The 115,343-nt window shown below is 67.8% G+C and carries 104 protein-coding genes and 1 pseudogene (2 of these 105 cut by a window edge); 42 read left to right on the top strand and 63 right to left on the bottom strand.

Annotated features, from left to right (window positions below; all coding sequences use genetic code 11):
- Positions 1-2,785: the 5' portion of an HtaA domain-containing protein gene (locus ABD206_RS13640; protein ID WP_486348068.1), read on the bottom strand. The gene continues 1,808 nt to the left of window position 1, outside the view; the window shows 2,785 of its 4,593 coding nt (coding positions 1-2,785); its start codon is at positions 2,783-2,785; its stop codon lies beyond the left edge, outside the window.
- A gap of 735 nt (positions 2,786-3,520) precedes the next feature.
- Positions 3,521-4,270 (bottom strand): annotated as a pseudogene (locus tag ABD206_RS13635) (HtaA domain-containing protein); the annotation flags it as partial.
- Between the two features lie 297 nt (positions 4,271-4,567).
- On the opposite strand from ABD206_RS13635, the gene ABD206_RS11790 reads away from it, so the two are divergent.
- The 3 genes from ABD206_RS11790 to ABD206_RS11780 are packed head-to-tail and all read left to right on the top strand — an operon-like array spanning position 4,568 to position 7,550.
- The gene (locus tag ABD206_RS11790; protein WP_344072778.1) at positions 4,568-5,707 is read left to right on the top strand and encodes a heme/hemin ABC transporter substrate-binding protein; all 1,140 of its coding nucleotides are present in this window, start codon (positions 4,568-4,570) and stop codon (positions 5,705-5,707) included.
- Complete coding sequence (locus ABD206_RS11785) at positions 5,704-6,777, top strand: FecCD family ABC transporter permease (protein ID WP_344072776.1); 1,074 nt, start codon at positions 5,704-5,706, stop codon at positions 6,775-6,777. Before ABD206_RS11790 ends, ABD206_RS11785 begins: the two co-directional genes overlap by 4 nt.
- Positions 6,774-7,550: a heme ABC transporter ATP-binding protein gene (locus ABD206_RS11780; protein ID WP_344072774.1), complete on the top strand. Its 777-nt coding sequence runs from the start codon at positions 6,774-6,776 to the stop codon at positions 7,548-7,550. Before ABD206_RS11785 ends, ABD206_RS11780 begins: the two co-directional genes overlap by 4 nt.
- Before the next feature lie 26 nt (positions 7,551-7,576).
- Here ABD206_RS11780 and ABD206_RS11775 read toward each other — a convergent pair whose 3' ends face one another.
- The gene (locus ABD206_RS11775) at positions 7,577-7,930 is read right to left on the bottom strand and encodes a sterol carrier family protein (protein ID WP_344072772.1); all 354 of its coding nucleotides are present in this window, start codon (positions 7,928-7,930) and stop codon (positions 7,577-7,579) included.
- 79 nt (positions 7,931-8,009) lie between these two features.
- Here ABD206_RS11775 and purD point away from each other — a divergent pair, with 79 nt between their 5' ends.
- From purD to ABD206_RS11750, 5 genes are all read left to right on the top strand, one after another.
- The gene (gene purD, locus ABD206_RS11770; RefSeq protein WP_344072770.1) at positions 8,010-9,278 is read left to right on the top strand and encodes a phosphoribosylamine--glycine ligase; all 1,269 of its coding nucleotides are present in this window, start codon (positions 8,010-8,012) and stop codon (positions 9,276-9,278) included.
- Between the two features lie 236 nt (positions 9,279-9,514).
- Positions 9,515-10,963 carry an aldehyde dehydrogenase family protein gene (locus ABD206_RS11765; protein WP_344072768.1) on the top strand — a complete coding sequence of 483 codons (1,449 nt, stop codon included), beginning with the start codon at positions 9,515-9,517 and terminating at the stop codon, positions 10,961-10,963.
- The gene (lhgO, locus tag ABD206_RS11760; protein WP_344072766.1) at positions 10,963-12,165 is read left to right on the top strand and encodes an L-2-hydroxyglutarate oxidase; all 1,203 of its coding nucleotides are present in this window, start codon (positions 10,963-10,965) and stop codon (positions 12,163-12,165) included. Before ABD206_RS11765 ends, lhgO begins: the two co-directional genes overlap by 1 nt.
- An 18-nt stretch (positions 12,166-12,183) precedes the next feature.
- Positions 12,184-12,630 carry a flavodoxin domain-containing protein gene (locus tag ABD206_RS11755; RefSeq protein ID WP_344072764.1) on the top strand — a complete coding sequence of 149 codons (447 nt, stop codon included), beginning with the start codon at positions 12,184-12,186 and terminating at the stop codon, positions 12,628-12,630.
- Positions 12,627-13,955, top strand: coding sequence for an MFS transporter (locus ABD206_RS11750; RefSeq protein ID WP_344072762.1), 1,329 nt, complete (start codon positions 12,627-12,629; stop codon positions 13,953-13,955). The genes ABD206_RS11755 and ABD206_RS11750 overlap by 4 nt, the downstream gene beginning before the upstream one ends.
- Before the next feature lie 30 nt (positions 13,956-13,985).
- Here ABD206_RS11750 and ABD206_RS11745 read toward each other — a convergent pair whose 3' ends face one another.
- The 18 genes from ABD206_RS11745 to ABD206_RS11660 form a co-directional block, all read right to left on the bottom strand.
- Positions 13,986-15,065, bottom strand: coding sequence for an NADH:flavin oxidoreductase/NADH oxidase (locus ABD206_RS11745; RefSeq protein ID WP_344072760.1), 1,080 nt, complete (start codon positions 15,063-15,065; stop codon positions 13,986-13,988).
- Positions 15,066-15,162: 97 nt separating this feature from the next.
- Positions 15,163-15,477 carry a putative quinol monooxygenase gene (locus ABD206_RS11740; RefSeq protein WP_344072758.1) on the bottom strand — a complete coding sequence of 105 codons (315 nt, stop codon included), beginning with the start codon at positions 15,475-15,477 and terminating at the stop codon, positions 15,163-15,165.
- A complete protein-coding gene (locus ABD206_RS11735; RefSeq protein ID WP_344072756.1) occupies positions 15,474-16,529 on the bottom strand; it encodes a hypothetical protein in 1,056 nt (351 codons plus the stop codon). The genes ABD206_RS11740 and ABD206_RS11735 overlap by 4 nt, the downstream gene beginning before the upstream one ends.
- Positions 16,530-16,542: 13 nt before the next feature.
- Positions 16,543-17,010: a GlcG/HbpS family heme-binding protein gene (locus ABD206_RS11730; protein ID WP_344072754.1), complete on the bottom strand. Its 468-nt coding sequence runs from the start codon at positions 17,008-17,010 to the stop codon at positions 16,543-16,545.
- Positions 17,011-17,012: 2 nt separating this feature from the next.
- On the bottom strand, positions 17,013-17,783 hold the full coding sequence (locus tag ABD206_RS11725; RefSeq protein ID WP_344072752.1) for an alpha/beta fold hydrolase: 771 nt from the start codon (positions 17,781-17,783) through the stop codon (positions 17,013-17,015).
- Positions 17,784-17,852: 69 nt separating this feature from the next.
- Positions 17,853-18,320: a VOC family protein gene (locus tag ABD206_RS11720; protein WP_344072750.1), complete on the bottom strand. Its 468-nt coding sequence runs from the start codon at positions 18,318-18,320 to the stop codon at positions 17,853-17,855.
- Positions 18,317-19,180, bottom strand: coding sequence for a fumarylacetoacetate hydrolase family protein (locus ABD206_RS11715; protein WP_344072748.1), 864 nt, complete (start codon positions 19,178-19,180; stop codon positions 18,317-18,319). The genes ABD206_RS11720 and ABD206_RS11715 overlap by 4 nt, the downstream gene beginning before the upstream one ends.
- A 31-nt stretch (positions 19,181-19,211) precedes the next feature.
- A complete protein-coding gene (locus ABD206_RS11710; protein WP_344072746.1) occupies positions 19,212-20,687 on the bottom strand; it encodes an NAD-dependent succinate-semialdehyde dehydrogenase in 1,476 nt (491 codons plus the stop codon).
- Positions 20,684-21,619, bottom strand: coding sequence for a VOC family protein (locus ABD206_RS11705; RefSeq protein ID WP_344072743.1), 936 nt, complete (start codon positions 21,617-21,619; stop codon positions 20,684-20,686). The genes ABD206_RS11710 and ABD206_RS11705 overlap by 4 nt, the downstream gene beginning before the upstream one ends.
- Before the next feature lie 31 nt (positions 21,620-21,650).
- The gene (locus ABD206_RS11700; RefSeq protein WP_344072741.1) at positions 21,651-22,157 is read right to left on the bottom strand and encodes a MarR family winged helix-turn-helix transcriptional regulator; all 507 of its coding nucleotides are present in this window, start codon (positions 22,155-22,157) and stop codon (positions 21,651-21,653) included.
- A gap of 139 nt (positions 22,158-22,296) precedes the next feature.
- The gene (locus tag ABD206_RS11695; protein WP_344072739.1) at positions 22,297-23,193 is read right to left on the bottom strand and encodes a LysR family transcriptional regulator; all 897 of its coding nucleotides are present in this window, start codon (positions 23,191-23,193) and stop codon (positions 22,297-22,299) included.
- Positions 23,194-23,305: 112 nt separating this feature from the next.
- On the bottom strand, positions 23,306-24,661 hold the full coding sequence (locus ABD206_RS11690; RefSeq protein ID WP_344072737.1) for an aminomethyl transferase family protein: 1,356 nt from the start codon (positions 24,659-24,661) through the stop codon (positions 23,306-23,308).
- Between the two features lie 166 nt (positions 24,662-24,827).
- Complete coding sequence (locus tag ABD206_RS11685; protein WP_344072735.1) at positions 24,828-25,742, bottom strand: ATP-binding cassette domain-containing protein; 915 nt, start codon at positions 25,740-25,742, stop codon at positions 24,828-24,830.
- Positions 25,739-27,550 (bottom strand): dipeptide/oligopeptide/nickel ABC transporter permease/ATP-binding protein, encoded by a 1,812-nt coding sequence (locus ABD206_RS11680; RefSeq protein ID WP_344072733.1) that lies wholly within the window; start codon positions 27,548-27,550, stop codon positions 25,739-25,741. The genes ABD206_RS11685 and ABD206_RS11680 overlap by 4 nt, the downstream gene beginning before the upstream one ends.
- Entirely contained in the window at positions 27,547-28,494 is a 948-nt protein-coding gene (locus ABD206_RS11675) for an ABC transporter permease (protein WP_344072731.1), read from the bottom strand. The genes ABD206_RS11680 and ABD206_RS11675 overlap by 4 nt, the downstream gene beginning before the upstream one ends.
- Before the next feature lie 152 nt (positions 28,495-28,646).
- Entirely contained in the window at positions 28,647-30,197 is a 1,551-nt protein-coding gene (locus ABD206_RS11670) for an ABC transporter substrate-binding protein (protein ID WP_344072729.1), read from the bottom strand.
- Positions 30,198-30,385: 188 nt separating this feature from the next.
- Positions 30,386-31,981: an arylsulfatase gene (locus ABD206_RS11665; RefSeq protein ID WP_344072728.1), complete on the bottom strand. Its 1,596-nt coding sequence runs from the start codon at positions 31,979-31,981 to the stop codon at positions 30,386-30,388.
- A 121-nt stretch (positions 31,982-32,102) separates the two neighbouring features.
- Complete coding sequence (locus tag ABD206_RS11660) at positions 32,103-32,567, bottom strand: MarR family winged helix-turn-helix transcriptional regulator (protein WP_344072726.1); 465 nt, start codon at positions 32,565-32,567, stop codon at positions 32,103-32,105.
- 73 nt (positions 32,568-32,640) lie between these two features.
- On the opposite strand from ABD206_RS11660, the gene ABD206_RS11655 reads away from it, so the two are divergent.
- The 4 genes from ABD206_RS11655 to ABD206_RS11640 all read left to right on the top strand — a co-directional run bounded on the left by ABD206_RS11655 (position 32,641) and on the right by ABD206_RS11640 (position 38,016).
- Positions 32,641-34,380 (top strand): FAD-dependent monooxygenase, encoded by a 1,740-nt coding sequence (locus ABD206_RS11655; RefSeq protein ID WP_344072723.1) that lies wholly within the window; start codon positions 32,641-32,643, stop codon positions 34,378-34,380.
- Between the two features lie 158 nt (positions 34,381-34,538).
- Positions 34,539-35,888, top strand: a complete 1,350-nt coding sequence (locus ABD206_RS11650; RefSeq protein WP_344072721.1) for a hypothetical protein — start codon at positions 34,539-34,541, stop codon at positions 35,886-35,888.
- A 27-nt stretch (positions 35,889-35,915) separates the two neighbouring features.
- Complete coding sequence (locus ABD206_RS11645) at positions 35,916-36,629, top strand: helix-turn-helix transcriptional regulator (RefSeq protein WP_344072719.1); 714 nt, start codon at positions 35,916-35,918, stop codon at positions 36,627-36,629.
- A gap of 61 nt (positions 36,630-36,690) precedes the next feature.
- Positions 36,691-38,016 (top strand): aminomethyl transferase family protein, encoded by a 1,326-nt coding sequence (locus ABD206_RS11640; protein WP_344072717.1) that lies wholly within the window; start codon positions 36,691-36,693, stop codon positions 38,014-38,016.
- A 36-nt stretch (positions 38,017-38,052) separates the two neighbouring features.
- Here the strand turns inward: ABD206_RS11640 and ABD206_RS11635 are convergent, their stop codons facing one another.
- Together ABD206_RS11635 and ABD206_RS11630 are read right to left on the bottom strand one after the other, a co-directional pair.
- Positions 38,053-39,357, bottom strand: coding sequence for an AAA family ATPase (locus ABD206_RS11635; protein ID WP_344072715.1), 1,305 nt, complete (start codon positions 39,355-39,357; stop codon positions 38,053-38,055).
- A 346-nt stretch (positions 39,358-39,703) separates the two neighbouring features.
- A complete protein-coding gene (locus tag ABD206_RS11630; protein ID WP_344072713.1) occupies positions 39,704-40,273 on the bottom strand; it encodes a carboxymuconolactone decarboxylase family protein in 570 nt (189 codons plus the stop codon).
- 119 nt (positions 40,274-40,392) lie between these two features.
- Here ABD206_RS11630 and ABD206_RS11625 point away from each other — a divergent pair, with 119 nt between their 5' ends.
- Together ABD206_RS11625 and ABD206_RS11620 are read left to right on the top strand one after the other, a co-directional pair.
- On the top strand, positions 40,393-43,209 hold the full coding sequence (locus tag ABD206_RS11625) for an alpha-L-rhamnosidase (RefSeq protein WP_425561196.1): 2,817 nt from the start codon (positions 40,393-40,395) through the stop codon (positions 43,207-43,209).
- A complete protein-coding gene (locus ABD206_RS11620; RefSeq protein ID WP_344072708.1) occupies positions 43,206-43,637 on the top strand; it encodes a cupin domain-containing protein in 432 nt (143 codons plus the stop codon). The genes ABD206_RS11625 and ABD206_RS11620 overlap by 4 nt, the downstream gene beginning before the upstream one ends.
- A 72-nt stretch (positions 43,638-43,709) precedes the next feature.
- Here ABD206_RS11620 and ABD206_RS11615 read toward each other — a convergent pair whose 3' ends face one another.
- From ABD206_RS11615 to ABD206_RS11600, 4 genes are all read right to left on the bottom strand, one after another.
- Positions 43,710-44,651, bottom strand: a complete 942-nt coding sequence (locus tag ABD206_RS11615; protein WP_344072706.1) for an NADP-dependent oxidoreductase — start codon at positions 44,649-44,651, stop codon at positions 43,710-43,712.
- A 1-nt stretch (position 44,652) separates the two neighbouring features.
- Complete coding sequence (locus tag ABD206_RS11610; RefSeq protein ID WP_344072704.1) at positions 44,653-45,690, bottom strand: Ldh family oxidoreductase; 1,038 nt, start codon at positions 45,688-45,690, stop codon at positions 44,653-44,655.
- Positions 45,691-45,754: 64 nt separating this feature from the next.
- Positions 45,755-47,461, bottom strand: coding sequence for a thiamine pyrophosphate-binding protein (locus tag ABD206_RS11605; RefSeq protein WP_344072702.1), 1,707 nt, complete (start codon positions 47,459-47,461; stop codon positions 45,755-45,757).
- Position 47,462: 1 nt separating this feature from the next.
- On the bottom strand, positions 47,463-48,365 hold the full coding sequence (locus tag ABD206_RS11600; protein WP_344072700.1) for an amidohydrolase family protein: 903 nt from the start codon (positions 48,363-48,365) through the stop codon (positions 47,463-47,465).
- 350 nt (positions 48,366-48,715) lie between these two features.
- Between ABD206_RS11600 and ABD206_RS11595 the strand changes: the two genes are divergently transcribed.
- Positions 48,716-49,474 (top strand): siderophore-interacting protein, encoded by a 759-nt coding sequence (locus ABD206_RS11595; protein ID WP_344072698.1) that lies wholly within the window; start codon positions 48,716-48,718, stop codon positions 49,472-49,474.
- Between the two features lie 25 nt (positions 49,475-49,499).
- Here ABD206_RS11595 and ABD206_RS11590 read toward each other — a convergent pair whose 3' ends face one another.
- The 3 genes from ABD206_RS11590 to ABD206_RS11580 form a co-directional block, all read right to left on the bottom strand.
- Entirely contained in the window at positions 49,500-50,087 is a 588-nt protein-coding gene (locus ABD206_RS11590; protein WP_344072695.1) for a carboxymuconolactone decarboxylase family protein, read from the bottom strand.
- Positions 50,088-50,200: 113 nt separating this feature from the next.
- Positions 50,201-51,694, bottom strand: a complete 1,494-nt coding sequence (locus ABD206_RS11585) for a DHA2 family efflux MFS transporter permease subunit (RefSeq protein WP_344072693.1) — start codon at positions 51,692-51,694, stop codon at positions 50,201-50,203.
- Entirely contained in the window at positions 51,691-52,308 is a 618-nt protein-coding gene (locus ABD206_RS11580; RefSeq protein ID WP_344072692.1) for a PadR family transcriptional regulator, read from the bottom strand. The genes ABD206_RS11585 and ABD206_RS11580 overlap by 4 nt, the downstream gene beginning before the upstream one ends.
- Positions 52,309-52,368: 60 nt before the next feature.
- Here ABD206_RS11580 and ABD206_RS11575 point away from each other — a divergent pair, with 60 nt between their 5' ends.
- The gene (locus ABD206_RS11575; RefSeq protein WP_344072691.1) at positions 52,369-53,316 is read left to right on the top strand and encodes a phosphoribosylaminoimidazolesuccinocarboxamide synthase; all 948 of its coding nucleotides are present in this window, start codon (positions 52,369-52,371) and stop codon (positions 53,314-53,316) included.
- Between the two features lie 16 nt (positions 53,317-53,332).
- On the opposite strand, the gene ABD206_RS11570 is transcribed toward ABD206_RS11575, so the two are convergent.
- On the bottom strand, positions 53,333-53,779 hold the full coding sequence (locus tag ABD206_RS11570; RefSeq protein WP_344073555.1) for an organic hydroperoxide resistance protein: 447 nt from the start codon (positions 53,777-53,779) through the stop codon (positions 53,333-53,335).
- A gap of 91 nt (positions 53,780-53,870) precedes the next feature.
- On the opposite strand from ABD206_RS11570, the gene ABD206_RS11565 reads away from it, so the two are divergent.
- Positions 53,871-54,446 carry a TetR/AcrR family transcriptional regulator gene (locus ABD206_RS11565; RefSeq protein WP_344072689.1) on the top strand — a complete coding sequence of 192 codons (576 nt, stop codon included), beginning with the start codon at positions 53,871-53,873 and terminating at the stop codon, positions 54,444-54,446.
- 14 nt (positions 54,447-54,460) lie between these two features.
- Here ABD206_RS11565 and ABD206_RS11560 read toward each other — a convergent pair whose 3' ends face one another.
- The 7 genes from ABD206_RS11560 to ABD206_RS11530 all read right to left on the bottom strand — a co-directional run bounded on the left by ABD206_RS11560 (position 54,461) and on the right by ABD206_RS11530 (position 61,645).
- Entirely contained in the window at positions 54,461-55,210 is a 750-nt protein-coding gene (locus tag ABD206_RS11560) for a cytochrome c biogenesis CcdA family protein (RefSeq protein ID WP_344072687.1), read from the bottom strand.
- Between the two features lie 26 nt (positions 55,211-55,236).
- The gene (locus ABD206_RS11555; protein WP_344072685.1) at positions 55,237-55,740 is read right to left on the bottom strand and encodes a thioredoxin; all 504 of its coding nucleotides are present in this window, start codon (positions 55,738-55,740) and stop codon (positions 55,237-55,239) included.
- Positions 55,741-55,757: 17 nt separating this feature from the next.
- Positions 55,758-56,771, bottom strand: coding sequence for a LacI family DNA-binding transcriptional regulator (locus ABD206_RS11550; protein ID WP_344072683.1), 1,014 nt, complete (start codon positions 56,769-56,771; stop codon positions 55,758-55,760).
- Between the two features lie 24 nt (positions 56,772-56,795).
- The gene (locus ABD206_RS11545; RefSeq protein ID WP_344072681.1) at positions 56,796-58,283 is read right to left on the bottom strand and encodes a glycoside hydrolase family 1 protein; all 1,488 of its coding nucleotides are present in this window, start codon (positions 58,281-58,283) and stop codon (positions 56,796-56,798) included.
- A 1-nt stretch (position 58,284) separates the two neighbouring features.
- Positions 58,285-59,190, bottom strand: a complete 906-nt coding sequence (locus ABD206_RS11540; RefSeq protein WP_344072679.1) for a carbohydrate ABC transporter permease — start codon at positions 59,188-59,190, stop codon at positions 58,285-58,287.
- Positions 59,187-60,293, bottom strand: coding sequence for a carbohydrate ABC transporter permease (locus ABD206_RS11535; protein WP_344072677.1), 1,107 nt, complete (start codon positions 60,291-60,293; stop codon positions 59,187-59,189). The genes ABD206_RS11540 and ABD206_RS11535 overlap by 4 nt, the downstream gene beginning before the upstream one ends.
- A gap of 68 nt (positions 60,294-60,361) precedes the next feature.
- On the bottom strand, positions 60,362-61,645 hold the full coding sequence (locus tag ABD206_RS11530; RefSeq protein ID WP_344072675.1) for an ABC transporter substrate-binding protein: 1,284 nt from the start codon (positions 61,643-61,645) through the stop codon (positions 60,362-60,364).
- 217 nt (positions 61,646-61,862) lie between these two features.
- Between ABD206_RS11530 and purS the strand changes: the two genes are divergently transcribed.
- Both purS and purQ read left to right on the top strand, forming a co-directional pair.
- Positions 61,863-62,111: a phosphoribosylformylglycinamidine synthase subunit PurS gene (gene purS / locus ABD206_RS11525; RefSeq protein WP_344072673.1), complete on the top strand. Its 249-nt coding sequence runs from the start codon at positions 61,863-61,865 to the stop codon at positions 62,109-62,111.
- Complete coding sequence (gene purQ / locus ABD206_RS11520; RefSeq protein ID WP_344072670.1) at positions 62,108-62,815, top strand: phosphoribosylformylglycinamidine synthase subunit PurQ; 708 nt, start codon at positions 62,108-62,110, stop codon at positions 62,813-62,815. Before purS ends, purQ begins: the two co-directional genes overlap by 4 nt.
- Before the next feature lie 10 nt (positions 62,816-62,825).
- On the opposite strand, the gene ABD206_RS11515 is transcribed toward purQ, so the two are convergent.
- On the bottom strand, positions 62,826-63,257 hold the full coding sequence (locus tag ABD206_RS11515; RefSeq protein ID WP_344072668.1) for a DUF1761 domain-containing protein: 432 nt from the start codon (positions 63,255-63,257) through the stop codon (positions 62,826-62,828).
- Between the two features lie 68 nt (positions 63,258-63,325).
- On the opposite strand from ABD206_RS11515, the gene ABD206_RS11510 reads away from it, so the two are divergent.
- Positions 63,326-64,273: a 2-hydroxyacid dehydrogenase gene (locus ABD206_RS11510; RefSeq protein WP_344072666.1), complete on the top strand. Its 948-nt coding sequence runs from the start codon at positions 63,326-63,328 to the stop codon at positions 64,271-64,273.
- A 138-nt stretch (positions 64,274-64,411) separates the two neighbouring features.
- A complete protein-coding gene (locus tag ABD206_RS11505; protein WP_344072664.1) occupies positions 64,412-67,057 on the top strand; it encodes an InlB B-repeat-containing protein in 2,646 nt (881 codons plus the stop codon).
- Between the two features lie 22 nt (positions 67,058-67,079).
- Here ABD206_RS11505 and ABD206_RS11500 read toward each other — a convergent pair whose 3' ends face one another.
- The 5 genes from ABD206_RS11500 to ABD206_RS11480 form a co-directional block, all read right to left on the bottom strand.
- Entirely contained in the window at positions 67,080-67,649 is a 570-nt protein-coding gene (locus ABD206_RS11500; RefSeq protein WP_344072662.1) for a nucleotidyltransferase family protein, read from the bottom strand.
- Positions 67,646-67,966: a helix-turn-helix transcriptional regulator gene (locus ABD206_RS11495; RefSeq protein WP_344072660.1), complete on the bottom strand. Its 321-nt coding sequence runs from the start codon at positions 67,964-67,966 to the stop codon at positions 67,646-67,648. The genes ABD206_RS11500 and ABD206_RS11495 overlap by 4 nt, the downstream gene beginning before the upstream one ends.
- A 176-nt stretch (positions 67,967-68,142) precedes the next feature.
- On the bottom strand, positions 68,143-68,946 hold the full coding sequence (locus tag ABD206_RS11490; RefSeq protein WP_344072658.1) for an MIP/aquaporin family protein: 804 nt from the start codon (positions 68,944-68,946) through the stop codon (positions 68,143-68,145).
- Between the two features lie 2 nt (positions 68,947-68,948).
- Positions 68,949-70,448, bottom strand: a complete 1,500-nt coding sequence (locus ABD206_RS11485; protein WP_425561195.1) for a class II fumarate hydratase — start codon at positions 70,446-70,448, stop codon at positions 68,949-68,951.
- Positions 70,449-70,520: 72 nt separating this feature from the next.
- A complete protein-coding gene (locus tag ABD206_RS11480) occupies positions 70,521-72,308 on the bottom strand; it encodes an NAD-dependent malic enzyme (RefSeq protein WP_344072656.1) in 1,788 nt (595 codons plus the stop codon).
- Positions 72,309-72,538: 230 nt separating this feature from the next.
- On the opposite strand from ABD206_RS11480, the gene ABD206_RS11475 reads away from it, so the two are divergent.
- The 15 genes from ABD206_RS11475 to ABD206_RS11405 all read left to right on the top strand — a co-directional run bounded on the left by ABD206_RS11475 (position 72,539) and on the right by ABD206_RS11405 (position 89,912).
- A complete protein-coding gene (locus tag ABD206_RS11475; RefSeq protein WP_344072654.1) occupies positions 72,539-73,588 on the top strand; it encodes a sigma-70 family RNA polymerase sigma factor in 1,050 nt (349 codons plus the stop codon).
- Positions 73,589-73,737: 149 nt separating this feature from the next.
- Positions 73,738-74,502 (top strand): nucleoside phosphorylase, encoded by a 765-nt coding sequence (locus tag ABD206_RS11470; RefSeq protein ID WP_344072652.1) that lies wholly within the window; start codon positions 73,738-73,740, stop codon positions 74,500-74,502.
- Positions 74,503-74,609: 107 nt separating this feature from the next.
- Positions 74,610-75,440, top strand: coding sequence for an FAD binding domain-containing protein (locus ABD206_RS11465; protein WP_344072650.1), 831 nt, complete (start codon positions 74,610-74,612; stop codon positions 75,438-75,440).
- On the top strand, positions 75,437-78,199 hold the full coding sequence (locus ABD206_RS11460; protein ID WP_344072648.1) for a molybdopterin-dependent oxidoreductase: 2,763 nt from the start codon (positions 75,437-75,439) through the stop codon (positions 78,197-78,199). The genes ABD206_RS11465 and ABD206_RS11460 overlap by 4 nt, the downstream gene beginning before the upstream one ends.
- 5 nt (positions 78,200-78,204) lie before the next feature.
- Positions 78,205-78,792 carry a helix-turn-helix domain-containing protein gene (locus ABD206_RS11455; protein ID WP_344072646.1) on the top strand — a complete coding sequence of 196 codons (588 nt, stop codon included), beginning with the start codon at positions 78,205-78,207 and terminating at the stop codon, positions 78,790-78,792.
- Positions 78,793-78,846: 54 nt separating this feature from the next.
- Complete coding sequence (locus tag ABD206_RS11450; RefSeq protein WP_344072644.1) at positions 78,847-80,265, top strand: amidohydrolase; 1,419 nt, start codon at positions 78,847-78,849, stop codon at positions 80,263-80,265.
- Entirely contained in the window at positions 80,262-81,761 is a 1,500-nt protein-coding gene (locus tag ABD206_RS11445; RefSeq protein WP_344072642.1) for an aldehyde dehydrogenase family protein, read from the top strand. The genes ABD206_RS11450 and ABD206_RS11445 overlap by 4 nt, the downstream gene beginning before the upstream one ends.
- Positions 81,761-83,149, top strand: coding sequence for an NtaA/DmoA family FMN-dependent monooxygenase (locus ABD206_RS11440; RefSeq protein ID WP_344072640.1), 1,389 nt, complete (start codon positions 81,761-81,763; stop codon positions 83,147-83,149). The genes ABD206_RS11445 and ABD206_RS11440 overlap by 1 nt, the downstream gene beginning before the upstream one ends.
- The gene (locus tag ABD206_RS11435; protein ID WP_344072638.1) at positions 83,146-83,646 is read left to right on the top strand and encodes a thiamine pyrophosphate-binding protein; all 501 of its coding nucleotides are present in this window, start codon (positions 83,146-83,148) and stop codon (positions 83,644-83,646) included. The genes ABD206_RS11440 and ABD206_RS11435 overlap by 4 nt, the downstream gene beginning before the upstream one ends.
- Positions 83,643-84,257 (top strand): thiamine pyrophosphate-dependent enzyme, encoded by a 615-nt coding sequence (locus ABD206_RS11430; RefSeq protein WP_344072636.1) that lies wholly within the window; start codon positions 83,643-83,645, stop codon positions 84,255-84,257. The genes ABD206_RS11435 and ABD206_RS11430 overlap by 4 nt, the downstream gene beginning before the upstream one ends.
- Positions 84,257-85,837 (top strand): GMC family oxidoreductase, encoded by a 1,581-nt coding sequence (locus tag ABD206_RS11425; protein WP_344072634.1) that lies wholly within the window; start codon positions 84,257-84,259, stop codon positions 85,835-85,837. Before ABD206_RS11430 ends, ABD206_RS11425 begins: the two co-directional genes overlap by 1 nt.
- Positions 85,838-85,868: 31 nt before the next feature.
- Positions 85,869-86,459 (top strand): nucleoside deaminase, encoded by a 591-nt coding sequence (locus ABD206_RS11420; protein ID WP_344072632.1) that lies wholly within the window; start codon positions 85,869-85,871, stop codon positions 86,457-86,459.
- Positions 86,460-86,498: 39 nt separating this feature from the next.
- On the top strand, positions 86,499-88,250 hold the full coding sequence (locus tag ABD206_RS11415) for a sensor histidine kinase (protein WP_344072630.1): 1,752 nt from the start codon (positions 86,499-86,501) through the stop codon (positions 88,248-88,250).
- Entirely contained in the window at positions 88,238-88,885 is a 648-nt protein-coding gene (locus tag ABD206_RS11410) for a response regulator transcription factor (protein WP_344072628.1), read from the top strand. Before ABD206_RS11415 ends, ABD206_RS11410 begins: the two co-directional genes overlap by 13 nt.
- A gap of 175 nt (positions 88,886-89,060) precedes the next feature.
- Entirely contained in the window at positions 89,061-89,912 is an 852-nt protein-coding gene (locus ABD206_RS11405; RefSeq protein ID WP_344072626.1) for a glycerophosphodiester phosphodiesterase, read from the top strand.
- Here ABD206_RS11405 and ABD206_RS11400 read toward each other — a convergent pair.
- The 15 genes from ABD206_RS11400 to allB all read right to left on the bottom strand — a co-directional run bounded on the left by ABD206_RS11400 (position 89,909) and on the right by allB (position 106,318).
- Positions 89,909-90,505 (bottom strand): helix-turn-helix domain-containing protein, encoded by a 597-nt coding sequence (locus ABD206_RS11400; protein ID WP_344072624.1) that lies wholly within the window; start codon positions 90,503-90,505, stop codon positions 89,909-89,911. The two genes, ABD206_RS11405 and ABD206_RS11400, sit on opposite strands and share 4 nt — an antisense overlap.
- Before the next feature lie 10 nt (positions 90,506-90,515).
- Positions 90,516-91,547: an adenosine deaminase gene (gene add / locus ABD206_RS11395; RefSeq protein WP_344072622.1), complete on the bottom strand. Its 1,032-nt coding sequence runs from the start codon at positions 91,545-91,547 to the stop codon at positions 90,516-90,518.
- 5 nt (positions 91,548-91,552) lie between these two features.
- The gene (locus ABD206_RS11390; protein ID WP_344072620.1) at positions 91,553-92,437 is read right to left on the bottom strand and encodes an ABC transporter permease; all 885 of its coding nucleotides are present in this window, start codon (positions 92,435-92,437) and stop codon (positions 91,553-91,555) included.
- Positions 92,434-93,264 carry an ABC transporter permease gene (locus tag ABD206_RS11385; RefSeq protein WP_344072618.1) on the bottom strand — a complete coding sequence of 277 codons (831 nt, stop codon included), beginning with the start codon at positions 93,262-93,264 and terminating at the stop codon, positions 92,434-92,436. The genes ABD206_RS11390 and ABD206_RS11385 overlap by 4 nt, the downstream gene beginning before the upstream one ends.
- Positions 93,254-94,078, bottom strand: a complete 825-nt coding sequence (locus ABD206_RS11380; protein ID WP_344072616.1) for an ABC transporter ATP-binding protein — start codon at positions 94,076-94,078, stop codon at positions 93,254-93,256. The genes ABD206_RS11385 and ABD206_RS11380 overlap by 11 nt, the downstream gene beginning before the upstream one ends.
- 19 nt (positions 94,079-94,097) lie before the next feature.
- Positions 94,098-95,171 (bottom strand): ABC transporter substrate-binding protein, encoded by a 1,074-nt coding sequence (locus tag ABD206_RS11375; protein WP_344072614.1) that lies wholly within the window; start codon positions 95,169-95,171, stop codon positions 94,098-94,100.
- 184 nt (positions 95,172-95,355) lie between these two features.
- The gene (locus ABD206_RS11370; RefSeq protein WP_344072612.1) at positions 95,356-96,258 is read right to left on the bottom strand and encodes a carbohydrate kinase family protein; all 903 of its coding nucleotides are present in this window, start codon (positions 96,256-96,258) and stop codon (positions 95,356-95,358) included.
- A 17-nt stretch (positions 96,259-96,275) separates the two neighbouring features.
- Positions 96,276-97,181, bottom strand: coding sequence for a pseudouridine-5'-phosphate glycosidase (locus ABD206_RS11365; RefSeq protein ID WP_344072611.1), 906 nt, complete (start codon positions 97,179-97,181; stop codon positions 96,276-96,278).
- On the bottom strand, positions 97,181-98,554 hold the full coding sequence (locus ABD206_RS11360) for an amidohydrolase family protein (RefSeq protein WP_344072609.1): 1,374 nt from the start codon (positions 98,552-98,554) through the stop codon (positions 97,181-97,183). The genes ABD206_RS11365 and ABD206_RS11360 overlap by 1 nt, the downstream gene beginning before the upstream one ends.
- A gap of 18 nt (positions 98,555-98,572) precedes the next feature.
- Positions 98,573-99,673: an XdhC family protein gene (locus ABD206_RS11355; protein ID WP_344072606.1), complete on the bottom strand. Its 1,101-nt coding sequence runs from the start codon at positions 99,671-99,673 to the stop codon at positions 98,573-98,575.
- Positions 99,673-100,974: an allantoate amidohydrolase gene (locus ABD206_RS11350; RefSeq protein ID WP_344072604.1), complete on the bottom strand. Its 1,302-nt coding sequence runs from the start codon at positions 100,972-100,974 to the stop codon at positions 99,673-99,675. The genes ABD206_RS11355 and ABD206_RS11350 overlap by 1 nt, the downstream gene beginning before the upstream one ends.
- Positions 100,971-102,203: a pyridoxal-phosphate-dependent aminotransferase family protein gene (locus ABD206_RS11345; RefSeq protein WP_344072602.1), complete on the bottom strand. Its 1,233-nt coding sequence runs from the start codon at positions 102,201-102,203 to the stop codon at positions 100,971-100,973. Before ABD206_RS11345 ends, ABD206_RS11350 begins: the two co-directional genes overlap by 4 nt.
- Entirely contained in the window at positions 102,200-103,828 is a 1,629-nt protein-coding gene (locus ABD206_RS11340; protein ID WP_344072600.1) for an AtzH-like domain-containing protein, read from the bottom strand. The genes ABD206_RS11345 and ABD206_RS11340 overlap by 4 nt, the downstream gene beginning before the upstream one ends.
- The gene (locus ABD206_RS11335) at positions 103,821-104,936 is read right to left on the bottom strand and encodes an acetamidase/formamidase family protein (RefSeq protein WP_344072598.1); all 1,116 of its coding nucleotides are present in this window, start codon (positions 104,934-104,936) and stop codon (positions 103,821-103,823) included. The genes ABD206_RS11340 and ABD206_RS11335 overlap by 8 nt, the downstream gene beginning before the upstream one ends.
- Positions 104,933-106,318, bottom strand: coding sequence for an allantoinase AllB (gene allB / locus ABD206_RS11330; RefSeq protein ID WP_344072597.1), 1,386 nt, complete (start codon positions 106,316-106,318; stop codon positions 104,933-104,935). The genes ABD206_RS11335 and allB overlap by 4 nt, the downstream gene beginning before the upstream one ends.
- 118 nt (positions 106,319-106,436) lie before the next feature.
- Between allB and uraD the strand changes: the two genes are divergently transcribed.
- The 3 genes from uraD to hpxO are packed head-to-tail and all read left to right on the top strand — an operon-like array spanning position 106,437 to position 108,474.
- On the top strand, positions 106,437-106,955 hold the full coding sequence (gene uraD, locus ABD206_RS11325) for a 2-oxo-4-hydroxy-4-carboxy-5-ureidoimidazoline decarboxylase (protein ID WP_344072595.1): 519 nt from the start codon (positions 106,437-106,439) through the stop codon (positions 106,953-106,955).
- Positions 106,952-107,284 (top strand): hydroxyisourate hydrolase, encoded by a 333-nt coding sequence (gene uraH / locus ABD206_RS11320; protein ID WP_344072594.1) that lies wholly within the window; start codon positions 106,952-106,954, stop codon positions 107,282-107,284. The genes uraD and uraH overlap by 4 nt, the downstream gene beginning before the upstream one ends.
- Positions 107,285-107,292: 8 nt before the next feature.
- Positions 107,293-108,474 (top strand): FAD-dependent urate hydroxylase HpxO, encoded by a 1,182-nt coding sequence (gene hpxO / locus ABD206_RS11315; RefSeq protein WP_344072593.1) that lies wholly within the window; start codon positions 107,293-107,295, stop codon positions 108,472-108,474.
- A gap of 10 nt (positions 108,475-108,484) precedes the next feature.
- Here the strand turns inward: hpxO and ABD206_RS11310 are convergent, their stop codons facing one another.
- Positions 108,485-109,006: an adenine phosphoribosyltransferase gene (locus ABD206_RS11310; protein WP_344072591.1), complete on the bottom strand. Its 522-nt coding sequence runs from the start codon at positions 109,004-109,006 to the stop codon at positions 108,485-108,487.
- A 23-nt stretch (positions 109,007-109,029) separates the two neighbouring features.
- Between ABD206_RS11310 and ABD206_RS11305 the strand changes: the two genes are divergently transcribed.
- Complete coding sequence (locus tag ABD206_RS11305) at positions 109,030-110,682, top strand: glycoside hydrolase family 13 protein (protein WP_344072589.1); 1,653 nt, start codon at positions 109,030-109,032, stop codon at positions 110,680-110,682.
- Positions 110,683-110,701: 19 nt separating this feature from the next.
- On the opposite strand, the gene ABD206_RS11300 is transcribed toward ABD206_RS11305, so the two are convergent.
- Positions 110,702-112,207: a CoA-acylating methylmalonate-semialdehyde dehydrogenase gene (locus ABD206_RS11300; protein WP_425561194.1), complete on the bottom strand. Its 1,506-nt coding sequence runs from the start codon at positions 112,205-112,207 to the stop codon at positions 110,702-110,704.
- 128 nt (positions 112,208-112,335) lie between these two features.
- On the opposite strand from ABD206_RS11300, the gene ABD206_RS11295 reads away from it, so the two are divergent.
- Positions 112,336-113,622 (top strand): aminotransferase class V-fold PLP-dependent enzyme, encoded by a 1,287-nt coding sequence (locus tag ABD206_RS11295; RefSeq protein ID WP_344072587.1) that lies wholly within the window; start codon positions 112,336-112,338, stop codon positions 113,620-113,622.
- Entirely contained in the window at positions 113,619-114,062 is a 444-nt protein-coding gene (gene sufU, locus ABD206_RS11290) for a Fe-S cluster assembly sulfur transfer protein SufU (protein WP_344072584.1), read from the top strand. The genes ABD206_RS11295 and sufU overlap by 4 nt, the downstream gene beginning before the upstream one ends.
- Positions 114,063-114,066: 4 nt before the next feature.
- Here sufU and ABD206_RS11285 read toward each other — a convergent pair whose 3' ends face one another.
- Positions 114,067-115,047, bottom strand: coding sequence for an SRPBCC family protein (locus tag ABD206_RS11285; protein WP_344072582.1), 981 nt, complete (start codon positions 115,045-115,047; stop codon positions 114,067-114,069).
- A 2-nt stretch (positions 115,048-115,049) separates the two neighbouring features.
- Positions 115,050-115,343 carry the 3' portion of an ArsR/SmtB family transcription factor gene (locus tag ABD206_RS11280; protein WP_344072580.1) on the bottom strand. It continues 75 nt past the right edge of the window, so 294 of the gene's 369 nt are visible here — the last part of the coding sequence; its start codon lies beyond the right edge, outside the window; the stop codon is at positions 115,050-115,052.

Genomic DNA, 115,343 nt, shown 5'->3' with positions numbered 1-115,343 from the left:
ACGTCGCAACCACGGTGCGCGGGGCCTCTGCCGAGTCGTCGTACGTGTTCACGCCCGTGCGCACGCCGGCCACCCACGTGCCCGAGCCATCGGCACTCACATACAGCGTCGGATCGACGAGCTCGACCCATTGCCCGTTCGGCGGGAAGAAGTTGGCGTATGCCTCCGTGCGGAGGGTTCCGGTGAACTCGACGATCGCGCAGTTCGCGTCAGCGGTGACGACGCCCTCGGTCAGCGTGAAGGTCCCGTCGGCGACCGTCACGTTTCCGCTCGCAATCTTCGTCCACCCGGACGAGTACGCCGACCAGTCCCAGGTCGCCGTGGCGCCGGTCGATGTCTGGGCATTCGGTCCGGTCACACACTGCGCGGGTGCGGACAGGTCGACGATGCCGTACGCGGCGTCCACCCACACCGTCGAAGCGCCCTGACGCTGCTGCGTCTGGTAGCTCGCCTCGGATTCCACCCAGGCCCCGGATGCCGGCACGAAGGTCGCACTGATGAAGTGCCCACCCGCGGTCAGCGATGCCGTCGTGAGCGATGCGGCGCCGTCGATGAGCTCGACCGTTCCGAGCGACGTCGCTTCGGACGTGCCTACCGCGGTGGCAAAGAACTCGACCTCGCCCTGCGGTGCGGCATCGGTGTCCTCGCTTGTGACGGTCGCGCTGATCGTCACGTCCTCACCCAGCTCCGCGCGGGTCTCCGGCTCGATCGCCACACTGGTGGCCGTCACGGCGGGCCAGTCGAAGGTCAGGTCCAGCGGTGCCGGGGGCTTGCGAAGGTTCCCATCCGAGCCACTGGTCTGGTAAAAGTACGCCTGGATCGCGGCGGGAGCAGCGAGCACGAACCCGTTCGGCCACGCGTTCGCGTACGATGCGTTCCACGTTCCCAGCGCCGTCGTGTCGTCATATGCGAACGCGATCTGCGTGTCCACGCTCTCACCCGGGCCACCGACCTCGGCGCCCGAGAACGTCGCGAACACCAGGTCCTGACCGGTCGCGTCATCCGAGGTCGTGACCGTCGCCGACCACACACCCGACCCGTCCGCGCCAACCGTCAGCACCGGGTCAGCGAACCTCACCCAGAACCCGGTGTGCGGCTCGATCTGGAACCACCCGTCAAAGCTCACCACCGCGCAGTCAGCACCCGCAGACACCGTGCCGTCCGCGAACGCGAACGACGTGCCATCCACAGACACCGAACCACCCGCGGTCTTCGCCCACGGCATGTACCCGGCATACGAATACTCCGAGAACGCCCACGACGCACTCGCACCCGTCGACGTCACCGCATCCGCGGCAACCTCACACACCACCGGCGTCGACGTATCCACAATCCCGTAGTTCTCCGTCGCCCAGCTCTCCGACGGAGCAAACCCGTTACTCGAGGTGAACTCAGCCGCGAACGACCACCCACCCGCAGCCAACTCATCCGTCGACAACACGGCTTCGCCATCAACAACCTGGACCGTGCCCAACGACACCGCCTCAGACGAACCCGCAGCCGTCGCGAAGAACTCCACACTGCCTTCGGCCGTGATGGGGCTCACCGTCGCCGTCAGCGACACCTCGTCTCCGAGCACAGCACGCGTCTCGGGCGAGATGCTCAGCGAGGTCTCGCTCACGGCGGGCCAGTCGAAGGTCAGGTCCAGCGGTGCCGGGGGCTTGCGAAGGTTCCCATCCGAGCCACTGGTCTGGTAAAAGTACGCCTGGATCGCGGCGGGAGCAGCGAGCACGAACCCGTTCGGCCACGCGTTCGCGTACGATGCGTTCCACGTTCCCAGCGCCGTCGTGTCGTCATATGCGAACGCGATCTGCGTGTCCACGCTCTCACCCGGGCCACCGACCTCGGCGCCCGAGAACGTCGCGAACACCAGGTCCTGACCGGTCGCGTCATCCGAGGTCGTGACCGTCGCCGACCACACACCCGACCCGTCCGCGCCAACCGTCAGCACCGGGTCAGCGAACCTCACCCAGAACCCGGTGTGCGGCTCGATCTGGAACCACCCGTCAAAGCTCACCACCGCGCAGTCAGCACCCGCAGACACCGTGCCGTCCGCGAACGCGAACGACGTGCCATCCACAGACACCGAACCACCCGCGGTCTTCGCCCACGGCATGTACCCGGCATACGAATACTCCGAGAACGCCCACGACGCACTCGCACCCGTCGACGTCACCGCATCCGCGGCAACCTCACACACCACCGGCGTCGACGTATCCACAATCCCGTAGTTCTCCGTCGCCCAGCTCTCCGACGGAGCAAACCCGTTACTCGAGGTGAACTCAGCCGCGAACGACCACCCACCCGCAGCCAACTCATCCGTCGACAACACGGCTTCGCCATCAACAACCTGGACCGTGCCCAACGACACCGCCTCAGACGAACCCGCAGCCGTCGCGAAGAACTCCACCGAACCGGCCGGCACCTCGTCGGTGTCCGTTGCGGAGACCGCGGCCGTCAAGGTCACGTCCTCCCCGAGCAACGCGCGCGTCTCCGGGGCGACCGACAGCGTCGTCTGCGACCCCGGTGCGGGCCAGGTGAAGTCGATGTTCAACGCCGAGGCCGGCTTGTTCACGTCACCGCTGGCGCCAGAGGAGTAGTAGAACGCCTGGATCGACGACGGAACCTGCCACACGAATGCGTTGGTCCAGGCATCCGTGTACTCACCCGACCACGTGCCCGCGGCTGTCGTTCCCGCGTAGTCGAACGCCACCGACGTCGCGCCGGCGTGACCGATCGCGATATCGGACGCTCCGAAGGTCGCCACGACCGTCGGCGTCGCCATCGCGCTCGGGTCGTACGCGTTGGTGCCCGTGCGCATACCCGCGACCCACACGCCGGAACCGTCCGCGTTCACGTGGAGCGCCGGGTCGACCAGCTCGATCCACACACCATTCGGCGGGTAGAAGGTCGCGTAGGCCTCCACGCGCATCGTGCCGGTGAACTGCACCACCGCGCCGCCCGCGTCCGACGTCACCACACCATTCGAGAGCGCGAACGACCCGTCGACGACAGCGACATCCCCGCTGGCCACCTTGGTCCAGCCCGATGCGTAGGCCGACCAATCCCACGATGCGGTCGCGCCCGATGTCGTCACCGCATCCACCCCCGGCACATACGGCTCGGGCGTAGACGTATCGACGATCCCGTAGGAACCGTCCACCCAGACCATCGACGCACCCTGACGCTGCTGTACCTGGTAGGTGCCCTCAGATCCGTCGAAGCCGTTGCTCGAGGTGAACACGGCGCGCACGCCGTAGCCGCCGGCAGCCAAACCGCTAGTCACAAGAACCGCAACACCATCGACCGCCGCAACCGCTCCGAGCGACACCGGCTCAGACGAGCCCGCGGCGGTCACGAAGAACTCCACGCTTCCCGCGGGTGTCTCCTCGGAATCCACCGCGACGACGGTGGCCGTCATCGTGACCTCAGCCCCCAGCAGTGCCCGCGCATCGGGAGCGATCGTCAGGGTGGTCTCGGATGCACCTTCGGGAACGATCACGGCAGGCGTGATGGTGTAGGCGGTAGCCGACGACGAGGAGCCGAGGAACGCGGCGCTGTCGGCCGGGGTGAACGTCGCGGTGAGGGAGTGCTCTCCCTCGGCCAGGGTGGACACGGCGAGAGCGGCGGAACCCTCTACAACCTCCTGCGTACCCAGCGAGGTCTCACCGTCGAAGAATTCGACGGTGCCCGTCCCGGCGGGGGTCACCGTCGCAGTCAGCGTGACCGGGTCTCCCGCTTCGGCGGTCGCCTCGGGGGACACGGCGAGTGCCGTCGAGGTGGCAGCTGCGGGCACGGCGAACGGAACGGTGAAACTCAGCGGGTCAAGCGCCGTGCCTTCGGTGTACCCGTAGGACCCGAAGAATGCCGCCCCGCCCGCGGCCATCGTCGTCGGAACCGAGGTCCAGGTCGCCACCCCGCTATCCACGGAGGGCTCCCCGGCGCCGACGGTCGCGAATGCCACACCCGCCGTCGTCCCCGAGGGCGTGATCACGTCCATGTACAGCGTGCGCTCGGTGTCGTTCAGGACGATGCGCGGGTTTGCCAATGTGATGTCGAGCGCACCCTCATGTCCACTGAACTGGACGGCTCCGGTATACGAGACCGCAACGACCGAAGTGTCGGTGTCGAACTCGCCTGCGCCGGACACCCATTGGAAAGCGTTGGAGCCGCCACCCGGTTGCGAGGCGTTGCCCGACGTGCTGATCGATCCGTTGGCAATGGGGCCCACGACGTAGCTGCGGAAGGACTCCTTGAAACCCCACGCCATGGTCGCGGCCGAGACCTCCGCCGTGGCGGCGGCCGCGGGCTGCACTCCCACCAGACCAGCGAGGACGAGCAGGGCCGCAAGCAGAGACGCAAGCAACGAACGGTAGCGGGAGGATGCTGTGGACACGGCGGGATCAGGCACGAATTCTCCGGGAGGGAAAGAGCAGAGCGCGGTTTGTTCGACGATCCAGGTAAGGTTAGGGTCACCTTAAGAATCTGGAGCCGGATCGACGCTACGGCACGGATCCGCTCGACGTCAAACTTGAGGTTTGCCTTGCCTAACTACCGATCAGTCCTCGTGCGCGCTTCAGCGGCACTCGCCCTGGCCGCTGTCTCCCTGGGAGTACTCACCGGTTGCACCATTGCGTCAGCCTCCGAGGTCGATGTGACCTGTCCCTACGCGGCTCAGCCGCTCGACACGCTCGATCTCGTTCCGGATGTGCGCACGGCGACCGGACAGTCGACCGCGTGCCTGGCATCCAACGGCATCACCGTCACGGCGGACTCCACCGCTGCCGAGCTGCCTGTCACCGTGACCGATTCCGAGGGCACCGAGGTCGAGATCACCGACATCAGTCGCATCCTGCCGATCGACATCTCGGGGACGATCGCGGCGACCGTGTTCGCGCTGGGTCTTGGCGACAATGTCGTCGGTCGCGACGCCTCGACCGGCTTCGAGGGGACCGAAGATCTTCCCGTCGTGACCAACGCCGGCCACACTCTGAACGCGGAGGCCATCCTCGAGCTCGCACCCACGGTCGTCCTCACCGATACGACCCTCGGCCCGAAGGAAGTTCGCCAACAGCTCCGGGACGCCGGTATCCCGGTGGTCGTCATCTCCTCGGAACACACCCTCGACACGACGGACGACCTGATCGCAGAGATCGCGCAGGCGCTCGGCGTCGACTCTCGCGGCGAGGCGCTGATCACCCAAGTGGATGCCGACATCGCCGCGGCCGCTGAGCAGATCGCGCGGGTCGCCCCCGCCGCCACTGAGGACAAAGCACGGATGCTGTTCCTCTACGTGCGCGGCAACGCGAACATCTACTACATCTTCGGCAGCGACTCCGGCGCCGACTCGCTGATAGATGCCGTCGGCGGCATAGACGTCGCCGGGGAGATCGGTTGGGAAGGCATGAAGCCCATGACAGCCGAAGCGCTCGTGGCCGCGCAACCCGATGTCATTGTGATGATGACCCTCGGCCTCGAGTCCGTGGGCGGCGTGACCGGGCTTCTCGAGCGCATCCCGGCGCTCCTGCAGACCCCCGCGGGACAGAACGAGCGGATCATCGACATGGCCGACACCCAGATCCTCTCCTTCGGCCCCCGCTCCGCCGAGATCATCCTCGCGATCGCACGCGCCCTCTACGCCCCCGCGGACTCCCCCGTTCCGACTGAGGCCCCCGCGCCCGCTACGAGCAGCGTGCCGACCTCGTGAGCGAGGAGGTCGTCGTCCCGGTCCCCTCGCGCGCCCGGGCATCCCGCTTCGTCGTCGTCACCGCGCTCCTCGTCGTCGCGCTGGTCGTGACGGTCGTCGTCTCACTCGGTTCGGGTCAGTATCCGCTCGCGCCGAGCGAGGTCATCGGGGTTCTCCTCCAGTCGGTCGGGGTCCACACCGACTGGGCACCGACGGCGGATGCCGCCAGCGGCGTCGTCCTCGACATCCGTCTGCCGCGCATCGTGCTGGGGCTTCTTGTCGGGTGGGCACTGGCTGTGTCCGGAGTGCTGATGCAGGCGATCTTCGGAAACCCCCTTGCCGACGCCGGCGTCGTCGGCGTCTCGTCGGGAGCCGCCCTGGGCGCGGCCGCGAGCATCACGTTCGGTCTGGTCACCCTCGGCGCGTGGACGACGCCGCTGTTCGCGTTTGCCGGAGGCCTGATCGCGGTGTTCGCGGTGTACCTGATCAGCCGATCCGGCGGAAGAACAGAAGTGGTGACACTGCTACTCACAGGCATCGCGATCAACGCCATCGCGGGAGCGGGTCTGGCACTTCTCACCTTCCTCGGCACGACATCCACGCGCGAGCAGATCGTCTTCTGGCAGCTCGGCAGCCTCAACGGTGCACTGTGGCAGAACATCCTTCTCGTCGCGCCGCTCGTCGTCATCGGATCCGTCGTCGCGCTCGCCGTCGCGCGCCAGCTCGATCTCTTCGCCCTCGGCGAGCGCACCGCGCGCCACCTCGGCGTGCGCGTGGAGGCGCTTCGCGTGGTCGTCATCATCACGGTGGCCCTGCTGGTGTGTGCCGCCGTCGCCTTCGCCGGGATCATCGCCTTCGTCGGCCTCGTCATTCCCCACCTGTTGCGGATGGCGATCGGGCCGGCGCATCTGCCGCTGGTCATCACCAGCGCGCTCGGGGGTGCACTGCTCATCGAACTCGCCGACCTCGTCGCACGCACCGCAATCCCGCTCGCGGACCTTCCGATCGGCATGCTGACCTCGCTCATCGGCGGGCCCTTCTTCCTCTGGCTGCTGCTGCTAGCCCGTAAGAGCGCGGGAGGGTGGGCATGAGCGTCCGGCTGCGAGCCCGGGGGGTCACCGTTCACCCGGATGCCGCGCCCGAGCCGATCCTCGAGAATGCTGACCTCGATCTCCACACCGGCGAAGTCCATGCCCTCCTCGGTCCGAACGGTGCCGGGAAGTCGACGCTGTTCGGAACGCTCGCCGGTGACCTCGACACAAGCGCAGGGACGGTCGAGCTGGACGGACGGGCGGTTGCTGACTTCCACCCCCGATCCCTCGCCCGAGAGCGCGCCGTGCTACTGCAGCACAACGACGTGGCGTTCGCGTTCACCGTCGAGGAGGTCGTGCGGATGGGTCGCGCACCCTGGGCGCGCACGCCCAGGGAGGATGCCGACGACGAGCTCGTCGACGCGGCGCTGGCGGCGACCGACATCGCGCCGCTGCGCACACGCGTCGTGCGCTCACTCTCGGGCGGCGAGCGCGCACGTGTGGCGCTGGCGCGCGTGCTGGCGCAGGATGTCGGCATCCTGCTGCTGGACGAACCCACCGCGGCGCTGGACCTGCGCCACCAGGAGGATGTGCTGCGCATCGCCCGTGACCGCGCGCGCGCCGGCGCCGCGGTGGCGCTCGTCGTGCACGACCTGAACGCGGCTCTCGCCTACGCCGACCGAGCAACCCTGCTCTCGCGCGGACGTGTCGTGGCAACGGGTACGCCGGCCGAGGTCATCACCGCCGAGCGGGTCGAGCATGTATACGGGCAGGCGGTGGACATCCTCACCCATCCGCACACCGGTATCGGGATCGTCGTCCCGCGCCGCTAGCGTTCCCCGCGTCGAGCCGATTCGCGCTACGGGTGCAGAGGCAGCAGGTCCGAGACATCGGCTCGGGTTCCCGACGCGTGCACGCCTCCGGCCGCGACCGCAGCCGCCCACGTCTGCGCGCCGCGCGCGAGTGCGAGCCAGGTCGCGGCATCCATTTCGACGACATTCGGGGGAGTACCGCGAGTGTGGCGCGGGCCCTCGATCACCTGCACCGCACCGAACGGGGGAACTCGCACCTCGACCGTTCCCCCCGGCGCCTTCTCGACCAACAGTTGCAGCAGATACCGCACGGCGGTGGCCGTGTCGGCGCGCCCGGCGCTCCCGGCGTCGACGGCCGCAAGCGCCGCCCGTCCCGCCTCTGTCGTGATCTTCGGTGGCACCCCTCCAGGCTACGGCGGTCGCGGCATCCACCCCACGCCCGGCCGCACCTGAGACAAGCGTGCTGGGTAGGCTGGCGGGGTGAAGATCCTGGTCCTCGGTTCGGGTGCCCGTGAGCACGCGATCATCCTGTCCCTGCGCGGCGAAGAGGCCGCGCACGAGATCCTCGCCGCCCCCGGCAACGCGGGCATCGCGCAGGTCGCGACGATCGTGGATCTGGCCGAGTCCGATCCCGTCGCGGTTGCCGACTACGCCAACACGCACCTCGTGGACCTTGTGGTCATCGGCCCGGAGGCGCCGCTGGTGGCCGGCGTCGCCGATGCGCTGCGCGAGCGCGGCATCCCGGTCTTCGGACCCGGCAAGGCCGCCGCACAGCTCGAAGGGTCCAAGGCGTTCGCAAAGCGAGTCATGGAGGCCGCGGGAGTCCCCACCGGTCGCGCGGCGCGAGCAGCGACCCTCGCACAGGTGTCCGCCGCCCTCGAGGAGTACGGCGCCCCCTACGTCGTGAAGGCCGATGGCCTGGCCGCAGGCAAGGGCGTGATCGTCACAAGCGAGCTGGATGCCGCGCTCGCCCACGCCGAGGCCTACCTCCCGTCCGGTCCCGTGCTCGTCGAAGAGTTCCTGTCCGGCCCCGAGGTCTCACTCTTCTTCATCAGCGACGGCGACCGCGTCGTACCGCTGAGCCCCGCACAGGACTTCAAGCGCCTGCTCGACGGTGACGCCGGACCGAACACCGGCGGCATGGGTGCCTACTCCCCATTGCCGTGGCTGGCCGAGGACTTCGGCTCGGAGGCCGCGTTCGTCGAGCTGGTCCGTCGCACGATCGCAGAACCCGTCATCCGGCAGCTGGATGCCGAAGGCACGCCCTTCATCGGGCTGCTGTACGCCGGGCTCATCCTGACCGAGGGCGAGGTCAAGGTGATCGAGTTCAACGCCCGCTTCGGCGACCCCGAGACGCAGGTCGTCTTGCCGCGCTTGGTCGAGCCGCTCTCCGAACTGCTGCTGGCGGCGGCGTCTGGACACCTCGAAGACCTTCCCGATCCGACCTTCCGACCCGATGCGGCTGTCACCGTCGTTCTCGCGAGCGAGGGATACCCCGCCGGCCCGCTCACCGGCCGCGAGCTGAGCGGCATCGATGCCGCCGACGCGCTGGACGGCGTACACGTCGCCCACGCCGCCACGGCCGACCGCGACGGAAAGCTCATCGCCACCGGGGGTCGTGTGCTGAACGTCGTGGCGACGGGCGTCGACTTCGCCGATGCCCGCTCGCGCGCCTACGCCGCCCTGGGACTGATCGGCCTGCAGGGAGGACAGTTCCGTACCGACATCGCCGCACGCGTCGCCAGCTGAGCGGGGTGCAACTCGGCTGAGCGAGGTGCAACTCGGCTAAGCGAGGTGCAACTCGGCTAAGCGAGGTGCAACTCGGCTAAGCGAGGTGCAACTCGGCGCCGAGAACGGATCGCGCAACCTAGGCTTGCGCGATTGACGCAGTCCGCGCGTTGCCGCCGGCCGTGCCGCAGGCGAAGCTGGAAGGACGCGGCTCGGGCGCTGCCGCCTTGGCGCTCGAGCCGCAACCAGGAGGCGTTGTGAGCATCACTGTCGAAGCCAATCTCGTCGGCGGCCGGCTGACCACCGAAGGTTCCGGCGACCCGATCCCGGTCCTCAACCCCGCGGACTACTCCGTCATCGGACATGTCCCCGCGATGGGCGCAGCCGATGTGGACGTCGTCCTCGACGCCGCGGTGGCCGGAGCGAAGACGTGGCGTTCGACCGGGCCGATCGCCCGAGGCCGCGTGCTGCTGGATGCCGCCGCGTTGATCCGCGCCGAGGCCGCAGAGCTCGCCGAGCTCATCGTGAGCGAGATGGGGAAGACCCGCGCCGAGGCGACGGGAGAAGTCGGCAAGGCCGCTGAGTTCTTCGAGTACTACGGCGGGATGGGACGCGAAGGCTTCGGCACCGTCATCCCGGATGCCCGCCCGAGCACCTTCGCGATGTACGTGCGCGAGCCGATCGGTGTCGTCCTGCTGGTCACACCGTGGAACGATCCGCTGCTGACCCCGGCGCGAAAGATGGCCCCGGCGCTCATCGCCGGCAACGCCGTCGTCATCAAGCCGGCGACCGAGACACCGCTGATCACCCTGAAACTCGCCCAGATCCTGCACCGCGCCGGCATCCCCGAAGGGGTGCTGGGAACCGTCACCGGCCGCGGCTCCGAGATCGGCGACCTGCTGACGACGGACAGCCGCCTCGCGGCCGTGTCCTTCACCGGGTCCACGAGCGTGGGCCTCGGCCTGCAGCGCAAGCTCGCCGGCTCCGGCGTGCGCGTGCAGACCGAGATGGGGGGCAAGAACGCCGCCGTCGTCATGGCGGACGCCGACCTCGACATGATCACCCCCATCCTCATGGGCGGCGCATTCGGACAGGCCGGGCAGCGCTGCACCGCAACCAGCCGCCTCATCGTCCAGCGATCGATCGCCGACGAGGTGCGGGCCCGCGTGTCGGCGGGACTCGCTGCCCTGCGCGTCGGCGCTGGCGGCGCAGAGGGCACGGACATCGGCCCGGTTGTGAGCCGCTCTGCCCAGGCCGACATCGCCTCGCGCGTGCAGGCGGGGCTCGACGAGGGGGCGACGATCGTAGCGACCGCACCCCTGGCCGAGGGCATGACCGACACGGGCGCGTTCGTGCAACCCGTGCTGCTGACGGTGGATGCCGACAACAGCCTGTGGAACGAGGAGATCTTCGGCCCCGTGCTCAGCATGATCGAGGTCGAGGATCTGGATGAGGCGATCGACTACGTGAACGCCTCGGCATACGGCCTGTCCAGTGCGATCTACACGGGGAGCCTCGATGCCGCCTTCCGCTTCATCGATGCCGTTGACACCGGACAGGTGTCGGTCAACCAGCCGACCAGCGGGTGGGACATCCACCAGCCGTTCGGCGGGTTCAAGGAGTCTGGTTCGGCGTTCAAGGAGCAGGGATCCGTGGCTCTCGAGTTCTACACGCGTGTGAAGACCGTTGCGGTGAGGAGCCGCTGATGGCTACACGTGTCGGGATCGTCGGCGGCGGGATCGTCGGGATCGCCCTGGCCCGCGCCATGTCTTCACGAGGCGACGAGGTGACCGTCTTCGAGAAGGAGCTGCGCCTGGCGTCCCACCAGACCGGGCACAACTCCGGCGTCGTGCACGCGGGGCTTTACTACAAGCCCGGCTCGCTCAAGGCGACGCTGTGCACCGCCGGCCGCATCGCCACCCGCGAGTTCTGCGAGGAGAAAGGCCTCCCCTTCCGTGAAGTGGGAAAGCTCGTCGTCGCCGTGGATGAGAGCGAACTCGACGCGCTCAATGAGATCGAACGCCGTTCACGTGAGAACGGCGTCCCCGACCTCACCCGCATCGACGACGTCGAGCGCCTGCGCGAGATCGAGCCCCATGTCGCCGGTGTCGCGGCGGTCCACTCCCCCCATACGGCTGTGGTCGACTACGCGAGCATCACAGAGGCGATGGCCCAGGATGTCCGCGGACACGGGGGCGACGTGCGCCTCGGGCACGAGGTGACCGCCATCGAACTCGAGAACGGCACGGTCCGCATCGTCACCCCGGTCTCGGATGACGTGTTCGACAAGGTCATCGTGTGCGCCGGGCTGCAGTCGGATGTGGTCGCGAAGCTCGTCGGCGCGGATCCCTCACCGAAGATCCTCCCGTTCCGCGGAGAGTACTGGGAGATGGCGTACGAGCGCACGGATCTGGTCAAGGGCATGATCTACCCCGTTCCCGATCCCCGGTTCCCCTTCCTGGGTGTCCACTTCACCCGAGGCGTCTACGACAATGTCCACGTCGGCCCCAACGCCGTGCCCGCGCTGGCGCGCGAGGGCTACAAATGGCTGAAGATCTCACCCAAGGACACCTGGGACTCATTGCGCTGGCCGGGTGCGGGCTCGCTTGCGAAGCAGCACTGGCGGATGGGCGTCGACGAGATCAGCGGCTCTTTGATCAAGCCGCTGTACTTCCAGAAGGCCCGTCGGTTCATCCCCGAGCTGAAGATGTCCGATCTCACGCACAAGAGCGCGGCGGGTGTGCGCGCGCAGGCGTGGGGGCGCGGCGGTGAGCTGCTGGACGACTTCGCCGTGGACCAGGTGGGCCCGGTGACGCTGCTGCGCAACGCTCCCTCTCCCGCCGCCACCTCGGCGATGTCGATCGCCGACTACGTCCTGCAGCACTACATCGACGCCGCCACGGCGTAGCCGGAGTAGCGTCGAGACATGCACATCGTCGTCCTGTACGGAACCGAATCGGGCAATGCCGAAGATGTCGCGAAAGGTATTCAGAGGGAGTTCCGCGACCTCGACGTCGAGATCGTCAACATGGCGGATGCCGCCCCCGACGTCTTCACCCCGGAGCCGCTGTATCTCATCGCGTGCGCGACGCACGGCGGCGGAGAGCTCCCCGGCTTTGCGCAGTTCCTCCACGACGATCTGCTGGAGATCGGACCGGACCTCTCGGGGGTGCGCTATGCGATGTTCGGGCTCGGCGATACCTCGTACGACGAGCGCTACAACCGCGGCGCAAAGCAGTTCGACGCCCTCCTGACGGGCCTCGGTGCCGAGCGGGTCGGGCCGTTCGGCGAGCACGATGTGATGACCCGGCAGCTACCGGCCGCGGTGGGCGTGGCCTGGGCACGCGAGGTTCTCGATACCGTCGACGTATGACATCGCCCGGCTCCAGCTCCGCTTCGCTCGACCCAGGCACCCGGCGAATGCTGCTGCGCTTCGCGCCGATGATTTACGGTCCGACGTTGCTGTTCGGCCTCGGCGAGGGAGCGTTACTGCCGCTGCTGCCGGTCATCGCCGCCGCGCAGGGCGCGAGCGTGGCCCAGGCGGCACTCATCGCCTCGGTGATCGTGGTGGCACGCATGATCGGCAACCTCCCCGCAGGCTGGATCGTCACACGCATCGGAGAGCGCTACACGATGGCGATCGCCGGTGTCCTCGCGCTCGCGGGCGGTTTCGGCATCCTGTTCGCACCGAACCTCGCGGTGCTGGCGGTCGCCGTGTTCGGTATCGGATTGTGCGCCTCGGCGTTCGGGCTGGCCCGCCATGCCTTCATGACCACGCGCGTGCCATTGGCCTACCGAGCGCGAGCACTGTCGGTGCTCGGCGGCTCCTTCCGCCTGGGGATGTTCGTCGGCCCGTTCGTCTCCGCGGTGCTTCTCACCGTCTTCGGCGGCGAGTCGGCGACGGTGTGGTTCTTCATCGCGATGCTGGCGGCGCTCATCCTGCTGGTGTTGGTGGGGCGAGACCCCGAGGAAGAGCTCCGCTCCGAGGGGGCCCTGCCGACCGACAAGCGACCGCGCATCGAGGACGACGTCGCCGACGACACCGGCGAGTCGACGACCGGCAGCATTCCGCTCCCCGAGGAGCGCGGCGTTTTCCGGACGATGTGGCAGTTCCGCGGCGTCCTCGCGCGCTTGGGGCTGACGACGGCGACCCTGTCAGCGGTGCGCCAGGCCCGCGTGTACCTGCTGCCGCTGTGGGGCGTCTCGCTCATGCTGGATGCCGAGGCGATCGCGCTGATCGTCGGCATCACCGGAGCCCTGGAGTTCGCACTCTTCTACACGAGCGGCCAGGTCATGGACCGCTGGGGTCGGGTCTGGGCGGCCGTGCCCTCGATGGTCCTCATGGGCGGCGCCTTCGCGGGGCTCGCTTTCACGCACAATCTGTCGGGCGCCATCGGCTGGTTCATCGTCGCCGCCGTCATCGTCGGTATCGGCAACGGCGTCTCGTCCGGCATCCTGATGACGATCGGGGCGGATGTCGCCCCACCCGACAACCCCGCACCGTTCCTCGGCTCGTGGCGTCTGCTCACAGATGCGGGGGGCGCGGCATCCCCCCTGCTGATCGCGGGGGTCACCGCCCTCGCGAGCCTTCCGGTCGCCACAGCCGTGATCGGCGCGATCGGCCTGTTCGGCGCGATCGGCTTCTGGCGATTCGTCCCCCGCTACATCCCCCACCCGCCGCAGCCGAAGAGGCGCTGACGCCGCCGGCAACAGCAGCAAGCGGATGCCTCAGCGGTACGCGCGCTCGTAGGGTCCGGGCTTGTACGACATCCGGTAGCGGAGCGCGTCAGCGGCGCGGATCGGGAAGTTCGGGTCCCGCAGTGTTTCACGACCGACCATCACGACATCCGCCTGCTCGAGGGCCACGATCTGCTCAGCCTGGAAGGGCTCGTCGATCATGCCGACCGTCGACACCGGAAGCCCGCTGGCCTCACGGATCGCCGTGGCGAACGCCAGCTGATAGCCGGGTCCGACGGGAATCTTGACGTGCAGGATGTTGCCGCCGCTGGACACATCGATCATGTCGACCGAGTGTTCGCGCAGCATGTGGCTCAGTTCCACGGTCTGCGGCAGATCCCATCCGCCCTCGGCCCAGTCCGTCGCCGAGACCCGAACCAGCAGCGGGATGTCGTCACCGATCGCGGCCCGCACGGCATCCACAATCTCGATCAGCAGGCGCGAGCGATTCTCGAGCGAACCCCCGTAGGCATCGGTGCGCTGATTGGACAGCGGCGAGAGGAAGCTGTGCAGCAGGTAGCCGTGGGCGGCGTGGATCTCGAGGATGTCGAAGCCCGCGGCGATAGCGCGCCGCGCCGCCGCCGCGAAGGCCTCGACGATTCCGGGCAGTTCGTGGACCGTGAGCTCGCGCGGTTCGGCGAGACCGGTGAACGCGATGGGTGACGCACCCACCGGCTGCCAGCCGCCGTGCTCGACCGGAACATTCCCTTCGGGCCGCTCCCCCCATCCCCGCCAGGTGGATGCCTTGCGGCCGGCGTGGGCGAGCTGGATGGCGGCGAGCGCGCCCTGCGTGTGTATGAAGGACGTTATGCGTGCGAACGCCGCAGCCTGGTCGTCGTTCCAGAGCCCGAGATCCTGCGGGCTGATACGCCCTTCGGGAGCGACTCCGGTCGCCTCGGCCATGACCACTCCGGCGCCGCCCCGAGCGAGGGAGCCCAGGTGCATCAGATGCCAGTCGGTCGGGACCCCGTCCTGCGCATCGACCATGTACTGACACATCGGCGGGATCCAGATACGGTTGCGGGCTTCGACTCCGCGCAGAGTCAGGGGCTCGAACAGCGCGTGCGACACGTCGTTCCTTTCGGACAGCAAGAGGGACATCGGGAGCCTAACCGGCACCCGATGCCCCTCGGGCCGTCCGCGAAGTAGTCAGCGCGCGCCGACAGTTTCAGAAGGCGACAGCGATCGTGACCTCGGTCGGCGCAGCCATCAGTCCCTTCACTCCGTCGCGTAGCACCTGCACGGCGCTGCCGGTGTCGTGCGCCGCCAGTGCCTCCCGCGAGCTCCAGCGCTCGACGATGACGATCGTTCCGTCATCGGCCAGGTGGGGCGCGTACTGCTCGCAGCCCTCCTCGGCGCGGATGCCGTCCACGGCCGCGGCGATCGCGGCGATCGCCTGCTCGAGGTTCTCAGGTGCCGGGTGGAGCCGCGCGACCACCGTGACGGCGGTCGTGGCGGCAGCCGACACAGCCTCGGAGCTCACGCCTCGTTCCCCCAGATCATGGTGGCGAAGATCTCGACCTGCTCGAGCTTCTTGCGCTGCTCTTCCTGGGTGAGGGCGGCCGGCTGGTAGTGCGCCGCCTGGAACGGGCGCTGCGGAAGCAGCCCGATCGCGTCGTAGTCGTGGACGTCGATGACATCCTCGATGCGCTTCACGACGGTGTCGATGTCTTCGAGCGCGGGGGTGGTCGCATCGACGATGCCGAGCGACACCTGCTTGCCCTCGGGAACGTAGCGCGGCAGGTCCTGTGCGACGGCGGCCTCGTTGTGGAAGGGCACCGTGAACTTGTCGTACGAGGTGGCGAACAGCTTCTCCACGCGGGCGTAGTCGACGTCGCCGTCCAGGTTGTCTCCCCAGCCGGTGGCGAGGGCGACCTTCTGGTCTTCCTCCTTCTCGAGCCCCGCGATCACCGCGTTGTCGATCTGCACGGCCTCGTCGAACGTCAGCAGCGGATTGTCACGCCCGACGAGGTAGGCCGAGTAGTCGGGGTTGTCGAACTGGATGAATTTCACACCGAGTTCGAACAGGTGCTCGATCTCCTCGACCATCAGCTCCGCGAGCGCGTCTCCCAGGGCTGCGGCACCGGGGTAGGCCCGCACCGTCTTCAGCTCGTCGTAGCACTGCGCCGCGATGTGAGCGGGCGAGGGCAGGTTGACCTTCACGGGGAAGCCCGTGTGCTCGAGCATGAACGACGCCGCGTCTGCGGCGATCGGGCTCTTGAGCTTGAGCGGGCCGTCGACGATCCAGGTGCCGAATCCGGCGTCGCTCATCTGTCCCTGCGCCCGGGTGAAACCCTGGACATTCCAGAGGACGGGGCTGCGGTAGTCGCCGTTGCGGTAGCCGCCGTCCGAGAGGCACGACAGCGTCAGGTGGCGCTGCGTGGTGATCCACTCCTGGATCTGCTCGTCCTCGATCGCGGCGAGCTCGTCCGCGGTGATCTCACCGGCGCGCAGCTGGTCACGCGCTTGCTGCAGCAGCTTGGGCCGGACCGCGCCGCCATGATTGTCGATGCGGTAGGCGAAGTAGTTTGCCATCGTCGGCTCCCTCTCAGTGCTTGCCGTCGGCGGCGCCCTTGGCACCGGCCCATTCGGCGAAATCGGTGTCGTAGCCGAGCTCGGTGAGCAGGGCCTGGGCGAGCGCCTCGTCCTCCTGCGGGGTGCCGCCGGAGACGCCGACACCGCCGATGAACTCGCCGTCGCGCTTGAGGGTGACCCCGCCGCCGGTCGCGACGATCGGGAAGTGCCCCATTGTCGAGACCTGGCTGAAGAAGGCGGGGTCGGAGTTCGACCACGGCTTGAGCATCGCGCTCGGGCGCTGCATGACCGCCGACGTGTAGGCCTTCGACAGTGCGATCATCGGGGTCATCGGGCGAGCGCCGTCGAAGCGACGGATGCTGACGATGAACCCTCCCGAGTCGACGACCGCGATGCTCAGGCCCTTGCCCAGACGCAGCGCTTCGCGCTCAGCGACGGCCATGATCTTCTCGGCGTCTTCCTGCATGACGTTCTTCGGCATGATCACTTTCCTCCCAGCTCGTCGACGAGCTTCTTCACAGCGGCGTTGAACAGGTCGGGACGCTCCCAATACATGGAGTGGGGCGCACCGGGGACGACCTCCAGCAGCGAGCCCTCGATGAGCTCGTGCGCCTTGGTCACCGTGGCGGGGCTGAGGACGGCATCCTTCTCACCGGCCAGGAACGCGATCGAGATGCCGGCCGCGGCCACCCCCTCGATCGTGGGGCCGTCGCTGGCGAGGTTGCGCAGGTCCTGCATCCGCGCCTTGTTGAAGGTTCCCATCTGCGTGAACAGGAACGTCTTGGCGGGGTCGTCCGCGCGGAAGGCTTTGGTGAGGAGGCGGTCGATGACCGGGAGCTTCTCGGCCTCCGCACGGTCTGCCTTGACCAGCGGCGTGATCTCGGGGTGGTCGATGCCACCCAGCGAGTGGGCGAGGATGACACCGCGCACCCGCTCGGGCACCTGCAGCGCGGCCTTGAGGGCTGCGGCGGCACCGATCGACTGGCCGAGCAGCACCAGGTCGGTGAGATCGGCATCCTCGATCACCGCACGGATGTCGCCGGGGAAGTTGAGGCTGTCGAAGGACTCATCGGGGTCGGAGTTGCCGAACCCGCGCAGGTCGATCGTGACGATGGTGTGCTGGTCTCGCAACGCCGCGACCTGCTGCCACCACGCCGCGTGGTGACCGCCGGAACCGTGCACGAGCAGGATCGGCGAGCCCTCGCCGTGCACCTCGTAGTAGATCGAGGTGCCGTTGTTGACCACAGTGGGCATTGAGCATCCTTGCTGTTTTCGGGCGCGATCGCTCGCACCCGGGGTGGGTGTGGAAGTGTCGATTCGCGCTCAGTCGGGGCGCTTGCCGTGGAACACGAGCTCGATCATCGTGTGGTCGGGGTCGTGGATGTAGCAGAACTTCGACTGGTTCTCGGGGCGCGCCACCTCGCGGGTGTGACGGATGCCGAGGGCGTCGAGGTGCCCCATGAAGCCCTCCCAGTCCTCGACCTCCATGGCGAAGTGGTAGGGCGCCATGCGGTCCATCTCCTCGACCGGCGTGAAGTGCAGGTCGAAGCGGCCCTTGGTCATGAGCACCACGCGCGAGTTGCTCTTGGGCATGACGCGCTTGAGGCCGAAGACCTTGGTGTACCACTCGACCGTGCGGTCGATGTTGGTGGTCGGAAAGTTCACGTGGTGGATGTACTTCGGCTCCATGCTGCGACCCTGATCGTCGAACTTCGGCGCCGGAAGCGCGAAGCCCTTCTCGACCTGTCGAGGGCCGGCATCCGTGTCGGGGGTGGCGTCAACGGTGGTCATCGTCCGTTTCCTTTCTGAGTGCCGGCGACGGCGCCGACGGGGTCTGACTCGTAGCGCTCTGCTACGACGGTGTCGATGTCGCGCCTCTCGGCTACGACGGTGTTGGTGAGTGTTCCGATGCCGGAGATTTCGATGTCGATGACATCGCCCACTGCCATGGGGGTGTTGCCGTCCGCGCCCATCCAGAGGACGTCGCCCGGACGAAGTGTGATGTACTTCGTGATCTCCACGATGAAGTCGTACGGATCGAAGATCATGTCGCCGGTGGCGAACTGCGCGTCGATCTCGCCGTTGCGGCGCACCGTCGTGGTGGCGGTCATCGGATCGATGTCCGTCTCGATCCACGGACCCATCGGCTTGAACGTGTCGGCGTTCTTGGCGCGCCAGAACGTGCGATCGGCGTGCTGCCAGGTGCGCGCACTGACGTCGTTGCCGATCGTCCAGCCGAAGACGCCGGCGATCGCCTCCTCGCGCGTGACGTGGCGCATGGTCGCACCGATCACCGCGACGACCTCCGCCTCGGTCTCGAAGCGCCCTTCGACGTCGTCCGGCTTGACGATCGCCTCGCCGTGCGCGATCAACGCGCTCTGCGCGCGGTAGCCGACCTCGGGGTGAGGGCCGACCTTGACCGGGTCGTACCCGAGTTCCTCATGGTGCCGGTTGTGGGCCTTGTAGTTGAAGCCCGCGGCGTAGAACGTCGGCGGCATGACCGGAGGCAGCAGCGTGACATCCGCGAGCGCGTGATCGGCACCCGTCAGACGTCGCTCGCCGAACAGCGGACCGGCGATCTCGTGGATCCGGTCGCCGTCGACGACACCGAAGAACTCGCGTCCCTCGATCTCGCAGCGTGCGTACCTCATCGTGTCGTCCGTCTCGGTTCGTGTTTCAGGGTCAGCGCAGCTTGTGCGAGATGCGCTTGGTGATCAGGTAAGCCTGGACGCCCTCGGGTCCGCTTTCGCGTCCGATGCCGCTCTCCTTCACACCGCCGGACGGTGCTTCGGTGACCGAGCCACCGCAGTGGTTGATGGAGAGGATGCCGGCCTCGAAGCCGCGCACGAGCTTGTCGGCGGTCGCCGCCGACTCGGTGAAGCCGTAGGCGGCGAGCCCGAAGGGCAGGTCGTTGGCAGCAGCGATGGCCTCATCGAGGTCGGTGAAGGAGGTGATGGGCGCGATCGGGCCGAAGGGTTCCTCGAACATCACCTCGGCGTCCATCGGCACGTTCGTGAGGATCGTCGGCGCGTAGTAGTAGCCGCTCTCGCCGATGCGCTCCCCGCCGTAGGCGACGGTGGCGCCGTGGGCGACCGCGTCGTCGACGAGGTGGCTGATCGACTCGACACGCTTCGCGTTGATGAGGGGACCCATCGTGACGCCGGTCTCGAGCGGGTCGCCGATCGTGAGGGCCTCGGCCTGGCGCACCATCTCGGCGGTGAACTCCTCGACGATGCTCTCGTGCACGAAGAAGCGGCTGGGCGAGGTGCACACCTGACCGGCGTTGGCCCACTTGGCGGCAGACGCCCGGCGCGCGGCGAGGATCGGATCGGCGTCGGCGCAGACGATGACGGGGGCGTGCCCGCCGAGCTCCATGATCGTCGGCTTCATGAGGCCGCCGGCCCGAGCGGCCAGCTCCTTGCCGACCGGAACCGAGCCGGTGAAGGCGATCAGCCGGGTCTGCGGGGCGTCGATCAGCTGGTGGGCGGTCTCGGCGCCGCGTCCGAACACCAGGTTCAGGACGCCGGCGGGAAGACCGGCATCGTGGAAGGCCTGGGCCAGCGCACACACGGTGGCGGGCACCTCCTGCGAGGCCTTGATGACCAGCGAGCAGCCAGCCGCGATGGCCGCCGACATCTTGCGCATGGGGGATCCGGCGGGGAAGTTCCACGGGACGATCGCACCGACGACGCCGACCGGCTCGTAGCGCACGGTGAGGCTCGTGTCGACGTCGGTCGGGATGATGCGCCCGTACAGACGTCGGGTCTCCTGCGCACACCACTCGAGGGTGCCCGACACGCGCACGACCTCCATCACGGCATCCTTCAGAGGCTTGCCCTGCTCGATGGCCATGAGACGACCGATCTCGGGGGCCCGCTCGCGCAGCAGCGCCACAGTCTTGTTCAGGATGCGCGCACGCTCAAACGCAGAGGTGTCGCGCCAGGCGGGGAAGGCGCGCTCAGCGGCGGCCAGGGCCTCGGCGATGTCGCTCTCCTCGGCGCGGGCGACCTGGCCGAGGACTTCCTCGGTTGCGGGGTTGATGATGTCGAACGAGCGCCCCGCGGCGCCGTCGCGCCAGGCACCGTCGATGTAGAGGCCGAGCCGTGCCTTCGCGTAGGTGTCAGCGGCCTCGGAAAGGGTGGGAGAGGTGATGGTCATGCGAGCGCGGATCCTTCCGAGGTGTTGGGGACGCGGGAGTCGCGGTTCGTCTCGAGTACCCAGATGTGGTGCGGCGGAGTCTGTTCGTGGATGTTGGGGCCGTAGCTGTCATCGACGCGGTCCATGTCGGCGGCGTACTCGACCCGTCCCCCGGCGGGGCAGTGGATGAAGCGGAAGACGTTCGAACCGACGGTGTGGCGGCCGAGGCGACGGGCTTCCCGCCAGCCCTTCTCGATCATGTGGTTGCCGCCCTCGATGACGTCGTCGAAGCCGGAGACCTCCCATGAGGTGTGGTTCGTTCCGGCGCGGTCGGGGCGGTGGCACAGCAGGAAGTTGTGCTGGTCGTCGTCGCCCTCGATCTGCATGAACACACCCATGGGCTTCACGACATCGGTCGCGCGGAAGTTCAGGCGATCGAGATAGAAGTTGACCGCCTCGTGCCGCCCCTCCTTGGGGATGTTCATGGCGACATGGCACACGCGGATCGGTCGGATGTCGGGAATCGGTCCGTGCGACTCGTTCCACCGCTCGACACGTCCGCGACTGTTGTACTTGCGCACGTCGAAGTTCAGGTTCTCGGGATGGGTGACCATGAGGCCGATGCCGAACCCGGTCTCGTCGTACGTGTGGGCGATGCCGCCTTCGACGACGACCTCCCGGTCGGTGCGGAGATCTGCGACCAGCGCATCCATCGCCTCGGCGGTGTCGACGCCCCAGATGACCTCCTTGATACCGGGGCCTTCCTCGGGCGAAGTCGGCAGCGTCGGGTCGCCGACGCGCTTGAGCACGAGCCGCTGTCCGACCTGGGTGGTCAAAGTGCTGACATCCGGCGTGCGCTCGACCAGCTCCAGCCCGAAGTCCTGGAAGAAGCGGGTGACCTCGTCGAGGTCGTCGACGCCGTAGACGACGGATTCGATGCGTTCGATGCTCATGGCCTGTGTTTCTGTCGGTCGGTGTCGAGTCTCACGAAGCGGTCCGCGTCGCGGCAGTCTCGGGGGCGAAGTCTTTCGTTGCGCGGCGTGCACCGAGTGCATCGCGGATGCTCTCGAGAGTGCGCAGGGCGGATGCGAGCCCGTCGGCGTCGCGACCGCCCCACGCGTCGGCGAGGTGCTCACCCCACGCACGTCGCAGCCGCGCGATGTTGGTGTCGGCGAGAACGGTCGAGTGGATGCGGATGCCGCGCCCGTCGTCGACGCTGCGCTCGGACGTGACGTAGCCGCGCTCCTTGAGCTCCCTCAGAGCGGCGCTGACGTTGGTGCGCTGCAAACCGTTCGCATCGGCGATCTCGGAAGGAGCGCACCCGGGGTTCTGGTGCACGAAGTGCATGACCTGGCTCTGGGTCTGCGTGAGCGGGAAGACCGGATTCGTGTGCGATGCGCTCAGTCGCATCTCGCGGGTGACATCCACGAGCGTCGCCGCGAGCGCGACGAACATCGTGTCGCGCTGGTCGCCGTCGTCGCTCACGCTCATGGAGCCTCCTTGCTCTTCGATAATTATCGAAGCATCACCATCGCGGTGAGGCAAGGGGCTGCGGCGTTCAGCTATGCATGCACGAGCGGCACGACCCGGTCACGACGGGCCAGGTCAGGTCACGACGGGCCAGGTCAGGTCACGCCTCGCGATTGCGGAACCACGTCGTCATGAACTCCAGGAAGACCCGCACCCGCTCGGGAGTGCGCCCCCCGGGACCGTGCACGACGTACAACGCACGAGCCGGCGGCGGCGAGTCCGGGAGGATCTCGACCAGTTCACCGGCCTCCAGCCGCTCCTGCGCGGGCCGGCGCGGGATCAGCGCGATGCCGCACCCGGTTTCGACGAGCTTCTCGATCACGAGGTACGAATTGGCCACCACCGCAGGATCCTGCACTTTGTAGTGGATCGTGTGCTCGGCCTCACCGAGCCGCCAGACCGGATCGTTGGGGTGCATGACGCACTCGTGCTCCCGCAGCTCGGCGATGTTCGCGGGTGCGCCGTGCCTGGCGACGTAGTCCTTCGATGCCGCGAGCACGAACGGCAGCTCCGAAACACGTCGCAGCAGCACGTTCGAGTCCCGCAGGTCGCGGGTGTGGAATGCGACGTCGTAGCCGCGCTCGAGGAAGTCGTAGTTGCGGTCACTCATTCCGCCGAGCTCGAACCGGACGCGGATCTTCGGGTGCTCGATCGCGAAGGCCGCGATCGCATCGCCGACCTCGAGAGTTCCGATCCACTTCGGGCAGATGATCGACAGGGTGCCTTCGGCGACTTCCTGGGAGTGGGAGAGCGAGCGGTCCTGCTCGTCGATCTCGCCCAGGATCCGCGCTGCGAACTCGGCGTACTCGGTGCCGGTGTCGGTCAGACTCACCGAGCGCGCGGTGCGGTTGACCAGGCGGACGCCGATCTGGCGCTCGAGATCGGCGACGTGACGTGAGACGAGCGATCCGGAGATCGCGAGTTCACGCGCAGCGGCGCTAAAGCTCGACGACTTGGCCACGGTGACGAAGGTCTTCATCACGACGAGTCGATCCACGGACTGCACTCCTCACGGTGCCGCGGCGGCGCGGGCACCGTGCACGAGTGTACGCGGCAGACGTACAGGGGCCCCGCCGCTCGACGGCGAGGCCCCTGAATGCGCGCCACGATCAGTGGTTGCTCGACCCTTCGGTGCTGTCGAGGAACGGCCGCTCCATCACCGTCGCGTTCACGGTCGTCTGCGTGTGCTTCTCGTAGAACCGGCTGGATCCACCATCGGGCTCACCCCAGATCAGCTGCACACGGTCGCCGGGCTGCACGGCGGCGTCGAGAGAACCCAACGAGATCCACGAGCGAGTGTTGGACGAGTACACCGAGAGGTTCATGTTGCCGACGTGCTCGCCGTCCTTCTCGATGCGGTCGAACTGGCAGGCGGTGTACGTCGACATCGGTGTCTCGAGGTACTTGAAGCGCTCAGCCCCAGGGTTGTACATGCTGCCCCAGATGCGCTCGACGTCCTCGCGATCCCACTCGATCCACACCTTGCGCCGGTGCTCGTCGCTGATGCGCGCTTCCAGCGCATCACGACCGATGAAGTCGTGGTCGAACTTCGCAATGTGGCTGTATCCGAGGTCCCACGGGGTCACGTAGTAGTCCTCGATGTCGTCCGACACGAAGCTTCCCGCCAGCGCAAGGTTGGCCTCGAATGATCGCGCGCTCTGCCACTCGCGAAAGCTCTGCATCTCCGGCTGCGAGTACACGGCGGGTAGGGTGTTGGCGATCCAGCCCGACTCGGTGGCGACGGATGCGTAGGCCCGGCCACCGATCTGGGTAATGCCGTACTCGGCACCGGCCTCCAGCAGCGTGTTGCGCACACCCTCGAGCTCCTCGTAAGGACCGAAGAACTCCAGCCCCGGGAACCCCGACATGCGGTGGTTCAGCGCGGTGGTCGTGTACTGGCCGATCTTGAAGGTGCCCATGTGGAAGAACTTGATCTCCGGCATCGGACCACCGTTGACCTTCTCGAAGATCTTGTCCGCCGTCGGCCCCTGCAACTGCAGTCGGTAGAGCTCACGACCCTCGGGGTTCATGATCGCGCGCTCATCCTTGCGCACCGTCACATCCCAGTCACCGGTCTCGGCGTGGAACTGCACCCAGTTCAGCGCCGGTGGGCGGCCGACGATCCGTACGAGCTGCTCACCCAGGCAGAAGAGAATCGCGTCACCGATCATGTTGCCGTCGTAGCCGACGGCGACCAACTGCTTGGCCTTCATCGGACCGAACCCGCGGAAGCTGTTCGCCCCGATGTGCTCGAGCAGTCGAAAGACATCGGGACCTTCCACGATCAGATCGGGCATGTGGAGAGAGAGGTCCATGAGCGCGGCACTGGTGCGCCACGACTCCTGCTCGTCGCGCCAGTTCGTGAACTCGGGCTTCACCGGGAACACATATGAGCCCGAGCGCGAGCTGCGCAGGAGCGCGAGGGGGCCACCGGCCGCCTGGATCTCATCTCCGAGAGAGGGCATGTCTACGTCCTTCCTACGATGCGCAACTCCGCACATCGGGATTATTTCACTTAACTACAAACATTGTAGAGATCATCATAGTTTGTCAAGAACTGAAACGACCCAGTCCAGAAAGCACGAGACCCCCACCCGAATCGATGGGGGTCTCGTCGACACTGACCGACCGTCAGCGCTCGGCGACGTCGCTACCCAGATCGCGGATGACGCGGAACTCGTGGCGTCGCGCGCGGCGCTCCTCGCGGCCCGCAGGATGCTGCGCCGGGGTTGCTCCGAGCAGGCGGCGCGTATACGGGTGCTGGGGGTGGGTGAAGAGCTGATCCGCCTCAGCCATTTCGACAATCTCCCCCAGACGCATCACGGCGATGCGGTCGGAGATGTATCGCACCATCTCGAGGTTGTGACCGATGAAGAGGTAGCTCACACCGGTCTCGATCTGCAGATCGACGAGCAGATTGAGGATCTGGTTCTGCGTCGTCAGATCCAGCGCGCTCAACGCCTCATCACAGACCACCAACCGGGGGTTCAGCGCCAGTGAGCGTGCGATCGCGACGCGTTGCTGCTGCCCGCCCGACAGTTCGAAGGGGTAGCGCTGCAGATGCGCAGCCGTCAGGCCGACATGACCGAACAGCTCTGCTGCACGTCGCTCACGCTCGCGCCGACTCGAGACACCATGCCGCTGCAGGGCCGCGGTCACTGCCATCGACACCGGCTGACGCGGGTTGAGAGACATCGACGGATCCTGGAAGACCGCCTGCACGTCACGCCGATACGACAGCGGCGTGTGCCGACCGAACGCCGTGACATCCGTGCCATCGAACGTGATCCTGCCGGTCGTCGGTTCCAGCAGTCGCAGAATGGCACGCCCTGTCGTGGATTTTCCCGACCCGCTCTCGCCGACCAGACCGAAGGTCTCGCCTGGATAGATGTCGAAGCTGACGTCCGTCACGACGTGCTTGTGCTTCGAGCGGCGGAACAGCTGCGGCGCATCGTAGCTGATCGAGACGTTCTCGACCCGCAAGAGCGGGTCCGCCCCGTGTGCGAACACCGGAGCACCCACGGCGTCGGTGACGGTCGTGCTCATCGCGAAGCCTCCTGGGGATGACGATCGTGCCGGGGTCGTCGCTCGCGCGCCGCGAGCAGCGAGGCGGTGTACGGGTGCTTCGGAGCGTCGAAGAGCTCCTCGACACTCTCGGTGACCTCGACCATCTCACCGCGGTACAACACAGCAGCTCGGTCACACGCCTCGGCGACCACTCCCATGTCGTGCGTGATCAGGATGATGCCCATGTTGAACTCATCCTTCAGTTCCAGTAGCAGATCGAGCACCTGGGCCTGGGTCGTCACGTCGAGCGCCGAGGTCGCCTCGTCCGCGATCAACAGCTTGGGTTGGGCCGCGAGCGCGATCGCAATGCCGACGCGCTGCGCCATGCCACCCGAGAACTGGTGGGGGTAGTCATCTAGCCGGGACTCGGCGTTCTGCACACCGACTCTGTCCAGCAGCTCCGCGGCACGTTCCCGCGCGGCCTTGTTGTCCATGCCGAAGTGTGCGCGCAGCGGCTCGCACAGCTGGGTTCCCACGGTGTGCACCGGGGAGAGCGCCGCCATAGGGTCCTGGAAGACGGCGGCCATCACGGGACCGCGGACACCTCGCAGCTGCTTCTCCGCGCGGTGGGCGATGTTCTCTCCGTCAAGAACGATCTCGCCGGATCCGAGGTGTGTGCCCGGGGGCAGGATGCCGAGGATGGCGCGGGCGAACGTCGACTTACCGGACCCCGACTCGCCGACGATCCCCACGACCTCGCCGCGCTCGACCGAGAGACTCACGTCCTTGATCAGGGGGATGTCACCTGTCGGTTCCTCCAACATGACGCTCACGTCGCGAGCCTCAAGGATGTACTCGGGATCCGCCGCGGGCTCGGATGCCGCCACCGTCGCGGCCGCGGCAGCCTCGTCCGCTGCCCGCTGAGCCCGCTCTTTGCGGCTGACCTTGCGGCTGCGGCGACGCCCGGTGAGAGCCTCGTTCAGGCCGTCGCCGATCAGGTTGAACGAGAGCACCGTCAGGATGATCGCCACACCCGGAGGGAACGCGAGGAAGGGCTGCACAGCCTGATAGCCGGCCGCCACACCCAGCAACCCGCCCCAGGACGGTATGGAGGATTCGAGTCCGATTCCGAGGAAACTCAGCGCGGATTCGATGATGATCGCGGTGCCGGTGAGGATCGCCGCCTGCACGATGATCGGGCCCGCCAAGTTGGGGAGTACTTGTTTGAAGACGATCGCACTTTCTCGGAGACCGCTCACCTGCGCCGCATCGACGTACATCTTGTTGCGTTCGGCCAGCGTGACCGCTCGCGTCATCCGCGCGAAGTTCATCGAGAACATGATGCCGATAGCCAGCATGATCGAAAACAGTCCCCGACCGAGGATCGCGATGATCGCGAACGCGATCACGATGCCGGGAAGCGCGTCGAAGATGTCGATGAATCTCGTTCCGATGCGATCCCACCAGCGGCCGCGGAACCCGAGGAGAAGTCCGAGCGGCACACCGATGATCATGGCGACCATGACGGAACCGAAGCCGACGAGCAGGGCGATGCGCGAACCGAAAAGAATGCGGCTGAGGACGTCGCGACCATTGTCGTCGGTGCCGAGCCAGTGCTCTGCCGAGGGACCCTGCAACAACACGGCGAAGTCGTTGTCGGTGGGGTCATATGGTGCGATGAGGTCGGCGAAGATCGCAGACAGCACAACGAGCAGCACCCATCCGAGGGCGACCATCGTGAGCGGTTGACGAAGCATCCGACCGACGACGCGCGCGGCGTTGGACTTCGGGGGACGCTCCTTCTTCGTCGCGAGCGACTTGACGGTAATGGTGTCTGGGGTGCTCATGCGGGTCGTGCTTTCGGGTTGATGACGCCGTAGAGAATGTCGATGACGAGGTTCACCACGATCACGATGATCGCGATGGTCAACGCGATGCCCTGGACGACGGGGAAGTCCTTGCTCAGTGCGCTGCCGAGCATCAGGCTGCCCAGCCCGGGGAATGAGAACACGCGCTCCATCACCAGGCTCGTGCCGATGAGGATTCCAACCGCCAGACCCGAGGCCGCGAGCACCGGGACCATGGCGTTCTTGAGGGCGTACTTCCAGACGATCCGACCGCGGGACACGCCGGCGGCGGTGAGCATCTCGACGTACTTCGACGCGAGCGAGTCGGCCACGGCGGTACGGGTCTGACGGGCGATCAGGGCGAAGGCCCCCGCGCCGAGCGCGATCGCCGGGAGCAGAAGGCCCCACAACCAGGCACCGGCGTCCTGGTTCGGCGGAGTCCAGGCGACCACGGGGAACCACCCGAGCTGGATGACGAACACGAGCACCAGGATCAGACCGACCCAGAACTCAGGAACCGATTGAATGACGGCCGTGAAGCCCGTCACGGCGCGGTCGCGGACCTGACCGGCGCGGACGCCGGCAAAGATACCGGCGCTCACTCCGAAGAGGATCGCGAACAGGAGCCCGCCGCCGACCAGTGAAAGTGTCGCCGGGATACGCGCCGCGATCATGTCGGCGACCGCCTGCCCCGAGATGATCGAGGTGCCGAGATCGCCGTGGAAGAGGGCGACGTAGTAGTCAGCGAGGCGCTCCCAGATGGGACGGTTCAGGCCGAGCTGTTCCTCGATCTCGGCGATCGCCTCCGGGGTCGCTGCCGCGTCACCGAGGATGGCTGCCGCGACGCTTCCCGGAACCATGTAGGTGAGAAGGAAGACGAGCAGAGACAGGATGAGCAACTGCGGGATCGCGAGGAGCACGCGATAGCCGATGAGCTTCAGCATCGCACGCGTCCCTTCTCAGTAGCGCGTGTCCGCATGGTGTCCCTCTCTGTCCTGCCTCATTGCGTGGTCTTGCTGATCCTCCCGCACGCTGCGCGAGGATGCATCGCCCCGGCAGGTTGGTTCTCGCGATCCTGCCGGGGCGATGCGGGGTGTCACTCCGCTGCGACGACCGGGAAGGCCGTGCGGTAGTTGATCATGTTGACGATGTACGGGAAGTGGACATCCTGTTCGATGCCTGCAACCGTCTCGTTGTCGTAGCCGATCACCTGTCCCGGCACCGAGAAGCCGCACGCGAGCGCCTCGTCATCGATGATGACCTTCATGACCTCGGCCCACAGCGCATCGGCCTCGTCGGACGAGCCGGCCGCGATCGCGGCGTCAGCTGCGGCCTTGAGCTCAGGGCTCTCGTAGCCGGAGGGGTTCTGACGCGCACCCGCGGCGAACCAGCTCGCGTACCAGTCGTAGGGCGTGATCTCGTTGTTGGATCCGACGCCCAGCGCGTACTGTCCGCTGTTCCAGGTCGACTGGAAGTCGGGGATTGCGAGCTCCTGGACCGTGATATCGACACCCTCGAGCTGGCTCATCTGGTCTGCGTAGACCTCGAGCTGCGACTTGAGGAAGGGTGCCGACGGGAACGCTGCCGCCACAGTGTTGCTGCCGAGCAGCTCCTGACCGGCCTCGAGGTCGGTGGGGTAACCGATGATCTCGGGGTTGTAGCCGGGCTCTCCCTCGAGGAAGTGCTGCTGCGGGGCGTCGTAGATGTTCTGGCCGTACTCGATGAGCGCCTCGACATCCAGCGCCGAACAGACCGCCTGGCGCACCTCGACATCGCCGAAGACACCACCCGGTGCACGATCGAAGAAGACGACGTTGTTGCGCAGCGACGGGTAGTTGTAACTCGAGAGGTTCGCAGTGCTCTCCACCCGCGCGACCTGCTCATCCTCGACATCTGTGACGTCGATCTCGCCATTGACGAGCGCACCGACGGCGGACGTGTCATCGGCGATCGAGTACACCTCGACGTTCTCGAAGTACACCATGTCGCCCCAGTAGTCCTCGTTGAGGGTGAAGGCGTACTTAGTGCCGTCCACGGAGTTGGCGGTGTCGTACTTCCAGGGGCCGGTCCCGACGGGGGCGTTGACGATCGAGCCGTCCGCGAGGGCCGCGGGGCTGGCGATCAGCACGTTGTTGCGCGTCAGCATGGTCAGGAATGACGGCGCCGGGAACTTGAAGTTGATCTTCGCGGTGAACTCGTCGACGATGTCGACCGACGCGACCGCCTGCAGCGGGCCCGAGTAGGCGCCGGGGTTGTCGCGCACGTACTCGATGTTCGCTTTGACGGCCTCGGCGTTGAAAGGCGTGCCGTCGTGGAAGGTCACGTCATCACGCAGGGTCAGGGTGAGATCCTTCGCGCCCTGCTCCCAGTCGGTGGCCAGGTTCGGGAGAATCTCGTAGTCCTCGCTGAGCAGTACGAGGGTCTCGTACGGAACGGCCATCAGACCGAACTCTGTACGAGCACCGGGTGCCCAGCTGGTGGGTGCGTTGCCCCAGTTGATGCGGAGCGTGCCGGTGGGCTCGCTCGGCGGCTGTGCGGTGGATGTCTCGGTCGGAGCCGGTGTGCTGCCACCGGAACAGCCGACGAGCAGCATCCCGGCGACGGCCAGCGGCACCATCGCCTTCAGAATTGTTGACTTCGCTGTCATGACGCCTCCTTGCGTCAGGTCGAGCTCAACGCTCGGCCCTGTGATGGACACCCATTGGGTGGAGCGGGTGGTGCTTTGACGTTACCCAGGCCGTTTGCTGTGACCCAGACCCGCGCACGCAACCTAACTGTGCACGATGTGACGCCCGTGCATGCACGCCGAAAGAACGCTTCGTCGTGATGCCGACATCACGACTTCGCCTGCCAGGCGGGCAATCCCCGCTCGACGAACATGCGCTGCAGCTCATCGAACGGGATGACTCCGTGCGAGTCGGCCCAGGTCTTCCACGCGGTCGAGAGCTCGGCCACGAGGTCGGGATGGGACGCAGCGAGGTCGTTCTGCTCGGCACGGTCGACCGACATGTCGTAGAGCTCCCAGTCGCGCTCGTTCTCGCACACCAGCTTCCAGTCCCCGCGACGGATCGCACCGTTGCCGATGTGCTCCCAGCAGATGTCGCGCTCGTCGAGGCCGCGACCACGCAAAGCCCCTAGCAGATCTGCGCCGGCGAAGACGTCGGGGCGCTGCGCACCCGTGGCCGCCGCGATCGTCGGCATGAGGTCGATGACATGCCCCGGCTCGTGGATGATCCCCCCGCCGTCCAGTCCGCCCGCGGGCCACGAAGCGATCAGCGGCGTTGCGATGCCACCCTCGTGCACCCACGACTTGTAGAAACGGAAGGGCGTGTTCGACAGGTTCGCCCACGGGCGCCCGTAGCTCTGGAAGGTACTCTCGGCACCAGGCATGACCTCCGGGCGGTTCCCCATGGCGGACTGCTCCCCACCTCGGGTGGTCTCCGGTGTGACGAGCGGATTGAACGTCTGCCCGGGACGAAACTCGGCCGCCTCGGCACCGTTGTCGGACAAGAACAGGATGAGGGTGTCATCCAGGGTTCCGGCGGCCTCGAGCTGGCCGAGGATCTGACCGATCCCCCGATCCATCACCCCGACCTGAGCCGCGTAGACCTCCATGCGCCGCTGCTGCCACTCCGAGTTCTCGGCGTCGGCCCACGAAGGCTCTTCGGCGTCGCGGGGAGCCGGCTCGAAGGGGCGGGGAAAGAGTCCCAGGTCCGCCTGACGCTGTTCACGCGCGATGCGGGCCTGGTCCCAGCCGCCGGCATAGCGCCCCTGCTGCGCCGCGATGTCTGCGGCGGGGGCCTGCAGCGGCCAGTGCGGGGCGGTGTAGGCGAGGTAGAGGAAGAAGGGGCGGTCCTGGCCTGCCGCCGAAGCGATGACCTCCTGCGCGTGCTCGGTGAACGCGTGCGTCAGATAGAAGGCGTCGTCTGCGGCATCCACCTGCACGGGCTCTTCGCCGCGGTAGAACGCCTGCGGGTTGAAATAGCTGGTGCCGCCCGTCACGATGCCGAAGAAGTCCTCGAAGCCGCGCCTGGTAGGCCAGGTCTCGTTGGGTGCGCTGACGTCGCTCGAGAGATGCCACTTGCCGGTGATACTCGTGAAGTAGCCCTGGTCATGCAGGACGTTCGCGATCGTCGGCACGTCGACGTCCAACGACCCGCGATAGCCGAGCGGTCGGGTCAGCACGCCGATCCCGACCTCGTGCGAATAGCGACCTGTCATGAGGGATGCCCGCGTCGGGCTGCATTTCGGGTTCGCGTAGAAGCTCGACATCCGCACGCCACGGGCGGCGAGGCGGTCGAGGTTCGGTGTCGGGATCTCGCCGCCGTAGCTGCCCAGATCGGAGTAGCCCAGATCGTCGGCCAGGATGACAAGCACGTTGGGTCGGGGAGCGTCTGTCGCGCGGGTGTCTGTCACGGGGGTATCAGTCACGGGAGAGTCCTTTCGTGGCGCACGGCATCGTGCGAACGCGTCCTCGTATTCTGCGACCTCTCACGCACGCGCGAGTGCAGGATGTGCTTGCAGACGGTGCGGGATGGCTCCACCGGCGCGATCACTCGTCGCGGATGCCTCGCAGCCCCGCCATGAGGGCGGTCAGGGTCTCCCGCGCGCGGACGAGATCATCGAGGTCACCCGGCGCGCGCTCCCAGGCCTGCCCGAGCAGGTCCCCCCAGCGCCCGCGCAGCGACGCCACTGTCTGCTCGGCCAGGGCGGTCGGGAACACCTGCATCGCGCGTGCATCCGTCGTCGATCGTTCGAGCGTGACGTAGCCGAGGTCGCGCAGCTCCTGCAGTGCGGCACTCACGTTGCTGCGCTTGATGCCGATCGCGCGCGCAATCGCCGAGCCCGCCTCGCCCGGGTGGGCGTGGACGAAGCGCATCACCTGGCTGTGGGTCTGGTTGAGCGGGACGCCGGGAGCGTCGACGGCACCGCGCAATCTCACCTCTCGTGCGATGTCGACGATCATGTCGGCAACCTCGCCGAACAGACGTGCACGCTCATCGTGCGCAGCGCTCATGCTCACCCCTTCCGCAATATGCGTATGTTTGCATGACAAATTACCGGATCGATGAAACGAAGGTGTTGCCATCATGAACCAGATCGAAACCGAGGTGCTCGTCGTCGGCGCAGGCCTTGCCGGCGCGACCGCCGGAGTGCTGCTCGGCCGGCACGGCATCGACGCGATGGTGATCAGCCGTGCGCCGTGGGTCGCGAACTCCCCCCGCGCCCACATCGTCAACCAGCGCACCATGGAGGTCATGCGCGCCGTCGGTCTCGAGCAGGCGTGCGAGGCCGCGGCATCCCCGGGTGAACTGATGGCCAATCACGTCATGATGACAGCTGTCAACGGGCTCGAGTTCGGGCGCCTGTGGAGCTGGGGCGGCGACCCGACCCGCGCGGGCGAGTACGCGCACAGCCCGGGTCACGGCTGCGATCTTCCGCAGGACCGCTTCGAGCCGATCCTCATCGGGGAGGCGATGCGGCTCGGCGTCACCGTGCGCTACCGCACCGAGTTCGTCGGTCTGGAGCAGGATGCCGAGGGCGTGATGACCACGCTGCGCGACCGCATCACGGGCGAAGAGTTCACCGTCCGCTCGAAGTACGTCATCGGGGCCGACGGCGGGCAGAGCCCCGTCGCCGAGGCGATCGGACTCCCCTTCGAGGGGACCGCCGGGCTCGCCCCCGCGCTCAACGTCCACTTCGAGGCCGACCTCTCGCGTCACCTCGCCGACCGCCCGGGCTCGATCTTCTGGATCTTCCAACCCGGCCGCGAGGGCTCGGTCGGAAACGCGATGCTGCGGATGGTGCGTCCCTGGCACGAATGGATCATCGGGTTCGTGCACCTCGGCGAGAGCGTGCGCTCGCTCAGCGAAGAGGAGCTGATCGCGGCCGTCCGCGAAGTGGTCCAGGACGACGAGGTCGAGATCACGATCAAGGGCATGTACCCGTGGATGATCAACCACGTCGTCGCGCAGCGCTTTCAGAGCGAGCGGGTGCTCTGCGTCGGCGACGCCGTGCACCGGCATCCACCCATGAACGGCCTGGGCGGCAACACCTGCATCCAGGACTCGTTCAACCTGGTCTGGAAGATCGCGGCCGTGCTGCGCTGGGGTGCCGACCCGGCACTGCTCAACACGTATACAAACGAGCGGCAGCCGGTCGGCAAGAACGTCGTCGACCGAGCCCTGGCCGGCTGGCATCAGAACCCGGATGTCGTGCGCGCGCTCGGCGTGGACCCGAAGGCGAGTCCTGCCGAGCGCCAGGCCCAGTTCGATGTGCTGTTCGAGGACTCGGATGCCGGCGAGCAGCGTCGCGCCACGTTCGAAGCGGCGAAGCAAGACAAGCGGTTCTCGTACCACGCCCATGGCACCGAGATGAATCAGGTGTACTCGTCGACGGCCGTCGCCCCGGACGGGAGCCCCACCGCACAGGTGACGCTCGACCCGCTGCTGCACTACTCGCCCTCCAGCCGGCCGGGCGCGCGGGTGCCGCACTGCTGGGTCGAGCGCTCCGGTCACCGCATCTCGACGCTGGACCTCTGCGGCCCCGAGCAGTTCACCCTGCTGACGCGTGCCCGCGGTGCCCGGTGGGTGGAAGCCGCCCGTGCCGTCGCGGCCGAGCGCGGCATCCCACTCGCCGTCCACCGGATCGGCCCGGGTGGAGACGTCGCCGACCTGTACGGCGATTGGTCACGCGTGAGTGAGATCGGCGAGCAGGGCGCGATCCTCGTGCGTCCCGACCAGCACGTCGCGTGGCGCCACGCCGACGTCGCGGATGACCCCGCGGCCGCCCTGCGAGAGGCGCTGACGCGCTGTCTGGCGCTGTCGTAGGCATCCGGACTCGCGCTGGCGGTGCGTTCCCGACTACGTCATTCGTCGCGGTCGGGAACGCACACCCAGGATGCATCCACGGCACCGCACTCGCGGATAGAACGGGGGAGTACGGCGCCGCATCGGAGCGTCGCCGCCCCCACCCGAGGAGACCGCGAATGAGCTTCGCCGACGACCAACGCCGCACGTACGAGGACTTCAAGGCCGCACCGCACGGTGCCTTCATCACCGAGCGCCCCGCGTACTTCAGCCCTGCGGCGGCCGCGCAAGACGCGACAGCCGTGTCGAGCACGCACATGCGGTTCGGACCGATGTTCCTGGCGACCGAGTTCACGAACACCTTCGCCGAGGCGCGCGCCCACCACGACACCGCCTACATCGGCGACTGGTCGCCACTCGCCAAGATTCGGGTGAGCGGCGCGGATGCGTTGCGCTTCCTGTCGTGGCTCGGCATGAACGATCTGAGCCGGTTCGAGATCGGCCAGATCAAGCACCACGTGCAGCTCGACGAGAACGGGTATGTCGCCATGGAAGGCATCTTGCTGCGCGTCGCCGAAGAGGCGTTCATCTTCACCGCGGGCTCGGGCGATTGGCTGCTGTGGCAGGCGGGCCAGGGCGAGTGGGACCTCAAGACCGAGGACATCACTCCCGATCGATTCATTTTCGGCATCCAGGGCCCGGCTTCGCTCGCCGTGCTCGAGACGCTGACCAGCGCGCCGCTGCGCGACATCGCATTCAACCGCAGTCGGGAACTGACGCTGGCAGGCGTCCCCCTCCGCGTGCTGCGCACGGGGATCTCGGGCCAGCTCGGTTACGAACTGCACGGAGTAACCGGCGATGGCAACCACGTGTGGCAGGCGGTCGTCGAGGCCGGTGCGCCGTTCAGGCTCCTCCAGCTCGGCTTCCAGGCGATGTCGAATCAGCACGTCGAGGCCGGAATCGCCACCAACGGCCTGGACTACCTGCCGTCGTCGATCGTGACGCCCGGTTCCCCGTGGCAGTTCCGTCATGGCCGGCCCACCGGCAGCTTCGAGCCCACCGCCGTCACCGATTTCTTCCGGCGGCCGAGCGAACTCGGCTGGACCGCACGAGCCCGCGCGAAAGAGGATGACTACCTCGGCCGGTCCGCACTCGAAGCCCACGCGGAGACATCCCGCGCCTTCGTCGGCCTGATCTGGGACACCGCGGATGTGCAGGGCGTCTTCGCTTCGCTCTTCGACGACGAACCCGCCGATCAGATGACACTGCCGCGCTTCTCGGGCCCGGCGTTCGACCGCGTGCAGGTCGCCGGGGACGATGTCGGGGTCGCGAGCGGGCGCACCTACAGCCCGTTCCTGCGCAAAGTCATCTCGTTCGCGGCGCTCGCGCCCGAGCACGCGGCACCGGGGACGACGGTCGAGGTGCTGTGGGGTCGTCCGGGAACGCCCCAGCGCACGGTCAGGGCCGTGGTCACGGCACTGCCGTTCATCCCGGACGGCAGGCGCGTGGATGTCGCGAGCCTGGGCTGATCGGGTCGATCTGCCTAGGGTAGGGGTGTGCAGCAGCTGCTGACGGCACTGGCGTCGTCTCTCACCCTGGCGGGTCCCATCGCGGGCGCGCAGGTCGTCGTGGCAGCCCCACCGACAGAGGCCGTGCGCGCACTGGGGTCCGCAGGGTTCCGCGACGATCCGGCATTCGCCGACCGGTTGCGTGACTGCCGAACCCGCGGCGCGGTGCTGGTCACCTTCGACGACCCTCACGCCTCAGGGCAGCGCGTCGTACGCGGCCGTCGTGACCGCATGCTCACCGACCGTCGCTGGGCACCGCTGCATCCCTATCTGCGCGAGATCTCGTGGTCGGACTACGTGGCCACACCGATCGCGCCAGCCGTGGCGCATGCCGGGGTCATCAACTGTTATCTCGCGCCGGGGGCGGCACTGACAGAGCGCCTGCTCGCGTACCTGCGTTCGGTGGCGGATGTCGCGGCGCGCGCGCTCGAGCTGGGCACTGCCGTCTCCCCGGCGCGCGATGCCGACCTCGATCTCCGCCTGGGTCGACTGTCACCGAGGGAGCGCGAGGTGTTGGCACTGCTGGGGGCGGCACTAACGAATCAGCAGATCGCCGACCGGTTGGACATCACCGAGCGCACGGCGCGCACTCACGTGAGCAACGTCCTGACCAAGCTCGACCTCGCATCCCGCACGCAGGCCGCCCTGCTCGTTCAGACGGCACGATCCCAAGAATCAGCTAGCGAAAACTATTTCAGCTGACTTATATTGCTGAGGACGCACCGACGGCGGTGCGCCATACCCGAAGGCAAAGGAGCCGGACATGGCATGGGAGTTCGTCAGCCTGCAGCAGGGCATCGACCAGGCGGGATCGGCCGTCGATCTGCTCTGGAAGCCGGGCGCACCGCCCTGGAAGCCCCCGATCGTCGAGGACGAGTACGCCGGGTGGGGCGCCGAGCAGGCTGCCTGGCGCACCGAGGTGACCGTGTCGGACCTGTCGTACCACATGTCCGATACGTTCCTCCGGGGCCCGGATGCCGCGCGACTTCTCTCGGACGTGAGCGCCAACAACATTCCGGGCTGCGCCATCGGGCAGGCCAAGCAGTTCGTCCCTGTGTCGTACAACGGCAACCTCATCACCGACGGCATCCTGCTGCGTGACGGCGAGGAATCCTTCGTACTCTCAGGCGTGCCCGGCGCACAGAACTGGGTCGCGTATCACGCGAAGAGCGGCGGATACGACGTCGAGATCGAGACCGACCCCGACCGGTCCTTCACCCCGGGCGACCCCCGCCTGTTCCGCCTCCAGGTGCAGGGCCCCGCCGCCCTCGCCGTCGTCGAGAAGGCCTTCGGCGGCCCCCTCCCGACGACGAAGTTCTTCCACACCACCGAGGTCGAGCTCGCCGGCGCCCGCTTCCGCGCGCTGCGGCACGGCATGGCCGGCCAGCCCGGCTACGAGTTCATCGGCTCGTACGCCGACCACGACGCCGTCAAGGACGCGCTGTTCGCGGCCGGCGCCGAGTTCGGCATCAGCCATGTCGGCGCGCTGTCGTATGCGACGAATGGCATCGAGTCGGGCTGGATCCCCACGCCTACACCGGCGATCTTCACCGATCCCGAACTCGCCGAATACCGCGCACAGCTGGGACTGTTCACCTACGAGGGGCAGAACCCGCTCTACGGCAGCTTCTACTCCGACGACATCACCGACTACTACACCTCCCCCTGGGAGCTCGGCTACGGGCGCTCGGTGTCCCTGGATCACGACTTCATCGGACGTGACGCGCTGATCGCCGCCAAGAATGGCCCGCTGCGCACGAAGGTCACGCTCGAGTTGGATGCCTCGGAGGCGCTCGGTGCCCCGGGTGACTACCTCAACAACTACGGGCGCCAGCGCATCGAGGTCGACGGAACGCTCGTCGGAACGACCTTCCAGGCAGGACGCATCGCTCCGCTGGATCGCGTGCTGGCGCTCTCGCTGATCGCGGAGGAGTACGCGACTCCCGGCACGCGCGTCGAGGTCGTCTGGGGAGATCACCCCGGTCACGGCACCGCATCCGACGCCGACCTGGGTCTGCCCCGCATCGGCGCGACCGTGCAGCCGGCGCCCTACAACGAGTTCGCGCGCACCGCCTACCGCAAGGACTGACCGCTCTGGCAGAGGGCTCGCGCGACCCTCGCCCCATCACAGACGGGCGAGGGTCGCGATGTCCTGCGTGAAGGCCTCGGCGACCTCGGCCGAGACGGTCGCCCGAGTGGATGCCAGCGCAGTGATGTAGTCCTCGGACTGCAGGGTCGACTCCTCCCCCGTGCGCAGTGCGCGGCCCAGCGCATCCTGCGATGCCCGCCGCGCCGCGTACTCGATGTCGGCGGGCGTCAGCCCCTCGCTGGCAGAGACCAACTCCGCGACATCCAGCCGCGCGAGCGCGTCGTCGGGAACGTACTTCGTCCAGATCGCGGCGCGCGCCTCGGCATCGGGCAGACCGATCGGCAGCACGTAGTCGAAACGCCCGTGGCGCAGGAAGGCGGCATCCAGTGCCCGGATGAAGTTCGTCGCGCAGATCAGCAGCCGACCCGGTCGGTCACGGAACTCCGCAACCACTTTCAGCAGTTCGTTGGTCACTCCCTGCGTCGGCGACGGCGGATCACCCCCGCGGCGCGAGGCGATCTCTTCGACCTCGTCGATGAACACGACGGCGTGTTCGAGTTCCGAGATCGTCGCGAACGATTCGCGCAGTGCGTGCGCCATTCCCCCACGCGGGTCGCCGAGGCGCGAGGGGAACAGCTCGACGAAGGGCCAGTCCAGGCGTGACGCGATCGCGCGCGCGAACGTCGTCTTCCCGGTGCCGGGAGGGCCGAACAGCATTACCGCACGGGGCGGGACGACCCCGAACCGCGCTGCCAGATCGGGCTGCGACAGGGGTGCGACCAGGCGCTCTTCGAGAAGCGCCTTCTCGTGGCGCATGCCGGCCACGGATCCCCAGAGATTGCGCGGCAGGATGCGGCCACCGACCTCCTTGAGCAGATCCAGCTCGCGGCGCTGGACAGGCATCTGTCGCTCGAAATAGCGCAGGTGATGGCGTTCCTCGAAGCCGTTGGCCAGCAGCCCCGCGGCACGATCCGATTCGCCGGACACCAGTGCCGAGAGCTTGCCGAGGCCCAGCGGCGCCATCCGTCGCTCCAGCGCATCGAGCAGCTCACCGCCGATGGCCGTGGCATCGCCGTGCTCGTCGACCGCGAAGAACACGAGATCGACCGCGAAGAACACGAGCCACCCTTGGGCGTGGGCCGCCCGACCCACGGCAACACCGACGACCGTGTCGCCGTGCACCGCAACGGTGGCGTGGTCCTCACGGCACGAGGCGATCACCTCGGCGAGCGAGTACACCGGGCTGTCGGCACCGGCGTCGGCCGCCTGCCAGAGGCGCACGATCCCGTCGAGATCGTCGTCATGGAAGTCGCGCACGTGGGGGCGCGAGCGTGCCTTCACCATCGCATCCTCTTTTCAGGCATCTGAAACTTGTGATGCACGCTAGCCGTGTCGCGCGCCGGCCGCATAGTGACTCCTCCACACAAGAAACTGCGTTCTCGTCGTGGATTCTCACAATCTCCGCGTGATCGCGCCGATGGATGAGGCGTGAGCGACGCTCCACCTTCGGATGCACGAAAGCGCATTGTCCACACCCGCGTCGGGGGCGAACATTGTCCCCAGCATCCCGGAAGGAGCACGCGATGAGCACAACCGCAATCAACACCACCCAGGCATCGCCGATGCTCGACGACGTCTGGTTCTGCGATGACGAGACCTGCGACTACTGCCAGGCCGCCGAGACCGACTAGCTCTTGCCGTAGCCCGCGACGTCGGCGAAAGGCGCCGGCTTGTCGGGATTGAGGTCCACCTGGAAGGTGTTCAGGCACATCGAGAGCAGCGTGTAGTTGCCGAGCAGTCCGATGGCATCCACCAGCTGCTCGTCGGTGAAGACCTCGGACATGCGCGCGTAGGTCTCATCCGACACGAAGTGGGTGCTCAGCAGCTCGACCGCGAAGTCGTGGAACACCCGCAGCTCGACATCCTCGCCGAAGTCCGGATCCTCCCACGCGGCCAGGGCCCGAACCGCATCGGCCGGCACTCCGGTCTCGATGGCGTGGTCGACGTGCGACATCCAGGAGTACTGCGCGTCGAAGTAGCGGGCGGCGACCAGCAGGGCGTACTCGCGCACGCGTTCGGGCATGCTGCACTCGAACCGCACGAAGGCACCCAGAGCCTCCACCCGGTCGCAGAGTTCGGGGCTGTTGAGCCAGACTTTGAAGGGTCCCCCGATCTTGCCGCGCTTGGCGATGATGCGGTCGGCGAGCTCTCGCTGCTTGCCGACCATGGTCTCGAGCGGAATGGTGCCAACGCGCACGGGTGCCTCCTGAATGAGTGTTCTCACGTCGGAGACTACGAGCGGATGCCGCGCGAAACGCCCGCCCGGCGGGCAACGTTAGCGTGCACCCACCGAATCGCCCGAACACCTAGCGTGAGATGGTGTCTGCACGAATTGCATCGCTCACCGTCGAGCTGAGATCGGATTCCGCCGACGTCGCCGTGCCGGCTCCGCGCCTGTCCTGGATCGTCGAGGCCGACGAGCCCGCATGGGAGCAGTCCTGGGCCGAGGTCCGCAGCGGCGACGACATCCACCGCATCGAGGGGGCCGACTCGCTCTTCGTCGCGTGGCCGTTCGCACCGCTCGAGCCCGCACAGCGCAGAGAGGTCACCGTCCGCGCGGCTGCCACCGATGGCCGGGTGACGGGGTGGAGTGCGCCGCTGGCCGTCTGGTCGGCCATCGCCCCTGAGTGGGCGGGACTGCCGATCGGGCAGGCCCAGCCGACCGCCGATGCCCAGCCGGTCCTGCTTCGTCGATCGCTCACCGTCCGCGAGGGACTGCGGGCGGCCACGCTCTACTGGAGCGCCCTCGGCGTCGTGGACATGGCGGTCAACGGCGCGGCCGCGAACGATGCGATCCTCACCCCCGGGTGGACGACCTATCAGAGCCGTCTGGTGTACGAGAGCGCGGATGTCACCTCTCTCCTCTCGGCCGGAGAGAACGTCCTGTCGGCGCACCTGGGTGGCGGGTGGTTCACAGAGAAGTACCACCCGGTGCGGGGCCGGGTGCGGTTCCACGGCGATCAGCCCCGACTCGTCGGCCAGCTGATCCTCGACTACGGCGACGGCTCCCGCGAGATCGTCCCCACCGACGAGACCTGGCGCACCTCCGGCGAGGGCCAGATCGTCGCCAGCGGCATCTACGAGGGAGAGCAGGTCGATGCTCGACGTGCCCCCGCCGGCTGGCAGATGCCGTCCTTCGACGACTCGACCTGGATGCCGGCACTCATCACCGACGATGATGTCTCGGGACTTGAGCCCCGCATGGCACCGCCCGTGCGCCGCACCGGGGGCCTCGCGCCGGTTGCGATCTCGACGACGCCGTCGGGCCGCGTCCTGCTGGACTTCGGCCAGAACCTCGTGGGACGCCTGCGCTTGACGGTCTCCGGCCCCGCCGGCACGACGATCACCGTGCGGCACGCCGAAGTGCTCGATGAGGGTGAGCTGGCACGCCGTCCCCTGCGCGAGGCCTCACAGGTCGATGTCTTCACACTGGCGGGCACCGGCGCGGCAGAGTCCTTCGAGCCGCGCTTCACCTTCCACGGCTTCCGCTACGTCGACATCGACGGGTGGCCCGGCGAGTTCGACCCGGCCGCCGTCGAGGCGGTGATCCTCGGCAGCGACCTGCGGCGCACCGGCTGGTTCGAGAGCTCGGATGCCGCGCTCAACCGCTTCCACGAGAACATCGTGTGGACCCTGCGGGGCAACTACCTCGCTGTTCCGCAGGACTGCCCGCAGCGCGACGAGCGCCTCGGGTGGACGGGCGATACGCAGCTGTTCGCTCCCACGGCCGACTTCCTCTACGACTGCCACGCGTTCCTGCGGTCGTGGCTGCGCGACCTGCGGATCGAGCAGGACCGCCTCGGCGGGGTGGTACCGCTGTTCGCTCCCGACGTCGTCCCCGACTTCGCCGATCGCGGACCGATCGCCGCCTGGGGCGACGCGATCACGATCATCCCCCTGGTGCTCGCGGACAGCTCGGGCGACCGCTCCCTGCTCACCGAGTTCTACCCCGGCATCCGCGCCTGGATGGAGGTCGAACTCGCCCAGCGCGACCCGGAGGGGCTGTGGACGACGGGGCGTCAGCTGGCCGACTGGCTCGATCCGAACGCCCCACCCAACGCCCCGGCGCGCGGGCGCACCGACACCGATCTCGTCGCGACCGCCTATCTCGCCCGCACCGCTCAGCTGACAGCCGACATCGCGGGGGAGCTCGGCGAGAAGACGGATGCCGACCGGTACCGCGCGGCGGCGGCCGACGGGCGGGCCGCGTTCGTCCGGGCATTCGTGAGCGAGTCCGGCCGCATGATGAACGACACGCAGACCGCCTACTCGATCGCGATCGCGTTTGAGCTGATCGATGACCCGGCGCTCCGACAGCGTGTCGGCGATCGCCTCGCCTACGTGGTGCGCCGCGACGGCTACCGGATCGCGACCGGACTGATCGGCACCGCGATGGTCGCACCCGCCCTGACGGCGACCGGCCACATCGACACCGCCGAGCGACTCCTCTTCCAGACCGAGGCGCCCTCATGGCTCTACCCGGTCTCGGTGGGCGCGACGACCGTCTGGGAGCGCTGGGACGGGCTGCGGCCGGATGGCTCGCTCAATCCGGGCGAGATGATCTCGTTCAACCACGTCGCCCTCGGCTCGGTCGGGTCGTGGCTGCACGACACCGTCGCCGGCCTCGCCGCGGCTGAGCCGGGATACCGGCGCCTGCGCATCGCACCGCACCCGCTGTCGCGGCTCGATCACGCGCGAGCCGCACATGAGACCCCGTACGGGCGTGCCGAAGCAGGGTGGCGGCGCAGCGGTGACCTCCTCCACGTCCACGCCCTTGTCCCCGCCAACACGACGGCCGAGGTGATCCTCCCCACCGGCGAGCGGCACGAGGTGGGTTCCGGGCGCCACGAATGGGTCTGCGCCGCTCCGACTCCTCTGCCGACACCCCCGGTCACGCTCGACTCCTCGATGGCCGACCTTGCCGACAACCCCACCGCGAGCGCGGCGTTCTTCGGTCTGCTGGCGGGACACGCGAACCGCTTCCTCGGCAACGCGGTGAAGAACAACGCGCTCTACACGCCCGGGCGCAGCATCCGCGATGCCCTGATCTTCGCCGATCACAAGACCCTCGCCGCCGTGGACTCGGCGCTGCGGCAGGCAACAGGCCCCACCACCGACCCCCAGGAGGCATGACGATGACGACAGTCCGCATATTCGAAGAGATCGAGGTTCTCGACCGCGGCGGCGCCGTGAAGACGTGGCCGCTGATCACCAAGGACACCGCCGGCGGCACGAACGAGGTGACCACCGGCATCAGCGTGTACCCCGTCGGCGCCGGAGCACCGCTACACTCGCACAACTGCGGCGAGCAGGTGCTGATCCTCGAGGGCGCGGGCTTCGTCGAGGTCCACGACCCGGAAGAGGGCCTCATCCATCGCGACCTCGTGAAGGATGACACCGCGTACGTCCCCGCGAACGTCTTCCACCGCTACCAGAACACCGGCGATGCGCCGATGCGCATCCTGTGGATCTACCCCGGCGCCTACGTCACCCGCACGTTCGCCGACACCGGCAAGACCGTCGAGCACCTCACCGCCGAAGACCAGATGGGCGGTCGCTGACGCGACTCGCTCCCCGCGGCAACGCAACGGGCTCGCCTCCACGCGGAGGCGAGCCCGTTGTCGTCGGTCCGTTCAGACCGTCAAGACGACCTTGCCGCCGGGGTGGCCGGAGGAGACGAAGCGCAGGGCCTCCTTCGCCTCGGCGAGGGGAAAGGTGCGCGCGATCGGCAGCACCAGATCACCACGGGCCGCGAGGTCCAGGATCACAGCGCGCTGCGGCATGCGGAACTGGATGCTGGCCGGCATCATTCCCGCCGAGATTTTGACCCCTGCCTCCTTGGCCGCGGGGCCCGGAGCGAGTGTCGCGACCCGGCTGGGGTCGCCGACGAGCTCCAGCGACACCGGAAGCGACTCGTCGCTCCCGACCGCGTCGACGGCGGCATCTACACCCTCAGGCGCGAGAGCGCGCACCCGGTCGGCCAGCCCCTCACCGTAGACGACCGGCTCGGCACCGAACTCGCGGATCTTGCCCTGGTTGGCCTCGGACGCGGTGCCGATGACGCGGATGCCGGCGCGGCGGGCCAGCTGAACGACGAGGACCCCCACCGATCCCGACGCGCCGTGCACCAGCAGGGTCTGGCCCTCGGTCGCGCCCGAGAGGGCGAGCAGCTCGGCCGCGACGACGCCGACGTGCAGCAGACCTGCCGCCTCGACATCCTCGACCGTGTCCGGCAGCGCGAAGACATCCGCCGCCGAGACGGTCACCAGCTCCGCGAAGGCGCCGGTGATCTTGAAGGCGACGACCCGGTCACCGACCGCGACGGGACCCGTGGCGATCTCGGTGTCGGCACCGACCGCGGCGATGACCCCGACGGCCTCCTGGCCGACCGGCAGCGGAAGCAGAGATTCGTCCGCATTCCAGCCGCCACCCAGGGTCTTGTAGTCGGAGGGGTTCACCCCGACCGCGGACAGGGCGATCGTGACCTGGCCGGGTGCGGGTTCGGGAACCTCGACCTCGACGAGTTCCAGTGCGTCGATGCCGCCGTACGTCGGCAGCTGCCAGCGGTGCGCCATGTCAGCTCACCGCGGGAACGGTGACGTCCAGCGCGTCGGCGAGGGCGACGAGCTCGTTCCAGAGCTTGTCGCCGACGGGGATGCCGCCCTCGGCGCGCTTCACGGCCGCCGCGGAGCTGCGCTCACCGGGGACGAAGATCTCCTCGACGCCGTCGGCCTTGGGCAGGGCGTGGATCGTGTCCACCGTCGCATCCACATTCGCGACGAACTCGGTCACGTCGCCGAAGGCCGAGGGGTCCACGACGATCAGCGTCGCGTTCTGGCGGTGCTTCTTGGTGCCGGCGTGGTACGGCGTGAGGATCGGCGCAGTCACGAGCACGCTCGTGAGCAGCTCGAACATGAGGGAGAGGCCGGATCCCTTGGCGCCGCCGAGCGGAGTCGGGACCTTGGCGATCTCGGGGTCGGTGGTCGGCGTGCCATCGGCCGTCGTCGCCGCTCCCTCGGGAAGGGCGATGCCCTTGCGCTTGGCGTCGGCGATCTTACCCATTGCAATGAGCGAGGTCGCCATGTCCAGGAGCACCGTGGGGCGCCCCTCGCCGGCGGGAACGCCGATGGCCAGCGGGCTGGTCGCGACGGATGCCCCGACAGCGCCGGTGTACGACATCATCGGCGAGCCGGCGGCGATGCCGATGCCGACCAGTCCCTGCTCGGCGACGAGGGAGGCGTAGTAGCCGATCGCACCGGTGTGGACGGTGTTGCGCACCGAGACGATCGCCACGCCCTGGGTCTTGGCCTTCTCGACGGCGAGGTTCGCCGCGCGCGTCAGCGCGATGGGACCCGGGGCGAAGTCGGCGTCCACGATCGCGGTGCCGGGGCGGGTGTCATCGATCGTGATGGTGGCCTCAGGGTTTGCGATGCCGTTCTCGAACATCTCGACATAGCGCGGCACCCGTGCGATGCCGTGCGAGTCGATGCCGCGCAGGCTCGCCCAGACGAACGAGTGCGCGAGCGCGGTGGAGTCCTCCGGCGAGAGGCCCTTGGCGATGAAGATGTCGCGGGCGAAGGCCTCGAAGGCCTCGGGGGAGACGGTGGTGGGCATGTGTCCTCCTTGACGGGTATGTGAGCGCGGGGACCGATCCGCGCGGATCGGTCCCCGCCAGGTATCAGCGCGAGACTGCGACGTTCAGGACGGCGGTGGTGCCGCCCTTGACCGCAGCGACCGCTTCGGCGAGCACCCGGTCCAGTTCTGCCGGGTCGTCGACCTCGGCGTGGTACATGTCGAACGGCGCCGCGAATTCGCTCAGGGCCGGCTGCGTGGACAGGTCGACGCCGAGGTGGTTGTCCGTCTGCACGGCCGAGCCCTGCGGGTAGAACCGCAGGTGGTTCATCTTCATCGACAGGTACTTCTTGTTGTTGTAGATGACGATGAGTGCGGGGGTGTCGGTGTCCTTCGCCGCCATCAGCGACTGGACGATCGGGTTGTAGAGGAACGCGCCGTCGCCGACGGTGTAGAGGACGAATCCGTCCTGCACCGCGAGCTTCACGCCGAGCGCCACGGCGATGCCCTGACCGAGCCCGCCCTGAACGTAGAAGAAGCCGTCCGGACGCTCCCACCCGATGTGACGCTGCACAAGGCGGCCGTGCGTGATGGTCTCATCGACCACCGTGGCATCCTCGACGCGGACGATCTCCCGCAGCTTCACCGACAGCGCGATCGGGTCGATCACATCGGTGACGGCAAGTGCCTTCGCCTCGAGGGCCTCGGTCTGCGTCGTGAACGCCTCGTGCGCGATCGTGGTCGCCGCCTGGCGCTCGGCGATCAGTGCGGCATCCGTGCGCTCGAGCGCGGCGGACCGCAGCGCCGCGAGGGTCTCGGGCAGCGCCCCCTCGAGGTACATGTCGGCGTTGAGCACCTGGTACACCACGTGCGGTCGCTGCGGCATCTCGTCGATGACGACCGTGGTCGCCTTCGCCGGTCGCCTGCTCGGCGGGTAGTAGGGCGCGCGTGCGTTGATCAGCAGGATGACATCGGCCTCGTCGATGATCTTCTCGACGTCGTTGCCGATGTAGGCCGGGCTGGACTTGGAGATGTTCGCGCACACCGTGGATGTCGGTTCGATCACGGCGATACCGAGATCCTCGGCGAGCGCGGTCAGCGCCTCGAATCCGCCCTGCTCACGCCCGGCGGTTTCGGTGATGATCACCGGGTTCTTCGCGCCGGCGAGGAGGTCGGCGACCGCCGCGATGTCCTCGGGCACGCTCACGCGCCGCCCGCGGGCGACGACCTTCTTGCCGCCCTCGGGGCGTTGGGCGTCTTCGAGCAGCACCTCCAGCGGCAGGTTCATGTACACCGGTCCGGTGGGCTGACGCGCTGCCATCTCGCCCGCGCGCTTCACGAACTCGTAGAGCGTGTGAACGGACGCGGCCTGATTCGACCACTTGCTCCAGGGGGCGGCGACAGGGTGGGTGCCCCCGACGATCGAGAGGTTGCGGTACCACTGGCCACCCGGATCCTGCCCGGGTCCGTCGCCGTAGGTCGTGGACTCCGAGGAGGTGACGACCATGCCCACGCCCGCCAGCAGCGCGCCGTGCACAGCCATCGACCCCTGCAAGAGGCCGGGGGTCGCGTGCAGCAGAACCGCCTGCACGCGACGGGTCACGAGACCGTAGCCGGTGGCCATGCCCACGGCCACGGTCTCGTGCATCAGATCGATGTAGCGCGGAGTGGGGACGCCGTCTGCCTGGCGGCGCGCGAGGGCCTCCCAGGCGGGCGCCCACTCCGAACCGGACGAGCAGAAGATGACGTCAACGCCCAGATCATCAAACGCCTCGATCAGCAGCTCGCCGCCGTCATACTTCTGCTCGCTCACGTCAGGCGGTCTCCGCCTTCGCGCCGGCACCCACGGTCTCGGCGTCGGCCGGGATGTCCCAGTCGAGCACCTTGCAGATTCCCTTGCCCATGATCCATTCGAGTTCTTCTTCGCTGAAGCTGAAGTGCTTCGTGAACTGCTCGATGGTGTCGGTCCAGGTGAGGCCATGGCCGAGCAGGCGCGTGATGTCGGTACCCCAGTGTGCGCGCTCCGGACCCATCTTGTCGACGACCTCGCGGACATACTTCTCGATGTTGAGGTTGGGGAACGGCGCCGTCGAGTAGCCGGGGATCGCCGAGACCTTGACCGAGATGTTCGGGTAGACGGCGAGGTCGGCTGTCTCCTGCACCCAGTAGCCGATCGCGTCGTCGACGCAGCGGGCCATGATGCCCATGTGGTCGATGATGATCTTCAGGTCGGGGTGCTTCTCGGCGATCTGGCCCAGCTCGCGCTTCCAGATGGGGGCGTGCACCATCGTGGGGATGCCGAGCTTCTCGGCGATCGGCCAATACCAGTCGTTGGTCCCGTCGATCATCCAGTTGCGGTCCTGGGGGCGGTGGAAGGTGAGGCGCACACCCTTGATGTGCTCCTGCTCCTTGATGAAGTGGAGCAGCTTCTCACCCTCTTCGGGGTCGTTCTGGGGCACACGCGCCATGATGCCGAAACGGCCCGGGTACTGCTCGGCCGCCTCGAGGGCGTAGTCGATGCGGTCACCCTCCCACGACGGGGGCAGGATGAGCGCCCGGTTCACGCCCGCCTCGTCCATGAGGCCGACGGCCTCTTCAGCGAGGAACGCCTCTTCGCGGTGTCCGTTCAGACGGATGCGCTCGCGTGCGCCGGGGACCCAGGGGCGGTCCGGGGTCTCTTCCTTCCAGAGGTGGATCTGTGAGTCAACGATGAACACGTGTACTTCCTTCGGTCTGCGGGGTGCGCCACTGCAACGACGCAACGGCGGCGGCGACTGGTCGGTCTCTTTTCCAGCCCTCGTGACGCTATCCCCGACCTCCCGGGCTTTCCAGGCGCACGAACGCATCTTTAGCTGAACCGATGTGCCTCGCGTGCACGATCCTTCGCGGAGCAACCGTGATTTGCTGGGGATTGACAGCGCCGTCGTCACCCGGAGGACTCGAGATGACCGATCATTCATCCACAGGAGAAGCACCTCGGCGGGCCCGCGCGCAACCGCCGGCAGGACCCTTCTTCCGCGCGGGCGGGATGCACCGATTCACCGCCCGGGCTGCCACGGTGATCGCTGTGTCACGGCCCGTCGAAGCCTTCGCGCGGGTCACCGTCACGGGTCCGGATTTCGCGGACTTCGTCAGCACGGGCCCGGCAGATCACTGTCGTCTGTTCTTCCCGGATCCCGCCTCCGGCGTCATCGTGGCCCCCCGACCCCTCGGTCCCGGGGAAGACGGCATCATTCGCCCCGACCAGCCCGCGATCGCCCGTGACTTCACCCCGCTGAACCCCCGCGCCGTGGACGACTCCGTCGCCATCGATCTCGACTTCCTGCAACACCCGGATCCGGGGCCGGCATCCGCGTGGGGCGAGTCGGCGATGGTCGGCGACACCCTCGTCGTCGTCGGCCCTCGCGGCTCGCGAGAGGCGCCCACGGGCGCGGCCCGCGCCGTGCTGGTCGTCGACGGTTCCGCGCTGCCCTCCGCCGGCCGCTGGCTGGCCTCCCTGCCCGACGCGACAGCGGTCGAGGTCGTCTACGACGGCGACAGCGCCGACCTCGGATGGGTGGGCGACTATCTCGCCGGCTTCAGCCCGCGCGGATTCGGACTCTTCGCCGCCGACGGACCGCTCGACGACGCCGCTCGGGCTCGCCGGATCGACGAGGGAATGTTCGTCTTCGGCGCGGGCGAGGCAGGTCGCCTCATCCCGCTCCGACGCCTGCTACGCCGCGAACTCGGCCTCGCCTCAGAACAGGTCGCCCTCAGCGGATACTGGAAGGCAGGGGCTCACGCTTTCGACCACCACAGCGCACTGGATCCCGACGACCCCGACTGAGCGGGTCGTCGATCAGGCGCGCGTGTCAGGCGTCGACGGAGACACCTGACACGCGCTCATACCCACGGATGTCGGGGTAGGGCGGCGTGCGGTCGGCCTGGAGATCCACTTCGAAGGTGTTCAGCAGCATCGCGAGCATCGAGAAGTTGCCGAGCGAGCCGATCGTGTCGACGACGCCCTCGACGCCGAAGGTCGCGACCGCGCGGTCGAAGGTCTCCTGAGAGACGAAGTGCTCGCGCAGAATCTGGGTGCACAGGTCGTAGAAGACCGCATCCTCGTCGTTGTCGAACGCGGGAGCCACGTTGCGGGCGATCGCGTCGATCGCGGCCGCGGGAATGCCCTCGGCCAGCGCGACATCCACGTGGGCGTTCCAGGAGTACTGCGCGTCGAAGTGGCGGGCCGCCAGCAGCAGGGAAAGCTCGCGCAGACGCAGCGGGAGGTGCGAGTCCCACCGCAGGAATGAGCCGAGTGCCTCGACCCGCTCGCACAGCTCCGGGCTGTTCAGCCACACCTGGAACGGCGCGCCCAGGCGCCCGCGCTTGCCGGCGATCTTGTCGAAGACCTCGCGCTGGCGCGGGGTGAGGGTTTCGGGGTTGAGCTTGTCGACGCGCATCGCGGCCTCCTGTGCCGGGGCGTCACTGCGCCCGGGGTCGTGGTGAACCCTGCGACGCTAACCCGCGAGATCCACGGCCCACCAGCACCGGCCGTGCAACGTAACCCTGCGCGTCAGGACCGGGGCCGGCGCGGAGGCAAGAACGCGACGACGACCACCGCGAGCGCGGCGACGACCATCGGGAGGATCATCGACTGTGCCATGGCGACGCCGAAGGCCTCCCGCAATGGTTCGGGGACCGGTCCCGCCGTGGCGGCGTTCGCGTCCACGGACGCGCCGGCGAAGTTCGCTTCGATTCTCGCTTGGATCAGCGCCGCGATGGCCGCAGAGCCGATGACCGAACCGACCGTGCGCATCGCGTTGTAGACGCCGGACCCGGCGCCGGCCTCGCGCGGCGGGAGCTCGCGGGTGGTGGTGGTGGTCAGCGGCCCCCACATCCCCGCGCTTCCGAGACCGAGCGTGAGCGAGGGGACCAGGAACCACAGCACGGGTGCCGCGCTCACCATGAGAAGCGCGTATCCTCCCAGCGACAGGGCGACAAGGCTGATGCCGGGCACCAGCACCCAGCGCACATCGATGCGTGCGATCAATCGGCCGACGAACGGTGAAACGATGCCGACCGCCAATGCCATCGGCACCGTCATCAGTGCCGACTGGGTCGGGGTGAGGTCACGCGCGAGCTGCAGATAGAACATGATCGGCAGGCCCAGTGCGGTCGTGGTCAAGCCCACGGCGGCAATCGCGGTCGTGGCCAACGCGAACGTGCGGATACGGAACAGTTTCAGGGGGACGAGCGGCTCGCTGCGGGTACGCGACTGCTGCCAGACGAACCCTGCGAGGATCACCACGCCGGCCACCAGCAACATCCACACGGTCACCGGACCCCAGATCTCACCCCAGTCGTACGCCTCGGCTTCCTGCAGGGCGAAGACCACGAAGAACAGCCCCGCCGCGCTGAGGAAGACGCCGACGAGATCGAAGCGGTGCGGATGGGTGGGCAGCGACGGCACCAGGAGCACGGCCAGCACGAAGGCGATGATCCCGACCGGGATGTTCACGAAGAAGATCCACTCCCAGCCGAGGCCGTCCACGAGCAGTCCTCCCGCCAGCGGCCCGACGAGCATCGCGACTCCGGATACGGCACCCCAGAACCCCATTGCCGTGCCGCGCGTCTCGATCGGGAAGGTCCTGGTGATCACCGCCATCGTCTGCGGAGACATCAGCGCCGCGCCCAGACCCTGGACGGCGCGCCACAGGATGAGGGCCTCGAGCGTCGCAGAGAACCCGCAGGCGAGCGACGCCGCGGTGAAGATCGCGAGACCGATCAGGTAGATCCGCTTGGGCCCGAAGCGATCACCGAGTCGTCCGGTGATCAGCAGTGGCACGGCGTAGGCCAGCAGGTAGGCGCTGGTCACCCAGATGACGCTGTCCAGATCGGTGGAATCGGGGTCGAGCGACGCCTTGATGGCGGGATTGGCCACCGACACGATCGTGGTGTCGACCAGGATCATGAAGAATCCGACGATGAGCGCCCACAGCGCGGGCCAGGGGCTCTTCGTCAGCGGGCGCACCGTGCGGTGCCCCCCGGCGGGCGCGGTCTTCGTCATGCTCGTGCGGCCTCTCTTTGGGCGATGTAGCGGTCGGACTTCTCCGTGGCGTGTCCCCAGGGCATCCCCTCGTCCCTCAGCCGGCGCAGCAGACCCTGCGTCCATCGCAGGTCGGTGGCCAGCTGCTCGCACTCCCGATCGACTTCGAGCAGGAACTGCTCGGGTACCCGCTGTGCGCGGGCGGTCGCCAGACCCTGCTCGTGCGTGGAGCGTTCCCGGGTGAGGATGTCGACGCGGCGCTCGAGCAGGGAGACCATCTCGTCGCGTTCGAGGTTGTGTGAAACCGAGAGCGCGACCCGCAGGTGCTCCGCACGCGTCGGCGCCGAGAACTGCACGCGGACCCACGCGCGCATCGCCTCGCGCCCCGCGGTGGTGAGTGAGTACGTCGTCCTCTCCGGTCGCTTCCCCTCGCGATCGACGCCCACCTCGCAGGCGAGTCCGGCCGCAACGAGCCGATTGATCGTGTGGTAGACGGTCCCGGTCGTCACGCGGACGAGACGGTCATCGCTGCGGGAGCGCATGAGCCGGATCATCTCGTACGGGTGCATGTCGTCTTCGTTCAAGAGAGCGAGCACGAGAAGCGCCAGCGGGGTGAGCGCGCGGTCCGTGGCCATGAATTGCTCCAGTCAAAGTAGTCCATATGGACTATAGCGATCGTCTGGGAGGATGGAACAGTGACTCAGGCGATCCCCGGTTGGCGCGCGGTGTACTCCGGCAAAGTGCGAGATCTGTATGTCCCCGAGGACGGCGCAGACGACCGGATGCTGGTCGTGGCCAGCGATCGGGTCAGTGCCTTCGACCACGTGCTCGAGCCCGGCATCCCGGGCAAGGGTGAGCTGCTGACCACCCTCAGCCTGTGGTGGTTCGATCAGTTGGCCGGCGCCGACGGTGGGCGCCGCGTTGCGAACCATCTCGTCGACGGTGCCGTGGTGCCCGAGGAGGTCTCCACACGGGGGATGATCGTCCACCGGCTCGAGATGCTGCCCGTCGAGTGCGTCGTCCGCGGCTACCTCACCGGGTCGGGCTGGGCGGAGTACAGCGCGACCGGGACGGTCTGCGGCATCTCACTGCCTGACGGACTGTCCAACGGGGATCGCCTGCCCGCGCCGATCTTCACTCCGGCCTACAAGGCGCCGCTGGGCGAGCACGATGAGAACATCACATTCAGCCAGACCGAGGAGCTCGTCGGCGCCGACCGGGCGGCCCAGCTGCGCGACCTGTCGCTGGAGATCTACGCCCGCGCCGAGAAGACGGCGCGCTCCCGAGGCGTGATCCTCGCCGACACGAAGTTCGAGTTCGGCATCCTGGACGGCGAGCTCACCCTCGGTGACGAAGTGCTCACGAGCGACTCATCCCGTTACTGGGACGCCGCGGCGTGGGCATCCGGGACCACGCCGTCTGAGCGGATGGCGAGCTTCGACAAGCAGATCGTCCGCGACTGGCTCGCGGCCAACTGGGCCCACGCGCCCGGAGGCTCTGCGCAGCGCGCCAGCGATGCGCAGAGTGGGCGTGGGGAGGACAAGACGGGCACCCCACCGCAGCTTCCCGCAGAGATCGTCGCGCGCACGACCGCGCGCTACCGCGAACTGGTCGACCTGATCACGGCCACCATCGACCGGTGACCGTGATCAGGCGTGATCAGGACACCGGTGGGACCGCGACGGCAGCGGACGTGTCGAGCCTGATCTTGGTTCCGATATTCCCGCGGGTCGCGTTCGAGTAGGGGCATGTCTGCTCTGCTTTGTCGAGCACCTTCCGCAATTCCTCCTCGCTGCCGCCGGGCACATGGACGCGCAGCTCGACGTGGAGCTGGAATCCCCCTTTGAGGTTCATTCCGATACCGACCTCTGCAGTCACAGAGGAGTCGGTGAGATCGACTCCCGCCGACTTGGCAGCCATCTTCAGCGCGGAATGGAAGCAGGCTGCGTACCCTGCTGCGAACAGCTGTTCGGGGTTGGTCTTCTCGGGCTGTTGCCGCGGCTTGGGCGTTGCCAGATCGAAGTTGAGGAGTCCATCATCGCTCTCGACGTGACCATCGCGTCCGGCGCCGGTGGCCGTCGCTGTCGCCCGGTAGAAGATTTTCATCGGCGTGACCAAGGCTTGCTCCTTAATGTAGACGAACTAGTACGTCTACATTAGATCGCACCGCTCCACAGACAAGGGGTACGATCTGCCGATGACCAGCGAACAGGCCGAAGTCGCGCCCAGTGCCCGCGAACGCATCGAACGCGCTGCTCTGTCACTGTTTCGCGAACACGGTTTGCGCGGTGTCAGCGCGGACCGCATCATTGCCCGAGCCGAGGTCTCCAAGGTCACGTTCTACCGACACTTCCCCTCGAAAGACGACCTGATCATCGCGTACCTTCAGCGCGAGTGGGATGAGGTGCGCACAACCGCCGCCGAGCTCACACGCACGCTTCCAGACGACGCGCAGGATCTCGATGTCGTGGTCGGCCTCTTCCGCGATCAGGTGTGTTCACCCGGCTTTCGCGGGTGTCCGTTCATCAATGCCGCCGCGGAGCTGCCCGATCATGACCACCCGGCGAGCGTGCTCATCAGGCACTACCGCGCGTGGCTCACGACCGAGTACGCGGACCGTCTGCGCGCCTCCCACATCGACGATCCCGAGAGCCGGGCCCGCGAAATCGTCATGCTGCGAGACGGCGCCATGGTGGCTGGCTACCTCACCGACGACACCGAGCAGGTGGTTGCGGGCTTCGAGCGCGCACTTCGCCGAATCGTCGCCGCCTGAGTCGGACGTCGCTCTCAGCCGAGGATGAAGTGCTCCAGGTTGGAGATCGGGTCATACCACCCCTGCTCCAGTACCCACGCCTGAACCGCGCGGTCGAAACCGATCGCGACGAGGACACCGACGACGATCAACACGCCGCCGACGACCCGCCGGAACACACCGCGCGGGTCGGCGAGCCACCCCAGCCGCCGCACCAGCGCAGAGCCGGCGAGCGCGATGACCATCAGGGCCAGCGCGAGGCCGACCGCGTAGAGCACGGTGTAGAGAGCCCCCTCGGCAAGACTCACCGGCAGCACCGTCGCGACGATCAGCGCGTAGGTCGGACTGCAGCTAGTGAAGGCCGGGCCGAGGGCCGCGCCGAGCAGGATGTCGCCGCCGAGCCCATCCCGTTGGGCCGTACGGTTGAGCAGCCCTCCCCCGGCGCTTTGCAGGCGCAGCGCGGCGGAGATCCGGTCCCACACCTCCGGCAGGAGCATCGTGAGGCCGAGCAGCACCAGGATGCCGCCCGAGATCCAGGTCCACACCCATGCCGGCACACCGAGCAGCGCGGTGGTCCCTTTCAGCAGCAGCGTGAAGATCGTCACGGACACCGCCAGGGACGCCGCGATGATCAGCGGCCGGAACCACCGTCGCTCGGCGTGCTGCGCGTCGGCATCCGCTCGGGCCGCCGTCCCGCCGATGATGACCGGGAGCAGCGGCAGGACGCAGGGGGCGAGAACCGTCAGCACCCCGGCAAGAAAAGAGACCAGCGAGAGAGTGATCATGCGGACCGTGCGGCTCCGGAGGCGGGTCAGAGCCCGAGTCCGGCGATGCCGGCATCCAGAGTCGGGTCATCGTAGGCCACGAACAGCGAGACCTTCTCGCCGTTCTCGTCCACGGCGACGAGCGTCGTCTGCAGCGTGACGCCGTACTCCTGGCGCAGCTGCTGATTCGAGTCGTAGTCCACCTTGAGGATCGTCATGCCCTGCGGGACGCCGACCGCCTGGATGTCGGCCTCCAACGCGCGGCACTGCGGACACCACGGCGCGTGGAAGAAGAGGATGCGCGTGCCCTCGGCAGCTGCCAGCGCCTCCTCCGAATAGTCGACGTACACACCCGGCCCGGCGGCACCATCGATCGTCGCGGCGGGCATCTTCTCCTCGGAGGTCGCCTCGGTCGAGGAGGAGACGACGGGCGTGGCGGTCGCCGCCGCGCGCTCCGCAGCGCGCGTCGCACCGATCACGATGAGCGCGATACCGATCCCGACGACGAGGATGCCGGCGAGGGTGAGAGATACAACAGTGGACCTCTTCATTTGTCCAGCATGACCGCTCAGGCCGATTCGCGCACTACCAATTCGGTTTCGAGGATCGTCGCACGCGGCGGATTCTTGCCGGAGAGGATGTCGAGGAGCACGGCGGCCATCTGCGCACCCTGTTCGTACGAAGGCTGCCCGATGGTGGTCAGCTGCGGTGTCACCGTGGTGGCCACGGGAGAGTCGTCATAGCCGATGACCGCGACATCCTCGGGCACGCGCAGACCTCGCGCGCCGAGCTCGGCCATGGCTCCGCGTGCCATCAGGTCGCTCGCGACGAAGATCGCGCGTGGTGCAGGCCCCTGGGCGAGAACCTGCCGCATGGCGTCACGCCCGCCGTCGCTCGTGAACCCGCCGTCCGCGTAGGGACCCTCGGTCAGCCGGGCTTCCGCCATGGCCTTTCGATAGCCCTCGAGACGGTCGAGGCCACCGGGCATCGTCAGGGGCCCGGTGATCGTGCCGATGTCGGTGTACCCCTTGTCGATGAGGTATTTGGTCGCCTTGTATCCGCCGTGCACGTTGTCGACGTCCACGTAGTGGTCACCGGGACGCTCGAGCACCGGCCGACCACCGTAGACGACGGGAACGGCCGCGGCGATGCGATCGATGAAGGTGTCGCTCGTGTGGTGGGAGACCACGAAGGCTCCGTCCACGCTTCCGGTGCTGAGGTAGCTGGCGGTCTTGTCACCGGGATCGTCGTTGGCGATGAAGAGATTGAGCACATAGTTGGATGCCCGAAGCCGAGCGTTCATGCCCGAGACGACCGCCGCGAAGTACGGATCCCCGAAGAAGCGCGTGGTGTCTTCGGGGACGACCAGCGCCAGCGCGTGCGTCTGCCGGCTGGCCAGTGATCGGGCTGCGCGGTTGGGGACGTAGTTGAGCTCGACGATCGCGCGGTTGACCGCCTCGAGCGCCTCCGGGCTCACCGCCGTCGACCCGTTCACGACGCGCGACACCGTCGACCGGGACACGCCCGCTGCGGCCGCGACCTCTTCGATCGTGACGGTCGCCCGTGTCGATTCGCGGCTCACTTCTGGGTCCTTCCCGATGACGACTCAGGTCTCGTCGACGACGAGCTCACGCGCCTCGATGATCTCGCCGTACCGAAGCCCGCTGTCCTTGAGCGAGCGCTCCTGCGAGTCGTAGTCCACTCGAACGATACCGAAGCGCTTCTCGTACCCCCACGCCCACTCGAAGTTGTCGAGCATCGACCAGTAGAAGTAGCCCCGCACATCGACGCCGGCATCGACGGCGTCGAGGATCGCTCCGAGGTGCCCCTCGAGGAACGCGGTGCGCTCGTGGTCGTGCACCCGCGTGACCCCGTCCTCGAGCACGGGGACATCGTCATAGGCGGCACCGTTCTCGGTGACGAACAGGGTCACATCCGCCGCCTGCGCGTACTCGGTCCAGACTCGCTCGAGGAGCGTCGTGAGCCCGTCGGGCTGGACCTCCCAGTGCATCGCCGTGCGAGGCAGGCCGCGGTCGTGCCAGAAGATGCCGTCGTGGGAGGGGAAGGGGGAGTCCGACGGCCGATCGGTCGGCGCATCGCCGCCCTCGGGGGTGAAAGCCGGCTCCGAACCGCCGACGAGCTCACCGTGGTAGTAGTTCACGCCGAGGCTGTCGATGGGGGTGGAGATGACCTCCATGTCGCCCGGCTGCACCGCGCCTTCCCAGGCCTCGACGGCGTGCGGGGCGACGGCACGGATGTCCGCCACGATGTCCGCGGGATACGAGCCGCGGAAGATCGGGTCGAGGAACCAGCGGTTGAACTGACCGTCGATGCGGCGCGCGGCATCCACGTCCGCGGCAACGCTCGCGTCGACCGGGTCGGCGACGGTGAGGTTCAGGGTCAGTCCCAGGGTGAGGTCTGTATCGCGGGCACGCAGCTCGCGCACGGCCTGACCGTGGCCGAGCATCAGGTGGTGGGCTGCGAGCATCCCCTCGGCGGCGCTGTAGTGGCCGGGCGCGTGGATGCCCGCGGTATAGCTGAGGAACGACGAACACCACGGTTCGTTCAGGGTCGTCCACACGTTCACACGGTCCCCGAGCGCGTCATGCATGTCGAGCGCGTACTCGGTGAACAGGTCTGAGGTCTCGCGCACGGTCCAACCGCCCCGCTCCTGTAGCGCCTGGGGCAGGTCCCAGTGGTACAGCGTCAGCCACGGCAGGATGTCGGCATCCAGAAGTTCGTCGACGAGCCGGCTGTAGAAGTCCAGCCCCTTCTGGTTCAGGGGGCCGCCGTCGGGGCGCACCCGTGACCATGACGTCGAGAAACGGTAGGTCTGCAGACCCATGCTCTTCATGAGCGCGACATCGGCCGGATAGCGGTGGTAGTGGTCGCAGGCCACCTGGCCGTCGTCCCCGTTGATGACCGCCCCGGGTACGCGACAGAAGGCATCCCAGATCGAGTCGCGGCGGCCGTCCTCGTGGGAGGCCCCCTCGATCTGGAACGCCGCGGTCGCCGCGCCGAAGAGGAAGTTCTCGGGGAAGGTCCGGGCCAGGCGCGTGGCAGGTGCCTGTGCCGCAGAGGTGTCGATGGTCATGTCAGCCTTTCACTGCGCCGGCCATGATGCCGCTCACGAGCTGCTTGCCCGTGAAGATGAAGAGGATCAAGAGGGGAATGGTCGCCAGGATCACGCCGGCCAGCACGATCGAGTAGTCCACGAAGTAGTTGGACTGCAGGAGCGAGAGCGCGACGGGGAGCGTCGGGTTCTGGCGGTCGAGCACGATGAACGGCCAGAAGAAGTTGTTCCACGCCGTGACGAACGTGAACAGGCCCAGCATCGCCGCCGCGGGGCGCGCGGCCGGGAGCCCCACCGTCAAGAAGGTGCGGAACGAGTTCGCGCCGTCGACACGGGCGGCCTCGATGAGCTCGTCGGGCACGGCCTGACTCAGGTACTGGGTCATCCAGAACACCCCGAACGCCGTGACCAGTGCCGGGATGATGATCGCGCCGATCTGGCCGGTCCAACCGAGGTCGGAGAACAGGATGTACAGCGGCACGACACCGAGCTGGGTGGGGACGGCCATCGTCGCGATGACGAACACCAACAGCCAGCCCGAGCCCTTGAAGCGGAGCTTTGCGAACGCCCAGCCCGCGAGCGTCGAGAAGAACACCACCGACAGCGCGATGATCGCCGAGCTCCAGATGCTGTTCCACAGCGCCAGCCAGAAATTGACGGCAGGGTTGGAGACCACGGCAGCAGCGTTGGAGAAGAAGTTGCCGCCGGGAATCCACGACAGGTTGGGGTCGCGGATCGTGGACGAATCGCCCGAGCCGATGAGGATCGACCAGTAGTACGGGAAGATCGAGCCGAGCAAGAAGACGGCGAGGACGCCATAGACGATCCAGCCGGGACGGTCACCGCGGAAGCGGCGCCGGCGGCGGCGCTTCTCCTCGACGGGCTGCTCCTCCTGGGGAGCCATCGGGATGGGGGAGACGGCGGTCATCGCGATCCCTCCTTCGAGGTCGAAGAGCCGGCATCGACGGCGGAGCGGCCTGCCGCGGCATCCGCGCTGACCTGGGCGCTCGCTGCCCGTGCGGCGGCACGGCGCTGCTTGCGTGTCAGGGCGCTGCGCGACCCCTCGTCGCGGACCAGGCTGCGGGTGACGAACAGGTTGATGACGCCGATGAACAGAATGATGATGAACAGGATCCAGGCCAGAGCTGCGGCGCGGCCGAAGTTCCACTCGCCCCACCCGATGTTGTAGAGCCACAGCGTGATCGTCAGCCACTGCGAGTTGGCACCGCCGGTGCCGTACTGGTCGTACATGCGCGGCTCGTCGAAGATCTGCAGGCCACCGATCGTCGAGGTGATGATGACGAAGATCAGCGTCGGTCGAAGGCTCGGGACGGTGATCGAGAAGAACTGGCGGATCTTGCCGGCGCCGTCCACGGTCGCTGCCTCGTAGTAGTCGCGCGGGATGGCCTGCATGGCAGCCAGGAGGATCAGGGTGTTGTATCCGGTCCAACGGAAGTTGACCATCGTCGCGATCGCGATGTGGCTCGCGAAGGCATCCGAGTGCCACGGGACACCGGGAAGGCCGATGCTGGTCAGCAGGTTGTTCACGAGGCCGTACTGGTCGGCGAACATCGCGCTGAAGATCAGGGCGACCGCGACCGGGGCCATCACGTAGGGGATGAGGACCCCCATGCGCCAGAAGGTCTTGGCGCGGATGTTCTGATCGAGCATCGCGGCGATGAAGATCGCGACCGCCAGCTGCGGGATGCTCGAGAGCAGGAAGATGCTGAAGGTGTTGCGCAGCGCGATCCAGAACTTGGGGTTGGAGAGCACCCACGTGTACTGCTCGAAGCCGATGAACTCACCGCTGTTGCGGACCAGGTCCCAGTCCATGAACGAGATGACGGCGGTGTAGGCGATCGGGAAGAGTCCGACCACGAGAAAGAGAATGAAGAACGGCGAGATGTAGAGGTACGGCGAGAGCTTGAGGTCCCACCGGCTCAGACGGTGTCCGAATCCGATGCGCCGCGGCGACTTCTGCGGCTTGCCGGCGGGCTCTGATGCCGCCGGTCGCGTGAGTGTGCTGGTCACGAGTGCTTCCTGATTCCGTGTGGGAGGGCAGTGGTGGGCCAGGACGAGCCTGGCCCACCACCCGGGGGTCAGCCGATGAGGTCGACCTCAGACACCCACTGGTCCCACGACTGCTGAGCAGTCTGCGAGCCATCCACATCGACACGAGTCAGAGCCTGCTGCATCGCGTCGTTGATCTGGAAGTAGTACTGGCCCTTGAACGGAGAGATCGTGACAGCGTTCGCGCGGTCGGAGAAGATCGAACCGACGGGAGCGTTGTTGAAGTACTCGTTGGTGGAGTCCAGCAGAACCGGGTCGGACAGGGCGTCCACCTGGCTCGGGAAGGTGCCGGCGGCCTCGAAGGCCTTAATCTGCTGCTCGGGAGCGGTCAGCCATGCGGCAAGCTCCTGGGCTGCGGCGACGTTCGCACCGTTGGCGGGAACGGTCAGGTAGGAACCGCCCCAGTTGCCACCGCCGCCGGGGAAGACGTTGGCGATGTCCCAGGTGGTCACGTCGGGGGCGTTACCCGAGATGACACCGAGCATCCAGCCGGGGCAGAGCATGGTCGCGTAGTCGCCGTTGGCGAGGCCCGCGAACCAGTCGTCGCCCCACTGGCCGAGGTGAGCGGACTGCGTCGCGCTCGCGTCGAGCACGGCGTTGTAGACGTCCTCGACCTCGGGGTTGGTCGTCGCGATGATCTCGCCGGTGGCGGGGTCCTCGTAGGCGGCCTGAACCTGGTTGATCATGCCCTGGTAGGTGGCGCCGGCCGAGTCGAACCAGGCCTTGCCGGTGGCGTCGACGTACTCCTGACCGACCGAGAAGTAGGTGTCCCAGTCACCCTCGAGCAGCGCAGCAACCTCGTCGGGGTCGGTGGGAAGACCCGCGGCCTCGAACAGGTCGGTCTGGTAGCAGACGGCCTCGGGACCGATGTCGGTGCCGTAGCCGATGAGGTTGCCGGCCTCGTCCGTTGCGGCCTCGACCTTCCAGTCCAGCCAGCGGCTGGTCAGGTCGGTCGGAACCGGAGCGAGCAGGTCGGAGTACTGCATGACCTCGGGCAGCCAGTCGACCTCGATCGCCTCGACATCCGCGAGACCGGTCTTGCCGAGCTTCTGGAAGTAGTTCGCGCGAGCATCGTTCGACGTCGCCGCGATGTTCTGGATGACGGTCACGTTCGGGTGCAGGTCCATGTACTCCTGCAGCAGGGCATCGGTGTAGCCGAAGTCGTTGAACGTGGCCACGGTGAGCGTGATCGGCTCGTCCGGGTCGGTCGTGTCCGACCCGCTGCCGCCACCGGAACAGCCGGCGAGAACGACGGCTGTGGCTCCGAAGGCTGCGACGATCGCAGCACCTCGACGGAAGGCATGTGAATTCACTGTCACTCCTTTGTGGTTGGGGGTGGCTCGCGGAGGAGGCGAGTGACCCGTGATCCGTGGGAGCGTTCCCACGTTGTCGGCGTCAAAGCTACGGGAGCGCTCCCATGGCGTCAAGGCGGGGTGCGTGAGCAAAGGTCACAGTTTGATCACGGCGACGCGACATGGGCCTCCCCCGTAGACTGGTGCGACATCCACTCCTCGACCTCCGGAGCGCTCCATGCCGACCATCGTCGTCGATGTCATGCCCAAGGCCGAACTGCTCGACCCGCAGGGAAAGGCCGTGTCGGGTGCGCTCGCACGCCTCGGCCTCGACGGGTTCGCCGGTGTGCGGATCGGCAAGCGCTTCGAGCTCACCGTCGAGGGAGAGGTGGATGACGAGCTGCTGGCGACCGCCAAGAAGATCGCCGACGACATCCTCTCCAATTCCGTGATCGAGGATGTCGTGGGCATCGAGGTCGTGGAGTGACCGTTCGTATCGGGGTCATCACCTTCCCCGGGTCGCTCGACGACCGCGACGCGCAGCGCGCCGTGAAGGTCGCCGGCGCCGAGCCCGTCGCGCTCTGGCACGGCGATCACGACCTTCAGGGCGTGGACGCACTGATTCTGCCGGGTGGCTTCAGCTACGGGGACTACCTGCGCGCCGGCGCCATCGCCGCGCGGGCTCCGATCATGGCCGAGGTCATCGACGCGGCCGGCACCGGGATGCCGATCCTCGGCATCTGCAACGGCTTCCAGATGCTCGTCGAGGCGCACCTGCTCCCGGGCGGGCTCATCCGCAACGCCCACCAGCAGTTCATCCGCAGAGACCAGAAGCTGCGCGTCGAGAACGCCGACACCGCGTGGACGAGCGCGTTCGAACAGGGCGAGGAGATCGTCATCCCGCTCAAGAATGCCGACGGCGGCTACATCTGCTCGGCCGAGACGCTCGAGCGGATCGAGGGCGAGGGTCAGGTGGCCTTCCGCTACCTCGGCGTGAACCCCAACGGATCGCTCGATGACATTGCGGGTCTCACCAACGACGCCGGCAATGTCGTGGGCCTCATGCCCCACCCCGAGCACGCCGTCGAGGCCGGCTTCGGTCCCGACACCTCCGCAGCGATGCGCTCGGGCCTGGACGGGCTGCGCTTCTTCTCCTCCGCGATCGCCGCGGTCGTCGGCGCGTCCGCGTAGTCTTCGACGCTCAGACGGTTCCGGCGGGGGGCCAGACACCGATGATGACCGCCATGACGAGAACTGTCACCAGCTCGTGGGCGATGTTCACGACAGTCAGAGTCGTGGGGCGCCCCTCGAACGCATCGTGCGTGATGAATCGCGCGGCCGTGAACCCGGCCCATAGGACAGCACCGGTCCCGAGCGCGGTCAGCAGGAAGCTGCCGCCGAACGCATGCCAGGTCACGACGGTGGCCGCGGCCAGGACCCACGCGGAGATGAAGCTCACGACGACCGTCACCGAAATGGCGAGCGTTGCGGATGCCGCAGGCCTGTCCATGTCGACCTTGGCGAGTTTCGCCCACAGTGTCCCGAAGACGCCGCGCGCGTACCAGACCGAACCGACGACCATGGTCGAGAGCGTCGCGAGGATGACTGCCCAGTAGTTGATCGCGAGTTCCATGGCTGCTCCCTGGTCTGACCGGATGGCGATGTCGCGAGCGTACCGGCGCGAACCCGTAGCGTGAAGGGGTGAGCTCCGACATCCAGCCCCTCGTGGTCACCGTCCCCTCCGCCACCCTCCTCGACGACCTCACTCCGGCGCCCGAGGGTGTCGAGATCCTCGAGTGGGATATGCGGGACCCGGCACCCCGCGCGCGCCTCGACATCGTCGTACCGCCCTACATGCGTGGGCCGCGGGTCCTGAAAGCGCTGGCGGGCCTGGATGTGGGTCTCGTCCAGGGTCAGTCGATCGGCTTCGACGGCATCGCCGAGAATCTCCCGGCCGGCAATGTGTTCGCCAATGCGGCCTCGGTGCACGAAGCCTCGACCGCCGAGCTCGCCGTCGCGCTGACACTCGCCGCCCAGCGCGAGCTGCCGCGGTTCGTCCGCGCGCAGGATGCCGCGCGCTGGGACGGACCCGGGCCCTCCGGGGTTTCCGTGGAGAGCCTCGCCGATCGACGCGTGCTGTTGGTCGGGTTCGGTGGGGTCGGGAAGGGCATCGCCGTACGCCTCGCAGGCTTTGAGGCCGAAGTGACCGCGGTCGCGAGTCGCGGGCGCGTCGAGGAGGGCATCCAGGTGCATGCCATGAGCGACATACAGTCACTCCTGCCCGCTGCGGAGATCGTCATCCTCTCCCTGCCGGCCACCGCTGAGACCGTCGGAATCGTGGATGATGCGTTCCTGTCCGCCCTGCCGGACGGGGCGCTCATCGTCAACGTCGGACGCGGACCCCTCGTCGATACCGCCGCGCTGATCGATCACGTCACACGGGGACGTATTCGCGCCGCGCTCGATGTGATGGTCCCCGAGCCGCTCCCCTCCGACCACGCACTGTGGACGCTGCCCGGGGTCATCCTCACCCCGCACGTCGGCGGGGCCTCGAGCGCCATGAGACCGCGGATTGCGAAGCTCGTCTGTACCCAGATCGAGCGGATGCGGGCGGGCGAGGAGCCACTCAACGTCGTGATACGGAACTGATTCGAAGCGGGCCGGGCGGCGTCTGCTCCTGTTCACCCCTGTAACCCATTCGTTCATATTGACTACTCAATTGTCTGATACGGTTCCCGTGGCCCACCGGCGTGCCACTCTAAAGTCTCACCGTGAAAGGCCGACGCAATGGTCGCTCGAACGTTTCGCTCTCCTCTCGCCATCCTGTTGAGCTGCCTGCTGGTCGTGGCGATGCTCGCCCTCAGCCCTGCTGCAGTCGCCGCGGAGACGGAAGGTAGCGAAAGCCGCGAGGTGGGGAACTGGAGCGATCTGCGCGCGGCTTTCTCAAGCGGCGGCAGCATTGTGCTGACGAGTGACATCTCCAACGAGAATGGTGAGAATCTCGTCACCAGCAGCAGCGGCGTGACCCTTGATCTCAACGGACACCGCCTGGATATCTCGATTCCAGGACCAGACGACAACGACCATGCTTTCCCGGGCATTGAGGTCACCGGGAGTGCGAGCCTCACCATCGACGACAGCGCCGGAAATGGCGAGCTGCACGCGACTGGCGGCAAGATGAGCGCCGGAATCGGCGGGGGTCGCGATACCGGCGATCCCGGCACGATCGTCATCAACGCCGGAACCATCACCGCCACCGGAACATCGGGTGGCGCCGGAATCGGTGGTGCGGCTGGCACCGCAGGGCCCGGCGCACACGTCACCGTCAATGGCGGAAGTGTGACCGCGACGAGTGATAGTGCCGCAGGCATCGGCGGAGGCGATGGCCAAAGCTACGGCGGCCGCGGCGGCACACTGGTGGTTACGGGAGGCTCCGTGACCGCAGTTGGCGGCAGGGGCTCTGCGGGCGTCGGCGGCGGGAGAGCCTGGGACGTCCCGGCCGACGACGCTTGCGAGTCTCACGGAGGCTTTGGCGGCGACGTCATCGTGTCTGGCGGGACGCTTACCGCGAGTGGCGAAGATGGCGGGCCCGGTATCGGAGGCGGCGCGCAGTGGTGTACGACGGGTTCAGCAGGTGACGGGGGCAACGTCACAATCACCGGCGGCACTGTGGTCGCGACAGGCGGTGACAGCGCACCAGGCATCGGCGGGGGCGCAGCCTTCGGAGAAGACTGGTGGGGGTTTCTGCCCGGCGGGACCGGTGGCGCTGGCCCGAACCTCACCATGTCCCACGGCTCACTCACAGCGGTCGGAGGTGCGAGTGCACCCGCTGTCGGTTCCGGTCACACCAACAACGCCTGGCTTGGGGGAGGGGAGATTCAGCTCCACACCCGCGCTCAGACGGCATCCGACCTTCCGCGGCTCACTGGCGGTGGGGAGGGTAACGAACCCGCCACGATCTCATTCACCACCGGCGGCAGCTACAACATCAGTGCCTCGAGCCACACCGATGGCAATCGGTTGGAAATTGCGTACCTTCCGTTTCACTCCGTGACGTACGACGCGAACGGTGGCGAGGGCACTGTGCCCGATGCGGGGTCGTACGAAGAGAACACTGTGGTCGAGGTCGCCAACGGCGGCGCGCTCACAATGGATCACTACCAATTCAACGGGTGGAACACGTCCGCGGACGGCTCTGGGACGGCCTACGCGCCGGGCTCGTCGCTGACTGTCACGAGCGACGTCACCCTCTACGCGCAGTGGATTGTCATTGCCAGCTACGAATACGCCCTGTCCTTCGGGGTGGGAGATTCTGCGGTGGGATCGACGGTCTGGATCACCCCGACAGACACGGTGAGTTCATCCGGCAGTGTGAGCATCGAGTCCTCGACGGGCACCGGGACCTGGATTGAGTCCTTTGCACTTCCGAGTGGTAACGTCAGCGCTCCCCTGATCCCCTCCGCGGGCGTCAGCGCCGGTACATACACGTACCGGGTTCAGCAGGCGACGGGGGTCACCGATGCGGTCGGGCTGTTCACGTTCACCGTGAGCGAGTCCGGGACGATTACCGACATCACGCCGTCGGCCACGCTCAGTATTGACGGCGTGGTCGGAACCTCGGCGGCAACCGTGCCGATCACCGGCTCAGGCGCTGGCCTCCGACCGGGCACGGCGTGGGAGCTCCGAGTGACCATGAGCGACTTCGTCACTATCTTCTACACGTCCGGCACAGTCGGCGCAGATGGGGCCTTCACCGTCTCGGAGGCCGTAGACCTCTACCTTTCTCAGTCAGCCCATAGGCCGCCCTACTACCTCGTGACGCTGACGACGACAACGTCCAACGCGACAGTGTCAGACACGGCAGAGATCCGCGTCCGTGAGTCGGGAACCATCCAAGAGGTAAAAGCCCACAACGGACCGCGGAGAGTTGACGCCGGCGTCGGAATCTTCCCGATGTTCGAGATGACGTCGCCCCTCAAGGGATCCACCGCCTACATCGGTGGAGTGGGGTTGGAACCCGGGACTGATTGGACCGCCGTGGTCGAGTCTGATCCGATCACGATCGCCAGCGGGACGGTGGACACTTCTGAGCAGTTCGTGACGGAGGCCACCATGCCTGATTCTCTCCCCGAGGGAAATCACACGCTCACCGTGTCGGGCACATCCCCGACGGGCGAGACGGTCACCTCGGTGCTGTACTTCACGGTCACGGCGGAGGGCTACATCCTCTACGTCTCGCCCGACGGGCCCCGGCCTGCCACGGTGACCGAAACCTCATCGTCATCGTCCGATTCAGCTGCAGCGAGCGCGTCGAACAACTCGGACCTCGCGGAGACCGGAGCGACGCCGTCGTGGGCTCTCCCCATCAGTGCGGCCGCCACACTGGTCCTGGGTGTACTTCTGGTCACTCTCCGACGTCGGCGCCGGGCATAGGTCGGTCTCGGGTAGAGGCCGCTCAGCGCGTATCGACGTCGTGCCCGTCCCAGAGGTCGCCACACTCGATCAGCTGAGCGCCTTCGGCTTCGAGGTAGCGCCGCGCCCCCGAATCACCCGCTAGTCGGCGGCCCAGAGGCCGCCAGTGATGACGTCCCAGCAGTACCGGATGCCCGGGGCTGCCGTCGTACACGGCCCGCGCGAGAGCGTCGGCACCGCCTATGGACGCGCGCACGCGCGTGACGACTGCGGAGGGCATGCCCGGAACATCGACCGGCACAACGATCGCCGCTTGCGCATCGGCATCGCCGGCTGCGTCGAGACCCGCGCGCGTCGAGGCTGAGAGCCCGCTCTGCCATGCGGTCGCCACCACTGAGCGCGCACCATCGGGAACGACGCGCGCCGCTTCCTCTGCCCGTGCCCCGAGCACGACGATGACCTCGTCACATCCGCCCTCCCACAGCGCTACGCACACAAGCTCCAGCCAGGGGGTGCCGTCCGGCATCCGCGCGAGTGCTTTCGGCATGCCGTACCGCGTCCCGGCGCCGGCGGCCAGCACGATGCCGACCGACGGCGCAGCGAGGGTGGTCACACGCCCATTGTCCAGGACCACAGGATCATGAGATCGCGCGCCAGCTGATCGCGGTTGACGCGATACCGGACGTTCCTCCCCCGACGCTGGCCAGGGGGAAAATCAGCCACGATGTAGCCGAGGTGCTCGAGATCCTCGAGAACGTTCCGCACCGAACGCTCGGTCAGATCCGAGCCTTCGCGCACCTCGGCGCGAGTGCTGTCGGGATGCATCGCGAGATACCGCAGGGCCGTCAGACGTGTGACGGCGCTCAGCGCGTGGTGCGCTGCAGCGGCATGCCCGGGCATCCCCTCGGGATACTCCACGCGTGTAGGCATCCCACCATTGTGCCCTGCCGCAATCATGGAGTCGATGAGCGCGAGCGTCGCCGTTCGTGCCGTTGTAGCCACTCGCCCCTCCTAGCGCGCCCGTCTTTCGGGCGAACAAGGTCGAGCGTAGACAGCACAACTTATGCGTTAGATGCCGTAAGGGATCGCGCTGTTACGCGTCGCTTTTAGCCCGCGGTGGGGTTTCCCATCGCGGCCGAAGCCTCCTGAGCTTTCGCGCGACCACGCAGGAACCGGGCCGCACCGACGGCGGCAATCGCGCCGAGGACGGCGCCGACGAGGTACACCCAGTACGTGTCCATCGCCCCCGCGATGAGGTTCGGACCGAATGCGCGAGCGGGGTTCATTGCCGCGCCATCGAAGGCTCCGGCCATTGTGCCGAACGCGAGGATGTAGGCCCCTACAGCGAGCGGTACATATTGACCATTGAGCTTCGGCCCGTTGGCCATTCCGAGCACCATCAGCACCATCAAGAACACCAGGATGGCCTCGACCACCACCGCCTGGATCTCCATGCCGGGCTGCGGCTTCACCGAGGCCAATCCGCCGGCATCCCCGAAAAGCCACATCGCGACGAGCGTTCCGAGCGTGGCCGCGGCGAACTGCACGAGCCAGTACACGACCGCCATGACCCACCCCATGTCGCCGCGGAGCGCGAAGGCGAGGGTCATCGCCGGATTGAAGTGGGCTGAGATATCACCGAGGAAGTAGATCGCCGCCACAAGCCACAGCGCCGAGACAAGCGACAGGATCAGCACGACGATGTACGCGGGCGGGGTGCTGCCGTCGTCCCCGTATCCGGTGAGGACGGCAGCACCCCCCGACAGGATGAATGTGAGCCCGAAGACCCCGAAGAACTCCGCAACCAGTCGCCGCGCGCGATGCGCGGGGCTCGTCCAGTCGGCCTTGAAGGCCGAGAGCCCGACCTGGCTGCGAAGGGCCTGTTCTCCTGTCGGCTGTTTGTCGCTCATGTCTACTTCGCGGGCGCGCTCGCGTCGGCCGATGCTGCGGCGGGGATGTCGGCCGAGCCCGGGTGCGTCATGTTGAGTGGGATCACGACCTTGTCGTACAGCTCCTCAGACACTCCCCTCTCCAGCGCCGCCTTCTTCAGCGTCAGACCCTGCGCCTGCGCGAACTCGGCGATGTGCGCCGCGTTGTCGTATCCGATCACGGGAGAGAGCGCCGTGACCATCATCAGGGAGTTGTCGATGTTCTCTTTGAGCTTGATCTCGTTGAGCTCGGCGCCCTCGATCATAAACTCGCGGAAGTGGTCGCACATGTCACCCATGATGAGCGCCGAGTGCAGGTAGTGCGCGATCAATACCGGTCGGAAGGCGTTGAGTTCGAAGTTTCCCTCCGCGCCGCCGGCCTGCACCGCGACATCCGCGCTCATGATGTCGATGCACACCATGAGCATCGCCTCGGCCTGCGTCGGATTGACCTTGCCCGGCATGATCGACGAGCCCGGCTCATTGGCGGGAAAGGTCAGCTCCATGAGGCCCGTACGAGGTCCCGAGCCGAGCCAGCGCATGTCGTTGGCGATCTTGAAGAGCGTCACGGCGGCCGTCTTCAGACCAGCGTGCGCGCGGACGATGCGGTCGAGGGTGCCCTGTGCCGCGAACTTGTTCGGCGCGGTCTCGAAGGGGTAACCGGTGAGATCAGAGATCACTTTGGCGACGTCATCACCGAAGCCCAGGGGTGCGTTCAGGCCGGTGCCGACGGCGGTGCCACCCATCGCGACCTTGAGCAGGAGCTTGGTCGCGTGCTCGAGCTCGTCGATGGCATCGGCGACCGCCGCCGCGTAGCCTGACCATTCCTGGCCGACCGTCAGCGGGGTGGCGTCCTCGAGGTGGGTGCGACCGATCTTCACGATCGCGTCCCACCTGCGCGCCTTCTGCTCCAGCGCGTCGCGCAGGCGTCGCAGCGCGGGCAGGGTCTTCTCGGTCGCCATCTTGTATGCCGCGATGTGCATGGCGGTGGGAAAGGTGTCGTTGCTCGACTGCCCCATGTTCACGTGGTCGTTCGGATGGATCGGCTCCTGCGCACCGAGCGTGCCACCCACCAGCTGAATGCAGCGGTTCGAGATGACCTCGTTGACGTTCATGTTCGACTGCGTGCCCGACCCCGTCTGCCACACGTAGAGCGGAAACTCCGAGTCGAGCTTGCCCGAGATCGCTTCGTCGGCGACCTGCTCGATGAGCGCGCCCTTCCACGTCGGCAGGCGGCCAGCCTTGGTGTTGACGATCGCGGCCGCCTTCTTGACGTAGCCGTACGCGTGGTAGACCTCTTTCGGCATCCGGTCGTTGCCGATGTTGAAGTGTTCGAGGCTGCGCTGGGTCTGCGCGCCCCAGTAGTGATCGGCGGGCACCATCACATCGCCGAGGCTGTCGAACTCTTTGCGCTCGCCGGTGGCGTCGATCCCGATCGGGAGGTCGAGGATCTTCGGGGCGTCGGCTGTGGTCTGGTCACTCACTGGTAACTCCTTGCGTTTCGTATCGTGTGCGTTGCGTTCGAGGTGAGTTGTTGTGTGGGGAGAGAAAACCGATCAGCCGGCGACGACGGCTCGGTACTCGGGCCACCACGCCGCCTCGTGAACGGCCTGCACGGGGTCGGAAAGTTCGACGCCATTGACCCCCTGCGCTACGGCGGTCTTGGCCACCTGAACGGCAACGAGCGCCGAGGTCTCACGGAGCCGCGCGTTGGAGGGGAGGAGCGCGTCCCCGGGCTCGGTCATCTCGGCTTGACTTGCTACAGCTTCGGCGGCCGCGTAGATCATTTCGTCAGTGACCTTCGTGGCGCGGGACACGATCGCGCCAAAGCCGAGGCCCGGGTACAGCGCAGCGTTGTTGGCCTGACCGATCTTGTGCGTGACACCACCGAGTTCGACGTCGTCGAACGGCGAACCTGTGGCGACGAGCGCCGCACCGTTCGACCAACCGAGGATCTGCGCCGGCGTCGCCTCGGCGAGAGGCGTCGGGTTCGACAGCGGAAACAGGATCGGGTGAGCATGGGCGGCGGCCATCGTCCTCACGATCTCTTCGGTGAACATCCCGGGCGTCGTGGAGGTGCCGATGAGGATGCTCGGCTTCACGTTCTCTACTACCGCGGCAAGCGAAATCATGCCCTTCTCACGAACGCCCTCGCGAAGCGCACCCATCGCCGGCCAACGCAGCGAAGCCGCGACATCCGTCTGCACCGGTGTCCGCTCCCAGGCCGCGCTCGCAGCAGCGGGCTGGGCGTACGGCTTCTGATAGTCGAGCAGGCCGTCGACCATGTCATCGGTGAGAAGGCCAGGAAGGTCAACCAGATGGATGTTCTGTCGCGCCTGCTCTTCGGTGGCACCGTCGAGCTGCATCCGCGCTGCGATCTGGTCGGCGATGCCGCATCCGGCGGTCCCGGCGCCAAGCACGACGACCTTGTGGTCGGCCCACCGAGTTCCGCTCGCAGTGACGGCGTTGATCAGGCCCGCGAGCGCGATCGCCCCGGTGCCCTGCATGTCATCGTTGAAAGTGGGCACCTCGTCGCGGTAGCGGTCGAGGATGACGCGCGCGGTAGTCGATCCGAAGTCCTCCCAGTGCAAGAGCGCTTGAGGAAAGAGCCTCTTGGCGGCGGTCACGTACTCGTCGATGAATGCGTCGTATTGCTCGCCACGCACGCGCGAGTGTCGAACGCCGATATAGGCAGGGTCGTTGAGGAGCTTCTCGTTATTGGTGCCGACATCCAGCACCACGGGGATCACACGGTGGGGGTTCACCCCAGCCGCGGCCGTATAGACGGCAAGCTTTCCGATGGAGATGTCAATGCCGTTGGCCGCCCAGTCGCCGATCCCGAGGATCTCCTCCGCATCGGATGCGACGATGAGGTCGATATCTTCACCGGCATCCCGGTAGGACGTCAGCCGCTCCTCCACTGTGCCCGCGTGGTCGATACTCAGATACACACCGCGGGGGCGTCGCATGATCTCGCTGAATTTCTCGATCGCCTCGCCGACCGTCGGGTCGTAGACGACGGGGAGCATCTCCAGCAGGTGGCGCTGAATGAGCGCGTAGAAGAGCGTCACGTTGGTGTCATGGAGGTCCCACATATACACGTGCTTGTCGAGATCGCTGCCCGCGCCGGAGTAGTGCGCATACGCCTGCGAAAGTTGCTGCTCCATGTCGGTCGAGACAAGGTCTGGAAGCAGCCCGCTCAGTCCCAGCGCGCTCCGCTCTTCGGCGGTGAAAGCGGACCCCTTGTTGAGGAGCGGATGGCGGAGAACCCCACCTCCCCGCAGCGACGTGACGTAGGCGGTCTCACCCGTGTCGAGAGTCTGTTCGCGAACGTCCTCGGGCATGTGTCGTTCCTCTTCTCGCTGGTTTCGGTGTGTCTACTCGATGCGCCATGTTTCTCATCCCGGGTAAACACCGCGTGACGGGGTTGCGCTGCCCGGTTGAACACTCCTGATGTGTGTTCTGAACCGCTCCGGCGTTGTCAAGCCCGAGGACACGACTCTCGCCGACGACAAGCCTCGCCCCACAATAGGACTATTCAATAGGCTCCTTGGCGTAGGACTAGCGTTGGTGTGTGGATACACGGCGGGGGCAACGCACATCGTCGCGCCGCGCATTCGACGGTGACTCCGACCGAGAGCTGATCGCGGCCGTTCGCGGCGGAGAGATGGCCGCCTTCGATGCGCTCTGGCGGCGTCACATTGACGCTGCTCGAGCGACCGCCCGCGCCCTCACCCCACAGGGCGACGCGGAGGACGTCGTCCACGACGCGTACCTGCGCATACTGGATTCGCTCCGGCGCGGTCGCGGACCCTCGACACATTTCCGCCCCTACCTGATGGCAACCATCCGGAACCGCGCCGCAGACCTGGCCCGCCAACGCGCCAGGCACGATCCGACCCAACTAGAGGAGAGTTCCGGAACCGCGCCCTCGACGCCAGCAGCAGAGACCGACGCTGTGGAGAAGTTCGACCGCGCCGTCATCCTGCGCGCGTTCGAGTCACTGCCCGAACGCTGGCAGGAGGTCCTCTGGCTGACCGAAGTCGACGGACTCACGCCGCGAGATGCGGCGCCGATCCTCGGGCTCTCTGCGAACGCGGTCAGCCAACTGGCCTTCCGCGCCCGCGCAGGGCTTCGCGATGCCTGGGTGGCGCACCATGTACAGTCGCGCCCGCACAGCGCGGAGTGCGCCTGGGTGCTGAACCACCTCGGCGGCTTCAGTCGACATACGCTCGCATCCCGCGACCAGGCCCGGGTGCGCGCGCACCTCGCGGATTGCGAAGACTGCACGGCGGCAGCTGCGGAGGCGCAGCGCGTGGCAAATCTCCTGCCACTCGCACTGCTGCCCGCTGTCCTCGGCGGCCTCGGCGCCGCCGCCGCATACCTTCAGGCCAGCGCGCACGTGTCAGCACCGGTCGCCCTTGCCGCATCCGGAGCTGCAGTGGTCACCCCGGCGACCTCTCACACGGCAGCTCACCTTGCCGGGGCCGCTTCTCTCAGTGTGACCACCAAGTGGCTCGTCGCTACGCTCGTCGCACTGCTGGGGGTCGACATCACCGCCGCGCTGATCTGGCTCTACGAGGTGTCCGATTTCCTCAGTGGTCCGTTCAGCGTCTTCTCGTGAGAGGTCAGCGGCGTCGAATAGACGCGGCGCAATCCCGGCCCGTGCTAGCCTGCCCGCACCGCGCGTCCTAACAACCATGGCCACTTCTCGAACAGCCAGGGCGGGGACTGCGACGAAGCACTTCGTCACAGCACCCACAGGAGGTCACCATGTCCGTCGTCGACAAGTCCCAGGCCGGCGCGAATGCCCGGCAGTACCACATCGGCATCGCGCCCGGCGAGGTCTCGAGCGTCGCGCTGTTGCCCGGCGATCCTTTCCGTGTGCCGTTCGTGGCGGAGTTTCTCACCGACGTGAAGGAGGTCGCGCACAACCGCGAACACCGCACGATGACCGGCTGGTACAAGGGCCGCCACATCACCGCGACCTCCACCGGCATGGGGTGCCCCTCCACCGCGATCGCCGTCGAAGAACTCGCCCGCGTCGGGGTCACCTCCTTCATCCGCGTCGGCAGCTCCGCAGGGCTCCAGCCCGGGATCGAGCCGGGCGATCTGCTCGTGAGCGAAGGCAGCTTCCGCAACGACGGCACGACGGATGCCTACCTGCCCAAGGGCTTCCCCGCCGTGCCCGACCTCGCTCTGACGCTGTCGCTCAGCCGTCAGTCCGAGAAGCTCGCGGCGCGGGCGGGGACGAAGAGCTACACGGGCATCAGCGTGAGCGACGACGCCTTCTACGCCGAGACGCCGGAGTGGATCGCGAAGCTCAATGAGATGGGCATCCTGAACGTCGAGATGGAGGCATCCGCGATGTACATCGTCGCGCGCCTGCGCGGCCTTCGTGCGGGGATGGTGTGTGCATGCTCCAGCAATCTCGTCGACGGCGCCTCGCTCTACGACGACAACAAGCAGCGCCTCAAGGACGGCTGGATGAACTCCATCGAGGCGGCCCTCGAGACCGCCGTCGAGCTGGAGCTGTAGGCATCGTCGGAGACCACCCCGCGCCACCGCGAACCGGTAACACCGGCGAAATGCGCTCCTGAGAAACTTTGATCTGACCTATCACCGATAGATGCCAGGGAGGATCAGTGGACATCACGTCCGTGACATCGTTCCGCCGCGCGACATCCCGCGCCGATCTCTCCCTCTCTCCGGGTGAGGTGGTGATGGCCGGGGGCACGTGGCTGATGAGCGAGCCGCAGCCCGACACCACCGGGTTCGTCGACCTCATGGGTCTCGACTGGCCGGACCTCGAGGTGTCGGACGAGGGCCTTCGCATCTCGGCCACCTGCACGATCGCAACCCTGGTCGCGTGGTCGCGCGGTGAGACCGAGGTCCCCGTGCCGAGCGTCTGGACCGCGGCAGCCGTGATCCCGGATGCCGCGAACGCCCTCCTCGCCTCGTTCAAGATCTGGAACACGGCGACGGTGGGCGGCAACATCTGCCGGTCGTTCACCGCGGCATCCATGGTCTCGCTCACCGCGACCCTCGACGGCATCGGGGTCATCTGGACTCCCGACGGGGGCGAGCGGCGCGAGCCGATCGCACAGTTCGTCACCGGACAAGGCACGAACACACTCGCCCCGGGTGAGGTGATGCGGGCGATCGACATCCCCGCCCACGCGCTGCGGTCCCGTGCCGTGATCCACAAGGTCGCCCTCGCAGAGCTCGGCCGCTCGGGCGTCGTCGTAAGCGCCCGCCAGGACGAGGACGATTCGACGACGTTCGTCGCGACCGCCGCGACCCTCACGCCGCACGTCCTGCGGTACGCGGGCATCCCGAAGGCCGATGTCTTGGCCGCGGATGTCGCGGGAGCATCCGACTTCTATTCCGACCCTCTCGGCGAGGCGGACTGGCGTCAGGGCGTCAGTGTCGTGCTCGCCGAACGCTGCCGCGCCGACCTGGAGGGCGCCCGATGAAGACCACCGTCAACGACCTGCCCGTCGAAGGTGAGCCGCGGGCGGGACAGAGCCTGCGCACCTACCTGCGTGAGCGCGGCCATACCGAGGTCAAGAAGGGCTGCGACGCGGGCGATTGCGGGGCGTGCACGGTGCTCCTGAACGGCGACCCGGTGCACTCGTGCCTCATCCCCGCTCAGCGGGTCGACGGCGCGATCGTCACCACCGCCGCCGGCCTCGCCCCCGAGGGAGAGCTGCACCCGGTGCAGGAAGCGCTGGTCGAGAACTTCGGCTTCCAGTGCGGCTTCTGCACCCCGGGGATGAGCGTCACGGCATCCACCCTCTGCGAGAGTGACCTGCCCGATCTCGACAAGAAGATGAAGGGCAACATCTGCCGCTGCACCGGCTACCGCCCGATCCGCGAGGCGATCCGCGAGAGCGTGATGGGACCGGTGCGGGAGGCAGGTGCGAAACCGGCGACGGATGTCGGCGTCGGTGCGTCGGTCAGCCCGGCCCCCGCACGCAAGGTCGTCCAGGGCCTCGAGCCGTACACCTTCGACGAACCGGTCGCTGGCGCGCTGATCCTGCGCGTCGTCGCCTCGCCCCATGCCCACGCCCGCATCGTTTCGATCGACACGTCAAAGGCCCTTGCCCATCCCGGCGTCATCGCGGTGCTTACACATGAGGACGCCCCCGCGCTCCGCTTCTCGACGGCGCGACACGAGCATCGCACCGACGATCCCGACGACACCCGCGTGCTCGATGACACGGTCCGCTTCATCGGGCAGCGCGTCGCCGCCGTCGTCGCAGAGAGCGCTGAAGCCGCGGATGCCGCCGTGCGACTGATCGATGTGGCGTATGAGACCCTGCCCGCCGTCTTCGACCCCGACGATGCCCGTACTCCGGGCGCTCCTCTCATCCACCCCGACCGGACCCCCGCCGACCGTGTCGACGACGCCGCCCACAACCGCCTGCTGACGGTGACGGAGCGCCTCGGCGGCGACATCGACGCGGCTCTCGCGGCCAGCGCGACCACGGTGTCAGGCACCTGGCAGACGGCACGCGTGACCCACGCACAGCTCGAGACCCACGGCGCGGTCGGCTGGCTCGATGACGACGGAAGACTCGTCATCCGCTCCAGCACGCAGGTCCCCTTCCTCACCCGCGACGAGATCGCCCGGGTCTTCGACCTGCCCCGCGAGAAGGTCCGCGTGTACGCCGCGCGGGTGGGCGGAGGATTCGGGGGGAAGCAGGAGATCTTCACCGAGGATCTCGTGACACTCGCGGTCCTTCGCACCGGTCGCCCCGTGGCGTATGAATTCACCCGCAGCGATCAGTTCGTGCGCGCCGCCGTGCGGCATCCGATGCGCGTGTCGGTCACCCTCGGCGCCGATGTGGACGGTGTCCTCACCGCCATGAAGGTCGATGCGCTCAGCGACACCGGGGCCTACGGCAACCACTCACGCGGGGTGCTCTTCCACGCCCTCGCCGAATCCACCGCCGTCTACCGCGCCCCGGTCCGCGCCATCGGCGGCGAGGTCGTCTACACGAACAACCCGCCCTCGGGCGCCTTCCGCGGCTACGGCCTCGGCCAGGTGATCCTCGGCGTCGAGTCGGCGATGGACATGCTGGCCCAGCAGCTCGACATCGACCCGTTCGAGCTGCGCCGACGCAACGTGATCCGCGAGGATGATTCGCCGCACCCCCGCGAGGAGACGGACCACCCTCACGAACCAGACCTCGTGGTCGGCAGCTACGGCCTCGATCAGTGCCTCGATCTCGCCGAGTCCGCGCTGCGCCGCGGCAACGGTGTCACCGCCCCCGACGGCTGGCTCACCGGTGAGGGCATGGCCCTGTCGATGATCGCGACCATCGCCCCGTTCGGACACGTGGGTCTGACCCGCGCCGTGCTGCGCCCGGACGGTACCTATGCGCTGCGGGCGGGGACGGCGGAGTTCGGCAACGGTACGACCACCGTGCTGCGCCAGATCGGTGCGACCGCGTTCGGCGTGGGATTCGACCGCCTCGACCTGCGCCACGCCGACACGGATGCCGCCGAGTACGACACCGGCGCCTTCGCCTCGACCGGCATCACCGTGACCGGCAAGTCGCTCTACGCCGCCTGCATCGCGCTGAAGGATCGGATGCTGCGCACGGCCGCCGGCCTCGTGGGATCCACGCCCGGCGAATGCGAGCTCACGCCCGAGGGCGTATCCACACCGGACCGTGTGATCGGTTTCGGCGAGCTCGTCGCCGCCGCCTCGCCCGACGAGCGCGACGCGGACGGCCTGTTCGGCGACGGTAGTGAGTACGGAGCGCTGCGATCGGTCGCGTTCAACGTCCAGGCGGTGCGGGTCGCCGTCGACCCCGAGACGGGGAGCGTGCGGATCCTGCAGTCGATCCAGTCCGCCGATGCGGGCTTCGTCATGAACCCCGCCCAGTGCCGCGGACAGATCGAGGGGGGTGTCGCCCAGGGCATCGGCAGTGCACTCTACGAAGAGGTTCTCGTCGAGGAGGGCACGGTGATCAACCCGGTCTTCCGTCAGTATCGGGTGCCGCAGTTCGCCGATGTGCCCGACACCGAGGTCTACTTCGCCGACACCGCTGATGCGATCGGCCCGTTCGGTGCGAAATCGATGAGCGAGTCGCCCTACAACCCGGTCGCCCCCGCGATCGGCAATGCCATCGCCCGCGCGCTCGGCACGCGCGGTTTCGAGCAGCCCTTCAGCCGGCAGCGCGTGTGGCGGCTCGCGCAATCCGGCACCCAGAACGGAGAGTGACGACGATGGTCACCGACACCACCGGAGAAGACGCGCTGATCGGCGTATCGCTCGGGCGCGAGATCCGCACGGCGCGCCAGGAGCGCAACCTCTCGATGCGCGCACTCGCCGCCGACGCTCAGATCAGCCAGCCATTCCTCAGCCAGATCGAGAGCGGACAGGCGCTGCCCTCGGTCGTCACGCTGTTCCGCCTCGCCAAGGTTCTGGGCATCTCTCCCTCGAATCTGCTGCCGGCGATCCCGGAGCCGGCGCAGATCCTCGTTACGCGCGCCAATGACGGCGGGCATGTCGCGGTCGACGAGTCAGGGACGGCGGCCACCAGTCGCATCCTCTCGTCGGGCGCAGCGACCCGTGCCGTCGTGCAGGAGTACCGCTTTCCCGCCGAGGCCGCCGTCGGTGAGTGGTTCGAATCAGACGGGGAGCTGACCGTGTACGTGGTGTCGGGAACGATCCGCGTCGAGCTCTTCGGCCACGGTGAGTGGGAGCTGTCAGCGGGCGACGCCCTTGCCCACCCCGGTGCCATCCGAAACCGGTGGTCGGTGTGCGGCGACGAACCCGCGACCGTACTGCTGGCCTACGCGACAGACAACTGACTCAGCCCACCGTAACGCGAACGAAACCTGATAGAGGCAAACTATCAGCGATAGATGACAACTATCATTCCGAAGGACCCCATGCCGAACCCCACCCTCCTGCTCCCCGACGCGATCGTCACGATGGATGACGACCTGCGGGTGCTCACCGACGCCGCCGTCCTCGTCACCGGCGACACGATCACCGCCGTCGGTGCGCGCGAAGAGCTCGAGGCACAGCATCCGGATGCCGAGCGCGTCGACCTGACAGACCGCATCCTCATGCCGGGACTGGTGAACGCCCACCACCACTCCGGGATGCTGCGCGGCACTGCCGAGCACCTTCCCGTCTGGGAGTGGCTGCGGCTGCACATCGACCCGATGCACCGCGTTCTGCGGCCCGACGAGGCAGAAGCCGCCGCGTGGCTCTGCTATGCCGAAGGCCTGCTGTCGGGGACGACGACGGTCGTCGACATGTGGCGCTACATGGATGGCGCCGCCCGCGCGGCATCCGCCCTCGGCAACCGCCTGGTGACCGTCAACTATGTGGGCGAGCACCCCGACTTCGACTACTTCGACACGCTCGACGACAACGAGCGGCTGCTGCGGGAGTGGACCGGAGCCGACAACGGCAGGATCATGCCGTGGGTCGGCCTGGAGCACCTCTTCTACGCCGACGACGCCGGCCAGAAGCGCGCGATGGACATGGCACGCCACTTCGACACCGGCATCTACACCCATTGCAGCGAGTCCGAGATCGAGCTCGCCGACTTCGATGCCCGCTACGGCATGCGTCCCATGTTCGCCCTCGACAAGATCGGCTTCTTCGACACTCCTCGCGCGATGATCGCCCACGCCGTGTGGCTCGATCAGTCCGAAGTCGAGCTCGTCGCGCAGCGCGGCGTCGGTATCTCCCACAATCCGATCTCGAACATGAAGCTCGCCAGCGGCATGGCTCCGGTCGCCGAGATGCTCGCAGCCGGCGTCAACGTGGGCCTGGGCACCGACGGCGAGAAGGAGAACAACAACCTCGACATGTTCGAGGAGATGAAGGTCGCGTCGCTCCTCGGCAAGCTCCGCAAAATGGATGCCGCCGCCATGGACTCCTGGCAGGTCCTGCAGATGGCGACCCGCGGCGGAGCCGCGGCGATCGGCCAGGGCACTGCGCTCGGGGCTGTGGCCACCGGATTCAAGGCCGACCTCATCGCCGTCCGCACCGACACCCCGCGGATGACCCCGTATCTGCCCGAGGGGTCGCACGCGAACCTGCACCACAACCTCGTCCACGCCGTGCGCGGCTCGGACGTCGACATGACGATGGTCGACGGACAGATCGTCGTCCGAGGCGGCGCTCTCGTGAACGCCGACCTGTCGGAGCTCATCGACCGCGTGCGTGCGCTCGTGCCCGGCCTGTTCGCCCGCCGGGCCGCCTGGCTCGAGACCCAAGACGAGGTCGCCGGACTCTTCCACTCCTCCTCAGAAGGACACTCATGATCACCGCCACCCGCGGCGCCCTGCGCCCCCGCGTCCAGGCCTTCCTCGACGAGGCCCCAACGACACTCCTGATCGGAGGTGAGTGGGTGCCCTCCGCCGACGGGTCGACCTTCACGACCTTCGACCCCGCCACCGGTGACGAGCTCGCCCAGGTCGCGCAGGCGAAGGACGCGGATGTCGACCGCGCCGTGCGCGCCGCCCGCGCCGCCCTGCACTCCCCGGCGTGGAAGGGTATGACCCCCGCCGCCCGCGGAGCGCTGCTGTGGCGCATCGCCGATGTCATGCAGGAGCACGTCGCCGACCTCGCCGAACTTGAGACCCTGGATCAGGGAAAGAATCTGCGCACCTCGTTCTTCGGCGAAGTGCCCGCCGCCATCAACCAGTTCCGCTACTACGCGGGCTGGCCGACCAAGATCCTCGGCGAGACGATCCCGACATCGCTCAGCCGCACCCCGGTCGGCAAAGAGGTCTTCGCCTACACACGCCGCGAGCCGGTCGGTGTGGTCGCTGCGATCGTGCCATGGAACTCGCCGCTGATCATGACCGCGATGAAGCTCGCCCCGGCCCTCGCCGCCGGGTGCACCATCGTGCTCAAGCCCGCCGAGAACACCCCGCTCACCGCGATCTACCTCGGCAAGCTCCTGCAGGAGGCGGGCCTTCCCGAGGGCGTCGTCAACATCGTCACCGGCTACGGCTTCGAAGCGGGGCAGGCGCTCGTCGATCACCCGCAGGTCGCGAAGATCGCCTTCACCGGCTCGACCGCAGTCGGCAAGAAGCTCGTCGCCTCGGCCGCCGGCGACCTCAAGCGCCTGACCCTCGAACTGGGCGGCAAGTCGCCGTCACTGATCATGCCCGACGCTGATCTGGATGCCGCGATCGCCGGTGTCTCCAGCGGCATCTTCGACAACGGCGGCCAGGTCTGCGTCGCGAGTGCGCGCATCTACGCGCACCGGGATGTCTACCAGCAGGTCATCGAGGGCATGGCCGCCGCCGGCGAGAAGCTCCGCCTCGGCCACGGCCTCGACCCCGAGAGCGACCTCGGGCCGCTCGTGAGCGAGGCACAGGCCTCGCGGGTCGCGTCCCTCATCGACGCCGGCCGCTCCGACGGCGCCACGGTGGTCTCCGGCGGCACCCGCGAGGGCAACTTCTACACCCCGACCGTGCTGACCGATGTCACGGCATCCATGCCCCTCATGAAGGAGGAGATCTTCGGTCCCGTCGCCGTGGTCACCCCCTTCGACGACCTCGACGAGGTGGTGGGATGGGCCAATGATTCCCGCTACGGCCTGGCCGCGAGCGTCTGGACCGAGGGCCTGAGCAACGGCCACCGCATCGCCGCGCAGCTGGAGGCTGGCACCGTGTGGGTGAACTGCCACTCCTTCCTCGGCCCGGAGCTGCCCAAGGGCGGCCACAAGGAATCCGGCTGGGCCTACGAGAACGGTGCGCAGGGTCTGGAGAACTACCTCGAGACCAAGACCGTCGCGATGGTGATCTGATGAGCGAGAAGAAGCCCATCATCCTGGGCGCGTTCGAGATGATGAACCCCTCCAACGGGATGCCCACCTGGACCGATCCCCGCGGCCGGGGCGACGACTGGGACGACATCGAGTACTGGGTGGATCTGGCCAAGATGCTGGATGCCGCGGACTTCGACTTCCTGTTCTTCGCCGACACCTACGGCTACGCGACTTTGCAGGGACGCATGCCCGAAGAGGTCGCCGCCCACGGCATCCAATTCCCCGCGCTCGACCCGATGCTCGCCATCCCGGCACTCGCGCGCGAGACCGAGAAGCTCTGTTTCGTCGTGACCTCGCCGACGACCGTCGAGCGCCCCTATGCCACCGCGCGCCGCTTCGCCTCGCTCGACCGCTTCACGCAGGGCCGCATCGGCTGGAACGTCGTCACCGGGAGCTCGCAGGCCACCACCGACGAGCTGTTCGGCGTGACCGAGACGCTCACCCACGATCAGCGGTACGACGCGGCCGATGACTTCCTCGACACCTGCCTGCGCTTCTGGGAGCACAGTTGGGAGGACGACGCCGAGGTCCGCGATCGCGCCCGCGGTGTCTACGCCGACCCCGCGAAGCTCCACCGCGTTGAGGTCGACGGCACCTACCAGCGCGCCCATGGCATCTTCGCGGTGCCGCCGACCCCACAGCGCACGCCCGTGCTGTTCCAGGCCGGCACCAGCGACCGTGGCCGCGCGTATGCCGCCCGCAACGCCGAGGCCGTGTTCATCCAGGGGCAGACCATCGCCTCCGCCGCAGCGCACGTGTCCGACATTCGCGCACAGGCCGAGAAGAACGGGCGCCTCGCATCCGATGTGAAGGTCGTCACCGGGATGACCATCACCGTCGCGCCGACCGAAGAAGAGGCCCGGTCGCTGCGCGCCGAGTACGAGGCGCTCCTCGGGCTGGATGACGCGGCCGTCATGTTCGCCGGCATCACCGGCATCGACCTCACCGGCTTCGATCCCGACACCCGGCTCGTGGACATCAAGACCGACCTCGGGCAGACGCTCGTGGACCGCTACGCGAAGAAGGACCCCGATGTGCGCGTGCGCGCGGTGCTCGACCAGTTCCGCACCAAGGCGATCCGCGGCTTCCAGATCACGGGGACTCCCGAGCAGGTCGCCGATGAGATCGAGGCCATCATCGACGGGTCGGGACTGGACGGCATCATGCTCGAGCCCACCTTCGGCGGTCCTTTCTCTCACAAGGCCTTCATCGACCTGGTCGTCCCCGTTCTCGCCGAGCGTGGCCGTCTGAACACCCCCGCCGGCCCCACGCTGCGCGAACGCTTCGGCGGATCGGCACGTCTGGCCCCCACCCACCGCGCGCACAGCCTGACCGCCAGTGCCGCACCGAACGGAGAATCCGAATGAAAGCAGAAGCCGTCGAGGCGGTGATCCGCGGGCTGAAGAAGGCCGGGGTCTCTGTCGCCACGTACCTGCCCGACTCGCTCTTGAAAGAGCTCTACCCGGCGCTGGATGCCGACCCCGACATCCGCACGATCCCCGTCACGAACGAGGGCGAGGGCGCGGCGATCGCCGGCGGTGTGTTCCTCTCGGGTCAGCGCGCGGTGCTGGTGATGGAGAACTCCGGGCTCCGCGCCGCGACGGAGCACCTCGCCCGCATGGGTCTGGGCGCCGGCATCCCCGTCGTGATGATCATGAGCTACCGCGGCGAAATGGGCGAGAACAACTGGTGGGCGATCCCCCACGGCATCACGATGGAGCCGCTGCTGAACGCCCTGCGCACCCCGTACACGATCGTGCGCTCGGTCGATGAGATCGAGACCGCCGTCGTCCGCGCCTACGAAACCGCCTACGCGTCGTACTACCACGCCGCGATCGTCCTCGGAGGGGACCTGGTCCGATGAGCTACTCCCGTTTCGAAGCCATGAAGCTGCTCGGCGCGCGCCTGGACGATGCGCTGGTCATCCTCTCCCTCGGCGGCGCCGTCGACGAGTGGTACAACGCCGCCCCGCACATGCGCGAGGCGAGCCTGTTCCAGCAGCAGCTGGGCTGCGTCACCCCCGAAGCCTTCGGTCTGTCGGTCGGCCTTCCGCACCGCCAGATCGTGTCGCTGGACACCGACGGCGGCCTGCTGTTCAACCTCGGCATCCTCGCCACCCTCGCCAACGAGCAGCCGAAGAACCTCTTCGTCGTGGTCTGGGACAACGAGCAGTACCAGTCGATCGGCGGCCCCCGCACCCACACCAAGGGCGGCCGTGTCGATCTCGCCATGATCGCCCGCGGCGCGGGCGTCGAGAAAGCGTTCACCGCCCACACGCTCGAGGAGTTCGACGCGCACTGCGAGGCGGGCCTGGCAGCCGAGGAGCCCTACATCGTCGTCGCCAAGACCGACGGTATCCTCGAGCCCGGCATCAAGCGCAAGCACTCCGACGGCCGCGAGGACAAGTACATCTTCGTGCGCCACGTCGAAGCCACCGAGGGCATCACGATCATGGGCCCCAGCGAGCACAACTGATGCCCGTCGTCTCCGCTCCTGCATTCTCAGAGAGCGCCGCCGCCTACGACTACCTGGTCGTCGGCGGCGGCGCCGCCGGGTGCGTCCTGGCCGCACGCCTGTCCGAGGACCCCGAGGCAGAGGTCCTGCTCATCGAGGCGGGCCCCTCCCACGAGGGTGTGCGCGAGATCCTCGAGGCAGCGCACTGGGATGCCATGATCGGCGGCCCCTACGACTACGGCTACGCCTCCACCCCCACCGAGCATGTGCTCGGCCGATCGATCGCGATGCCCCGCGGCCGCGTCCTCGGCGGCAGCTCCAGCACCAACGCGATGCTCTGGTACCGCGGCGCCCGCGCCGACTACGACGCCTGGGCTGCCGCGGGTGCCATCGGCTGGGGCTACGACGACCTCCTCCCCTACTTCCGCCGTTCCGAGTCCCGGCCCGGCGGCGACCCGACCTACCGAGGGCTGGACGGCCCGGTGCGCGTTGCCCCACTGACACGTGTCCACCCGATCGCGCACGCGCTGATGGATGCCGCCGCCGAGCGTGGCATCCCGGTCATTGACGATGCGAACGCCGCCTCCAACGAGGGTGCGACCTACGCCGACTACAACGCCGTCGAGGGCGAAGACGGCTCGTTCGAGCGCTGGAGCACGGCCCGCGCCTACCTGGAACCCGCCCTCGGCCGACCGAACCTCGACATCCTCGTCGACAGCCCCGTGCACGAGGTCATCCTCGAGGGCACGACAGTGCGCGGCATCCGGCACCGCGTGGCAGGCGAGGTGATCGAGACCCGCGCCGCCCGCACCGTGCTCACCGCCGGAGCACTGGACACTCCGGGCATCCTGCAGCGCTCGGGCATCGGCGATCCCGCACGCCTGCACGAGGCCGGTATCCAGGCGCGCCACTCTCTGCCGGGCGTCGGCGAGAACTTCCAGGACCATGCGCTGATCCTGGGCGTGAACTTCCGCGCCCGCGCCGACCTGGGCGAGGTGCTGGGCAATGGCGGCGGCGCCATGATCAACTGGCGGAGCTCCTACGCGTCGGCCGGCCCCGACCTGCACACGGTCATCGCCCACGGCTCCCGCGGCGATGACGCACTTCACGGGAAGTACGACCTCTCAGGGAATCGGGTCTTCGCTCTCGTTCCCGGCCTCTACGGCTCACGCAGCGTCGGCTGGGTGCGCTCACGCTCGGCAGACCCTGATGTGCCCGCCGATTTCCACCCGAACTACCTCGCGGATCCGACAGACCTCGCCGCCATGGTCGAGGCTTTGGATGCCGTGCACGACCTCGTCGCGACATCCGCGTACGCCGATCTCGCCGAGGGTCCGATCACGCCACCCGTGTCGATGACCGACAGGGCCGAGCGCATCCGGTTCGTGCGCGAGAACATCGGATCGTTCTTCCACTGCGCCGGCACTGCCCGCATCGGGACCGACGAGGATGCGGTGGTCGATCCGGGACTTCGCGTCCGAGGCCTCGCCGGCCTGTGGGTCGCGGATGCCTCGGTGATGCCGATCATCCCGACCGCCAACACGCAGGCTCCCACCGTGGCCATCGCCGAGCGCGCCGCAGACCTCATTCGCACCGCCTGAGCTCCACCCCACTCAACCGACGGAGACCCTCATGACCGACATCGCCACCACCTACACGATGACCCTGCCCGCCTGGCTCGTCGCCGAAGCCGACGCGCTGCCGACGACCCTCGCGACCAACGAGGAACGCATGGCGCTGGTCAACCAGCTCGCCGACCGCAACTGGCGCGAGGGCAACGGCGGCCCGTTCGCCGCGATCGTCGTGGACGAGGGGACCGGGGAGCTCGTCTCGGTCGGCGTCAACGTGGTCCTCTCGACCGGCATCACCTCGGGGCACGCGGAGGTGATGGCCCTCGCGCTCGCGCAGCAGAAGCTCGGACGATGGAACCTCGGCGAGGGCGGCGCGCGACTGTCGCTCATCGTCAACTGGCGCCCCTGCGTGCAGTGCTACGGCGCGACCATGTGGAGCGGCGTGCGCTCCCTCGTCGTGGCCGGCCACGGGCCCGAGCTCGAGGAGCTCACCGGGTTCGACGAGGGCCCGGTGGTCGAGGACTGGGACGAGCAGTTCCGCGAGCGCGGCATCGACGTCACGATCGGCGTCGCCCGCGAGGAAGCCCTCGCGGTCTACCGCGCGTATGGCGCCGCCGAGAACCTCGTCTACAACGCTCGCGGCGAGGACTGAGTCACACAGCCGGAGGCTCTGCCACGCCATAGTGGATACATGGCGCGTGCATCCGGATCAGGCTCTGTCGAGCGACCTCCGCACGCGATCGCCCCCGTCCGTCCGCGCACGCTGCGCGCGGCACTCATCGTCATCACGGTGCTCGCCGGCGTGATGAGCGCTCTCGCCCTCGCGCTGATCCTCCCCGTCTTTCCGGGGGCATCGGCCGCGGTCGAGCTCCTGTTCATGGCGGTCATCTGGGTGTATCTGATCGCTGGGCTGATGGCGTGGTGGCGGCGTCCGAACAGTGCCATCGGTGTGCTGCTGATCTCGTGTTCGCTTGCGCTGTTCGCCAACAATCTCGTCAACGTCCCCCTCCCCGGCTTCGCCCTCGTCGGGATGGTCGTCGGCACGGCGATCTATGCGGTGATCATCCACATGCTCCTCGCTTTCCCTTCCGGAGCGCTCCCCGATCGCACCTCTCGCGTCATCGTCGGTGCGGCGTACGTGATCACGTTGGGCCTGCAGATCCCGCTCTACACCTTCGCCACCACGGGATTGGCGTTCGCGGTCGCAGAAAGTGTCCAGCGGCTCGCCGGGATCGCGGTCATGCTCGCCACCGCCGCCGCTCTGGTCCATCGTGTCCGCGCCGCCGATCGCGCCTTCCGACGCATCTTGGTCCCGCTGTACCTGTACGGCGTGTTCGCTGCGCTGGCCGTCGCGTTCAGTGGCGCGCTCTTCGCCCTTTTCGCCCCAGATGCCACCGTCCAGTTGGCTGTGATCCAACTCGTCATCCTCGCGGGTGTTCCCATCGCGTTCGTCTGGGGGGTATCGCGCGGCGGATTTGCGCGCACCGGAGAACTCACCGAACTGAGCGAGGTACTTCTCACCGAGACCGTCGACACCTCCCCGCTCAGCGCCGCGCTGGCGCGCACCCTCGGAGATCCCACCATCCGTGTCCTGTTCCGGAGACCGGGCGGGAACTTCGTCACCGAGCAGGGCTCCGCCGTGAGCGAGGATGCCGACGGAGTCTCCCGCGCCCGCGTTCCGGTCATCATCTCCGGCGATGACGGCACGGTGATCGAGTATGACCCTCGGCTGACGACCGACCCGCAGCACCTCACCCAGGCGGGGCAGATCCTCGCCATCGCTCTGGATCGCACGCGGCTGTCGGCGGAGCTCCTCGCCAGCCAACGCGAGGTCGCCGCGTCCCGGGCGCGTCTGGTGGATGCCGCCGACCGCGAGCGCGCACGGATCGCCCGTGACCTTCATGACGGCCTGCAAGCACAGCTCGTCCTCCTCGCCGTCGAAGCGCAGCAGATGGCGACAGCACCGGACACGAGCGCCCGCATCCGCTCAGCGGCAACGGACCTTCGGGTCAGAATCGATGCGGCCGCCGCAGACCTGCGACGACTCGTCCATGACGTGCTGCCGTTGCCCCTCACCGACGGTCTGGATGTCGCCATCGAAGACCTGGTCGACAGAGTGCCGCTGTCCACGACCTCCCGCATCGCGGTCGGCGCCGCGCCGCTTCCCCCTCCGGTCGTGAACACGGCGTACTTCGTGGTGGCCGAAGCACTCGCCAATGCCCTGAAGCACGCCGCGACCCGCTCGGTCGACATCGAGATCGTGCGCGCCGGCGACACCATGACGGTCACCGTCACGGACAGCGGGATCGGCGGGGCAGACCGCGAGGGGCGGGGGCTGATAGGCCTCGCCGACAGGGTCGACGCGCTCGGCGGCGAACTGGTCATCGAAGAGCGCGTACCGACCGGCACGATCGTTCGCGCGGAGCTGCCATGCGTGTTGTGATCTGCGAAGACGAGGCGCTCCTGCGTCAGGGGCTGTCGCTTGTGCTGCAGGGCGAGGGACTGGATGTGGTCGGCACCGCCACCACGGCCGACGAACTCGATGTGATGGTCGAGCGGGACCGGCCTGACCTGGTGGTCACCGACATCCGCATGCCCCCGACCTACAGCGACGAGGGTCTGGTCGCCGCCCTGCGCATCCGGCGGCGGCATCCGAAACTCGGAATCGTCGTCCTCTCCCAGCACATTCAGCGCCGCTATGCGGAAGAGCTCCTCGCACCCGGCGACGGACACGTCGGATACCTGCTCAAACAGCGCATCTCCGACATCTCGACCTTCACCCAAGACCTCCGCCGCGTTGCGCGCGGAGGCACCGCGCTGGACCCCGAGATCGTGGAGATCCTGCTCACGCGCGCGCAACGCCTCGGCGGCGGAGTCGAGCAGCTGACACCTCGCCAGCGCGAGGTGCTGGGCCTCATGGCGGAGGGACGCAGCAACGCCTGGATCGCTGCGCACCTCGGCACCTCCGAACGCGCCGTGGTGCAGCACACCTCGAACATCTACGACAAACTCGATCTGCCGGTGGACGCCGACGACCACCGCCGCGTGCGCGCCGTCCTGCACTATCTCACCCACTGACTCCGCAACAGCGCCGCAGCCCTCACGCACGCACCTCTCACGCGAGGTGCGTGGCAATCTGATATCGCAGCGTTCACCCGTTCGTCATCGTCACGTTCGTCATCCTTCGCCAAAATCCGGGACCCTCGCTACACGTCGTTTTACGGCGCGCGTATGCGCGCCCAGAGGAGTCCCGGTGACGCTCGGACCGCTTTCACCTGTTTCCGCTCACCCCTCGGGCTGCATCGGAATCTCCGCTCATCGCGGGGCATCGATCTCCCACCCCGAAAACACGCTGTCCGCCTTCCGTGCCGCGCTCGCGGCGGGCACCGACGGTGTGGAGACCGACATCGGGCTGAGCCGCGACGGCATCCCCGTGCTCCTGCACGACGACACCGTTGATCGCACCACGAACGGCACGGGTGCGGTGGGCGAATTCACCGCAGCCGAGCTCCGGGCGTTGGATGCGGGCGCGGGTGAGGGCGTTCCGACTCTGGACCTGTTGCTCACGCTGATCGGCGACCGGGCCGAGATCAACATCGAGCTCAAGGACCCCGATTCCGCCGGCCCCGTGCTCGAGGTGGTCCGCCGCCATCCGAACGTGCAGTGGTTCTGTTCCTCGGCGGAGTGGGGGTCGTTGGAGGAGCTGCGGAGGCTGGACGCGCGCGCCCGGATCTATCCGCTGAGTCTCGGCGTCGCGACCGTCGACGACATGCGGGCGCTGGCCCTCGACGCCGGGTGCCCCGCCGAGGTGATCGACCGTGAGTACTCCTTGGTCTCAGCGCTCAAGCTCAACCTGGATGACGCGCTGGAGTTCGCATCCACGATTGATGCGGAGGGTATCTCGGTCTCGGCCGTGCGCCTGGATGCCGCCGCTATCGCGCGCGTGCACGCCGCCGGGCTTCGCGTCTGGACGTGGACGATCAACGACCTCACTCGTGCAACGCAGCTCATTGACGCGGGTGTCGACGTCATCTGCACCGACAACCCCGTCGCACTTCTCACCCTGCGTGAGCAACTGGCCACCGGCGGCTCTCTCGTCGCCTAACGCCGCAGGCCCTGCTTGACCACGACGAGTCGGTACGGCTCCCCATCCGCCGACCACCACCGGTGATTCACGCCGCCCGCGTAATAGGCGCAGTCACCCGTCTCAAGGGTGCGCACCTCGCCCTCGAGTTCCAGGGAAAGGCGGCCTTCCACCACGTACACGAACTCATCCTCTGGATGGAGGAACGAGGGCCCGGGAGCGACGGTCGCCGCGACGATCTCGACCGGATGCAGTGGCCGGGAGCTGGCAGCCAGCATCCGCGCCGTACCGGTGGCGAAGCCGTCTGCGACCGTCGGCACGGCATCGCCGCGTCGGCGGATCTCTACCGCGGGAAGTTCCTCACCGGGTTCTTCGGCTGCGGCCACCAGCTCCAGTGGGCTGGTCTGCAGCGCGACGGCAATGCGGCGCAGGGACCCGAGACTCGGCTGCGCGAGGCCGCGCTCGAGCTGACTGAGGAATGGATGGGACAGCCCCGTCAACTCCGCCACCTGAACGAGCGTCAGCCCGTTCGCCTTGCGCAGCCGTCGTATGCAGGCTCCGAGGCGGATGCTCGCGGCATCGGTCTCGGAAACGGCGATCGTGTCGTTCGCCACGAGGTCCGCCTCAGGCGGTGACCGCCGCGGCGGCCGCATAGTCGCGCACGCTCTGGATGTACGCCGCCCGTCGCGACGGCGTCAGCCAGGATGCCTCAAAGGAGTTGATCGCGAGCTGAACCAGCTCATCGCGCGCGAGTCCCGCCTGCTCGGCGAGCGCGACGTAGTTGTCAGCGACGTAGCCCCCGAAGTAGGCGGGGTCATCCGAGTTGAGGGTGACGCGCGCACCCTGGCGCAACAGCCCGACGATCTCCTCGGACTTCATCTGCTCCGTCACGAAGGAGTTCGAGACGGGGCAGCAGGTGAACCCCATCCCCTTCTCGATCGCGAGGGCGACGAGCTCAGGGTCCTCGACGATGTTCGTGCCGTGGTCGATGCGGTCGACATCGATCTCGGTGAGGACGGTGCGGATGTTGTCGATCGAACCCACCTGATCGATATCGCAGTGCATCGTCAGGAAGAAGCCCTCCGACCGCGCCCGTGCGAACACTGCCGCGAACTTCTCCGGCGGGTTTCCCCGCTCATCCGAGTCCAGACCGACCCCGACGATCCACGCCTTGTAGGGCAGCGCCTCCATCAGTGTCGCCATCGCGTACTCGGCCGAAAAGTCGCGCAAGAAGCAGAGGATGAGCTCCGCCGAGATCCCGAGCTCGTCCTGGGCACGCACCGCCGCGCGACGGTAGCCGCCGATCACGTTCGCAAAGGGAACGCCGCGACTGGTGTGCGCCTGCGGATCGAAGAACATCTCGACGTGGACAACCCCCTGCGAGTGCGCCTTCTGAAGGTAGGCCCACGCAAGATCGTGGAAATCGTCCGCGGTCTGGAGCACCTGCATCGCGGGGTAGTACACGGCCAGGAAGCTCGTCAGGTCGGTGAAGTTATACGTCGCCTTGACGTCCTCCACGGTCTTCTCCGCCAGATCAATGCCGTTGCGCGCCGCCAGGGCGAACTTCAGCTCCGGCTCGAGGGTGCCCTCGAGGTGGAGGTGGAGCTCGGCCTTGGGTAGGCCATACGCGAACGAGGCGAGATCGGTGGTGCTCATGCGGATCAGATGCCCTTCTGGGGGTGCATGCCCATCCGGGCCAGCACCACGTCTTCCACGATCTGGATGACGTTGTAGAGGATGAGGGAGACCGCGGTGACCGCGACGACCGAGGTCCACAGCGCGGCGAACTGCGCCTGCGGGACGTAGCCGGCGATCGAGCCGCCGATGCCGCCGCCGACCGCAAGCCACTCGGCGAGCAGGGCACCGGTGATGGCACCGGGCACCGAGATGCGTACCGCCGCGAAGAAGGCCGGGAGCGAGATCGGCACCGCAACCGTGAGCAGCTTCTTCCATGACCCGCCGCCGTACACCTCGACCAGGTCGTTCATCTGCGGCGAGGCCGAGCGAAGACCGAACGAGATGTTGACCAGTGCCGGGAAGAGCACGACGATGCCACCGATGACGGCGACGGTCCAGAAGTCACGGCCGAAGATCAGGATGATGACCGGGGCCATCGCGATCAGCGGCACTGAGCGCAACAGCATGGCCACGGGCATGAGCGCGTGCTCGACACCCTTGTTCAGCTGGAAGACGACCGCCCCGAGGATCGCGACCACGAGTCCGGCGACGAATCCGATGACGGCGTCGCCCAGGGTGACCAACAGGTTGTTCCAGATGGTCTCGCGGTTGGTCGCGGCGGACGGAACCGTGAACAGATAGTTCCAGACATCCACGGGGCCCTTCGCGATGAGAGGGGAGATCTGGAAGACCCAGAGGACACCGACCCACAAGACGAGCACCGAGATGATCGTCATCGCGAAGGTGAACAGGCCCCAGAGAAGCGCCTTGAGCGCGCCCGTCGCGGCCTGCTTGCGAATGGTGGCCTGCATCTGCGCCGAGGCTCCGGGAGTCGATCCCGAGGGCACGGCGGTGTTGAGCGTCGTCATTTGGCGCTTCCCTTCGACCAGGGGGCGGCGGCGCGGGCCAGGAGCCCGACGATGCCGAACCCGGCGAGTGACACGGCTCCCGAAGCGAGGGCGAGCGCCCACACCAGCGGGGCATCGGATGCCTGTTGCGCGAGGATCATCGCAAGCCCCACACCCACCTCGATCTTTCCGAAGAACTCACCCAGAACGGCACCGAGGAAGGCGGCGGGCACGGCGATCTGCAGAGCATTGAGGATGGCGGGGAGAGCCGCGATGACGCGGACCTTGACCAGCTGTGTGAACTTGGACCCGCCATAGACCGTGATGAGGTCGAGGCTGGTCTTGTCCGCGGACTTCAGGCCGAGGAGCGCCCCCACCACGGTCGTGAAGAACACCGAGAGCGCCGCGAGCAGGATGGCGGTGCCGCTGGGATCCCCCACGGCCGGCGGCGGGATCAGAACGACGGCGAGCATGCCGATCGCAACGATCGGGACGCAGTATGTGAGGATCGCCAACTGCATGGCGACGCCTTCGGCGCGCGGGACGATGAGGACGATGCCCGCCATCAGCAGCGCCAGACCGTTGCCCCAGAGGTAGCCGATGCCGGCTTCTTCCAGGGTGACCAGGAAGTTCCGGGCGAAGAAATCCCATCCGGAGCTGATGTACGCGCCGATGACCTCGGGGGGGCTGGGGATCGGGTGCGCACCGGTGGGGCTCACCCACACTTCGGCGACGATCCACCAGAAGGCGACGAGCGCGATGCCACCCATCGTGCCGATGAGCCACGGCGGCAGACGCACGTCCTCCCACTGGATGGTGCGGGACTTGCCCGACGCGTCAGTGGTCATCGGCCGCCGCGCCCCCCTCGCCGAACAGCAGTTCGGACGCCTGGTCGACGTACTCGTGGAACTCGGGGGTACGCATCATCTCGGGCATGCGCGGGCGGGGGAGGTCGATGGTCATGACCTCCTTCACCCGTCCCGGGCGCGGGCTCATGACCGCGACCTGATCCGAGAGGAAGATCGCCTCGGAGATGCCGTGCGTGACGAGGAGGGTCGTTGCGGGCTTCTCGGTCCAGATACGCAGCAACTCGAGGTTGAGCTTCTGGCGGGTCATGTCATCGAGGGCACCGAAGGGCTCGTCGAAGAGCAGCACCTCGGGGCGCATGATGAGGGAGCGGGCGATGGACACGCGCTGGCGCATACCGCCCGACAGCTGTGCGGGCTTGGCCTTCTCGAAGCCCTTGAGGCCGACGAGAGCAATCATCTCGTCGACATAGGCCTTGTCGACGGACTTGCCCGCGATTTCGAAGGGGAGCCGGATGTTCGACAGCACACTTCGCCACGGCAACAGGGCCGAGTCCTGGAAGGCGATGCCGAGCTTGTTCTCCTTGCGCAACTCCTTCGGGCTCTTCCCATCGACGCGGGTGGTACCGCTCGTGGGCTCTTCGAGACCCGCAAGAATGCGCAGGATGGTGGACTTGCCGCAACCTGACGGGCCCAGGAGCGAGAGGAACGTGCCCTGGTCCGTGTGCAGATTGGCGTCCTGCAGCGCGACGACCGACTTGCGGCCGCTCGTGAAGACTTTGTTCAGGCCGGTGATCTGAAGGCCGGTGCCCAGGGTCTCGCCCTGGGCACCGGTCTCGACGACAGGTTGCGTCATTGTTTCAGTGAACTCTCTATCAACCCATGAAGTCGATGAGGTCGGGGTTCTCCGCGTAGACCTCGTTCAGGAGCGTCAGGTCGAACAGGTCGGCCGCGGTGAGCACGATGCCGGCGCCCGCGAGGCTCGCGATGGTGGCCTCCTGCAGCTCGTCGCTGATCGTGAACAGACCGTTGGCGAGGGTCTCGTCGGTGACGATCAGGTCGACCTGTGCGAACGATCCCTCTTCAGACAGTGCCGGGTCCAGACCCAGGTCGGCGCCGTAGACCTCGTAGGCCAGGCGAGCACCCTCGGCGGGGTCGTTGACCAGGTCGGTCCAGCCGCGGATCTCGGCGAGCAGGAACGCCTTCACCGTCGAGGGGTGGTTGGCGATCATGTCGTCGGTGGTGACGAAGGTCTCGGCCGAGAAGGGCAGACCGTTGTCGGCGAAGGGCAGGTTGACGGTGTCGAAGCCCTCGGCGGCGACGATGAGCGCCTCGTTGGTGAGGTACGCCATGAAGCCGTCGACCTCGCCGTTGGTGAGCGGCGCCGGGTCGTACTGGACCGGGACGATCTCGACGTCGTCGGTGGTCAGACCGTTGGCGGAGAGGAACGCGGTGAACAGCGCCGTGTTCGAGTCCTGGATGCCGATCTTCTTGCCGATCATGTCCTCGACCGTGGCGATGTTGCCACCGTCAGCGAGCGAGAGGATCGTGAAGGGGTTCTTCTGGTAGGTCGTGCCGATGATCTTCAGCGGGGCGCCCTCCGAAGCCACGACGGCGCCGGTGGAGACCGCGTCGCTCAGGCCGAAGTCAGCGGTTCCCGAGATGAGCTCGGGGGCGCTGGTCGAGGGGCCGGGGACGAGGGTCACCGAGCTGAAGCCGGCGTCCGTGTAGTAGCCGTTGCTGTCGGCGAAGAACTCGCCCGCGAACTCTTCGTTCTTGATCCAGCTGAGCTGGATCGTGATGTCGCTGATGAGCTCGTCGGTGGCAGCGTCGGTCGAGCCGCTGTCGCTGTCGCTCGAACCCGCGCAGGCGGACAGGGCGAGAGCCGAAACGGCGATTCCGGCCAGCGCAGCGGCCATGCGGCCGCGGCGCGAAGAGAAGATGGTCATGTGCTGTGTCTCCAAGTGCTGTTGGTGCCTCGGTGTGGGGTGATGACACGACGAACAGGGATTTCTGTCTCGCATCGGGTTCGACGGTACGAGATGTAGATTTCACGAACACTCGCGAGCGTGTTTCCGTCGCGTTACCTCTCCCCATGAGGACCCGGGAGCCCGACGTGCGCCCGGCAGAGGGCTACGGCGCGGGAGGACGAGCGCCGGAGAGGGTCACGGCGCGGGCGGCGATCGTGGATGCTGCCGCGGCGGCATCCACGGGGGACAGACCGCGACGAACGGCGGCGTGAAAGCCGGCCGCGAACGCGTCACCGGCCCCGGTGGGGTCCACGACGTGCGCGGGTTCAGCCGGTACGTGGCTCACTCGCACTCGGGACTGCATTCGGGCGGGGTCCTCGGCAACGTAGGAGCCGTCTGCGCCACACGTCACGATCACCGTTGGCGCGACGGCCGTCAAGGCGCGGGCCGCGACCTCCGGATCGTCGAGCCCGGTGAGCGCTTCGGCTTCGTCGCGGTTGGGCAGCAGGATGTCGACCCCGGCCACCGCTGCGAGGAAGTTGTCCACCCCGACATCGCGGAGGAACCCGGCGGAGGACGGGTCCAGCACGACGGGGATTCCGAGCCTGCGCGTCCGACCAAGGAGGTCGGGCACCCGCGCGAGTCGCCACGGCTCGAGCATCGAGTGCCCGGTGATGTGGACGGCGGCTGCGCCCATGAGGCGTTCATCGGTGAGCACATCGACCGGCAGGTCACGGTTGGCCCCGCCCATGTTGAGGAAGGTGCGGGAGTCGCCGTCGAGCAGGATGACGATCCGTCCGGTCGGGCGGTCATCGGCCTCTTCGATGAGCGCGCGGACGCCGTGGGCGGCGAGGGTCGCGGTGTGGCGGGCGGCGTCCCCGCTGCCCACGCGACCATAGAAGTCGACAGGTGCGCCCAGGTGTCCGAGCCACGCGGCGACGTTCGCCGCCGACCCGCCCTGGGCGTAGACGATGTCCGACTCCGTATCGGTGTCGCGGCGGATTGGTCCGTGCGGCGTGACGAGGATGTCGTCGATCACGTCCCCGATGACGACGATGCGGCTCATCCCGGTCCCTCAGTCGATCAGGCGGCGAGCGCGGACGCGATCTCGGCCGCCAGACGCACGTTGTTGCGGGCGATGTCGAGGTTGACCTCGAGACTGCGCCCACCCGATAGCTCGACGATCCGCAGCAGCAGGAACGGCGTCACCGCCTTGCCGCGGATGCCCTGCGCGTCCGCCTCGGCGAACGCCTGCGCGACGATCCGGTCGTGCTCGGCCACGTCCCACTCCTGCTCTGCCGGGAGCGGGTTTGCCACCACCATGCCGGCCCGCGTGCCCAGCGCGTCCTGCGCGCGGATGATCGCGGCGATCTCCTCGGGGGTGTCCACCCTCCAGTCCAGCGGCAGATCGGACTCACGCAGCCAGAACCGTGGGAAGACGTCCGTGCCGTAGCCGACCACCGGCACACTGAGCGTCTCGAGGCGTTCCAGGGTCGCGGGCAGATCCAGCACGCTCTTGGCGCCGGCCGACACGACGGCGACCGGGCTGGATGCCAGCACCGTGAGGTCCGCGGACTCGTCGAACGTGTCACCGGCGCCCTGGTGCACGCCGCCCAGCCCGCCGGTGGCGAACACGCGCACGCCGGCCTGGGCGGCGAGGTAGGCCGTGGCGGCGACGGTGGTCGCGCCGCTGCGTCCGAGCGCGGCGAGCACCGCGAGGTCGCGCACGCTCGCTTTGGCGAGATCCTCTTCGGCGATGCGGCGCACACCTGACTCATCGAGACCGACGTGCGGCACGCCGTCGAGAACGGCGATGGTCGCGGGGGTCACCCCTTGATCGCGCAGGATCTGCTCGAACTCGCGAGCCGCCTCGAGGTTGCGGGGGCGCGGCAGCCCGTGGCTGATGATGGTCGACTCGAGAGCGACGATCGGCCTGCCGTCGGCGAGGGCTGCGGCGACCTCGTCTGAGACCTGGATGACCTCGCCCATCAGGCGGGGTACCCGAGGCGCGCAGCGATCTGCGGCAGCTGCTGGTGCACCCGGACGGTCGCCTCGGCAGCCAGCGGGTTGGTCGAGTGGCCACGCTCGGAGACGAGCTCTCCGCCGACGTACACCTTGGTCAGGTTGCGCAGGCTCATCGACAGCACGTAGGTACGCACCGGGTGCCACAGCGGTCCGACGTCCGGTCGGCGCGGATCGACGATCACGAAGTCGGCGAACTTGCCCACTTCGAGGCTTCCGACGCGGTCGGCGACCCCCATGATCTCGGCGCCGCCGAGGGTGTGGAGGCGGAGGACCCGCTCAGGCATCATCGAGAGCGGATCTTTCGTCCGGGCGCGCTGCATGACGATCCCCATGCGCATGTTCTGCCACGGGTCGGAGATGTCGGTGCATGCCTGGTCGTCGAGCCCCATCCCCACCTTCATCCCGAGCTCGAGCATTTCGGGCACCAGGGCGACACCGGAGGCCAGGCGGCCGTTGGACGCGGGCTGCCACGACATGGCGGCTCCACCCTCGGCGGCCTGCTCGATGATCTCGGGGGTGGTCTGGATGAAGTGGCCGAACATCATGCCCGGACCCAGCGCTCCGGCATCCCGGTACATCGCGAACTTCGACTGCTGCAGCGGAACAGCCTCGGGGGATTCGAGGAAGTGGGCCTGGTTGGTGACACCGAGCGCGCGCATCGCCTCCACCTCGATCGCGGCCGCGTCGTCACGGGGCGACCACTGCACCTGACCCATGATCGAAGCGCCGAGGGCGAGGTCCTGGTCCAGCGACCGCGTATGGGCGACCGACTGCGCGAAGCGGTCGTGGATCTCGGCATCGGTGCCGACGGTGGCATCCATGCCGATGGAGTCGACGAAGCGGATGCCGGCGTCGGCGCAGGCGTCGGCCTGACGCGTGTGGTAGTCGAGCGCGCGCATCGGAGCATCGCCCACGCGCTTGCCGTCGACCATCCGCTCCCACGACTGCAGCGGGTCGGTGAAGTTGTAGGCGGTGGTGACGCCGTTGGAGAGGAAATCGATCGCTCCGTGCAGGGTCGACCAGTAGATGTCTTCGGGGCTCGCACCCGAGGTCATCCCGAGCATCGAGTCGCACCAGCCGTACAGGGTCTCACCGACGCCGAGCCCTCGCAGGCCGCTCGTGAACAGGTGGCTGTGGGAGGAGACGAAGCCCGGCGCGACGAACGCGCCGTCCACGTCGAGGGTCTCGTCGGCCGTCGTGCCGACGGGCGGGTCACCGGCGGCGATGGCGCTGATGCGGCCGTCTTCGACCAGCATCCAGCCGCGCTCGATGTAGCCCGGGTCATCGGTTCCCGCGGGAACGGTGATCAGTCGCGCATTGGTGATGAGCATGGACATGGCTGCCTCCGGCGGGGTTCAGCGTCGGCGTCCGGCGGCATCCCACCGGACGATCACGGAATCGACCTCGGCGAGGTCGGGTGGACAGGACGGGATGCCGAGCGCGTCATCTGCGCCCAGCGAGTCGGGGTGGATCGCGCCGCGAGTCTGCCCCAGTGGCATGCCGGTCCCGCCGGCGCGGACCATGACGATCTCGGCGAGGATCGACAGCGCGGTCTCTTCGGGCGAGCGGCCGCCGAGGGCCAAACCGATCGGAGAATGCAGGCGCGCGAGGGTCGCTTCATCGATACCGGCCGCGCGCAGGCGGGCCAGGCGCTCGTCGTGGGTGCGACGGCTGCCCATGACGCCGACGTATCCGGCTGCGCTCCCGAGGGCGACCTCGAGCGCGGGCACATCGAAGCGTGCGTCGTGGGTGAGCACGCAGATCGCCGTATCGGCGGTGATCTGCGTGGCCGCCAGGTACTCGTGCGGCCACCGATGGTCGATCTCGACGGCGTCTGGAAAGCGGGCGGTGGTGGCGAACACCTCGCGCGGGTCGCAGACGGAGACCTCGAACCCGGAGGCCGCACCGATCCTCGAGACAGCGACGGAGAACTCCACCGCACCGATGATGATCAACCTCGGACGGTGCGGGAACTCCAGAGTGAGGACCTCGGAGTCGGGCGCGACGTCAGGGCTCCGCCCCTCGCGGGACAGGATCAGCCCGCCGCCGCCGGCAGGTCCCCCGATGACGAGGGTCAGCGAGACGGGCTCGCGGAGCGCGAGGGCCTCATCGAGGTCCACCAGCGTTCGCGCGGCGGCAGAGCCGGGAGCGACGGGTGTGACGAGCACATCGATGATCCCGCCGCAGGTCAGACCCGCGGCGAACGCCGTCTCCTCACTGATGCCGTAGCGGGACCGCGTCGCCTCACCGCTGTCGATCGCGCGCAGGCACAGATCGTAGACGGCAGCCTCGACGCAGCCGCCCGAGACGTTGCCGAGCACCTCGCCCGCAGCATCCACGATCATGCTCGCGCCGAGTTCGCGGGGCGAGCTGATCTGTGCGGACACGAGGGTCGCGAGGGCGAAGGGGCGGCCCTCCCGCACCCAGGCGGCAGCGGTCCGCGCGATATCACGCATCAGTTCTTGTCCATCGCGAGACCGAGCACTGACTCGGCGAGGGCGCGGATGCCGAGCGCGACATCCGACCCGCTCACCGCCTCGTCCGGGTGGTGGCTGATGCCGTCGGGATTGCGCAAGAACAGCATCCCCACATCAGCGATCGAGCCGATGGCCATGCCGTCGTGACCAGCGCGACTGAAGATGACCGGCGGCTCCTCGGCGGTGTCGGTGATGGTCGAGGTGATGCCCTCGCGCACGACATCCTGCAGCAGCGGGGCACAGCGCACGGCCGGGGCGTTGTGGATCTCGCGCGCGTTCCAACGCAGGCTCCGGCGGCCCATGATCTCATCGAGCTCGCGGCTGATCGCGTCCCAGACGCGGTCGCGCTCGCCGTCGAACTCGCCACGCAGGTCGAGGCTGAAGACGGTCTCTCCGGGGATGACGTTGACCGAGCCCGGGAAGGCCTCGAACTGACCGACCGTGCCGATGATGTGGTGCTCGGCCGCACAGATCCGTTCGACAGCGAGGGCCGCCTCACTCGCGCCGAGCAGCGCATCGCGGCGCATGTCGTACGGGGTGCCGCCCGCATGCCGGGCCTCTCCCTCGACCGTCAGCTGGAAGCGTCGAGCACTCGCGATCGACGAGACGACGGCGAGCGGCTGCTCACTGCGGTGCAGCTCCGGCCCCTGCTCGATGTGGGCCTCGAGGTATCCGACGAGCTGGTCAGGTCGGCGGGCGGCTTCACCGATACGACCCGGGTCGAGACCGAACTCGAGGAATGCCTGCCGAAGGGTGAGACCGTCGGCGTCCGTGAGAGTCCACCACGAATCGTTCCAGGTTCCGGCCACCGCGGAGGAGCCGAGGAGCGCCTTGCCGAAGCGGGTGCCCTCTTCGTCGGAGAATGCGATGACCTCGAGCGGGAACGGCAGGCCCACGGCGCTCTCACCGGGCAATCGCAGAAGACGCACCACCTCGAGCGCCATGAGCACCCCGACGATCCCGTCGAAGCGTCCCGCATCGCGGACGGTGTCCAGGTGTGACCCGAGCATGAGCGCGGGCGCGGCCGGATCCGGGTCGCTCGCGCGCTCGATGCGGCCCATCTGGTTGCCCGCGGCATCCTGCCAGGAGCGCATCCCGACTTCCCGCATCCATTCGGCCGCCAGCCGGTTCACGCGGGCGTGTTCCGGCGACAGGTATACCCGTTCGATGGATCCGGGAGCCGCCGTCACACGCGCGAGCTCATCGCAGCGCGCCATGACCCGCCGCGCGGCGGCGGCGATGCGGTCGGGGGTGACATCCAACAGCACGCGGCGGGTCACTTCCCCGCGTACAGATCGGCCGCGGCATCCACCCCGCCGCCGACGGGGACGGACGCGCCGAAACGCCGGAGCACGGCCTCGAGCGCGGCGAGAGTCGTCAGCACGGCATCCTTGCGGGCGTTGTAGCCCATCGTGCCGATGCGCCAGACCTTGCCGTGGAGCGGGCCGAAAGAGGTACCGATCTCGATACCGAAGTCATCGAGCATCGCCTGACGGGCCGCATCACCGGGAACGCCCTCGGGAATGTACACGGCGACGACGTTGGTCATCTTGTGGGAGATGTCGCCGAAGACCTCCAGGCCCAGCCCCTGCACGCCGGCCAGCATCGCGTCGCCTGCCAGGCGGTGGCGGTCGATGACCTGCTGGCGGCCCTCGAGCAGCAGCACGCGGGCGCACTCGCGGGCGCCGTAGAGCATGGAGGTCGCCTCGGTGTGGTGGTTGAGGCGCCGCGGTCCCCAGTAGTCGAGGATCATGCCCAGGTCGAAGTAGTTCGAACGCACGAAATCGGGCGCCGAGGGGTCTCCGGGCTCGCGGATACCCGCTTCGACCTTCTTGCGCGAGGTGATGACCTCGACAGCGCGGTCACTCAGGGTGATCGGCGAGGAGCCGGACGGACCGCCGAGGCACTTCTGCAGACCCGCTGTCGCGGCATCCAGGCCCCACGCATCGGCTTCGAAGTCGTTGCCCCCCAGCGACGCCGTGGCGTCGGAGTAGAACAGCACACCGTGTCGACGGCAGATCTCGCCGATTTCGCCCAGCGGCTGATTCATCGTCGTGGAGGTGTCGCCCTGGACCAGGGCGAGGAGGGTCGGCTGCACGCGCACGATCGCCTCTTCCACAGCCGAGGGGGTGAACACCTGCCCCCACTCGGTCTCGATCGTGTGGACCTCCGCCATCGCACGTTCGGCGATCTCGGCGAGCAAGTGCCCGAAGCGTCCGAAGATGGGAACGAGCACCCGGTCACCGGGGCGCACGAGCGAGGTGATCGCCGCCTCGATCCCGGCGCGCGATGTGCCGTCGACCAGCACGGTGGCCTCGTTGCGCGTCGCCCACACCTGGCGGTAGAGCTCCTGGGTCTCGGCCATGGCGGCGGTCATGAAGGGGTCGTACTGTCCGACCAGCGGCGCGGACATCGCCCGCAGCACGCTGGGGTACGCAGAGATCGGCCCCGGGCCCATGAGCAGGCGCGCGGGGGGATCGATGGGGCCGGGGATGACGGATGTCGTCATGCGTGTTCCTTTCCGTCGGCGACCCCGCCCGAAGCGAGTGCCGACAGGCGCCGAGCCAGGCGCACGAGGGCGATGTCGGTGCCGGCGCGGGAGACCAGACAGACGCCCACGGGCGCGGGCCCGAGCGTCGAGGGAACCGTCAGCAGCGGCACCGAGATCGCGGGGAGCCCGGCGACAGCGGCGGGTGTGGTCATCTTCAGGGTCGCCTGACGCGTCGCGTCGATGGCGTCCTGGGGCGCGGTCCGCGCGGGAGCGGGGCCCGGAGCGGTCGGCAGCACGAGTACCGCACCACGCAGCAGGGTCGCGAGGTTCTCTCCGAGGGTCGCGAGCGTCGCACGGGCGGCGGTCTCGGCTTCGGGTGTCACCTGCGAGGCGAGCCGGAAACGCTCGGCGACGGCAGGTCCCACGGCCCCGGGGTTCTCCCGCAGCCAGTCACCGTTGTTGCGCCAGGCCTCGGCGCCCTGCACGGTGCGGAAGGGTGTGTAGTAGTCGTCCAGGTCGCCGATCGAGACCCGCGCCAGGCGCGGCGGATCATCGGATGCCGCCAGCCGCGCGAGCAGCGACTCGAACGCCTCCCGTGTGGCGGGCTCGACGGCCTCGAGCGCCTCATCGGGGACGAGGAACCGCCACGGGAGGTCGGTGCCCGACTCCCCGAAAACGCTCTCGGTGGATTCGGAACCGTCGTAGCTCAGGCACCAGTCGGCGACGCGCTGGAGGGTCCGGCCGTCGCGGGTGAGCCATCCGACGGTGTCGAACGTCTGCGCCAGCGGGAGCACGCCCTGACGGGGAACAAGATTGTGCGTCGTCCGCAGACCCCACAGGCCCTGGTAGGACGCGGGGACGCGGATGGATCCGGCCGTGTCGGTGGCGAGCCCGACATCGGCCTGGCCCATCGAGACCGAACTGGCCGCCCCGCTCGAGGAGCCCCCGGGAAGTGCGCCGGGGAGAGCGCCGTTGGGCGGGGTGCCGTAGTGGGCGTTGTCCCCGGCGATCGAATACGCGAACTCGTCGGTGCGGGCGATACCGCGAACGCTCGCCCCGCCGCGAAGCAGATCCGCAAGGGCGGGAGCCGTCGTCTTCTCCGCACGCGCGCCCTTGAGGAAAGCCGGGTTGCCCGCGCCGATTCGGAAACCCACGAGGCCGAACAGGTCTTTGACGGCAACGGTGAGGCCCTTCAGGGGTCCCTCCCAGGCGCCTTGGTAGAGCGGATCGCCGACGCTGCGCCACACGGTCTTGTCGAAGGGAGGCGTACGCGGGGTGACATGCGCGGCGGTGATGAGCCACTGCCCGTCGATCTTCTGCCACACCTGGGTCTGCAACCCCGCGCCGCCGCCGGCGAAGTGCGAGACGGCGACCAGCAGCGCGACGTCGGGCCCGAGCGGGCGGTACTCGAGCCGTTCGATCGTGCGCGGGGGGACTCCGCCGCGGGTCACGCGGAATGCGCTGATCGCGTCGTGGCCGACCAGAAGTCCGGCGCCGTCCCCCCGGATCGTCTCCGCCCCGGGCGCGAAGGCGGCGTCCAGTGCGTCGAGGTCGTTGGCGAGGATCGCGCGCTCGTAGGCATCGAACGCCGTGAACAGGTCGGCAGGGATGCCGTCGGGGATGCCGCTGGAGTGATCAGTCATGCTCCACCTTCGCGAAGTCGGCCTCACGGATACGGGCGTGCACGCCGGTGACGATGTCGACCACCTGCGAGATGTCGAAGTCGGTCGCCGCCGACAGGTAGGCGTAGGCCAGGTGCTCGTCGAGCCCCCACCGCGCCTGGATGAGGTCGATCGCCGCGCGCACGCAGTTGCGCATCGCGACGTTCAGGTCTTTGTCCAGACCCGTCGGCACGAGGTAGTCGTCGGTGCGGACCAGGGGCCCGGCGACCTCGCCGAAGGCCGCGAGCGCGGCATCCTTCTTCAGAACGTCGAACCGCAGGGTCGCGCGCAGCGATGCTTCGAGGGCCGTCAGCGCGACCTCGCCGTCGCCCTGCGCGAAGTGGGGGTCACCGACATAGGCGAGGGCACCGGCAACCTGCACGGGCAGGTAGAGGACCGCGCCCTCGGTCAGCAGCTTGATGTCGATGTTGCCGCCGTGCGCGCCCGGGGGCACCGAGTGGGGGCGCTCGCCGCCGGACACGGCGACGCCCATCGTGCCGAGGAAGGGCGCGAGGGGGAAGTCCACGACGCGGGCGCCTCCCTCGGTGACCGGGAGGGTGCCGACCAGGACGCCATCACGCTCCTCGACGGGGCAGAACACACTGACGTTCCCCGGGTTCCGGGGAAGCTCGCCGACGAGGGCGCCCTTGCCGTGACGGTTGGAGATGACCCCGTACGGCACCCGGGGTTCGAGCTTTTCGACCGTGATCTTCAGCAGATCGCCGGGTTCGGCATCCGTGACGAAGACAGGCCCGGTGACCACGTGCGGGCCGTCGTGCTCAACGTCGCGCGGGGAGGTCGCGGCGACCTCGATCGCATCCGTCAGGACGGCCTCGACGGGGACCCCGTGGCCGGTGAAGTAGGCGAGCGGGTCCTGACCCTGGTCGGGGAGGATCCCCTCGTGGCTGATCGTGTCGACCGTCACCGTCTGTCCGGGCGCGATCGTGAGCACCGGAGCGTCGGTCTCGCACGGGAGGCGACCCCACAGCACCGTGGCCGGGGTGGCCGCGAGGTACTGGTCGCCGGCGATGTCACCGACACCGGGCTGCAGGATCGACCACGACAGTGTGGACGGAGACAGGGCGTTCATCGGGGTCCTTCGAGCGTGTGGGGTGAGACCGCCAGGATCTCACGTCCACCGCGGCCCGCGATGCCTCCCTCGGGCGTGAACCCCAGCGCTCCGTGCACCCAGGTCGCTGCGACCTCGCCGCGCAGGGTCGCACCGTCCCACGGACTGAGCTTGTTGCGGTACTCGAGCGCCCCCGCCGAGACGACCTGCTCGGCATCCGGCCGGAAGGCCACGAGATGCGCGGGCTCGCCGACGGCGAGTGTCCCCCTGCCGCCGAGACCGCCGATGCGTGCCGGACCGGTCGTCATTAGCGGCAGCACCGCCTCGAGCGCGATGCCGCGACGCTGGGCCTCGGTCCAGATGGCGCGCAGCCCCGTCTGGAGACCGGCGATGCCACCCCAGGCGAGTCCGAAGTCGCCGTCACCCTGCTCTTTGAGCTCTCGGGTGGAGGGCGAGTGATCGCTGACGATCGCGTCGATCGTTCCATCGAGTACCCCCGCCCAGAGCAGGTCCTGGTGGACGGTGTCTCGCACGGGCGGGCAGCATTTGAACGCGGCGTTGCCGTCGGGAACGTCCTCGGCCCGCAAGGTCAGGTAGTGAGGACAGGTTTCGACCGTGAGACGTACGCCATCGGCCTTCGCTTGACGTACCGCGTCGAGCGCGAAGCCATCGGAGACATGGACGATGTGTGCGCGGGCACCGGTGCGCCGTGCGGCTTCGATGACCATGCGGATCGCCGATTCCTCGCTGTGCGGGGGGCGGGATGCCAGGAAGTCGGCGTAGTGGATGCCGAGCGGCCCCTCGGCTCCGAGGTGCGCGGGATCTTCGGCGTGGACGATCAGCAGGCCGTCGAACTCCGCGAGCTCGGCGAGGGCGGCCTCGAGCTGCTCAGGTTCCAGGTGGCCGAACTCGTCGATACCGGACGGGGAGAGGAAGCACTTGAAGCCGACGACCCCCGCCTCGGCGAGCGCGCGCAGTGAGCCGAGGTTCTCCGGCACGGCGCCACCCCAGTAGCCCACGTCCACGGCGAGCTTTCCCTGGGCGGCCGCACGCTTGGCCGCGAGCGCGGCGACCGAGGTGGTCACCGGCACGGAGTTCAGCGGCATGTCGAGCAGGGTCGTGACGCCGCCCGCGGCGGCCGCAGCGGTGCCCGTCGCGAAACCCTCCCATTCGGTGCGGCCCGGCTCATCCAGGTGCACGTGGGAATCGACGAGACCGGGCAGCAGCACGGCGTCATCGGGCAGCACGACATCCGCGTCCGGATCGAAGGCGGAGATCTGGGTGATCACGCCGTCGGTGACCGTGACGGTCGCGGGGAGGAAGGCGCCGTCCACGAACACGCGCGTGGCGGAGAGGGTTCGAGGCGCCTCGGCGGAGTCGCCGAATGCAGGCGGGTGGAGCATCCCAGAACGATAATCCGCCCGCGTTTCCCCAGTGTTTCGGTCCGTCCGGCGCTCCCTCGCGTGAGGTCGGGCGTGTGTGCGTCATCTGGGCGAAATCCGGGCGGGATAGCGTGAGGACATGCACCTCGGCGACTTCAACAGCGCGGATGCGGCGAGCGCGACCGCGACCGTCGCGGTCTGGGCGGCCATCCCCTCCTGGGTCGAGGCTCTCGTGGACTCACGTCCGTACGCGTCCGTCGATGCACTCGCCGAAGCCGCCGACACGGCCGCGCGCATGTGGAGCGCCGCAGACCTCGAGACCGCACTCGCCCACCACCCCCGTATCGGCGAGAAGCCGACCGGCGTGGGCGCCGAGGCCGACGCCTCCCGGCGCGAACAGGCCTCGATGACGGATGCCGCCGCCGAGATCACGGCGCAGATCGCCGCCGCAAACGCCGCGTACGAAGAGCGCTTCGGGCGCGTCTTCCTCATCCGCGCGGCGGGCCGCAGCCCCGAGGAGATGCTCGCCGAGGCGCGACGCCGGCTCGGCAACGACGATGACACCGAGGCTGCCGAGGCCCTCGACCAGCTCCGGCAGATCGCGCTCCTGCGCCTGCGCGGCGCGGTGACCGATGACGCCGAGGAGGGCGCCGCATGACGCACCTGACCACCCACATCCTCGATGCGAACTCCGGACGCCCGGCCACCGCGGTCGAGGTCATCCTCGCGCAGGTCGATGCCACAGGATCCACGATCATCGCCACCGGCGTCACCGATGACGACGGACGCCTCGCCCTCGGCCCCGACCTGCTCGAGCCGGGCACCTACGCGCTCACCTTCGACACCGGCACATACTTCGCGCGCCTGGGCACCGAGACGTTCTACCCCTCGGCGACGGTGACCTTCACGGTCGACGCCAGCGGACGGCACTACCACGTGCCGCTGCTGCTGAGCCCCTTCGCCTATTCGACGTACCGCGGCAGCTAGGACACGACATGCGCATCATCATCATCGGCGCCGGCATCGGCGGCACCAGCATCGGCATCGCCCTCAAGCGTCAGGGCCACGAGGTCGTCATCTACGACCAGATGCGCGAGAACAAGCCCGTCGGTGCCGCCCTCTCGCTCTGGTCCAACGGCATCAAGGTGCTCAACTGGCTCGGGCTGACGGAGGAAGTCGCAACCCTCGGCGGGCAGCTCGAGACGATGGCCTACCGCGAGGGCCTCTCGGGCCGCACGATGTGCGAGTTCAGCCTCGAGCCGGTCACCGCCCTCACCGGCCAGCGGTCCTACCCGGTGGCCCGCACCGACCTGCAGGCGCTGCTGATGGAGACCTTCGGTCTCGACGACATCCACCTCAACAGCAAGATGGTCGGCATCGAGGATGACGGCACGACCGTCACGGCATCCTTCGCCGACGGGTCCACCGACTCCGCCGATCTGCTCATCGGTGCCGACGGCGCACGCTCACTCACCCGCGCCTACGTCACCACCGGCACGGAGGAAGAGGGGCGCGAGCGGAGCTACTCGGGCTACACGAACTTCAATGGCCTCATCCCGGCCAACGAGAGCATCGGTCCCAAAGACCAATGGACCACCTACGTCACTGAGGGCAAGCGCGCTGCGGTGATGCCCGTCGCCGGTGACCGATTCTACTTCTGGTTCGACATCCCCCAGCCCGATGGCCTGCCGTACGAGCGGGGGGACATGACGCCGCTTCGCGAGGCGTTCGGCCACTGGGCGCCCGGCGTGCAGGAGCTGTTGGACACGATCGATCCGGATGTCTCCCTCAACCGCGTGGAGATCTGGGACCTCGACCCCGTGCAGCACTGGGTGCGCGGTCGGGTCGCGATCCTCGGGGACGCCGCCCACAACACCGCTCCCGACATCGGCCAGGGAGCCTGCTCGGCACTGGAGGACTCCTTCGTGCTCGCGACGATCCTGGCCACCACGACGATCAGCGTCGAGGACTCGCTGCGCCGCTACGAGAAGCTGCGCGCCGAGCGCGCGGGCGATCTCGTGCTGCGGGCGCGCAAGCGCGGGCACGAGACCCACGCGTTCGACAAGGCAGCGACGGATGCCTGGTACGAGAGCCTGGAGGGCGCCGACGGCGTCGGGATCATCCGCGGCATCGTCGGAAACATCGAGGGAAGCCCCATCAACCTCGGCCCGCTCTGAGCCTGAAGGGTCAGGCCTCGAAGAGGGCGTGGACCTCGCCCGCGACATTCCGTCCGGGAAGCGCGGTCAATTCCATGAGCACGGCTGTGCCGACGACCTCGCCGCCGAGCTGTGCGACAAGCTTCTTGGCCGCGGCGATCGTGCCGCCGGTGGCCAGCACGTCATCGACCAGCAGGACGCGCATGCCCGGGGTGATGTCGTCGTGGACCTCGATCGCGGCCGACCCATACTCGAGGTCGTAGGCGACGGAGGCCGCGGGCAGCGGGAGTTTGCCGGCCTTGCGGATCGGGATGAGTCCGACATCGGCGACCGTGGCGACCGCGCCGGCCAGCAGGAACCCGCGCGCCTCGATCCCGCCGACCACATCGAACTGCCCCGCGAACGGCTCGATGAGCGCGTCGATCACGGCGCGCAGAGCTGCGGCATCCGCGAGCATGGGCGTGATGTCGCGGAACAGGATGCCCGGCTCGGGGTAGTCGGGGATCGTGCGGATCAGTGACTCGGCGCGGATCAGGGGCTCGGTTGCGGGCACCGGCCCAGGATACGGTGTGTGCCATGGTTGCCGTCGAAGCTCCGGGCGCCGAGTGGTGGCGCACTGCGGTCATCTACCAGATCTACCCCCGGTCGTTCGCCGACCGCTCGGGTGACGGGATCGGTGACCTCGCCGGTGTGACCTCCCACCTCGATGACCTGGTCACGCTTGGCATCGACGCGATCTGGCTCAGCCCCTTCCAGCGCTCGCCGCAGAAGGATGCCGGGTACGACGTCTCGGACTACTGCGATGTCGATCCCCTCTTCGGCACCCTCGGCGACTTCGACGAGATGCTCGCGCAAGCCCATGCCCGCGGCCTCCGCGTCATCATCGACCTCGTTCCCAACCACTCGTCCGAGCAGCACGAGTGGTTCCAGCAAGCTCTGGCTGCCACCCCGGGAAGCCCGGAGCGCGCGCGGTACCTGTTCCGCAACGGGAAGGGCGCAAACGGTGAGCTGCCTCCCAACAACTGGGAGTCGGTGTTCGGCGGACCCGCCTGGACGCGCGTCACCGATCCTGACGGCGCCCCGGGCCAGTGGTATCTGCATCTGTTCGATTCGTCTCAGCCCGACTTCGACTGGACGAACCCCGAAGTCCGGGAGGAGTTCCGTCGCATCCTGCGCTTCTGGCTCGATCGCGGCGTCGACGGGTTCCGGGTGGATGTCGCGCACGGGCTCGTGAAGGCCGCGGGCCTGCCCGACTACACCCCGCCCGCGGATGCCGACTCGATGGGCGGGGCAGAATCCGAGGTCCCGTACTTCGGCCAGACCGGCGTCCACGACATCTACCGCGACTGGCACATACTCCTCTCGGAATACGATGGCGACCGTGCGCTGTGCGCGGAGGCGTGGATGCCGACGATCGCGCAGACCGCCCTGTTCGTCCGGCCCGATGAGATGCATCAGGCGTTCAACTTCGAATACCTGATGACGCGGTGGGATGCAGGGCAGCTCCGCAGAGTGATCGACGGCTCCCTCGAGGGGTTCGGCGGCGTCGGCGCGCCGAGCACCTGGGTCCTGTCCAATCACGATGTGGTGCGACACGCCCCGCGATTGGCGCTCACCTTCGAGAATCCACAGGGCCACGGCATCGGCCCGCGCACGGCCGGCAGACCGGATCCGGTCCTCGGCCTGAGGCGGGCACGTGCGGCATCCACCGTCATGTTCGCGCTGCCCGGGTCCGCCTACGTGTACCAAGGCGAGGAGCTCGGCCTTCCCGAGGTCATCGACCTGCCCGACGATGCGCGCCAGGACCCGACGTGGTTCCGGACGCAGGGCGAGCGGTACGGACGGGACGGATGCCGTGTGCCGATCCCGTGGGCGGCGGATGAACCGGCGTTCGGCTTCAGCCCGACGGGCGAGTCCTGGCTCCCGCAGCCGGAGGAGTGGGCGGACCTCGCCCGTGACGTGCAGCGCGACGACCCCGACTCGACGCTGACGCTCTACAAAGCCCTCCTCGCCGAGCGTCGGCGTCGCGCCCTGGGCGCCGGCCACCTGACGTGGCTCGAAGGCTATGGGCCGGACGTGATCGCGTTCCGCAACGGCGCCATCACCGTGGTCGCGAATCTCGGGTCATCCCCGGTACCGCTTCCGGGTGGTCACGTCATGATCGCGAGCGAACCGCTGGTCGGGGACACACTCGCCCCCGACCAGGCGGTCTGGGCGCTCGGCGACTGAGGAATACGCGCGTACCCGGTCAGACGTTCTGCGGGAAGCCGAGGTTGATCCCGCCGTGGCTGGGATCGAGCCACCGGCTGGTGATCGCCTTCTGACGGGTGAAGAACCGGACACCGTCGACGCCGTAAGCCTTGGTGTCACCGAACAGCGAGTCCTTCCACCCTCCGAACGAGAACGTCGCGACCGGAACCGGGATCGGCACGTTGATGCCGACCATGCCCACCTCGACCTCGTTCTGGAAGCGCCGGGCAGCCCCTCCGTCGTTCGTGAAGATCGCCGTCCCGTTGCCGTAGGCGCCGCTGTTGATCAGCTCGAGCCCCTCCTCGTAGGAGGCCACGCGGACGACCGACAGCACCGGCCCGAAGATCTCGTCCGTGTAGACGCGCGAGGTGGTGGGCACCTTGTCGATGAGGGTCGGGCCGAGCCAGAAGCCGTTCGGCTCGCCGTCTGGCACGACATCCCGCCCATCCACCACGACGGTGGCACCGTCTGCGGCGGCGATGTCGATGTAGGAGGCGACCTTATCGCGGTGCACCTTCGTCACGAGCGGCCCCATGTCGCAGCCGCGGCGCCCATCTCCGGTACGCAGGGTCTTCATCCGCTCGACGATCTTCTCAACCAGGGGGTCGGCGACCGGCTCGACGGCGACGACGACGGAGATCGCCATGCAGCGCTCTCCGGCGGAACCGAACCCGGCGTTGATGGCCGAGTCGGCAACGAGATCGAGGTCGGCATCCGGCAGGACCAGCATGTGGTTCTTCGCGCCGCCGAGGGCCTGGACGCGCTTGCCGTGCGCGGTGCCGGTCTCATAGACGTACTTGGCGATCGGGGTGGAGCCCACGAACGACACCGAGGCGATGTCGGGGTGGGTGAGGATGGTGTCCACCGCCACCTTGTCGCCGTGGACGACGTTGAACACGCCATCCGGAAGCCCCGCCTCCTTCCAGAGCTCCGCCATCCAGTTCGCCGACGACGGGTCCTTCTCGCTGGGCTTCAGCACGACGGTGTTCCCCGCCGCGATGGCGATCGGGAAGAACCAGGCCGGCACCATCGCCGGGAAGTTGAACGGCGAGATGATCGACACGACCCCGAGCGGCTGGCGCAGGGAGTAGACATCCACGTCGGTGGACACCTGCTCGCTGTACTCGCCCTTGAGGTGGTGGGCCAGCCCGCACGCGAACTCGATGACCTCCTGCCCGCGGGTGATCTCGCCCATCGCATCCGAGAGCACCTTGCCGTGCTCAGAGGTGATGATCTCGGCCAGCTCACCCTTCTTCGCCTCCATCAGCTCGCGGAAGCGGAACAGCACCGACTGGCGCTTGGCCAGCGACGTGTCGCGCCAGGCGGGGAAGGCGGCCTTCGCCGCAGCGACCGCGCTGTCGACGGTGGCAGAGTCTGCGAGCAGCACCTGCCGGGCCACCTCGCCGGTCGCGGGGTCGAAGACATCGGCCGTCCGACTGTCGGCAGGGATGACGGCGGCGCCGTCGATCCAGTGGGCGACGAACTGCTCAGATGTCGAACTCAACGGTGCTCTCCTCCGTGCCGGGCGTCGAGCCGCGCACGTGCTCGATCTTCGCGACTTCATTGTGTTGCCGCAGCGCGCGCTCATCAAGCACCCACCCCGTCCTCATCCTCAGCGCGTAGCCTTGAAGGATGACCGCTCCCGCTGAGACCGCCCTCGACATCGAGGCGATCCGCGCCGACTTCCCGCTGCTCGCGCACGAGGTCAACGGCCACCCCCTCGCCTACCTCGACTCGGGGGCGACCAGCCAGAAGCCGCAGGCGGTCATCGACGCCGAGGTCGCATTCCTCACCAACACGAACTCTGCCGTCCATCGCGGCGCCCACACCCTCGCGGCCGAGGCGACGGACCTGTTCGAGGATGCGCGCTCCACGGTCGCGGGCTTCGTCGGCGCGGCCGATGACGAGCTCGTGTGGACCTCGGGGGCGACCGCCGGGATCAACCTGCTCGCCTACAGCATCGGCAACGCCACCCTCGGCCGCGGCGGCGAGGCGGCCCGTCGCTTCGCACTCCGACCCGGCGACACGATCGTCACCACGGAGTCCGAGCACCACGCGAACCTGATCCCCTGGCAAGAGCTCGCCGCCCGCACCGGCGCGACCCTGCGCCACATCCCCGTCCTCGACGACGGCCGGCTCGACATGGATGCCGCGGCGACCCTCGTCGACGACAGCACCCGCATCCTCGCCTTCACGCACGTTTCGAACGTGCTCGGGATCATCAACCCCGTCGAAGACCTCATCGCCCTGGCCCAGCGCGTCGGAGCCCTCACGGTGCTGGATGCCTGCCAGTCGGCCCCGCACGTCGCGCTCGATCTCCCCGCGCTCGGCGTGGATTTCGCGGTCTTCTCGGGGCACAAGATGCTCGGCCCTTACGGCATTGGCGGACTCTACGGCCGCTCCGAGCTGCTGAACGCCCTTCCCCCCTTCCTCACCGGGGGCTCGATGATCACGACCGTGACCCTCGATCACGCTGACTATCTGCCGGCGCCGCAGCGGTTCGAAGCCGGGACGCAGCCCGTCTCGCAGGCGGTCGCGCTGGCGGCTGCGGTCGACTACCTCACCGGTCTCGGCATGCCGGCGGTGCACGCGCACGAGGTCATGCTCGAAAAGCGCATGCGCGAGGGGCTGCGCCCGATCCCCGGCATCCGTTTGCTCGGCGACACCGACCTCGCGCCGCGCGTCGGCCTGGCGTCCTTCGTCGTCGACGGCGTCCACGCGCACGACGTCGGCCAGTTCCTGGATGCCCAGGGCGTCGCCGTCCGCGTCGGCCACCACTGTGCGCAACCGCTGCACCGCCGCTTCGGCGTCACCGCGTCGGTGCGCGCCTCGGCCTCCGTCTACACCTCCACCGAGGACGTCGACCGCATGATCGATGCGGTCTCGGGCGTCCGCGCTTTCTTCGGAGTCACCTCATGAGTCTCGAATCGCTCTATCAGGAGCTCATCCTCGACCACTCCAAGCGCCCCCACGGCTTCGGATTGGCCGACGCTGACGACCACACCGGCACCAGCCACCAGCGCAACCCGATCTGCGGCGACGAGATCACGCTGCGCGTGCGCGTCAGCGATGACGGCCAAACCATTCGCGATGTGACGTGGGAGGGCCAGGGATGCTCGATCTCGCAGGCCTCGGCATCCATGCTCGTGGATCTTGCCAACGGCACGTCGCGGGACGAGGCATCTGAGCTTATCGACGGCTTCCGTGAGGCGCTGCGTTCACGCGGCAAGATCGAGCTCGACGAGGATGTCTACGAAGATGCCGCTGCCCTCTCGGGCGTCTCGAAGTTCAGCGCCCGCGTGAAGTGCGCGATGCTCGCCTGGGTCGCCCTCGAAGAGGGTCTCGTCCAGACGAGCTGATGCGTCAGCGCACGAGCACCTCGCGCTCCATCCGCTGGAAGCTCTGCTCCATGCCGTCGGCCATGCCGGTGGCCAGCACCATGTCACGGGTGTCCTTGTCGGGGTACTCGACCAGCACGGTCACAAGTGTTGCGCCGTCCTCCTCATAGAGGGAGAGGTCGTTGACCGTCGAGGGGAAGTCCGTGCCGGTCATGTGCTCGGTCGTGACCGCGCGTCGCGGGGCTTCGCTCAGCAGAACCTCGCCGTCGAAGCCGAAGGGCTCGCCCTCCGTCCCGCGCTCGGGCTCCCAGGCCAGCCGGTAGGTGTCTCCGACCGTCGTTGACATCTCGCACGTCGTCATTTGCCATCCGTCCGGACCGAGCATCCACTGGCGCACCAGCTCCGGCTCATGATGTGCGCGCCAGACGAGCTCGCGCGGACCGTCGATCAGGCGGGTGATGCGGACATGGGTGTCGCTGAGAATTTCGGTCTGCGTGCCCTTGCCCTGCGCGTACTCGCGCAGATCCTGCAGGACGGCGTCAAGCTGGTTGAACGCCAGGGTCGATCCCTCGACGGCGCCGAACTCGACCATCTGCTCGAGAGCCTCCGTCGATTCGAAGTATGTCGTGTTGACGAGGCGAGAGCCCTCGGCGGTTGACTCGAACACGAATGTGACGCGCATTGAGGGCATCCCCTCGAACTCTTCGCCGTTCTCGTTGAGGAACCCATCCAACACGTCGAACCGATGGGGCGCATCGATGGAGAGAAATTCCCAGCCGCCGTGTGAGGCTTCACCCCGGGGCGAGACCATTCGATAGCGGGCGCGCCCACCGACCGTGAGGTCGAAGTGCGTGAACGTCGCGGGCCAGCCGGGAGGACCCCAGAACCGGCTGAGTTGCGACGGAACCGTGAACGCATCCCAGAGACGTTCGACCGGAGCGGCGAAGTCGGCCACGAGGGTCATCGTCAGTGATTCGGCGTCGGTGGTGACAGCGGTGACGGGCATCGTCAGTTTCCTTTCTTGGGGTCGTGCACAGGCCTGGGCGGCTCGGCGAGCAGCGCGTCGAGCCGGTCGATACGCGCGCGCCAGAGTTCTTCGTAGCGCGCGAGGAGCGCGCGAGCGCCGGCGATCATCGCCGGGTCCGCGCGGACCAAGCGCTCGCGCCCCTCGGCGCGCTTGATGACAAGGCCGGCGTCCTCCAGCACCGCAATGTGCTTCTGCACCGCGGCGAACGACATGTCGTACGCCCGCGCGAGAGACGAAACGGAAGACTCCTCGGCAAGTGTGCGGCGCAGGATGTC

The sequence above is a fragment of the Microbacterium sediminicola genome (genome assembly GCF_039531125.1).
GTDB classification, from domain to species: Bacteria; Actinomycetota; Actinomycetes; order Actinomycetales; family Microbacteriaceae; genus Microbacterium; species Microbacterium sediminicola.
This window is presented reverse-complemented; position numbering and strand designations above follow the sequence as displayed.

Coding starts and splice junctions, on each gene's coding strand:
- ABD206_RS11780 (WP_344072774.1), top strand. CDS start 6,774: ATGAGCGTCCGGCTGCGAGCCCGGGGGGTCACCGTTCACCCGGATGCC.
- lhgO (WP_344072766.1), top strand. CDS start 10,963: ATGGCTACACGTGTCGGGATCGTCGGCGGCGGGATCGTCGGGATCGCC.
- ABD206_RS11755 (WP_344072764.1), top strand. CDS start 12,184: ATGCACATCGTCGTCCTGTACGGAACCGAATCGGGCAATGCCGAAGAT.
- ABD206_RS11750 (WP_344072762.1), top strand. CDS start 12,627: ATGACATCGCCCGGCTCCAGCTCCGCTTCGCTCGACCCAGGCACCCGG.
- ABD206_RS11735 (WP_344072756.1), bottom strand. CDS start 16,529: ATGGCAAACTACTTCGCCTACCGCATCGACAATCATGGCGGCGCGGTC.
- ABD206_RS11730 (WP_344072754.1), bottom strand. CDS start 17,010: ATGCCGAAGAACGTCATGCAGGAAGACGCCGAGAAGATCATGGCCGTC.
- ABD206_RS11725 (WP_344072752.1), bottom strand. CDS start 17,783: ATGCCCACTGTGGTCAACAACGGCACCTCGATCTACTACGAGGTGCAC.
- ABD206_RS11720 (WP_344072750.1), bottom strand. CDS start 18,320: ATGACCACCGTTGACGCCACCCCCGACACGGATGCCGGCCCTCGACAG.
- ABD206_RS11715 (WP_344072748.1), bottom strand. CDS start 19,180: ATGAGGTACGCACGCTGCGAGATCGAGGGACGCGAGTTCTTCGGTGTC.
- ABD206_RS11710 (WP_344072746.1), bottom strand. CDS start 20,687: ATGACCATCACCTCTCCCACCCTTTCCGAGGCCGCTGACACCTACGCG.
- ABD206_RS11705 (WP_344072743.1), bottom strand. CDS start 21,619: ATGAGCATCGAACGCATCGAATCCGTCGTCTACGGCGTCGACGACCTC.
- ABD206_RS11700 (WP_344072741.1), bottom strand. CDS start 22,157: ATGAGCGTGAGCGACGACGGCGACCAGCGCGACACGATGTTCGTCGCG.
- ABD206_RS11690 (WP_344072737.1), bottom strand. CDS start 24,661: ATGCCCTCTCTCGGAGATGAGATCCAGGCGGCCGGTGGCCCCCTCGCG.
- ABD206_RS11685 (WP_344072735.1), bottom strand. CDS start 25,742: ATGAGCACGACCGTCACCGACGCCGTGGGTGCTCCGGTGTTCGCACAC.
- ABD206_RS11680 (WP_344072733.1), bottom strand. CDS start 27,550: ATGAGCACCCCAGACACCATTACCGTCAAGTCGCTCGCGACGAAGAAG.
- ABD206_RS11675 (WP_344072731.1), bottom strand. CDS start 28,494: ATGCTGAAGCTCATCGGCTATCGCGTGCTCCTCGCGATCCCGCAGTTG.
- ABD206_RS11670 (WP_344072729.1), bottom strand. CDS start 30,197: ATGACAGCGAAGTCAACAATTCTGAAGGCGATGGTGCCGCTGGCCGTC.
- ABD206_RS11660 (WP_344072726.1), bottom strand. CDS start 32,567: ATGAGCGCTGCGCACGATGAGCGTGCACGTCTGTTCGGCGAGGTTGCC.
- ABD206_RS11655 (WP_344072723.1), top strand. CDS start 32,641: ATGAACCAGATCGAAACCGAGGTGCTCGTCGTCGGCGCAGGCCTTGCC.
- ABD206_RS11650 (WP_344072721.1), top strand. CDS start 34,539: ATGAGCTTCGCCGACGACCAACGCCGCACGTACGAGGACTTCAAGGCC.
- ABD206_RS11640 (WP_344072717.1), top strand. CDS start 36,691: ATGGCATGGGAGTTCGTCAGCCTGCAGCAGGGCATCGACCAGGCGGGA.
- ABD206_RS11625 (WP_425561196.1), top strand. CDS start 40,393: ATGGTGTCTGCACGAATTGCATCGCTCACCGTCGAGCTGAGATCGGAT.
- ABD206_RS11620 (WP_344072708.1), top strand. CDS start 43,206: ATGACGATGACGACAGTCCGCATATTCGAAGAGATCGAGGTTCTCGAC.
- ABD206_RS11615 (WP_344072706.1), bottom strand. CDS start 44,651: ATGGCGCACCGCTGGCAGCTGCCGACGTACGGCGGCATCGACGCACTG.
- ABD206_RS11610 (WP_344072704.1), bottom strand. CDS start 45,690: ATGCCCACCACCGTCTCCCCCGAGGCCTTCGAGGCCTTCGCCCGCGAC.
- ABD206_RS11590 (WP_344072695.1), bottom strand. CDS start 50,087: ATGCGCGTCGACAAGCTCAACCCCGAAACCCTCACCCCGCGCCAGCGC.
- ABD206_RS11585 (WP_344072693.1), bottom strand. CDS start 51,694: ATGACGAAGACCGCGCCCGCCGGGGGGCACCGCACGGTGCGCCCGCTG.
- ABD206_RS11580 (WP_344072692.1), bottom strand. CDS start 52,308: ATGGCCACGGACCGCGCGCTCACCCCGCTGGCGCTTCTCGTGCTCGCT.
- ABD206_RS11570 (WP_344073555.1), bottom strand. CDS start 53,779: ATGAAAATCTTCTACCGGGCGACAGCGACGGCCACCGGCGCCGGACGC.
- ABD206_RS11565 (WP_344072689.1), top strand. CDS start 53,871: ATGACCAGCGAACAGGCCGAAGTCGCGCCCAGTGCCCGCGAACGCATC.
- ABD206_RS11560 (WP_344072687.1), bottom strand. CDS start 55,210: ATGATCACTCTCTCGCTGGTCTCTTTTCTTGCCGGGGTGCTGACGGTT.
- ABD206_RS11555 (WP_344072685.1), bottom strand. CDS start 55,740: ATGAAGAGGTCCACTGTTGTATCTCTCACCCTCGCCGGCATCCTCGTC.
- ABD206_RS11545 (WP_344072681.1), bottom strand. CDS start 58,283: ATGACCATCGACACCTCTGCGGCACAGGCACCTGCCACGCGCCTGGCC.
- ABD206_RS11540 (WP_344072679.1), bottom strand. CDS start 59,190: ATGACCGCCGTCTCCCCCATCCCGATGGCTCCCCAGGAGGAGCAGCCC.
- purS (WP_344072673.1), top strand. CDS start 61,863: ATGCCGACCATCGTCGTCGATGTCATGCCCAAGGCCGAACTGCTCGAC.
- ABD206_RS11515 (WP_344072668.1), bottom strand. CDS start 63,257: ATGGAACTCGCGATCAACTACTGGGCAGTCATCCTCGCGACGCTCTCG.
- ABD206_RS11505 (WP_344072664.1), top strand. CDS start 64,412: ATGGTCGCTCGAACGTTTCGCTCTCCTCTCGCCATCCTGTTGAGCTGC.
- ABD206_RS11495 (WP_344072660.1), bottom strand. CDS start 67,966: ATGCCTACACGCGTGGAGTATCCCGAGGGGATGCCCGGGCATGCCGCT.
- ABD206_RS11490 (WP_344072658.1), bottom strand. CDS start 68,946: ATGAGCGACAAACAGCCGACAGGAGAACAGGCCCTTCGCAGCCAGGTC.
- ABD206_RS11480 (WP_344072656.1), bottom strand. CDS start 72,308: ATGCCCGAGGACGTTCGCGAACAGACTCTCGACACGGGTGAGACCGCC.
- ABD206_RS11470 (WP_344072652.1), top strand. CDS start 73,738: ATGTCCGTCGTCGACAAGTCCCAGGCCGGCGCGAATGCCCGGCAGTAC.
- ABD206_RS11460 (WP_344072648.1), top strand. CDS start 75,437: ATGAAGACCACCGTCAACGACCTGCCCGTCGAAGGTGAGCCGCGGGCG.
- ABD206_RS11455 (WP_344072646.1), top strand. CDS start 78,205: ATGGTCACCGACACCACCGGAGAAGACGCGCTGATCGGCGTATCGCTC.
- ABD206_RS11450 (WP_344072644.1), top strand. CDS start 78,847: ATGACAACTATCATTCCGAAGGACCCCATGCCGAACCCCACCCTCCTG.
- ABD206_RS11445 (WP_344072642.1), top strand. CDS start 80,262: ATGATCACCGCCACCCGCGGCGCCCTGCGCCCCCGCGTCCAGGCCTTC.
- ABD206_RS11440 (WP_344072640.1), top strand. CDS start 81,761: ATGAGCGAGAAGAAGCCCATCATCCTGGGCGCGTTCGAGATGATGAAC.
- ABD206_RS11435 (WP_344072638.1), top strand. CDS start 83,146: ATGAAAGCAGAAGCCGTCGAGGCGGTGATCCGCGGGCTGAAGAAGGCC.
- ABD206_RS11430 (WP_344072636.1), top strand. CDS start 83,643: ATGAGCTACTCCCGTTTCGAAGCCATGAAGCTGCTCGGCGCGCGCCTG.
- ABD206_RS11425 (WP_344072634.1), top strand. CDS start 84,257: ATGCCCGTCGTCTCCGCTCCTGCATTCTCAGAGAGCGCCGCCGCCTAC.
- ABD206_RS11420 (WP_344072632.1), top strand. CDS start 85,869: ATGACCGACATCGCCACCACCTACACGATGACCCTGCCCGCCTGGCTC.
- ABD206_RS11415 (WP_344072630.1), top strand. CDS start 86,499: ATGGCGCGTGCATCCGGATCAGGCTCTGTCGAGCGACCTCCGCACGCG.
- ABD206_RS11410 (WP_344072628.1), top strand. CDS start 88,238: ATGCGTGTTGTGATCTGCGAAGACGAGGCGCTCCTGCGTCAGGGGCTG.
- add (WP_344072622.1), bottom strand. CDS start 91,547: ATGAGCACCACCGATCTCGCCTCGTTCGCGTATGGCCTACCCAAGGCC.
- ABD206_RS11390 (WP_344072620.1), bottom strand. CDS start 92,437: ATGACGACGCTCAACACCGCCGTGCCCTCGGGATCGACTCCCGGAGCC.
- ABD206_RS11385 (WP_344072618.1), bottom strand. CDS start 93,264: ATGACCACTGACGCGTCGGGCAAGTCCCGCACCATCCAGTGGGAGGAC.
- ABD206_RS11380 (WP_344072616.1), bottom strand. CDS start 94,078: ATGACGCAACCTGTCGTCGAGACCGGTGCCCAGGGCGAGACCCTGGGC.
- ABD206_RS11375 (WP_344072614.1), bottom strand. CDS start 95,171: ATGACCATCTTCTCTTCGCGCCGCGGCCGCATGGCCGCTGCGCTGGCC.
- ABD206_RS11370 (WP_344072612.1), bottom strand. CDS start 96,258: ATGAGCCGCATCGTCGTCATCGGGGACGTGATCGACGACATCCTCGTC.
- ABD206_RS11365 (WP_344072611.1), bottom strand. CDS start 97,181: ATGGGCGAGGTCATCCAGGTCTCAGACGAGGTCGCCGCAGCCCTCGCC.
- ABD206_RS11360 (WP_344072609.1), bottom strand. CDS start 98,554: ATGTCCATGCTCATCACCAATGCGCGACTGATCACCGTTCCCGCGGGA.
- ABD206_RS11355 (WP_344072606.1), bottom strand. CDS start 99,673: ATGCGTGATATCGCGCGGACCGCTGCCGCCTGGGTGCGGGAGGGCCGC.
- ABD206_RS11345 (WP_344072602.1), bottom strand. CDS start 102,203: ATGACGACATCCGTCATCCCCGGCCCCATCGATCCCCCCGCGCGCCTG.
- ABD206_RS11340 (WP_344072600.1), bottom strand. CDS start 103,828: ATGACTGATCACTCCAGCGGCATCCCCGACGGCATCCCTGCCGACCTG.
- ABD206_RS11335 (WP_344072598.1), bottom strand. CDS start 104,936: ATGAACGCCCTGTCTCCGTCCACACTGTCGTGGTCGATCCTGCAGCCC.
- allB (WP_344072597.1), bottom strand. CDS start 106,318: ATGCTCCACCCGCCTGCATTCGGCGACTCCGCCGAGGCGCCTCGAACC.
- uraD (WP_344072595.1), top strand. CDS start 106,437: ATGCACCTCGGCGACTTCAACAGCGCGGATGCGGCGAGCGCGACCGCG.
- uraH (WP_344072594.1), top strand. CDS start 106,952: ATGACGCACCTGACCACCCACATCCTCGATGCGAACTCCGGACGCCCG.
- hpxO (WP_344072593.1), top strand. CDS start 107,293: ATGCGCATCATCATCATCGGCGCCGGCATCGGCGGCACCAGCATCGGC.
- ABD206_RS11305 (WP_344072589.1), top strand. CDS start 109,030: ATGGTTGCCGTCGAAGCTCCGGGCGCCGAGTGGTGGCGCACTGCGGTC.
- ABD206_RS11295 (WP_344072587.1), top strand. CDS start 112,336: ATGACCGCTCCCGCTGAGACCGCCCTCGACATCGAGGCGATCCGCGCC.
- sufU (WP_344072584.1), top strand. CDS start 113,619: ATGAGTCTCGAATCGCTCTATCAGGAGCTCATCCTCGACCACTCCAAG.
- ABD206_RS11285 (WP_344072582.1), bottom strand. CDS start 115,047: ATGCCCGTCACCGCTGTCACCACCGACGCCGAATCACTGACGATGACC.